At 66.6% G+C, this 109,581-nt stretch carries 109 protein-coding genes and 1 tRNA gene (2 of these 110 only partly in view); 48 read left to right on the top strand and 62 right to left on the bottom strand.

Features of this window, described 5'->3' with window-relative positions; translation table 11 throughout:
• The 3 genes in view from ACSQ89_RS13690 to ACSQ89_RS13680 are tightly spaced (at most 37 nt apart) and all read right to left on the bottom strand, a layout consistent with a single transcriptional unit that may run on beyond the window.
• A protein-coding gene (locus ACSQ89_RS13690; protein WP_436290416.1) for a TRAP transporter substrate-binding protein crosses the window boundary here: on the bottom strand, window positions 1-631 show its 5' portion. 392 nt of this gene lie to the left of the window's left edge; the window shows 631 of its 1,023 coding nt (coding positions 1-631); it begins with the start codon at window positions 629-631; the stop codon falls past the left edge of the window.
• Window positions 632-668: 37 nt separating this feature from the next.
• On the bottom strand, window positions 669-1,436 hold the full coding sequence (locus ACSQ89_RS13685) for an SDR family oxidoreductase (RefSeq protein WP_436290417.1): 768 nt from the start codon (window positions 1,434-1,436) through the stop codon (window positions 669-671).
• An 11-nt stretch (window positions 1,437-1,447) separates the two neighbouring features.
• Entirely contained in the window at window positions 1,448-2,695 is a 1,248-nt protein-coding gene (locus tag ACSQ89_RS13680; protein ID WP_093107390.1) for an enolase C-terminal domain-like protein, read from the bottom strand.
• 265 nt (window positions 2,696-2,960) lie between these two features.
• Here ACSQ89_RS13680 and ACSQ89_RS13675 point away from each other — a divergent pair, with 265 nt between their 5' ends.
• The 4 genes from ACSQ89_RS13675 (at window position 2,961) to ACSQ89_RS13660 (ending at window position 6,135) form a co-directional block, all read left to right on the top strand.
• Window positions 2,961-3,692, top strand: coding sequence for a GntR family transcriptional regulator (locus ACSQ89_RS13675; RefSeq protein ID WP_436290418.1), 732 nt, complete (start codon window positions 2,961-2,963; stop codon window positions 3,690-3,692).
• 84 nt (window positions 3,693-3,776) lie between these two features.
• A complete protein-coding gene (locus ACSQ89_RS13670) occupies window positions 3,777-4,247 on the top strand; it encodes a MarR family winged helix-turn-helix transcriptional regulator (RefSeq protein ID WP_436290419.1) in 471 nt (156 codons plus the stop codon).
• Between the two features lie 149 nt (window positions 4,248-4,396).
• Complete coding sequence (locus ACSQ89_RS13665) at window positions 4,397-5,359, top strand: alpha/beta fold hydrolase (protein ID WP_436290420.1); 963 nt, start codon at window positions 4,397-4,399, stop codon at window positions 5,357-5,359.
• Window positions 5,360-5,520: 161 nt separating this feature from the next.
• On the top strand, window positions 5,521-6,135 hold the full coding sequence (locus ACSQ89_RS13660) for a retropepsin-like aspartic protease family protein (RefSeq protein WP_436290421.1): 615 nt from the start codon (window positions 5,521-5,523) through the stop codon (window positions 6,133-6,135).
• Window positions 6,136-6,140: 5 nt separating this feature from the next.
• Here the strand turns inward: ACSQ89_RS13660 and ctlX are convergent, their stop codons facing one another.
• Entirely contained in the window at window positions 6,141-7,070 is a 930-nt protein-coding gene (gene ctlX, locus ACSQ89_RS13655; protein ID WP_093107828.1) for a citrulline utilization hydrolase CtlX, read from the bottom strand.
• 14 nt (window positions 7,071-7,084) lie between these two features.
• A complete protein-coding gene (locus ACSQ89_RS13650) occupies window positions 7,085-8,134 on the bottom strand; it encodes an ornithine cyclodeaminase (RefSeq protein WP_093107830.1) in 1,050 nt (349 codons plus the stop codon).
• 147 nt (window positions 8,135-8,281) lie between these two features.
• Here ACSQ89_RS13650 and ACSQ89_RS13645 point away from each other — a divergent pair, with 147 nt between their 5' ends.
• On the top strand, window positions 8,282-8,704 hold the full coding sequence (locus ACSQ89_RS13645) for an Lrp/AsnC family transcriptional regulator (protein ID WP_093107398.1): 423 nt from the start codon (window positions 8,282-8,284) through the stop codon (window positions 8,702-8,704).
• Between the two features lie 33 nt (window positions 8,705-8,737).
• On the opposite strand, the gene ACSQ89_RS13640 is transcribed toward ACSQ89_RS13645, so the two are convergent.
• From ACSQ89_RS13640 to ACSQ89_RS13620, 5 genes are all read right to left on the bottom strand, one after another.
• Window positions 8,738-10,048 carry a methyl-accepting chemotaxis protein gene (locus tag ACSQ89_RS13640; RefSeq protein WP_436290422.1) on the bottom strand — a complete coding sequence of 437 codons (1,311 nt, stop codon included), beginning with the start codon at window positions 10,046-10,048 and terminating at the stop codon, window positions 8,738-8,740.
• A 134-nt stretch (window positions 10,049-10,182) separates the two neighbouring features.
• Window positions 10,183-10,392 (bottom strand): hypothetical protein, encoded by a 210-nt coding sequence (locus ACSQ89_RS13635; protein ID WP_244503878.1) that lies wholly within the window; start codon window positions 10,390-10,392, stop codon window positions 10,183-10,185.
• Window positions 10,393-10,444: 52 nt separating this feature from the next.
• Window positions 10,445-11,833 (bottom strand): phenylacetate--CoA ligase family protein, encoded by a 1,389-nt coding sequence (locus ACSQ89_RS13630; RefSeq protein ID WP_436290423.1) that lies wholly within the window; start codon window positions 11,831-11,833, stop codon window positions 10,445-10,447.
• A gap of 106 nt (window positions 11,834-11,939) precedes the next feature.
• The gene (locus ACSQ89_RS13625) at window positions 11,940-12,887 is read right to left on the bottom strand and encodes an adenylate/guanylate cyclase domain-containing protein (RefSeq protein WP_436290424.1); all 948 of its coding nucleotides are present in this window, start codon (window positions 12,885-12,887) and stop codon (window positions 11,940-11,942) included.
• Between the two features lie 33 nt (window positions 12,888-12,920).
• Window positions 12,921-13,103: a hypothetical protein gene (locus ACSQ89_RS13620; RefSeq protein ID WP_436290425.1), complete on the bottom strand. Its 183-nt coding sequence runs from the start codon at window positions 13,101-13,103 to the stop codon at window positions 12,921-12,923.
• Here ACSQ89_RS13620 and ACSQ89_RS13615 point away from each other — a divergent pair.
• Window positions 13,080-13,523, top strand: coding sequence for a hypothetical protein (locus tag ACSQ89_RS13615; protein ID WP_436290426.1), 444 nt, complete (start codon window positions 13,080-13,082; stop codon window positions 13,521-13,523). The genes ACSQ89_RS13620 and ACSQ89_RS13615 overlap by 24 nt on opposite strands.
• A 31-nt stretch (window positions 13,524-13,554) precedes the next feature.
• Here the strand turns inward: ACSQ89_RS13615 and ACSQ89_RS13610 are convergent, their stop codons facing one another.
• The 9 genes from ACSQ89_RS13610 to ACSQ89_RS13570 all read right to left on the bottom strand — a co-directional run bounded on the left by ACSQ89_RS13610 (window position 13,555) and on the right by ACSQ89_RS13570 (window position 20,560).
• On the bottom strand, window positions 13,555-14,487 hold the full coding sequence (locus ACSQ89_RS13610) for an LD-carboxypeptidase (RefSeq protein WP_436290427.1): 933 nt from the start codon (window positions 14,485-14,487) through the stop codon (window positions 13,555-13,557).
• Complete coding sequence (gene tadA / locus ACSQ89_RS13605) at window positions 14,484-15,560, bottom strand: tRNA adenosine(34) deaminase TadA (protein ID WP_436290428.1); 1,077 nt, start codon at window positions 15,558-15,560, stop codon at window positions 14,484-14,486. The genes ACSQ89_RS13610 and tadA overlap by 4 nt, the downstream gene beginning before the upstream one ends.
• Window positions 15,550-15,744 carry a hypothetical protein gene (locus ACSQ89_RS13600; protein WP_093107413.1) on the bottom strand — a complete coding sequence of 65 codons (195 nt, stop codon included), beginning with the start codon at window positions 15,742-15,744 and terminating at the stop codon, window positions 15,550-15,552. Before ACSQ89_RS13600 ends, tadA begins: the two co-directional genes overlap by 11 nt.
• A gap of 1 nt (window position 15,745) precedes the next feature.
• Window positions 15,746-16,390, bottom strand: coding sequence for an FMN-binding negative transcriptional regulator (locus ACSQ89_RS13595; RefSeq protein WP_436290429.1), 645 nt, complete (start codon window positions 16,388-16,390; stop codon window positions 15,746-15,748).
• Between the two features lie 62 nt (window positions 16,391-16,452).
• Window positions 16,453-16,764, bottom strand: a complete 312-nt coding sequence (locus ACSQ89_RS13590; protein WP_139191691.1) for an ankyrin repeat domain-containing protein — start codon at window positions 16,762-16,764, stop codon at window positions 16,453-16,455.
• A 5-nt stretch (window positions 16,765-16,769) separates the two neighbouring features.
• On the bottom strand, window positions 16,770-17,285 hold the full coding sequence (locus ACSQ89_RS13585) for a GlcG/HbpS family heme-binding protein (RefSeq protein ID WP_093107832.1): 516 nt from the start codon (window positions 17,283-17,285) through the stop codon (window positions 16,770-16,772).
• A 117-nt stretch (window positions 17,286-17,402) separates the two neighbouring features.
• Complete coding sequence (locus ACSQ89_RS13580) at window positions 17,403-18,026, bottom strand: response regulator transcription factor (RefSeq protein ID WP_093107417.1); 624 nt, start codon at window positions 18,024-18,026, stop codon at window positions 17,403-17,405.
• The gene (locus ACSQ89_RS13575; protein ID WP_436290430.1) at window positions 18,023-19,483 is read right to left on the bottom strand and encodes a sensor histidine kinase; all 1,461 of its coding nucleotides are present in this window, start codon (window positions 19,481-19,483) and stop codon (window positions 18,023-18,025) included. Before ACSQ89_RS13575 ends, ACSQ89_RS13580 begins: the two co-directional genes overlap by 4 nt.
• Window positions 19,484-19,516: 33 nt before the next feature.
• The gene (locus ACSQ89_RS13570) at window positions 19,517-20,560 is read right to left on the bottom strand and encodes an aliphatic amidase (protein WP_436290431.1); all 1,044 of its coding nucleotides are present in this window, start codon (window positions 20,558-20,560) and stop codon (window positions 19,517-19,519) included.
• Between the two features lie 247 nt (window positions 20,561-20,807).
• Here ACSQ89_RS13570 and ACSQ89_RS13565 point away from each other — a divergent pair, with 247 nt between their 5' ends.
• Complete coding sequence (locus ACSQ89_RS13565; RefSeq protein ID WP_436290432.1) at window positions 20,808-22,979, top strand: glycoside hydrolase family 3 N-terminal domain-containing protein; 2,172 nt, start codon at window positions 20,808-20,810, stop codon at window positions 22,977-22,979.
• A gap of 6 nt (window positions 22,980-22,985) precedes the next feature.
• On the opposite strand, the gene ACSQ89_RS13560 is transcribed toward ACSQ89_RS13565, so the two are convergent.
• The 7 genes from ACSQ89_RS13560 to urtA form a co-directional block, all read right to left on the bottom strand.
• Window positions 22,986-23,327, bottom strand: coding sequence for a zinc ribbon domain-containing protein (locus ACSQ89_RS13560; RefSeq protein ID WP_093107425.1), 342 nt, complete (start codon window positions 23,325-23,327; stop codon window positions 22,986-22,988).
• A 14-nt stretch (window positions 23,328-23,341) separates the two neighbouring features.
• The gene (gene fmdA / locus ACSQ89_RS13555; protein ID WP_436290433.1) at window positions 23,342-24,574 is read right to left on the bottom strand and encodes a formamidase; all 1,233 of its coding nucleotides are present in this window, start codon (window positions 24,572-24,574) and stop codon (window positions 23,342-23,344) included.
• Window positions 24,575-24,751: 177 nt separating this feature from the next.
• Complete coding sequence (gene urtE / locus ACSQ89_RS13550) at window positions 24,752-25,441, bottom strand: urea ABC transporter ATP-binding subunit UrtE (protein WP_093107429.1); 690 nt, start codon at window positions 25,439-25,441, stop codon at window positions 24,752-24,754.
• 13 nt (window positions 25,442-25,454) lie between these two features.
• The gene (urtD, locus tag ACSQ89_RS13545; protein WP_093107431.1) at window positions 25,455-26,201 is read right to left on the bottom strand and encodes an urea ABC transporter ATP-binding protein UrtD; all 747 of its coding nucleotides are present in this window, start codon (window positions 26,199-26,201) and stop codon (window positions 25,455-25,457) included.
• Window positions 26,202-26,210: 9 nt separating this feature from the next.
• Complete coding sequence (gene urtC, locus ACSQ89_RS13540) at window positions 26,211-27,416, bottom strand: urea ABC transporter permease subunit UrtC (protein WP_093107433.1); 1,206 nt, start codon at window positions 27,414-27,416, stop codon at window positions 26,211-26,213.
• 10 nt (window positions 27,417-27,426) lie between these two features.
• A complete protein-coding gene (gene urtB, locus ACSQ89_RS13535; protein WP_093107435.1) occupies window positions 27,427-28,341 on the bottom strand; it encodes an urea ABC transporter permease subunit UrtB in 915 nt (304 codons plus the stop codon).
• A 127-nt stretch (window positions 28,342-28,468) separates the two neighbouring features.
• Entirely contained in the window at window positions 28,469-29,731 is a 1,263-nt protein-coding gene (gene urtA / locus ACSQ89_RS13530) for an urea ABC transporter substrate-binding protein (protein ID WP_093107437.1), read from the bottom strand.
• Window positions 29,732-29,972: 241 nt separating this feature from the next.
• Here urtA and ACSQ89_RS13525 point away from each other — a divergent pair, with 241 nt between their 5' ends.
• From ACSQ89_RS13525 to ACSQ89_RS13515, 3 genes are read left to right on the top strand one after another with little or no spacing between them, the layout of a single operon-like run.
• Window positions 29,973-33,353, top strand: a complete 3,381-nt coding sequence (locus ACSQ89_RS13525) for a hybrid sensor histidine kinase/response regulator (protein ID WP_093107834.1) — start codon at window positions 29,973-29,975, stop codon at window positions 33,351-33,353.
• Window positions 33,337-34,230 carry a response regulator transcription factor gene (locus ACSQ89_RS13520; RefSeq protein WP_093107439.1) on the top strand — a complete coding sequence of 298 codons (894 nt, stop codon included), beginning with the start codon at window positions 33,337-33,339 and terminating at the stop codon, window positions 34,228-34,230. Before ACSQ89_RS13525 ends, ACSQ89_RS13520 begins: the two co-directional genes overlap by 17 nt.
• Before the next feature lie 37 nt (window positions 34,231-34,267).
• Window positions 34,268-35,320 (top strand): DUF72 domain-containing protein, encoded by a 1,053-nt coding sequence (locus ACSQ89_RS13515; RefSeq protein ID WP_436290434.1) that lies wholly within the window; start codon window positions 34,268-34,270, stop codon window positions 35,318-35,320.
• On the opposite strand, the gene ACSQ89_RS13510 is transcribed toward ACSQ89_RS13515, so the two are convergent.
• A complete protein-coding gene (locus ACSQ89_RS13510; protein WP_093107442.1) occupies window positions 35,285-35,875 on the bottom strand; it encodes a TetR/AcrR family transcriptional regulator in 591 nt (196 codons plus the stop codon). The two genes, ACSQ89_RS13515 and ACSQ89_RS13510, sit on opposite strands and share 36 nt — an antisense overlap.
• A 111-nt stretch (window positions 35,876-35,986) precedes the next feature.
• Here ACSQ89_RS13510 and ACSQ89_RS13505 point away from each other — a divergent pair, with 111 nt between their 5' ends.
• From ACSQ89_RS13505 to ACSQ89_RS13485, 5 genes are all read left to right on the top strand, one after another.
• Complete coding sequence (locus ACSQ89_RS13505) at window positions 35,987-37,009, top strand: NAD(P)-dependent oxidoreductase (protein ID WP_436290435.1); 1,023 nt, start codon at window positions 35,987-35,989, stop codon at window positions 37,007-37,009.
• A complete protein-coding gene (locus ACSQ89_RS13500; RefSeq protein WP_436290436.1) occupies window positions 37,006-37,995 on the top strand; it encodes an NAD(P)-dependent oxidoreductase in 990 nt (329 codons plus the stop codon). Before ACSQ89_RS13505 ends, ACSQ89_RS13500 begins: the two co-directional genes overlap by 4 nt.
• A 38-nt stretch (window positions 37,996-38,033) precedes the next feature.
• Window positions 38,034-39,170: an alpha/beta fold hydrolase gene (locus tag ACSQ89_RS13495; protein ID WP_093107447.1), complete on the top strand. Its 1,137-nt coding sequence runs from the start codon at window positions 38,034-38,036 to the stop codon at window positions 39,168-39,170.
• A gap of 66 nt (window positions 39,171-39,236) precedes the next feature.
• The gene (locus ACSQ89_RS13490; RefSeq protein ID WP_436290437.1) at window positions 39,237-39,716 is read left to right on the top strand and encodes a tetratricopeptide repeat protein; all 480 of its coding nucleotides are present in this window, start codon (window positions 39,237-39,239) and stop codon (window positions 39,714-39,716) included.
• 30 nt (window positions 39,717-39,746) lie between these two features.
• On the top strand, window positions 39,747-40,223 hold the full coding sequence (locus ACSQ89_RS13485) for a tetratricopeptide repeat protein (RefSeq protein WP_436290438.1): 477 nt from the start codon (window positions 39,747-39,749) through the stop codon (window positions 40,221-40,223).
• Window positions 40,224-40,229: 6 nt separating this feature from the next.
• Here ACSQ89_RS13485 and ACSQ89_RS13480 read toward each other — a convergent pair whose 3' ends face one another.
• Both ACSQ89_RS13480 and ACSQ89_RS13475 read right to left on the bottom strand, forming a co-directional pair.
• Window positions 40,230-41,126 (bottom strand): SDR family oxidoreductase, encoded by an 897-nt coding sequence (locus ACSQ89_RS13480; protein ID WP_436290439.1) that lies wholly within the window; start codon window positions 41,124-41,126, stop codon window positions 40,230-40,232.
• Window positions 41,127-41,152: 26 nt separating this feature from the next.
• Complete coding sequence (locus ACSQ89_RS13475; protein ID WP_093107453.1) at window positions 41,153-41,893, bottom strand: SDR family oxidoreductase; 741 nt, start codon at window positions 41,891-41,893, stop codon at window positions 41,153-41,155.
• Between the two features lie 151 nt (window positions 41,894-42,044).
• Between ACSQ89_RS13475 and ACSQ89_RS13470 the strand changes: the two genes are divergently transcribed.
• Window positions 42,045-42,938 carry a LysR family transcriptional regulator gene (locus ACSQ89_RS13470; protein ID WP_093107455.1) on the top strand — a complete coding sequence of 298 codons (894 nt, stop codon included), beginning with the start codon at window positions 42,045-42,047 and terminating at the stop codon, window positions 42,936-42,938.
• A gap of 9 nt (window positions 42,939-42,947) precedes the next feature.
• Here the strand turns inward: ACSQ89_RS13470 and ACSQ89_RS13465 are convergent, their stop codons facing one another.
• Window positions 42,948-43,538: a 2'-5' RNA ligase family protein gene (locus tag ACSQ89_RS13465; RefSeq protein ID WP_436296200.1), complete on the bottom strand. Its 591-nt coding sequence runs from the start codon at window positions 43,536-43,538 to the stop codon at window positions 42,948-42,950.
• Window positions 43,535-44,878, bottom strand: coding sequence for an MFS transporter (locus tag ACSQ89_RS13460; protein WP_093107458.1), 1,344 nt, complete (start codon window positions 44,876-44,878; stop codon window positions 43,535-43,537). The genes ACSQ89_RS13465 and ACSQ89_RS13460 overlap by 4 nt, the downstream gene beginning before the upstream one ends.
• A gap of 172 nt (window positions 44,879-45,050) precedes the next feature.
• Between ACSQ89_RS13460 and cyoA the strand changes: the two genes are divergently transcribed.
• The 8 genes from cyoA (at window position 45,051) to ACSQ89_RS13420 (ending at window position 52,579) form a co-directional block, all read left to right on the top strand.
• Window positions 45,051-46,109, top strand: a complete 1,059-nt coding sequence (gene cyoA / locus ACSQ89_RS13455; protein WP_436290441.1) for a ubiquinol oxidase subunit II — start codon at window positions 45,051-45,053, stop codon at window positions 46,107-46,109.
• Between the two features lie 13 nt (window positions 46,110-46,122).
• Window positions 46,123-48,126 (top strand): cytochrome o ubiquinol oxidase subunit I, encoded by a 2,004-nt coding sequence (gene cyoB, locus ACSQ89_RS13450; RefSeq protein ID WP_436290442.1) that lies wholly within the window; start codon window positions 46,123-46,125, stop codon window positions 48,124-48,126.
• Window positions 48,119-48,760 carry a cytochrome o ubiquinol oxidase subunit III gene (cyoC, locus tag ACSQ89_RS13445; RefSeq protein ID WP_436290443.1) on the top strand — a complete coding sequence of 214 codons (642 nt, stop codon included), beginning with the start codon at window positions 48,119-48,121 and terminating at the stop codon, window positions 48,758-48,760. The genes cyoB and cyoC overlap by 8 nt, the downstream gene beginning before the upstream one ends.
• On the top strand, window positions 48,757-49,137 hold the full coding sequence (cyoD, locus tag ACSQ89_RS13440; RefSeq protein ID WP_093107466.1) for a cytochrome o ubiquinol oxidase subunit IV: 381 nt from the start codon (window positions 48,757-48,759) through the stop codon (window positions 49,135-49,137). The genes cyoC and cyoD overlap by 4 nt, the downstream gene beginning before the upstream one ends.
• A complete protein-coding gene (locus ACSQ89_RS13435) occupies window positions 49,134-49,907 on the top strand; it encodes an SURF1 family protein (RefSeq protein WP_436290444.1) in 774 nt (257 codons plus the stop codon). Before cyoD ends, ACSQ89_RS13435 begins: the two co-directional genes overlap by 4 nt.
• Window positions 49,891-51,189, top strand: a complete 1,299-nt coding sequence (locus tag ACSQ89_RS13430) for an ATP-binding protein (RefSeq protein ID WP_093107470.1) — start codon at window positions 49,891-49,893, stop codon at window positions 51,187-51,189. The genes ACSQ89_RS13435 and ACSQ89_RS13430 overlap by 17 nt, the downstream gene beginning before the upstream one ends.
• Complete coding sequence (locus ACSQ89_RS13425) at window positions 51,179-51,718, top strand: response regulator transcription factor (protein WP_436290445.1); 540 nt, start codon at window positions 51,179-51,181, stop codon at window positions 51,716-51,718. Before ACSQ89_RS13430 ends, ACSQ89_RS13425 begins: the two co-directional genes overlap by 11 nt.
• 174 nt (window positions 51,719-51,892) lie before the next feature.
• Window positions 51,893-52,579 carry an EAL domain-containing protein gene (locus tag ACSQ89_RS13420; protein ID WP_244503882.1) on the top strand — a complete coding sequence of 229 codons (687 nt, stop codon included), beginning with the start codon at window positions 51,893-51,895 and terminating at the stop codon, window positions 52,577-52,579.
• 4 nt (window positions 52,580-52,583) lie between these two features.
• Here the strand turns inward: ACSQ89_RS13420 and ACSQ89_RS13415 are convergent, their stop codons facing one another.
• Together ACSQ89_RS13415 and ACSQ89_RS13410 are read right to left on the bottom strand one after the other, a co-directional pair.
• Window positions 52,584-54,470, bottom strand: a complete 1,887-nt coding sequence (locus ACSQ89_RS13415; RefSeq protein WP_436290446.1) for a GspE/PulE family protein — start codon at window positions 54,468-54,470, stop codon at window positions 52,584-52,586.
• Between the two features lie 5 nt (window positions 54,471-54,475).
• A complete protein-coding gene (locus ACSQ89_RS13410) occupies window positions 54,476-57,616 on the bottom strand; it encodes a PAS domain-containing protein (RefSeq protein ID WP_436296199.1) in 3,141 nt (1,046 codons plus the stop codon).
• A 239-nt stretch (window positions 57,617-57,855) separates the two neighbouring features.
• Here ACSQ89_RS13410 and ACSQ89_RS13405 point away from each other — a divergent pair, with 239 nt between their 5' ends.
• Complete coding sequence (locus tag ACSQ89_RS13405; RefSeq protein WP_093107480.1) at window positions 57,856-58,134, top strand: hypothetical protein; 279 nt, start codon at window positions 57,856-57,858, stop codon at window positions 58,132-58,134.
• 44 nt (window positions 58,135-58,178) lie between these two features.
• Here the strand turns inward: ACSQ89_RS13405 and ACSQ89_RS13400 are convergent, their stop codons facing one another.
• The 6 genes from ACSQ89_RS13400 to ACSQ89_RS13375 all read right to left on the bottom strand — a co-directional run bounded on the left by ACSQ89_RS13400 (window position 58,179) and on the right by ACSQ89_RS13375 (window position 64,562).
• Window positions 58,179-58,982, bottom strand: coding sequence for a hypothetical protein (locus ACSQ89_RS13400; RefSeq protein ID WP_436290448.1), 804 nt, complete (start codon window positions 58,980-58,982; stop codon window positions 58,179-58,181).
• Between the two features lie 21 nt (window positions 58,983-59,003).
• Entirely contained in the window at window positions 59,004-60,281 is a 1,278-nt protein-coding gene (locus ACSQ89_RS13395; protein WP_436290449.1) for a S8 family peptidase, read from the bottom strand.
• A gap of 308 nt (window positions 60,282-60,589) precedes the next feature.
• Entirely contained in the window at window positions 60,590-63,157 is a 2,568-nt protein-coding gene (locus tag ACSQ89_RS13390) for a DEAD/DEAH box helicase (protein ID WP_436290450.1), read from the bottom strand.
• Between the two features lie 257 nt (window positions 63,158-63,414).
• Window positions 63,415-63,699 (bottom strand): type II toxin-antitoxin system RelE/ParE family toxin, encoded by a 285-nt coding sequence (locus ACSQ89_RS13385; RefSeq protein WP_319438081.1) that lies wholly within the window; start codon window positions 63,697-63,699, stop codon window positions 63,415-63,417.
• A complete protein-coding gene (locus tag ACSQ89_RS13380; RefSeq protein ID WP_436290451.1) occupies window positions 63,696-63,989 on the bottom strand; it encodes an antitoxin of toxin-antitoxin stability system in 294 nt (97 codons plus the stop codon). Before ACSQ89_RS13380 ends, ACSQ89_RS13385 begins: the two co-directional genes overlap by 4 nt.
• A 366-nt stretch (window positions 63,990-64,355) precedes the next feature.
• Window positions 64,356-64,562 carry a helicase gene (locus tag ACSQ89_RS13375; RefSeq protein WP_436290452.1) on the bottom strand — a complete coding sequence of 69 codons (207 nt, stop codon included), beginning with the start codon at window positions 64,560-64,562 and terminating at the stop codon, window positions 64,356-64,358.
• Between ACSQ89_RS13375 and ACSQ89_RS13370 the strand changes: the two genes are divergently transcribed.
• Genes ACSQ89_RS13370 through ACSQ89_RS13355 form a run of 4 tightly spaced genes read left to right on the top strand, consistent with a single transcriptional unit; the run spans window position 64,561 to window position 68,925 of the window.
• The gene (locus tag ACSQ89_RS13370) at window positions 64,561-65,517 is read left to right on the top strand and encodes a TIGR02678 family protein (RefSeq protein WP_436290453.1); all 957 of its coding nucleotides are present in this window, start codon (window positions 64,561-64,563) and stop codon (window positions 65,515-65,517) included. The two genes, ACSQ89_RS13375 and ACSQ89_RS13370, sit on opposite strands and share 2 nt — an antisense overlap.
• A gap of 17 nt (window positions 65,518-65,534) precedes the next feature.
• Window positions 65,535-67,337, top strand: coding sequence for a TIGR02680 family protein (locus tag ACSQ89_RS13365; protein ID WP_436290454.1), 1,803 nt, complete (start codon window positions 65,535-65,537; stop codon window positions 67,335-67,337).
• On the top strand, window positions 67,271-67,663 hold the full coding sequence (locus ACSQ89_RS13360; RefSeq protein ID WP_436290455.1) for an SbcC/MukB-like Walker B domain-containing protein: 393 nt from the start codon (window positions 67,271-67,273) through the stop codon (window positions 67,661-67,663). Before ACSQ89_RS13365 ends, ACSQ89_RS13360 begins: the two co-directional genes overlap by 67 nt.
• Before the next feature lie 5 nt (window positions 67,664-67,668).
• Window positions 67,669-68,925 carry a TIGR02679 family protein gene (locus ACSQ89_RS13355; RefSeq protein ID WP_436290456.1) on the top strand — a complete coding sequence of 419 codons (1,257 nt, stop codon included), beginning with the start codon at window positions 67,669-67,671 and terminating at the stop codon, window positions 68,923-68,925.
• A gap of 500 nt (window positions 68,926-69,425) precedes the next feature.
• Here the strand turns inward: ACSQ89_RS13355 and guaA are convergent, their stop codons facing one another.
• Window positions 69,426-71,039 (bottom strand): glutamine-hydrolyzing GMP synthase, encoded by a 1,614-nt coding sequence (gene guaA, locus ACSQ89_RS13350; protein WP_436290457.1) that lies wholly within the window; start codon window positions 71,037-71,039, stop codon window positions 69,426-69,428.
• Between the two features lie 10 nt (window positions 71,040-71,049).
• Complete coding sequence (guaB, locus tag ACSQ89_RS13345) at window positions 71,050-72,519, bottom strand: IMP dehydrogenase (protein ID WP_093107517.1); 1,470 nt, start codon at window positions 72,517-72,519, stop codon at window positions 71,050-71,052.
• 149 nt (window positions 72,520-72,668) lie between these two features.
• Here guaB and ACSQ89_RS13340 point away from each other — a divergent pair, with 149 nt between their 5' ends.
• The gene (locus ACSQ89_RS13340; protein ID WP_436290459.1) at window positions 72,669-73,187 is read left to right on the top strand and encodes a DUF4124 domain-containing protein; all 519 of its coding nucleotides are present in this window, start codon (window positions 72,669-72,671) and stop codon (window positions 73,185-73,187) included.
• Between the two features lie 125 nt (window positions 73,188-73,312).
• On the opposite strand, the gene ACSQ89_RS13335 is transcribed toward ACSQ89_RS13340, so the two are convergent.
• Together ACSQ89_RS13335 and ACSQ89_RS13330 are read right to left on the bottom strand one after the other, a co-directional pair.
• A complete protein-coding gene (locus ACSQ89_RS13335) occupies window positions 73,313-73,645 on the bottom strand; it encodes an RnfH family protein (protein ID WP_093107521.1) in 333 nt (110 codons plus the stop codon).
• Entirely contained in the window at window positions 73,645-74,091 is a 447-nt protein-coding gene (locus ACSQ89_RS13330; protein ID WP_093107523.1) for a type II toxin-antitoxin system RatA family toxin, read from the bottom strand. The genes ACSQ89_RS13335 and ACSQ89_RS13330 overlap by 1 nt, the downstream gene beginning before the upstream one ends.
• Before the next feature lie 62 nt (window positions 74,092-74,153).
• Between ACSQ89_RS13330 and smpB the strand changes: the two genes are divergently transcribed.
• The 5 genes from smpB (at window position 74,154) to ACSQ89_RS13305 (ending at window position 76,981) form a co-directional block, all read left to right on the top strand.
• Window positions 74,154-74,630 carry an SsrA-binding protein SmpB gene (smpB, locus tag ACSQ89_RS13325; protein ID WP_093107525.1) on the top strand — a complete coding sequence of 159 codons (477 nt, stop codon included), beginning with the start codon at window positions 74,154-74,156 and terminating at the stop codon, window positions 74,628-74,630.
• A gap of 10 nt (window positions 74,631-74,640) precedes the next feature.
• A complete protein-coding gene (locus ACSQ89_RS13320; protein WP_093107527.1) occupies window positions 74,641-75,216 on the top strand; it encodes a putative colanic acid biosynthesis acetyltransferase in 576 nt (191 codons plus the stop codon).
• Between the two features lie 52 nt (window positions 75,217-75,268).
• Window positions 75,269-75,778, top strand: coding sequence for a sigma-70 family RNA polymerase sigma factor (locus ACSQ89_RS13315; RefSeq protein WP_093107529.1), 510 nt, complete (start codon window positions 75,269-75,271; stop codon window positions 75,776-75,778).
• A 17-nt stretch (window positions 75,779-75,795) separates the two neighbouring features.
• The gene (locus tag ACSQ89_RS13310; protein ID WP_436290460.1) at window positions 75,796-76,518 is read left to right on the top strand and encodes an anti-sigma factor family protein; all 723 of its coding nucleotides are present in this window, start codon (window positions 75,796-75,798) and stop codon (window positions 76,516-76,518) included.
• Window positions 76,519-76,591: 73 nt separating this feature from the next.
• Entirely contained in the window at window positions 76,592-76,981 is a 390-nt protein-coding gene (locus ACSQ89_RS13305; protein WP_436290461.1) for a COG4315 family predicted lipoprotein, read from the top strand.
• Between the two features lie 3 nt (window positions 76,982-76,984).
• Here the strand turns inward: ACSQ89_RS13305 and ACSQ89_RS13300 are convergent, their stop codons facing one another.
• From ACSQ89_RS13300 to ACSQ89_RS13240, 13 genes are all read right to left on the bottom strand, one after another.
• Window positions 76,985-77,413 carry a hypothetical protein gene (locus tag ACSQ89_RS13300; protein ID WP_436290462.1) on the bottom strand — a complete coding sequence of 143 codons (429 nt, stop codon included), beginning with the start codon at window positions 77,411-77,413 and terminating at the stop codon, window positions 76,985-76,987.
• A gap of 71 nt (window positions 77,414-77,484) precedes the next feature.
• Window positions 77,485-78,354, bottom strand: coding sequence for a DMT family transporter (locus ACSQ89_RS13295; protein ID WP_436290463.1), 870 nt, complete (start codon window positions 78,352-78,354; stop codon window positions 77,485-77,487).
• A gap of 34 nt (window positions 78,355-78,388) precedes the next feature.
• Window positions 78,389-80,221 (bottom strand): translational GTPase TypA, encoded by a 1,833-nt coding sequence (typA, locus tag ACSQ89_RS13290; RefSeq protein WP_093107539.1) that lies wholly within the window; start codon window positions 80,219-80,221, stop codon window positions 78,389-78,391.
• Window positions 80,218-81,237, bottom strand: coding sequence for a tRNA pseudouridine(55) synthase TruB (gene truB / locus ACSQ89_RS13285; RefSeq protein WP_093107541.1), 1,020 nt, complete (start codon window positions 81,235-81,237; stop codon window positions 80,218-80,220). The genes typA and truB overlap by 4 nt, the downstream gene beginning before the upstream one ends.
• A 2-nt stretch (window positions 81,238-81,239) precedes the next feature.
• A complete protein-coding gene (gene rbfA, locus ACSQ89_RS13280; protein ID WP_093107543.1) occupies window positions 81,240-81,611 on the bottom strand; it encodes a 30S ribosome-binding factor RbfA in 372 nt (123 codons plus the stop codon).
• A 21-nt stretch (window positions 81,612-81,632) separates the two neighbouring features.
• Complete coding sequence (infB, locus tag ACSQ89_RS13275; protein ID WP_436290464.1) at window positions 81,633-84,548, bottom strand: translation initiation factor IF-2; 2,916 nt, start codon at window positions 84,546-84,548, stop codon at window positions 81,633-81,635.
• A 24-nt stretch (window positions 84,549-84,572) separates the two neighbouring features.
• Window positions 84,573-86,057, bottom strand: a complete 1,485-nt coding sequence (gene nusA, locus ACSQ89_RS13270; protein ID WP_093107547.1) for a transcription termination factor NusA — start codon at window positions 86,055-86,057, stop codon at window positions 84,573-84,575.
• 17 nt (window positions 86,058-86,074) lie between these two features.
• A complete protein-coding gene (gene rimP, locus ACSQ89_RS13265; RefSeq protein ID WP_093107549.1) occupies window positions 86,075-86,683 on the bottom strand; it encodes a ribosome maturation factor RimP in 609 nt (202 codons plus the stop codon).
• A 169-nt stretch (window positions 86,684-86,852) separates the two neighbouring features.
• The gene (locus tag ACSQ89_RS13260) at window positions 86,853-88,058 is read right to left on the bottom strand and encodes a YbfB/YjiJ family MFS transporter (RefSeq protein ID WP_436290465.1); all 1,206 of its coding nucleotides are present in this window, start codon (window positions 88,056-88,058) and stop codon (window positions 86,853-86,855) included.
• Window positions 88,059-88,078: 20 nt separating this feature from the next.
• On the bottom strand, window positions 88,079-89,701 hold the full coding sequence (locus tag ACSQ89_RS13255; protein WP_436290466.1) for an ABC transporter ATP-binding protein: 1,623 nt from the start codon (window positions 89,699-89,701) through the stop codon (window positions 88,079-88,081).
• Window positions 89,698-90,723 carry an ABC transporter permease gene (locus tag ACSQ89_RS13250; RefSeq protein ID WP_436290467.1) on the bottom strand — a complete coding sequence of 342 codons (1,026 nt, stop codon included), beginning with the start codon at window positions 90,721-90,723 and terminating at the stop codon, window positions 89,698-89,700. Before ACSQ89_RS13250 ends, ACSQ89_RS13255 begins: the two co-directional genes overlap by 4 nt.
• Window positions 90,724-90,733: 10 nt before the next feature.
• Window positions 90,734-91,768, bottom strand: a complete 1,035-nt coding sequence (locus ACSQ89_RS13245) for a microcin C ABC transporter permease YejB (protein ID WP_093107557.1) — start codon at window positions 91,766-91,768, stop codon at window positions 90,734-90,736.
• A gap of 9 nt (window positions 91,769-91,777) precedes the next feature.
• The gene (locus ACSQ89_RS13240; RefSeq protein ID WP_436290468.1) at window positions 91,778-93,574 is read right to left on the bottom strand and encodes an extracellular solute-binding protein; all 1,797 of its coding nucleotides are present in this window, start codon (window positions 93,572-93,574) and stop codon (window positions 91,778-91,780) included.
• Between the two features lie 37 nt (window positions 93,575-93,611).
• On the opposite strand from ACSQ89_RS13240, the gene fabI reads away from it, so the two are divergent.
• A complete protein-coding gene (gene fabI, locus ACSQ89_RS13235; RefSeq protein WP_093107561.1) occupies window positions 93,612-94,406 on the top strand; it encodes an enoyl-ACP reductase FabI in 795 nt (264 codons plus the stop codon).
• Window positions 94,407-94,488: 82 nt separating this feature from the next.
• Entirely contained in the window at window positions 94,489-95,406 is a 918-nt protein-coding gene (locus ACSQ89_RS13230; protein WP_436290469.1) for a DNA ligase, read from the top strand.
• A gap of 24 nt (window positions 95,407-95,430) precedes the next feature.
• Here ACSQ89_RS13230 and ACSQ89_RS13225 read toward each other — a convergent pair whose 3' ends face one another.
• Window positions 95,431-95,988: a fasciclin domain-containing protein gene (locus ACSQ89_RS13225; protein WP_093107565.1), complete on the bottom strand. Its 558-nt coding sequence runs from the start codon at window positions 95,986-95,988 to the stop codon at window positions 95,431-95,433.
• Window positions 95,989-96,108: 120 nt separating this feature from the next.
• A complete protein-coding gene (locus tag ACSQ89_RS13220) occupies window positions 96,109-98,406 on the bottom strand; it encodes an arginine/lysine/ornithine decarboxylase (RefSeq protein ID WP_093107567.1) in 2,298 nt (765 codons plus the stop codon).
• A gap of 110 nt (window positions 98,407-98,516) precedes the next feature.
• Here ACSQ89_RS13220 and ACSQ89_RS13215 point away from each other — a divergent pair, with 110 nt between their 5' ends.
• From ACSQ89_RS13215 to ACSQ89_RS13195, 5 genes are all read left to right on the top strand, one after another.
• On the top strand, window positions 98,517-98,942 hold the full coding sequence (locus tag ACSQ89_RS13215; RefSeq protein ID WP_093107569.1) for an NfeD family protein: 426 nt from the start codon (window positions 98,517-98,519) through the stop codon (window positions 98,940-98,942).
• 30 nt (window positions 98,943-98,972) lie between these two features.
• On the top strand, window positions 98,973-99,902 hold the full coding sequence (locus ACSQ89_RS13210; RefSeq protein ID WP_093107571.1) for an SPFH domain-containing protein: 930 nt from the start codon (window positions 98,973-98,975) through the stop codon (window positions 99,900-99,902).
• Between the two features lie 36 nt (window positions 99,903-99,938).
• Window positions 99,939-100,029 (top strand) — tRNA-Ser (locus ACSQ89_RS13205).
• Between the two features lie 140 nt (window positions 100,030-100,169).
• Complete coding sequence (locus ACSQ89_RS13200) at window positions 100,170-100,466, top strand: hypothetical protein (protein ID WP_093107573.1); 297 nt, start codon at window positions 100,170-100,172, stop codon at window positions 100,464-100,466.
• Between the two features lie 134 nt (window positions 100,467-100,600).
• Window positions 100,601-100,981, top strand: a complete 381-nt coding sequence (locus tag ACSQ89_RS13195; protein ID WP_093107575.1) for a response regulator — start codon at window positions 100,601-100,603, stop codon at window positions 100,979-100,981.
• A 44-nt stretch (window positions 100,982-101,025) separates the two neighbouring features.
• Here the strand turns inward: ACSQ89_RS13195 and ACSQ89_RS13190 are convergent, their stop codons facing one another.
• The 4 genes from ACSQ89_RS13190 to ACSQ89_RS13175 all read right to left on the bottom strand — a co-directional run bounded on the left by ACSQ89_RS13190 (window position 101,026) and on the right by ACSQ89_RS13175 (window position 104,707).
• Window positions 101,026-102,240, bottom strand: a complete 1,215-nt coding sequence (locus ACSQ89_RS13190) for a branched-chain amino acid ABC transporter substrate-binding protein (RefSeq protein WP_436296198.1) — start codon at window positions 102,238-102,240, stop codon at window positions 101,026-101,028.
• Window positions 102,241-102,363: 123 nt separating this feature from the next.
• Window positions 102,364-102,771, bottom strand: coding sequence for a hypothetical protein (locus ACSQ89_RS13185; protein ID WP_436290471.1), 408 nt, complete (start codon window positions 102,769-102,771; stop codon window positions 102,364-102,366).
• Window positions 102,771-103,208, bottom strand: a complete 438-nt coding sequence (locus ACSQ89_RS13180) for a DNA polymerase III subunit chi (RefSeq protein WP_093107581.1) — start codon at window positions 103,206-103,208, stop codon at window positions 102,771-102,773. Before ACSQ89_RS13180 ends, ACSQ89_RS13185 begins: the two co-directional genes overlap by 1 nt.
• Window positions 103,205-104,707, bottom strand: a complete 1,503-nt coding sequence (locus ACSQ89_RS13175; RefSeq protein ID WP_436290472.1) for a leucyl aminopeptidase — start codon at window positions 104,705-104,707, stop codon at window positions 103,205-103,207. The genes ACSQ89_RS13180 and ACSQ89_RS13175 overlap by 4 nt, the downstream gene beginning before the upstream one ends.
• A gap of 21 nt (window positions 104,708-104,728) precedes the next feature.
• Here ACSQ89_RS13175 and lptF point away from each other — a divergent pair, with 21 nt between their 5' ends.
• The 6 genes from lptF to ACSQ89_RS13145 form a co-directional block, all read left to right on the top strand.
• Window positions 104,729-105,826: an LPS export ABC transporter permease LptF gene (gene lptF, locus ACSQ89_RS13170; RefSeq protein ID WP_093107585.1), complete on the top strand. Its 1,098-nt coding sequence runs from the start codon at window positions 104,729-104,731 to the stop codon at window positions 105,824-105,826.
• Window positions 105,823-106,932 carry an LPS export ABC transporter permease LptG gene (gene lptG, locus ACSQ89_RS13165; RefSeq protein WP_093107587.1) on the top strand — a complete coding sequence of 370 codons (1,110 nt, stop codon included), beginning with the start codon at window positions 105,823-105,825 and terminating at the stop codon, window positions 106,930-106,932. Before lptF ends, lptG begins: the two co-directional genes overlap by 4 nt.
• An 8-nt stretch (window positions 106,933-106,940) precedes the next feature.
• Window positions 106,941-107,309 (top strand): sirohydrochlorin chelatase, encoded by a 369-nt coding sequence (locus ACSQ89_RS13160; RefSeq protein WP_093107589.1) that lies wholly within the window; start codon window positions 106,941-106,943, stop codon window positions 107,307-107,309.
• Window positions 107,310-107,372: 63 nt separating this feature from the next.
• Window positions 107,373-108,314 (top strand): CysB family HTH-type transcriptional regulator, encoded by a 942-nt coding sequence (locus ACSQ89_RS13155; protein ID WP_093107591.1) that lies wholly within the window; start codon window positions 107,373-107,375, stop codon window positions 108,312-108,314.
• Complete coding sequence (locus ACSQ89_RS13150; protein WP_436290473.1) at window positions 108,311-109,471, top strand: pyridoxal phosphate-dependent aminotransferase; 1,161 nt, start codon at window positions 108,311-108,313, stop codon at window positions 109,469-109,471. The genes ACSQ89_RS13155 and ACSQ89_RS13150 overlap by 4 nt, the downstream gene beginning before the upstream one ends.
• A gap of 109 nt (window positions 109,472-109,580) precedes the next feature.
• Window position 109,581, top strand: a 1-nt sliver of a protein-coding gene (locus ACSQ89_RS13145) for a DUF3309 family protein (RefSeq protein WP_093107595.1). 158 nt of this gene lie beyond the right edge of the window; only 1 of the gene's 159 nt is visible here; only part of the start codon is in view: it crosses the right edge, with 1 base visible at window position 109,581; the stop codon falls past the right edge of the window.

Genomic DNA, 109,581 nt, shown 5'->3' with positions numbered 1-109,581 from the left:
CGGCCTTCTGCTCGAGGGCCGAATACAGTTCGGGGAAAGGCATCGGCACGGCGTTGGCGCCCATCGCATTGAAAGACTCGATGAACACCGGAATCTGCTGCACGCGGATCTTCAGTCCCTGGATGTCCTCGAGCTTCGCGATCGGCCGCTTGCTGTTGGTCAGGATGCGAAAGCCATGATCCCAGTAGGACAGGCCGACCAGCCCTTTGGCAGGCAGCTTGTCGAGCAGCTTCTTGCCGACCGGGCCGTCCAGCGCGGCGTCGACCTCCTTGAAGCTGTCGAACAGGAAGGGCGTGTCGAAGACGCCGAACTCCTTGTCCATGCCGGTCAGAAGGCCGGGCCCCATCATCGACATCTCGATGGTGCCGCCCTGCATCGCCGATGCCACCACGGCTTCACCACCGAGCGTGCCGCTGCCGTAGAGCTTCACGTTCAGTTTGCCGCCGCTCTTGCTCGCGACCATCTCGGCAAAGCGCTTGGCGCCGATCCCGTGCGCCGAGTCCGCCGTGTTGGCAAAAGCGAACTTGATGTTGCGCTCCTTGATGTCCCGCGCGAAGGCCAAGCCCGCGGCGCCGACGCAGGCGCAGGCAACGGTCAATCCAACAACGACCGCGCGAATGCTTCGTTTCATCGACTGTCTCCTAATGGAATGTGTAGTTAGAGAACGCTTAGAGAACGGAAACCATGCCGCCATCGACGTAGATGATCTGGCCGCTGACGTAGTTGGAAGCGCTGGACGCCAGGAACACGGCCACGCCCACCAGTTCGTCGGGGCGGCCCCAGCGACCGGCCGGCGTGCGGCCCTTGACCCAGGCATCGAAGCTCGGGTTGTCGATCAAGGCCTGGTTCATGTCCGTCAGCATGTAGCCGGGCCCGATGGCGTTCGCCTGGATGTTGTGGCCGGCCCATTCGGCAGTCATGGCGCGCGTCAGCATCTTGATGCCGCCCTTGGCCACGGTGTAGGGCGCGACGGTTGCGCGCGCCAGTTCGCTGGTGAGCGAGCCGATGTTGATGACTTTGCCGCGGCCGCGCGGGATCATGCGGCGGGCCGCCTCGCGGCCGACAACGAAGGCGCTGGTCAGATTGGTCTCGATCACGCGGCGCCAGTCTTCCGTCGCGAGCTCGACCATGGGCTTGCGGAACTGCACGCCGGCGTTGTTCACGAGGATGTCGATCTCGATGCCGGCCGCGTCCAGCTGGTCGAACGCGCCGACCACTGCGCCCTCGTCGCAGACGTCGAAGGCATACGCCTCGACCGCATAGCCCTTGCCGCGCAGCGCTGCGGCCGAATCGGCCAGCCGTGCCGCATCGACGCCGTTGAGCACGATCCGTGCGCCGGCGGCGGCAAGGCCCTCGGCGATGGCGAAGCCCAGGCCGCGCGAGGAACCCGTGACGAGCGCGGTGCGGCCCGTGAGATCGAAGAGTTGAATGGACATGGTCTCTGTTCCTAGGGCGTTTGAAGCGTTCCGTCGGCCAGACGCGTTTGCGTCCATGTGGTCACGACGTTCTCGCACGGGTATTTGCGGGCTTCCTCTTCGTCGATGTCGACGCCGAGGCCCGGCTTGTCGTTTGCGTAGACGTAGCCGTTCTCGAACGCCGGCAGGCCCGGAAAGACGTCGAGCAGCGCATCGCGCGGCCCCTTGAGTTCCTGGATGACGAAGTTGGGCGGCTCCGTGCCCGACCATTCCTGCACGCCGAAATTGCGCGCCGCCAGGTTGATGTGGATGTTGGCCGCGTGGCCGAGCGGTGACATGTCGCCCGGGCCGTGCCATGCCGTTCGCACGCCGAACTGTTCGGCAAAGAGCTGGAGCTTCCTGCCGGGCGTGATGCCGCCGATCTGGCTCAGGTGGACGCGGATGTAATCGATCAGCTGGTCGGTGATCAGCGTCTTCCATTCAGACGGGTTGTTGAACAGCTCGCCCTGCGCCAGCGGGATGCGGGTCTTGTCGCGCAGCTGGCGCAGCCACTTGCCCTCTTCGAGCGCAATCGCATCCTCGAGAAAGAACAGATCGAACCGCTCCATCTCGCAGGCGAACTGGATTGCCTCGATCGGCTTCAGCCGCTCGTGCACGTCGTGGCAGAGCGAGACGTCGAAGCCCACCTTCGCTCGGATGCCTTCGAACAGCTTGATCGTGTCGCGCATGTACGTCCTGCTGTCCAGGTAGATGCCATGCGCAGCACCCCTCGGCGCCGTCGCGGGGGCCGGTCCGAAGGCGCCGCCGCCGTAGCCACCGCTCTGGCAGCGGATGTGGGTGATGCCCTGCTCCCGGTACTTCTGGATGTTGTCGCAGAGTTCGGCCAGGTCCCGGCCGTCCGCATGCCGATAGATCGGCACACCCTCCCGACACTTGCCCCCGAACAGCTGGTAGAGGGGCATGCCGGCCATCTTCCCCTTGATGTCCCATAGCGCCATGTCGACGCCCGAGATGGCGTTGTTCTCGATCGGTCCGTTGCGCCAGTACGCGTTCTGGTGCATCAGCTGCCACAGCTCCTCGATCGCGCTCACGTCCCGCCCGATCAACAAGGGCCGGAGGTATTCCTCGACCAGGCATTGCACGGCCAGATGCCGATAGGAGAAGGTCGCGCAGCCGAGGCCGTACAGCCCGGCCTGGTTGGTTTCCACCTTGACGACGAGGAGGTTGATCCCCTCCGGGGCCGTGAGGATGACTTTGACGTCTGAGATCAGGGTTGCCATGACTTAAAGAATACTGTGATATTTCACCAAAGTTCTTCGTGTTTACCCTATTCACACCCATCCCAGCCTTCGGCAGTCGTTCATTGGAGAAAACGACGCTATCGCCGCAGAAAATCTTGAATATCAGGCTATGCTTACCATGGAACGTGCGATGGGCACGGACCCCCTTCAGACCACGAGCCGCATGCCTTCAACCACCCGTCCGCGACCGCGTCTGGCCGCAAAGAGTGCTTCGGTCCAGGACCCGTCTCGCCGGCGAAGTTCGGTGAGCCTCTCCGACCTGGCCTATGCGCGCATCGAAGAACTGCTGGTCTGCTGCGAACTGAGGCCGGGACTGTTCCTGGCGACGCACGATCTGCAGGGGATGGTCGGCTTCGGTCGTACGCCGGTTCTTCAGGCCGTCAATCGGCTGGCCGCCGATACGCTGGTGCACGTGACGCCACGACATGGCTTGCAGATCGTGCCGGTCGACCTTACGCGCGATCGCGTCCTGCTGCGCTTGCGGCGCGACATGGAGCGTTTCGTGATCCGGTTGGCCACCGAGCGATCCGGTTCTTCACAGCGCAACCAGATGCTGCATCTCAAGCGCCAGTTGGCCGAACACAGGGACGCCATGACGCTCGAGCAGTTCAACGTGGTGGATCGGCGCATCGACCAGCTCTTTCTCGCGGCCGCCGGCGAACCTTTCGTCGAAAGCACGCTGCGGCCGCTGCACACCATCTTCCGTCGCATCGGCTGGATCTATCACACGCATGCGGAGCGGGGTGCCAACTTGCAGGACACGGTGGACGCGCACATTGCCGTCCTTGATGCAGTCGCCACTGGCAATGTTGATGATGCGATTTCGGCCTCCGATCGCCTGGTGGACTTTGTCGAAGGGATGTTCGAAGTGCTTGAGCGTGAAGTCGAGCCGGCGCTTCTGGACTGCCGGCTTGGCGAACTGGACGAGACATTCTTGCGATCGGACTCCTCGTTCGACCATAGGGAAGGTACGTAAGCCACCTTCAATCGATAGGACGACTTCTCTCGGCAGCACGACTAAAAGCTTGCTATTAGATCGTGTGCTATTTATAATTCGCCCATGGCAAGCAAATCACCCGTCGCAGCCCCCTCCGAGGCGTATTCCCTGGCCCTGGAGCAACAGCTTTGCTTTGCGCTCTACTCGACCATGCTGGGCTTCAACAAGGTCTATCGTGGATTGTTGAAGGACCTCGGCCTGACATACCCACAGTATCTGGTCATGCTGGTGTTGTGGGAGCGCGATCGATTGACGGTGTCCGAGATCGGGGAGCAACTGTTTCTGGAGTCGCCCACGCTGACGCCGTTGCTCAAGCGTCTCGAGTCGGCGGAGCTCATCGATCGGCGTCGCTCGACATCGGATGAAAGGCAAGTCGTCGTGTCGCTGACGAGCAAGGGGCGCGCTCTGCGGGCTCGAGCGAAAGCGGTTCCCGCGTGTGTCGCTTCCGCCGCACGGTGTTCGGCGGATGAGTTGCGCTCGATGCGCGAGCGACTGCTGGAGATACGGACGAACTTGTTCAAGAACGCCTCCTGAGCACATCGTGACGGGCACAACACTGTGCCCTCTTTTCCGGCATATACATAGCACACGATTTACTTGCACACGTTTTACATGGCGGCGTCGCGCACCGACATGCACCTCAAGACGCGAAACCTTGAAACCAACCTCCAACGAAGCCTGCTATGAAGACTCTTTCCAAAATCGTCGCCTTGTCCATCATCAGCCTGGCCGCGAGCACAGCGCTGGCAGCCGCCGACAAGCCGGAAACCGCACAGCCTCGTGGCAGCAAAGTTCCGGCCAGCACTCAAGCCAAGCCGGCCGGCAGCTACATCACCACCAAGGACGGTACGCAGATCTACTACAAGGACTGGGGCTCGGGCCAACCCGTTGTCTTCAGCCATGGCTGGCCGCTCAACTCCGACAGCTGGGAATCGCAGATGCTTTTCCTGGCCTCGCAGGGCTTGCGGGTCATCGCGCATGACCGCCGCGGCCATGGCCGTTCCAGCCAGCCCTGGAACGGCAATGACATGGACACCTATGCCGACGACCTGGCCACCCTCATCGAGAAGCTGGACTTGAAGAACGCAGTGCTGGTCGGCTTTTCGACCGGCGGCGGCGAAGTGACGCGCTACATCGGCCGTCACGGCACGAAACGTGTGGCCAAGGCGGTGCTCGTGGGTGCGGTTCCCCCGCTCATGCTGAAGACGCCGGCCAACCCCGGCGGCCTGCCGATCGAGGTGTTCGACGGCATCCGCGCCGGCTCGATCGCGAATCGCTCGCAGCTCTACAAGGACATCGCCTCGGGCCCGTTCTTCGGCTTCAACCGGCCGGGCGCCAAGCCTTCGCAGGGACTCATTGATTCATTCTGGATGCAGGGGATGATGGGCGGCCACAAGAACACCTACGACTCCATCAAGGCGTTCTCGGAAACCGACTTCACCCGAGACCTGAAGAAGTTCGACGTGCCGACGCTCATCGTTCACGGTGACGACGACCAGATCGTGCCGATCGACGCGTCCGGCCGCGCATCGGCCAAGCTGGTCAAGGGCGCGAAGCTGATCGTCTATCCGGGCGCCCCGCATGGTCTCACCGACACGCACAAGGATCGTCTCAACAGCGACCTGCTCGCCTTCATCAAGGCCTGATCAGCGCCAGGCATGCCCGCGCCGTCGGTGCGCGGGTGATCCGTTCATAAGACCGTCGATCGCCTCCAACGAACCGTTCAGCCGACGTGGAATTTGGATGACGCTGCGCCGGTACCGGATGAAGCATTGTCTGAGACTGTTGATCAGAGCGAGGTCACGCCATGTCGAAGCACTCGAAACGCAAACAGGCGCTGCGATATCTCGCAGCACAAGCGGCGATTGCCCTCGGCGTCATGAGCATGCACCCGGTTGTCGCGGCGGAATCCATCTTCAAATGCGGCAAGACCTACACGAACGTGCCGCCCAGCGCGCGGCCGGCGCAGCCTCGGTCCGATGCCTGCGTACTGGTCGACAGCGCAGATCAGCCCAAGGGAAAGACGACAAACATTGCAGTCGACGGATCCCGGCAGATCACCGTTCCCGTCGGCCAGGACGGCCGCTTCTGGATTCATGGCTCCGTCAACGGCTTCCCCGTGCGCTTCGTGATTGACAAGGCTGCCACGGTCAATGCCGGCGTCGCCGTGACCGAAGACTTCGCCGCACGGGCGAACCTGATCGGAGGTTCCCCCGCGCACATGCAGACCGCCGGGGCCGTCATGGATGCGCGTCGCATCGAGCGTGTGCCCATGACCTTCGGGCCCTTCAGCGTGCCGCAGGCCACCGTGGTCGTGGGCTCGCTGGGCCGCAAATCGACGGACGCCCTCCTCGGCCGGGAACTGCTGTCGCTCTTCGACGTCACTGCCAACGACCGTGAACTGACGATCGTGGGCAGATAGAGCGATCACGCGCCCCTCAGAGACAGGTGGATGCCGGCGATCATGCAGCGCACCGAGCCGCCCGCCATTTCGATCGTCGGCACCGACAGGGGAACGAGCCGGGCCGAGCGCTGGATGGTCGTCTTCTGCTGAGCGGTGAGGCTCTCGAGGGCCCGCTGCGACAGCGCCAGGATCCGGCCGTCGCGGCCCGACAGTTCGATCGCGTTGCCGGCGAAGTCGGCGATCTGCCGGGCGCTCAGCGCAATGACCTCGCGCCCCGACTCCTGCAGCCGGGCGCGCAGTTCGGCGGCCCTTCGCTGGTCGGGAACCATGTCGAAACCCACCATCGCAAACTCCGTCGCCACGCACATCAGCACATTGGTGTGATAGATCGGGCGGCCGGCCTCATCCGCCGTGTCGAACAGCATCGGCTCGAAGTTGAAATGGGTGCTGAAGCGCTCCAGCGCCACCGGATCGGCACGGTTCGAGCGCGCCGTGTAGGCCACGCGCGCAAGGTGATCGAACACCATCGCGCCGGTGCCTTCGAGGAACAGGCCATCCTGCTCCAGACCGGAATAATCGATCACGTCCTGCACGCGGTACCTGGACTTGAGCATCTCGATCACGTCGGCACGGCGTTCGCGGCGGCGGCTCGGCGCGTGCATCGGATAGATGGCGACGTGCCCGCCCGGATGCGTGGAGAACCAGTTGTTGGGAAAGACCGAATCCGGCGTGTCGCGGTCTCCCTGGTCTTCGAACAGGTGCACGCGCACGCCTTCGGCTTCGAGGCGCTCCACGGCGGCCGTGACCTCGCGATGCGCTGCGCCGGCCACGGCCTGCGCGGCCTCCTTCGCGGCCAGGCTCTGGAACGCGTTGTCGGCGGCGGTTTCCGGGTTCGGCGTGAACCGGTGCGGGCGGACCATGACCACGGCGGCAGGCGCCTGGATGGAAGGCATGGCGATGAGCCCGTTCATGCGACGCGGCGCATGACGGCATGCGAGGCGCCGCTGCGCGTATGGCGGAACAGGTCCTTCGGATCCTCGGCCCAGGGCACCAGCTCGACGCTCATGCCGAGATTGCGCTTCTCGGTCTGCGCGTGCACGTAGCGCAAGGTCGAGTAATCCTCCAACGCGAAGCCCACGGAGTCGAACACCGTGACCTGGTCAGCGCGCTGGCGGCCCGTTTCGGTGCCGGCGAGCACGCGCCACAGGTCGACGACCGGGAAGTCCTGCGGCAACTGCTGGATGTCGCCCTCGATGCGCGTCTGCGGCTCGTATTCGACGAACACCTGAGCATTTCGCAGAACGTCGGCGTGCAGTTCGGTCTTGCCCGGGCAGTCGCCGCCGATGGCGTTGATGTGCATGCCCGGCTCGATCATTCCGGGCGTGAGGATCGTGGCGTAAGCCTTGTCGGCGGTGACGGTCGTCACGATGTCGGCGCCGCGGACCGCCTCGGCGGTGGAACCGGCGCGAATGATCTTCAGAGACGGGTACGCCGACAGATTGCGGACCAGCTTGTCCGTCGCGCGGGCGTCGACGTCGTAGACGGCGATCTCCTCGATGCCCAGATGGCTGTGGAAGGCGAGCGCCTGGAACTCGCTTTGCGCGCCGTTGCCGATCAGCGCCATGCGGCGCGCATCGGGCCGTGCCAATGCGCGCGCCGCCACGAGCGAGGTCGCGCAGGTGCGCAGCGCGGTGGCGACGGTCAGTTCCGACAAGAGCACCGGGTAGCCGGTCTCGACCTCGGCCAGCACGCCGAAGGCCATGACCGTGTACAGGCCACGCGTGGTGTTGCTCGGATGGCCGTTGACGTACTTGAAAGCGTAGCGCTTGGCGTTGGACACCGGCATCAGTTCGATGACGCCGATCTCCGAGTGATTGGCGACGCGGGCGGACTTGTCGAACTCGGGCCAGCGCACGAAGTCCTGCTGGATGGCATCGGCGAGCTCGCCGATGAAGCGGGGCACACCAATGTCCTGAACGAGGCGGGACATGGTGGGGACGTCTACGAAGCGGGTCATGAAGGGCTCCTGGAAATTGCGATTGCTGCGCGCAGCCATGCCGCAATTGTTCCGTCGCGGGGTGCCAGAATGAACCATCCAACTTGGCAAATTCCTCCTGGAGGATTACATTTTGCTAAGTAGGAATGGCACTTTGAAGATCTGACAATGGACGACACCGACCGCCAACTCATCGCGCTGCTGCGCGACAACGCGCGCATGTCCGTGGTTGCGCTGGCAAAGAAGCTGCGCGTCGCCCGGGCCACGGTGCAGAACAGGATCGCCAAGCTGGAGAGCGACGGAACCGTCGTCGGCTACACGGTGCGCTTGCGGCCGGAGGCGGAGGCCCATCGCATCCGGGCGATCACGAGCATCGAGGTCGAGGGCCACCACGGGCCCGATGTGCTCAAGAAGCTGCGCGGGCATCCGAATGTCGTTGCCTTGCACACGACGAATGGCCGCTGGGACCTGATGGCCGAGTTGCGTGCCGACACCCTGGAGGCGTTCGACAAGGTGCTCAATGCCATCCGCTCGATTCAGGGCATCTCGAACACGGAGACGAGCATCTTGCTGTCCACGCACAAGCTGTAAGCGCGATCAAGGGCATCGGCTGGCAGCTGCGGGTCAGAAGGTCTCCCAGTCGCCGCTGCCGGCTGGCGTGCTCGTGGCGGCCAGTTGCTTGCGCTGCGGCGCGGCAATGGCCCGCCGCGCCGGTGGCTGTGCCGGCCGCACCGGCTGGACGACAGGCCGCGTTTGCACCGGCATCGGCTTGGGCTGGGCCACGACGGGCTGTTCGTCGTCGTCGAGCTTGAAGGTGCCGACGACCTGCGAGAGGTTCCCCGCCTGCTCCTGCATCGATTGCGCCGCAGCCGCCGCCTCTTCCACCAGCGCCGCGTTCTGCTGCGTCACCTGGTCCATCTGCGTGATCGCCTGGTTGATCTGCTCGATGCCCTGCGTCTGCTCGTGGCTCGCTGCCGTGATCTCGCCGATGATGTCCGTCACCCGCTTCACGCTGCCCACGATCTCTTCCATGGTCCTGCCGGCTTCGCCGACCAGTTGGCTGCCGGCATCGACCTTGCCCACCGAATCGTCGATCAGGCCCTTGATTTCCTTGGCGGCGGCGGCCGAGCGCTGCGCGAGGTTGCGCACTTCGGCAGCCACGACTGCGAAGCCTCGGCCCTGCTCGCCGGCTCGCGCGGCTTCCACCGCTGCGTTCAACGCGAGGATGTTGGTCTGGAAGGCAATGCCGTCGATCACGCCGATGATGTCGACGATCTTCTTGGAGGACGCATTGATCGAGGCCATGGTGTGGACCACCTGGCTGACCACGTCGCCGCCCTTGACCGCCACTTCGGAGGCAGAGAGCGCCAGCTGATTCGCTTGACGCGCGTTGTCGGCGTTCTGCTTGACGGTGGAGGTCAGTTCCTCCATCGACGCCGCGGTCTGCTCCAGCGAGCTGGCCTGCTCCTCGGTGCGCGAAGACAGATCCTGATTGCCGGCAGCGATTTGCCTGGATGCCACCACGATCGATTCGGTCGACGCCTTGATGCGGGTCACCACGTCGGTCAGGGTGTCCTCCATTTCGCCCATGCCGCGCAAGAGGCGTCCGAAATCGCCGCCGCGCTCGGTTTCGAATTCCTTGCTGAGGTCGCCCGAAGCCACGGTCTCCGCGATGAAGATCGCTTCGCCCAGCGGCTGCATGATGCTGCGCGCGAGCCAGAGGGTGCAGCCGACGCCCGCCAGCAGGGCAACGAGCCCGAGGCCCAGCATGAGGTTCTGCGTCGAATCGATACGCCGCGCGAGTTCCGGGGTGATGGTGCCGCTGCCAGTGATGTCCTGGAGGCACGCGATGCCGATCGCGACCCCTGTCGCCATCAACAGCAACACGATCCCGAACCCCATACCCAGTCGGGTACTGATCTTCCAATTGCGCATGTGCTTTCCCCGTGACGGCCGCCGATGCTGGGCCAGGTTGTTAGGCATATCGGCAGCCCAGCGCTGAAACTTGAGGGTCCGAATCTAGGTATAAACCCTTGTTCCATGGCGAAACCAGCGTGCCTTGCGGCGCCCTACCCGTCCAACGGCACCCCGCCTCCGAAACGGGCCGCCCATTGATCCCACAGTTCCTGGTTGACGCTGGCGAACGGCCACTGCCATGCGGCCAGCATCTGGAGCTGGAAGTTCTGAGCCTGTAGCAGGCCCTCGATGAATGCGGCCTGCCAGTCGAGGACCGGCTGAATGTTGCCGTAAGGGATGGGAAATGGGCTCGTGAGGGTCATGCCGGTCTCCATGTTGTGCGTGGACCAAGCCTAGTGGATGCCGCCCCGTGCTTCAAGCATGCGCGCCGACCACCCGCTGCACCTTGCCGCTGCGGCCGCGGCGTCCCGTCTCGCCGCTTCGGCAGTGGATGTGCACGCCGGCCGCGCCTTGCCGCACCAGAAAGGCGGAGAGCGCCGCCCGGGCCCGCCGCAAGCTCGTGTCCGCCGCCTTGCCGTGCAAGCCCGTGCGCAGCAGCAGGTCGCAAGGCCCCTGCTGCTCGAGCTGGAAGTCGAACAGGCCCGCATCGTCTTCCAGCACCGTGCTCACGGCCAGCGGCAGGATGCGCACCATCCGCGCACCGGGGCGGCCAAGCCGCAGCGTGTCGTCGTTGCGGCCCTGAACCTCGATCACCGGATGATGGGAGCCGCAGGCGCAAGCCGAAGCGCGCTGCGTGACGCGGTCGCCCAGGTCGTAGCGGATCAGCGGCTGCACATGGTTCGCGAGGTTGGTCAGCAAGGTGGTCGCGCCGGCCTCACCGGCGGGCACCTGGCGGCCACCTTCGTCGACCGATTCGAGGATCGCCCAGTCGCAGTTCAGATGCAGGCTGCCGCAACGGCATTCGGCGGCGAGCGTCAGGAACTCCGAGGCGCCGTAGCTATCGACCACCCGGCAGCCCAGGGCCTGTTGCAGGAAATCGCGCGTCGCCGTCGAGAGGTCTTCGCCGCCGGTCCACAGCTCGCGCGGCGCCGTCTCGAGCCGGCCGGCAAGGCGCTCCTCCGCCAGCAGCACGGCCACGCTCGGATAGGTGGCGATGACAGCGGGTGCCAATGCATTCAGTTCTGCCACCAGCTTGCCGGCGGGCTGCAGGAACGAGATGCTGCGGAGGCTGCCGGCCAGCGCAGGATTCAGCCGCCGCAGCCGCTCGATCGACACCGTGCTGGCGAAGTGGCCGCAGGTCGCACCGACGAAGGCGATGCCTTCGCCGACGGACCACGGGTCCATCATCCGCTGAAGCGGCCGCAGCACCGGCCGCCGCCAAAATTCGAGCGCGTCGTACACCGCCATCGCCCGGGCATCCTGCACGAAGATGGCCGGCTCGCCGCTGCTGCCCGAGCTCTCCCACACCACGTAGCGGCCGAGGAAAGGGTCCGCGATGCGAGAGCGGTCGGAGGCGAAGCGGCGCAGCGCATCGAGCCGCAGCGCGGGATCGGTGACCCAGTCATCGAACCGGCGCATCAATTCGGCCTTCTGCGCAATCGGCAGCTCTTCGAGGCGCAGGCGCGCCGGATCGCGGCCCGCGAGCAGCTTGCGGTACAGCGCCGATCCGCGCGCTGCGGACCTCAGCAGATCGGCCAGACGCCGCGCCCGCCGGCCGGCCAGCGCCTCTGCGCTCGCATGCGAGGCCACGGCCACGTCGGCGGCGACAAAGCTCGTGAGCCAGGGATCGAAGGGCGGCAGCATGGTGCGGCGGAGAAAGAGGCGCCATGGTGGACGCACTCGCCGGCAATGCCAAGAAGATTCGCGCGCGGCGCGATGCCGGCAGGGGTTTAGGGCCTGTTAGCAGGCCCTACCGCAGGTCGCGGCGCGCCAGCAACACGTTGCCGCCGGTGGTGTTGAACGAGATGGTCGGTGCGCTGAAGTCGCTCAAGGGTGCACCGAGCCCGATTTCGCCGCTGCCGTGCAGCACGCATTCGTCGCGCCGCAGCGCGATCTCGCCGCTGGCGCCGGCCGTGCCGTGAAAGCGGACCCAGGTGCCGTAGGTGCTGACGTCGACCAGCACGCAACTGCCCTGCCGCGCTTCGATGCGCGCGTGCAGCCGCGACACGCGCGGATCGTTGACCACGAACTGGGCTTCGTCGACGCGCCCCAGATGGATAGGCAGCTCCGCGGCGCGAAACATCGAGCGCACGTCCAGCCATGCGAGTTCGATCTGCCCGAAGGACGAATCGGCGCCTCGCGCCGGCGGCGCCAGGGAGGCCGGCATCGTGAGGAACTCCGAGACCTCGTCCTGCCAATCGATACGGTGGACGATCGGCATCTCGTTCTTGCCGCGGATGTTGATCGGGCCGAGGCTGCGGTGGCGTACCTCGCCGCCCACCAATTCGTCGATGACCGATTCCGTGGCCCAGATCTGGCTCGGGCCGGCCAGATCGCTGAGCCGCGAAGCCAGGTTGACCGCGTCGCCATAGCAGTCGCCGTCGACTTCGACCACCTCGCCGCTCGCCACGCCGATCTGAAGCTCCATCCTGAGCGGTGCGGGCCAGGTCTGAAGCCGCTTCTGGTGGTTGCGCTGGAGTTCCAGCACGGCCCGGGTGGCGGTCGCACCATTGGCGAATATCGCAAAGATGCCATCGCCCAGCGATTTCACGACGCGGCCGCCGTGCGCCTCGCAAACACCCCCGATCCACTGAATCAGTCTTGTGACAGTGTCGGTTGCACGTGCATTCCCCATGGCCTCGAAGACCCGGGTGCTCCCCGTCAGGTCAGCAAAAACGACAGTGGGGTGGGCGCTCATTGTGTGCAATTTTTGGTAGCTCTCGCCGAGGGATTATGGCAAAGCATCAGAAAAACGCCCTTTCAGCGTGTCAAATCGACCGGGAAGCCGCTGCGCCTGTTGCTTTTTCATTTCGATACAGCGCTTGTCGCTCATTTCACTCGTCAGGTAGAACTTAGGTATCAATTCTTCGACCAGTGCATGAACTGATTCGTGAAGTATGTTGTTTTTGAACATGAAATGATGTTTCCACACTTGTGTGGCGTCCTGCGCGGCTTTAACGTAGCAACCCTCAAGGCCTCCGGCAAAACGCCTTCGTCTTTCATGGTGTCACTCAGCACTTTCTTCCGCTTTCTGTCGCTCCCGAGCCTCGGCTTGCGCCGCTCGGCTGACCGTCAGATGGGCCAGATCCGTACTGCGATGCTGTCGCTGCTGCAAGTCCACGGCGGCCATTCCGTTCAGCGGGTTGCCCAGCGCGTTCGCTTTGCCGGCGATCTCGAGGCGCTCTGGTACCTGCGCCAGGACGTGCTGACCGCGCTGAGCGCGATCGATGGCGAGGTCGCCGCCCGCCGCCAGATGAGACAGATCAACCGCCTGTTCAAGGGCGGCCTGCCCGGCGCGATGGGGCCCAGACCGCACCACCGCATCACCACCTGAAGGGCTGTTGCATAGCAGCCTTTTTCTTTTTTCAATGCGCGTGCCGGTGTCCCCACACCATGAAGACGTCGCGTGCGTCTGCCGCCAGTTCCACCTTGGCCCCCACGGGCAACAGCACCTTCGTCGGCACATGACCGAAGGGCAGGCCCGCCAGCACCGGCACCTTGATCAGTTCGCGCAGCCGTGAAACGACGGTCTGCATGCTGAAGCCGCGATCGTGCGGCACTTTCTTGGCGCCGGTGAACTGCCCGAAGATCACCGCCTTCTGACGGCCCAGCACGCCCGCGTGGCGCAACTGGTCGAGCATGCGTTCGACGCGGTAGGGATGCTCGTTCACGTCTTCGAAGAAAAGCACGCCCTTGTCGATCTGGGGAAAGTACGGCGTGCCCAGCAGGCTGGTGAGCACGCAGAGATTGCCGCCCCACAGCACCGCATCGTGAATGCCGCGAAAGCCCGGCATCGCCGCGGCATCGCGCGCCGGCATGCGCCAGCCTGTGCCCTCGCCCCGCCCGCTCAGCAGATCGTCGAAGCAGGCTTCCATGATGTCGTCGGCGCCATCCTCGGCGCCGAAGTCCTCGCCGAGCGCGGGGCCGGCCCAGCTCACGGCGCCGGTTTTCACGAGAAGCGCGTTCTGCAGGGCCGTGAAATCGCTGAGTCCCACGAACTCGGTGCCGCGCTCGATCGCGCGGGTCACGGCCTTGTAGGGGATGGCATCGAGGATGCGCGTGAGCCCATAGCCGCCGCGCGAGATCAGCGCCACGTCGGCGCGGCTGCCCGCGGCGCGCGCGATGGCGGCCAGGCGGGTGGCATCGTCGCCGGCAAAGCGCTGATGGCTGTCGAGCGCGGCTTCGTCCAGTTCGACTTCATGGCCCAGCGCCTGCAGGCGCTTCACGCCGCGCCGGAATGCGGCCTTGTTGCGAACCGCGCTGGAGGGCGAGTAGATGTAGATGTGTTTCTTTTTCACGGGGCGAAGTATCCCATTGCCCCCTGTGCCAGCCGGGACGCCTGTGCTGCGTCAGGGCCCGAGACGCCCCGCGGAGTCGGGCCCAGGACACGCAATGCGGCTTCGTATCCGCGGTCGGGAAAGGGCGCGCGCCATGCGTCGGCCACGGGCTCGCCGGCGTCGGGCGCCAGCAGCGCCAAGGGAAAGCGCGCGGGCATGGCAGCGCGCAGCAGCGACGCGAGTTCGGAAGCGCCGGCGCTGTGCACCAGGACCAGCGGGCCCGGCTGCAGGCGCTCCAGCCATTCGAGCAGCACGTCGCGATGCCAGGTCCATTGGTGCACGGCCTCCCGTTTGGGCTTGTCGCTTTGGCCGAAGCCGATCAGGTCGGGCGCCAGCACGCGCAGCGTCTGCAAGGCCGCGAGATGGCGGAAGAAGTAGCTCCATTCGCCCGGTCCGTGCAGGCAGAGGCAGGTGCAAGCGGCGCCACTCGGCCCTTCGTCCAGGTAGTGCATGCGCCAGCCCTGCAGACTCGGCAGATCGCTCACGTAGTTCGGCGCGAAGCTGTAGCCGGCGAGCGCGCCGAAGCGTTCGACCGGCGTGCGCAAGGCATCGTCGCGCAGGGGTTCGGCCGCTTCGCGCGCCGCGCTGCGGCGGCCCTTGAAGAAATCCTGCAGCAGATCGCCGCATTCCGCTGCAAGCACGCCGCCCTGCACGTGCGTGCGATGGTTGAGTTGGCTCTGCGCGAACAGGTCGAGTACCGATCCCGCGGCACCGGTCTTCGGATCGGCCGCGCCGAACACGACGCGGGCCAGGCGCGCATGCAGCATCGCGCCGGCGCACATGGCGCAGGGTTCGAGCGTCACATAGAGCTCGCAGCCGTCGAGGCGATAGTTACCGAGCGCCGTACCGCCCGCGCGCAGCGCGTTCATTTCGGCATGCGCGCTGGGGTCGTGCTGCGCGACCGGCGCGTTGCGTCCGCTGGCGACGAGCCGGCCGTCCTTCACGAGCACCGCGCCCACCGGCACTTCGCCGGCCTCGGCCGCCAGCCGCGCTTCGGCCAGCGCGAGCTGCATCCAGTGCGCGTCATTTGTCATCGGTCAGGGGGCGCGGCTGCTGCATCGCGGCGTCCAGCGATTGCTTGAACTGCTCTTGGACCTGCTGGCTTTGCGTGCGTGCGTCGGCGGCCGGTGCGCCCGCGACGCCGCCCATCTGCTTCCTGGCCAGCAGCCCGACGATGGCGAGCGCGAGCACCAGGCCGATCAAGCCGAGGGCGCGCATCTCAGCCTTCCTCCGTCTGCGCCGCGCCGGCCTTCATGCCGAGCCGCTGCATCCACGCGGCCAGCGCCTGTTCGTCGGGCGTGCCCTCGCTGTAGCGCGCGTGCATGGCGGCATGCGATTCGCGCCGGTGCTGGTTGAGCTTGACCTTGCACTGCAATGCCGTCACCTGCAGCTCGAAGCCGACGATGCCGTTCAGCATCTTGTTCTGGAACTCCTCACCGAGTTCGCGCCACTGCTGGGCGTAGGCCGGCTCGTGCTGGCCGATCAAGCGCTTGAGCAGCGCATCTTTTTCAGCCGGCGTCTCGATCAGCTCGGCCTGGACCGTGCAATGCACCGCCAGGTAGTTCCAGGTCGGCACGCGCGCGAGGTCGGGGTAGACCGAGGGCGACATGTAGGCATGCGGCCCCAGGAAACTCACCAGCGCCTGCGGCCGCGCCTGCAGGTAGCGCCAGTGCGGATTGGGCTTGGCGCAATGGCCGAAGAGTGCGAAGCCGCCCTCCCCGCGGTCGTCGAGCACCAGCGGCAGGTGCGAGACGTAGGGCAGCCCGTCGTCGTCGGTCGAGATCAGGCTGGCGAAAGGATGCGCGCGCATCAGTTCCGCGGCGATGGCACGGTCTGGCGAATTGAACTGGGGTGGCATGTACATGGAGCGGCCCTGCATCGAGGATCGCCCGATTGTCCCCGAGCCGGGGGCCCGTTCGCAGGCCCCTACTTTGCGCCCGCGGCCTTGAGCTTTTCGTCGAGCCTCGCGCCGGCCTTGGCCAGCATGCGGATCGCCTCGCGCTGGCGCGCATGCGTCGCCACGTGCAAGGGCGTGTGGCCGCGACTGTCGCGCGCATCGAGAGCGGCGCCGCCCTCGATGAGCGCTTTCAGCCGCGGCAGGTCGCCGCGCCACGCCGCCTGGTGCAAGCCTTCATAGGCCAGCACCTCTGCGGCGGCCGGCGACATCTGCGCCGCCGCAGGCGCGGCCAGGCCACCCGCGGTCAGCACGAGCGCAGCGAAGACAAGGACGGCCTTCATCGCCTTCAGCCCAACTGCGCCTTGACCTTCTCGATCCCCGCGTTGGCGCACTGCTCGTCCAGGTGACCACCCGGCGCGCCACCGACACCCACGGCGCCGATGACTTCGTTGCCGGCCTTGATCGGCACGCCGCCGCCGAGCAGCAGGAAGCCGGGGATGTTCACCAGGTTGGCCGCGCCGGGGTTCTTCTGTGCGTTCTCCATCATCGCCAGCGTCGGCGCCTTGGCCGAAGCCGAGGTCCAGGCCTTGCGCTCGCTGGCGCCCACGGTGTGCGAGCCCGCGTTGTCGGCGCGCTGCACCGCGCGCACCACGCCGGCGCGATCGACCACCGTGGCCGCCACCGAATAGCCGTTGGCCGCGCAGGCTGCCACGGTCGCCGCGGCGAGCTGGTTCGCAAGTTCGAGCGAGATGTTCTTTTCGCTGCGGACGGCGGGGCTCGGCGTCTGGGCTTGGGCCTGGGCGCTCATCGCGGAAGCGGCGAGCAGGACGGCGAGGCTGCCGAGGCGAAGGGTCGAATGCATGTAGGTCTCCGAAAGGGGTTGATCGATTTGCGCCGGCGCCTTGCCGGCCGCAACGCAACTGTAGAAACAGGCCCTTCGAAGGAACATTCGTACGGCTACGCCGGCCGCTCCGTAGAACTACGGAGTGCTGTCGACGAGCGCTGCGTAGCGCCGGATCAGCTGCGCCAGCGAATCGCAGCCGAGCTTGGCGAACAGGTTGGCGCGATGCGTCTCGACCGTGCGCGGCGACAACGCGAGCGCACGCGCGATCTCCTTGTTGGTGAGTCCGGCCACGATGAAGCCCAGCACCTCGCGCTCGCGTTCAGAGAGCTGGGCATGGCGCTCGCGCGCCGCCTGGTCGGCCTGCGCCCGTTCGCGCGAGCGGATGTGCTGGCGCACCGCGTGCTGCAGCGCCTCGAGCAGCTGTTCGTCGTCAACCGGCTTCTCGAGGAACTCCGCCGCGCCGGCCTTGAAGGCGCGCCGGCACATCTCGACCGTGCCGTGGCCGGTGAGCATGATCACCGGCTGGTCGACGCCCTGGGCGATCAGCGTTTCGAGCAGCGCGAGGCCGCCGATGCCGGGCATGCGCACGTCGAGCACGATGGCGCCGATGCCGCCGCGGTCGAAGCCCTCGAGGAAGGCCTGCGGATCCGCCCAGCCTTGCGTGCGCAGGCCCACCGTGCCGATCAGCAGGGCCAGGCTCTCGCGCACGGCGAGGTCGTCGTCGATCAGGTGGATGAGCGGAGAGAGCGGCTCGTTCATGACGAAAGCGGCAAGCGCAGCGTGAAGCGGGCACCGCGCGGCGCGGCCGCTTCCACGGCCAGCGTGCCGCCCACGCTCTCGGCCAAGGTCTGGCACAAGCTCAGGCCCAGTCCCAGGCCGCCTTCGCGCGTGCTGAAGAAGGGCTCGAAGATGCGCGGCAGGATCTCCGGCGCAATGCCGCGCCCGTTGTCGCTCACGGTCAACACACCGTATGCGCCGTTGCGAACCACGGTGAGCCGCAGTTGCCGCTCGCCGGCCGGCAGTTCTTCGAGCGCCTGCAGCGCGTTCATCAGCAGGTTGTGGACGATCTGCTCCAGTGCCACCGGCTCGGCCCGTACGCTCACCGGCGCCTGTGCGGCACCGTCGAAGGCCGGCGCGATCGCGCGCCTGTCGAATTCCGGGCCGAGCAGGTGCAGCCCGTTGCGCACCACCTCCTGCAGGATCACCGGCCTGGCCTCGGTCGCATGCCCGGGGCGCTCGATCACGCGGCGCAGGCGCGCCACCACGTCGGCGGCACGGCGCGCCTGTTCGGCGGCCTGCTTCATCGCCGCGCGTGCGGTGTCGAGCTCGGGCGGGTCGTCGTCGAGCAGCCGGCGCGCGGCCTGCGTGTTGGCGAGCACCGCGGTCAACGGCTGGTTGAGCTCGTGCGCCATGCCCGCCGCGAGCTCGCCGAGCGCATTGAGGCGCGCGACCTGGCCGAGCCGCAGCAGCTCTTCGGCACGCCGCCGCTCGATGCGCTGGCGCCGCAACGCGTAGCTGCCGGCCAGCACCACCGCCATCGCGAGCGCCCAGGCGGCCATCCAGGCCCAGGGCAGTTCGCGCCATGAGACCTGGCGCTGCGCCGCCAGGTCGAAGGCCTGGCTTTCTGAGGCCAGCACCTTGCGGAAGCTGAAGGGCCAGCCCTGCGAGGCCGCGGGCTGTCCGGCCTGCAGCACGAACTGCTGGCCCGCATGCTCGAGCACCACGCGCACCGGGCTCTGCTTCGGGTCCATCGGCCAGTCGCGCCAGGGCACGGTGCTCGCGAGGTCGATGTCGAGCGCATAGCTGGTCGGCTCGGCGCCGATCACGAGCCGGTAGCGGCCGTTCGCGAAGTCCTGCGCTGCAAGCTCGGGGCGCCGCAGTTCGCGCGACTTCGCCTCGGCCGCCGCCAACGGAGGGTCGGCCCAGGCCGCGCCGGCATCGCGCCGCTGCACGCCGAGGATCGAGGGGTAGACGGACGGCAGGCGCTGCTCCGAGCGGGCCCCGTCCGGCGCGGTTTCCAGCAATGCGAGCGTGGCCAGTACCGCGTCGTACTGCACCACCTGCTGGCTCATGAGGCGGTGCGCGATGCGCCCGTTGGCCTCGAACTCCTCATGGAGCTGCCGGAGTTCGGCGCGCGCGATCCAGACCGCACCGGCGCCGGCGAGCAGCAGCCATGCGAGCCACCAGCCGCCCTGCATACGCAACCATTGCCTCATGGCGCGGATTGTGCCCGCGCCGGCAGCGTGTCTTCAGCGATAGAGGTTGGCGGTCTCCTCGTTGGGAATGCCGTCGATCGGCGCTTCGGCGGTGCCGACCGTGGAGCGCGTGAGTGCCTCGACCCTCTCGCGCGTGGCCTGCGGGTCGGCGATCCATTGCGCGTAGAAGTCGTAGGGGCAGTCGGCCACGCCCTTGTCGCCTTCGTGCGAATTGAGGATGCCGGTGTAGCCGCGATGCAGCAGCTTGAACAGGTGGTTCTCCGACTGGCCGTTCTTGCGGAAGTCGCGGATCAGGCTTTTCGACAGCGCGGCGTACTGCACGCCCATTTCCTCTTCGCCGCACTCGCCGAGCGTGCGGCCGTCGAAGCCGATGATCGCCGAGTGGCCGAAGTACGAGTACACGCCGTCGAAGCCGGATGCATTGGCCACCGCCACATAGGTGTTGTTGGCGAAGGCCATCGCCTTCGAGATCAGGATCTGCTGTTCCTTGGCCGGGTACATGTAGCCCTGGCAACGCACGATGAGTTCTGCCCCCTTCATCGCGCAATCGCGCCAGATCTCGGGGTAGTTGCCGTCGTCGCAGATGATGAGGCTGATCTTCAGGCCCTTGGGACCCTCGCTCACGTAGGTGCTGTTGCCCGGGTACCAGCCCTCGATCGGCACCCAGGGCATGATCTTGCGGTACTTCTGGACGATCTCGCCCTGGTCGTTCATGAGGATCAGCGTGTTGTAGGGCGCCTTCTTCGGATGCTCCTCGTGGCGCTCGCCGGTGAGCGAGAACACGCCCCACACCTTGGCCTTGCGGCAGGCGGCGGCGAAGATCTCGGTCTCGGCGCCCGGCACCGTGGCCGCGTTCTCGTACATCTCGGTGCTGTCGTACATGATCCCGTGCGTGCTGTATTCGGGAAAGATCACCAGGTCCAGCCCCGGCAGGCCGGTCTTCATGCCCTCCACCATCTTCGCGATCGCCTTCGCGTTCTCCAGCACCTCGGCGCGCGTGTGCAGACGCGGCATCTTGTAGTTGACGACCGCGACGCCGACGGTGTCCTTGCTGCTCGAAATATCGCCGTGAATCATGATCGGTCCTTGTCTGTGGCCATGGATGCGATCCATTCTGCGAAGCCGGCGGACGGCGGCGAATACGTTGATTGACGTAGGGACAGCCGGGGCCCGAGAGCCCGACGATTTTCCGAGCCATTCGGCTCACGCGAAAATGCGGGCAATGAGCGTCTGCAGATTCCCCCGCCTCGTCTTCGCCCTCCTCTTCCTTCTCGCCTGCATCACCGGTTGCGCCACGGGCCCCACGCCCGGCGGATTGACCCCGATGTCGATTGCGCGCGTCGAGTCCCTCATCGTGCGCATGACGGTGGAAGAAAAAGTCGGCCAGCTGAGCCTCTACGCGCCCGCGGGCATCGACATCGTGGCCAATCCGCAGGCCGCGCGCCAGAGCCAGGAGCAGCAGCTGGCTGACATCCGCGCCGGCCGCGTGACCGGCCTCTTCAACAACGCGGGCCTCGAAGGCAAGCGCCGGGCGCAGCAGGCGGCGGTCAACGAGTCGCGCCTGGGCATCCCGCTTCTCTTCGGCGCCGACGTCATCCACGGCTTCCGCACCGTGTTCCCGGTGCCGCTCGCGGAGGCGGCCAGCTGGGAGCCGGCCCTGGCCGAACGCACGGCGCATGCATCCGCCGTCGAGGCCACGGCCGACGGCTTCCGCTGGACCTTCGCGCCGATGGTCGACATCGCGCGCGACGCGCGCTGGGGCCGCGGCGTCGAGGGCGCCGGCGAAGACGTCTACCTGGGCCGCCAGTTCGCGGCCGCGCGGGTGCGCGGCTTCCAGGGCAAGGACCTCGGGCGCGCCGATGCGATGCTGGCCACGCCCAAGCACTTCGCCGGCTACGGCGCGGCCGAGGGCGGGCTCGACTACAACACGGTCGATCTCTCGGAGCGCACGCTGCGCGAGGTCTACCTGCCGCCCTTTCGCTCGGCCATCGATGCCGGTGCGCTGTCGATCATGAGCGCCTTCAACGAGATCGGCGGCATCCCCTCGAACGCCAACCGCAACCTGCTGACCGGCGTGCTGCGCGGCGAATGGGGCTTCCAGGGCTTCGTCGTTTCCGACTACACCGCCGACGAGGAACTCATCGCGCACGGCTTCGCGGCCGACGGGCGCGAAGCCGCCAAGCGCGCCTTCCTCGCGGGCACCGACGTGAGCATGCAGAGCGGCCTGTACATGCAGCACCTCCCCGGCCTGGTGGCTTCCGGCGAAGTGCCGATGTCCCGCCTCGACGACGCGGTGCGCCGCGTGCTGCGGATCAAGCTGCGGCTGGGCCTGTTCGACCAGCCCTTCCGCGGGCTCGAAGACGCGGCCGGCCCGCGCTTCGACAGTTCCGCGCACCAGGCGCTGGCGCGCGATGCTGCCGGACGCTCGATCGTGATGCTCAGGAACGACGGCGACGTGCTGCCGCTGTCGAAGTCGGGGCAACGCGTCGCGCTCATCGGCCCCTTTGCCGGTGCCTCCGACCTGTTCGGGCCCTGGATGGTCTTTCCCGGCCAGGCGTCGCCGGCCGGCATCGAGGAGGCGATCCGGAATTCGCTCGCCTCGCCCGAACTGCTCACGGTGGTGCGCGGCTCGGACGTCGATGCGCCGACCGCGGGCGGTATCGACGCCGCAGTCGCTGCGGCGCGCGAGGCCGATGTCGTGGTGCTTTCGATCGGCGAGAACGAGCAAATGTCGGGCGAGGCCCGTTCGCGAAGCGACATCGAGATCCCGCGGGCGCAGCAGGAGCTCGCCGACGCTGTCGCAGCCACCGGCAAGCCGGTGGTCGTGCTGCTGCGCAACGGCCGCGCGCTGGCGCTCAGGGGCGCGGTGCGCAATGCGCGCGCGATCCTGGTCACCTGGTTCCTCGGTTCGCAGACCGGGCCGGCCATCGCCGACGTGCTGTTCGGCGACGTCAATCCCTCGGGCCGGCTGCCGGTGAGTTTTCCGCAGACGCCGGGCCAGGTGCCCTACTACTACAGCCACAAGCGCACCGGCCGGCCGCAGCTCGCCGATGCGCCGGCCACCTTCTACAAGGCACGCTACCTGGACGCGAGCAACGATGCGCTGTTCCCCTTCGGCCACGGGCTGGGCTATGCACGCGTGCGCTACGAGGGCCTGGAACTGAGTAGCCCGGGCCGCATGGCCTGGGACGGCACGCTGACCGTGCGCGCGCGCATCACCAACACCGGCAAGCGCGAGGCCGAGGAAGTGGTGCAGCTCTACATCGGCAACCGCGCCGCCAGCGTCACGCGGCCGGTGCGGGAGCTCAAGAGCTTCCGCAAGGTGCGCGTGCCAGCGGGCCAGACGATGGCGGTCGAGTTCACGCTCTCGCGCGCCGACCTGATGTTCATCGGCCAGGACCTGCAGCCCACGGTGGAGCCCGGCAACTTCGACCTGTGGGTCGGACCGTCGGCGGTCGGTGGCCTGAAGACCAGCTTCAGGCTGGCGCCCGAGTGAAGCGCTTCAGTGACTGATCATCCAGGGCCGCTTCGAGGGAAAGGTCTTGGCGCCGTTCGGTGCCTTCACCGTGGCGCCTGAGCGCGCGCTCGAGCAGCAGCCACAGCCGGCCGGGTGCCTGAGTCGCGCGTAGTCGCGCGAACTTCGCGGTTCGTGCGAGGCGCGTTCGTTGGTCTCGATCGCACGCCGCGTGCTGCCGGCCATCAGAGCCAGCTGTGGCGCATTCGCGAACACGCGCGGCGAGGCCTCGCCGCAATGCGGGCAGGCCGCAGGCTCGTTGCGTGCCGCCAGCGGGCGAAAGGCGTCGAAGCCGCCGCAGCGGCTGCAGGCGTAATCGTAGGTGGGCATCGATTCCGCCCGCCTCAGCGCAGGTCGTGCGACAGCGGCATGTCGATCGAGCCGTCGATCATCTTCGTCGGCCCTGCCGCGTTCGGATTGATGTCGAAGTCGAAGATCTGCGTCGGCAGCCAGAGCGTGGCGCAGGCGTTGGGCACGTCGACCACGCCGCTGATGTGGCCCTGCACCGGCGCGGTGCCGAGGATCGAATAGGCCTGCGCGCCCGAATAGCCGAACTTCTTCAGGTACTCGATGGCGTTCAGGCAGGCCTGGCGGTAGGCGATGTGCACGTCCAGGTAGTACTGCTTGCCGGCCTCGTCGACCGAGATGCCCTCGAAGATCAGGTAGTCGTTGTAGCTCGGCGTGATCGGGCTGGGCTTGAAGATCGGGTTCTTGATGCCGTACTTGGCCATGCCGCCCTTGATCAGGCTGACCTTCATGTGCACCCAGCCGGCCATCTCGATCGCGCCGCAGAAGGTGATCTCGCCGTCGCCCTGACTGAAGTGCAGGTCGCCCACCGAAAGGCCTGCACCATCCACGTACACCGGGAAGAAGACCTTGGAGCCGCGCGACAGATCCTTGATGTCGCAGTTGCCGCCATGCTCGCGCGGCGGCACGGTGCGCGCGCCCTCGGCGGCGGCCTTGGCCCTCGCCTCGCCCGTCATCTTGCCCATGTGGGCGGTGGCGGCGAAGGGCGGGTTGGCCAGGCCCGGCACGCGCTCCGGGTCGGTCGCGATCAAGTCGATCTCGCGCTTGTTCCACATGTCCAGCATCGGCTTGTCCGGCAGGCAGCCGATCAGGCCCGGGTGGATCAGGCCCGCGAAGTTGACGCCCGGCACATGGCGCGAGCTGGTGAACATGCCCTTGAAGTCCCAGATCGACTTTTGTGCTTCGGGGAAATGGTCGGTGAGGAAGCCGCCGCCGTTCTTCTTCGAGAAGAAGCCGTTGAAACCCCAGAGGCTGTCTTGCTTGGCGCCGATGTCCAGCAGGTCCACCACCAGCAGGTCGCCGGGCTCGGCGCCCTTCACGCCCACCGGGCCCGAGAGGTAGTGCACGGTGCTCAGGTCGATGTCGCGCACATCGTCGGCGCTGTCGTCGTTCTTGATGAAGCCGCCGGTCCAGTCGAAGGTCTCGAGGATGAAGTCGTCGCCCGGGTTGACCCAGCAGGCCATCGGGATGTCCGGATGCCAGCGGTTGTGGATCATCTCGTTCTCGGTGGGCGACTGGGTGAGGTCGACCTTGATCAGGGTGTCGGTCATGCGTGTGCTCCAGGGTTGGTTTGTGATGGATTGCGTGAGCCGCACCGAAATTCAGCGGCAAGCGAAGCGAAGCCCGTTCGGGGGACACCGTGGAACCGGCTTTGCCGGGCCACCGGTGTCGCCCCCTTGAGGGGGGATTCGGCTACACGAAGTGAGCAAGAAACGGGGGTGGTCATGTCACACGGAGAGGTAGGCCTTGATGTGATTGACGTCGGTCTTGTCGCGCGCGGTCTCGTGGACCAGGCGGCCGCCTTCGATCACGAACAGCCGATCCGCGACGTCCAGCGCGAAGCTCAGCACCTGTTCGGACACGACGATCGTGATCTGCCGCATCTTGCGGATCTCGTTGAGCGCCTTCGCGATGTCCTTGATGATCGAAGGCTGGATGCCTTCTGTGGGCTCGTCGAGCAGCAGCACCTTGGGTTCGGTGACCAGCGCGCGAGCGATGGCCAGCTGCTGCTGCTGGCCGCCCGAGAGGTTGCCGCCCTTGCGCCGCTTCATGTCGAAGAGCACCGGGAAAAGCGCATAGATCTCCTCGGGGATGCGCTTGACCTTGGCGTTCTCCAGGCCGGTCTGGATGTTTTCCTCGACCGTCAGCGTCGGGAAGATCATGCGGCCCTGCGGCACGTAGGCGATGCCCTTGGCCACGCGGCGGAAGCTCTCGTCGCGCGACACGTCCTGGCCCGCGACCTCGATCCTTCCGCTCTTGATGGGCAGCACGCCCATCAGACTCTTGAACAGCGTGGTCTTGCCCATGCCGTTGCGGCCCATGATGGCGACGGTCTCGTTGGCCCTGGCCTCGAAGGAGATGCCGTGCAGCGCCTCGCTCTGGCCGTAGGCGACGTGAAGGTCTGTCACTTGGAGCATGGGTCTCTTTCTCTCAATGACCGAGGTAGACGTCGATGACTTTCGGGTCGGCCTGCACCTTCTCCATCGGCCCTTCGGCCAGGATCTTTCCCTGGTGCATCACGGTGACCTTGTGCGCGATCTGCTTGACGAAATCCATGTCGTGCTCGATCACGATCACCGCGCGGTTCCTGCAGATGCGCTTGAGCAGCTCGGCCGTCAGCTCGCGCTCGCGCGCGCTCATGCCGGCGATGGGTTCGTCGAGCATCAGCAGCTCGGGCTCCTGCATCAGCAGCATGCCGATCTCGAGCCACTGCTTCTGGCCGTGCGAGAGCAGGCCGGCTTCGGTATGCAGCTTGCCGGCCAGGCCGATGTCATCGGCCACCGCCTGCACCTTGGCCTTGACTTCGTCGTCGCACTGGAAGGCCAGTGCACCGAACACCGAGCGCCCCTTGGGGAAGGACACCTCGAGGTTCTGGAACACGCTCAGGTTCTCGTAGATCGAGGGGGTCTGGAACTTGCGCCCGATGCCCAGGCGCACGCGCTTGTGCTCGGCCATCTTGGTGAGCTCGGTGTTCTGGAATTTGATGCTGCCGCTCGTGGCCCTGGTCTTGCCGCAGATCAGGTCAAGCAAGGTGGTCTTGCCGGCGCCGTTGGGGCCGATGATCACGCGCAGCTCGTTGCGGTCGATGTAGAGCGTGAGATCGTCGATGGCCTTGAAGCCGTCGAAGGAGACGCTGAGGTCTTCCACTGCGAGCGCGAAGTCGGTGTTGCTGCTCATGAAGAATCCTCAGGCGCTCTGGCTGCCGACACCGTCGGGCAGCGAGGGTTCAGCGACAGTGCGGCTCGCCTTCGGCGGCGGCTCCGGATAGTGGGCCTGCGCGGCGGCCAGTTGCTCGGCATGTAGCTTCCGCTCGGCGGCGCGGCGCAGCCACCAGGGCTTGATATGGCTCTCCCACAGCCCGGCCAAGCCCATCGGGAAGGCGAGCGTGACGCCGATGAAGAGCGCGGCCATCAGGAACAGCCACAGATCCGGAAAGCTCTCGGAGAAGAAGGTCTTGCCCGCGTTCACCAGCAGCGCGCCGTACACCGCACCTACCAGGCTCATGCGCCCGCCGACGGCCGCGAAGATCACCATCTCGATCGAGGGCACGATGCCGACGAAAGACGGCGACATGAAGCCCACCTGCAGCGCGAACATCGCACCGCCGATGCCCGAGAGCGCGGCGGCGAGGCAGAAGGTGAAGACCTTGAAGTTCGAGACGTCGTAGCCCGAGAAGCGCACCCGGTCTTCCTTGTCGCGCATGGCGAGCAGCAGCGTGCCGAGCTTGCTCTTCTGGATCCACAGGCACAGCAGGATGCTGGCCATCAGCAGGCCGACGCAGAGGTAGTAGAGGATGTACTTGGCGCTGTCGGTGCGCGTGTCCCAGCCCAGCACCGTCTTCAGGTCGGTCATGCCGTTGACGCCGCCGGTGTAGCCCTGCTGGCCGATGATCAGCACCGACAGGATCAGCGCCACCGCCTGCGTGATGATCGCGAAGTACACGCCGCCGACGCGGCGCTTGAACATCGCGAAGCTGATCAGCCAGGCCAGTGCCGTCGGCACCGCGATCACCAGGATCACCGTCAGCGGCAGGCTCTTGAAGGGCAGCCAGAGCATCGGCAGCTCGGTGATCTGGTTCCAGTCCATGAAGTCGGGGATTCCTGGCGTCGACTGGATCTTGGTGGTCTCGGGGTCCGAGGCCTCCAGCTTCAGGAACATCGCCATCGCGTAGCCCCCGAGCCCGAAGAAGACGCCCTGCCCCAGGCTCAGCACGCCGCCGTAGCCCCACACCATCACCAGGCCGACGGCGACGAAGGCGTAGGTGAGGTACTTGCCGACCAGGTTGAGGCGGAAGATGTCGAGCGTCGCCGGCAGCACGACCGCCAGCAGGACCGCCAGCACGATCACGCTCCACAGGCCCGAGCGCTTGAACGAATCGAAAAGCGAAGTCATGTGAGAAGTCCTAGCGCCGCACCTTGACGGCAAAGAGACCTTGCGGGCGCATCATCAGAATGAGCACGATCAGCGAGAGCGTGAGCACCTTGGCCATCGAGCCGGTGATGAAGAACTCCGAGATCGACTGCGTCTGCGCGATGCCGAAGGCCGACACCACCGTGCCCAGCAGGCTGGCCGCGCCGCCGAAGGTGACGACCAGGAAGGCGTCGACGATGTAGAGCTGGCCCGAGGTCGGCCCGGTCGAGCCGATGGTGGTGAAGGCCGCGCCCGCCACGCCGGCGATGCCGCAGCCGATCGCGAAGGTCAAGCGGTCGGTCTTCCTGGTGTCGATGCCGGTCGCGTTGGCCATCTGGCGATTGGCGACCGTGGCGCGCACGCGCAGGCCCCAGCGGCTTCGGTGCAGCGCGATCAGGATGCCCGCCGTCACGAAGGCGGTGAGCGCCAGCACGAAGAGGCCGTTGATCGGGATGTCCAGCCCCTCGGCCGGCGCCCACGAGCCCATCAGCCACTCGGGCAGCGTCGGGCTCACTTCCTTGGGCCCGATGCCGGTGCGGAAGATCTGCTGCAGCCCGAGGCTGATGCCCCAGGTGGCCAGCAGGGTGTCCAGCGGGCGCTTGTAGAGGTGCCGGATCAGCCCCCACTCCACCAGCCAGCCGGCGATGAAGGCGAACACGAAGGCCATCACGATGGCGAGCGGGAAGTAGTACGGCAGCAAGGCCGGTGCGTGCGCCTCAGTCAGCGTCGAGCCCAGGTAGATCGTGTAGGCCCCGATCGTCATGAACTCGCCGTGCGCCATGTTGATGACGCCCATCTGGCCGAAGATGATCGCCAGCCCCAGGCCCATCAGCAGCAGCACCGCGAACAGGCTCAGGCCCGCGAAGCCCTGCATCAGGCCGATGTTCAACATGTCCGAAAAGTTCATGGCGAAAATCCGATGGTTTTGACTCCTTCCCCCTCTGGAGGAAGGTTGGGATGGGGGCCAGCAGCGGTCGAATGCGCGCGCCGCATGCCCCCACCCCTGCCCCCCAGAGGGGGAGGGAGCGAAGTCCTTACTGGTAGCCTTTGGGGAACGGATCCGGCTTGATGAGCTCGCTCGACTCCGCCACCACCTTGAAGCTGCCGTCCGGCATGCCCTGCCCGATGCGCGCCTTGCTCCACAGGTGGTGGTTCGGGTCCAGCTTCACGTAGCCTTCGGGCGCGGTCTTCAGCTCGATGCCCGGCGAAGCGGCGACCACCTTGTCGACGTCGAAGCTGCCGGCCTTCTCGACCGCGGCCTTCCAGAGCCAGGGCCCGAGATAGCCGGCCTGCGTGACGTCGCCGATCACCGAGTCCTTGCCGTACTTGGCCTTGAAGGCGGCGACGAACTTCTTGTTGTTGTCGTTCGGCAGCGTCTGGAAGTACTTCATCGACGAATAGAAGCCGGCGAAGTTCTCTCCGCCCACGCCCGTCATCTCGTCCTCCGTCACCGCCAGCGTCAAGAGGAACTGCTTGTCGCCGGTGATGCCTGCGGCCTTGAGCTGTTTGTAGAAGGCGACGTTGGAGCCGCCCACCACCGCCGCGAAGATGCAGTCCGGCTTGGCGACCTTGATCTTGTTGATCAGCGAGTTGAAGTTGGTGTGGCCCAGCGGGTAGTACTCCTCGCCCTTGACCGAACCTTTCTGGAAGTTCTCGATGTGCTTGCGCGCGATCTTCATCGAGGTGCGCGGCCAGATGTAGTCGGAGCCGACCAGGAAGAAGGTCTTGGCCTTCTTCTCCTTCGCGCCCCAGTCCAGACCCCAGATGATCTGCTGCGTGGCTTCCTGGCCGGTGTAGATCACGTTCTTGCTCTGCTCCAGGCCTTCGTAGAAGGTCGGGTAGTACAGGAGGCCGTTCTCCTTCTCGAACACTGGCAGCACCGCCTTGCGCGAGGCCGAGGTCCAGCAGCCGAATACGGTCGCGACCTTGTCGTTGACCAGCAGCTTCTTCGACTTCTCGGCGAAGGTCGGCCAGTCGGAAGCGCCGTCTTCCTTGATCACCTTGATCTTGCGCCCGAGGATGCCGCCCATGGCGTTGATCTCGTCGATGGCGAGCTGCTCGGCCTGGATCGAACCGGTCTCGGAAATCGCCATCGTGCCGCTGGACGAATGCAGCTGGCCGACCGTCACTTCGGTGTCGGTCACCGCGAGCTTGGTGGTGTTCACCTTGGCTGTCGGGAATTGCTGGCCGAAGGCGAGGCCACCGAGGCCCAGCATCGGCAGCGCGGCGGCGCCCTGGATCAGGCGGCGGCGCTGCTGCAGCAGCGACTCGGGGGAGGCGTTGGGGTCACGGGACATATCGAACTCTCCAGGCGGGTTGTGAAAAGGCTTTGGGTTGCTGCGCACCACCGCTGTGCATCCAGCCGGCGGTGCGACCGGCACCATGGCCGCCACTCTAGGAAGAGGACCCGGCGATCCGAATACGTCAATCAACGTATCGGGGCCCGCGCCGCCCGGCGCCACACTGCCCGCCTTGCCCACGGCCCAGCAGGAGCGCTTCTTGCAACGCATGCCTTCCACTGCCGAGCGCCGGAACACCATGCAATCTGTGACAGGCCAGAAAATCTTCAGGATTCGCCGCGACTACAACGCCTGGGTCGCCGACGAAACCCTGGAGGACTACGCGCTGCGCTACACGCCGCGCAGCTTTCGCAAGTGGTCGGAGTTCCGGGTCGCTAACACGGCCTTCGGCGCCACCTCCTTCCTCGCGCTCGAAGCCATCGGCGGCACCATCGCGCTGAGCTACGGTTTCTCGAACGCGGTGTGGGCCATCCTGGTGGTGGGCCTCATCACCTTCCTCACCGGCCTGCCGATCGGCTACTACGCAGCCAAGTACGGGCTGGACATGGACCTGCTGACGCGCGGCGCCGGCTTCGGCTATCTCGGCTCCACGCTGACTTCGCTCATCTACGCGAGCTTCACCTTCATCTTCTTCGCGCTGGAGGCGGCCATCCTCGCGCTCGCGCTGCAGCTCTACTTCGGCTGGCCGCTGCCGGCGTGCTACCTGGTCTCGTCGCTGGTGGTGATCCCGATCGTGATGTACGGCATCACGCTGATCTCGCGGCTGCAGCTGTGGACGCAGCCGATCTGGATGGTTCTCTTCGTCTGCCCCTACATCGCAGTGCTGCTGAAGAACCCGCAGGCCTTCAGCGATTTCACCAGCCTCTCGGGCCGCATTTCGAGCAGCAGCGGCTTCGACGCCATCATGTTCGGCGCCGGCGCGACAGTGGCCTTCTCGCTGGTGGTGCAGATCGGCGAGCAGGTCGACTACCTGCGCTTCCTGCCGGAGAAGACGCCTGCCAACCGGCGCCGCTGGTGGGGCGCGGTGCTCGTCGCCGGCGCCGGCTGGATCGTGCCGGGCATGCTGAAGATGCTGGGCGGCGCCTTCCTGGCCTTCCTGGCACTGCAGCATCAGATCCCGAGCGAGCAGGCGGTCGAGCCGACGCAGATGTACCTGGCCGGCTTCGGCTACGTGTTCGGCAACCCGGCCTGGGTGCTGGGTGCGACCACGCTCTTCGTGGTGGTGTCGCAGATCAAGATCAACCTCACCAATGCCTATGCGGGCTCGCTGGCCTGGTCGAACTTCTTCGCGCGCCTCACGCACAGCCATCCGGGCCGCGTGGTCTGGCTGGTGTTCAACGTGATGATCGCGGTGCTGCTGATGACGCTGGGCGTCTTCGCTGCGCTCGAGAACGTGCTGGGCCTCTACAGCAACCTCGCCATCGCCTGGGTCGGCGCGCTGGTGGCCGACCTGGTCATCAACAAGCCGCTGGGCTGGAGCCCGAAGCACATCGAGTTCAAGCGCGCGCACCTCTACGACATCAATCCCGTGGGGCTTGGCGCGATGCTGGTGGCCGCGCTGCTGGGCATCGTGGCCTATGCCGGCGCGCTGGGTCCGCTGGCCCAGGCCTTCTCGCCCTTCATCGCGCTCCTGACTGCCCTCCTCGTCTCGCCGCTGCTCGCCTGGTGGACGCGCGGGCGCTACTACCTCGCGCGCAGCGGCGACACGCCCTGGGCGCCGGGCCAAAGCGTGAAGTGCTCGGTCTGCGAGAACGCCTTCGAATCGGAGGACATGGCCCATTGCCCGGCCTACAACGCGCCGATCTGCTCGCTGTGCTGCACGCTGGAGTCGCGCTGCCACGACCGCTGCAAGACCGGTTCGCGCGCGGCCGAGCAGGTCAACACCTGGTTGACGGCGCTGCTGCCGCCCGCGCTCTCGGCACGGCTCAACTTCCGCGTGGCGCGCTATCTGGTGGTGGCGAGCTCCTTCATCCTGCTGCTGGCCGTGATCATGGGCGTGGTGTACGAGCAGCAGCTGATCCAGAGCACGGTGGAGCGCGGCGCGCTGCGCGATGCCTTCCTCAAGGCCTTCGCGCTGCTCTCGCTGGCCGCGGCGCTGGGCGCCTGGTGGGTGGTGCTCGGCAGCGAAAGCCGCGAGATGGCGCAGGAGGAATCGAATCGCCACAACCACCTGCTCACGCTGGAGATCGAGGCGCACCAGCGCACCGACGCCGCGCTGCAGGCGGCCAAGGACGCGGCCGAGGCCGCCAACCAGGCCAAGACGCGCTACGTGGCCGGCATGACGCACGAGCTGCGCACGCCGCTCAACAGCATCCTCGGCTACTCGCAGATCCTGTTGAAGGAGGACGGCAAGCAGATCCCGCCGCGCGACGCGCTGCAGACCATCCACCACAGCGGCGAGCACATGCTGAGCCTGATCGACGGCCTGCTCGACCTGGCGCGCATCGAAGCCGGCCGGCTGCAGCTGGAGCGCATGCCGCTGCCGCTGCCCGAGTTCCTCGACGAGGTGGTGCGCATGGTGCGGCCGCAGGCCGAGGCCAAGGGCCTGGCCTTCGTCTTCACGAAGAGCGGGCGGCTGCCGGCCTGGGTGCAGGCCGATGCCAAGCGGCTGCGGCAGATCCTGATCAACCTGCTCGCGAACGCGGTGCGCTTCACCGATGCCGGCACGGTCACGCTGCACGTCGATGCGCGGCGGCAGGTGCTGCGCTTCGACGTCGTCGACACCGGCATCGGCGTGGCGCCGCAGGACCACCAGCGCATCTTCCTGCCCTTCGAGCGCGGCGCCGCGGGCCGCCAGCGCGGCGAACCGGGCACCGGACTGGGCCTGACCATCACCGGCCTCTTGACCTCGCTGATGGGCGGCGAACTCACCTTGACCGCGAGTTCGGCCGCCGGCAGCACCTTCAGCGTGCGGGTCTACTTGCGCGAGGTGCCCGATCCCGGACCGCAGGCCGAGCCGCAACGCCAGATCTCCGGCTACTTCGGCCCACGCCGCACGCTGCTGGTGGTGGACGACCAGCCGGTGCAGCGCCAAATGCTGGCCGGCATGCTGGCGCCGCTGGGCTTCGACGTGCGCGAGGCCGCCAGCGGCACCGAGTGCCTCGACAGCCTGCGCGAGCACGTGCCCTCGGCCATCCTGCTCGACATCAGCATGGACGACATGGACGGCTGGCAGACGGCCGCCCTCGTTCGCGCCGCCGGCTTCGACGCGGTGCCGATCGTGATGGTCTCGGCCAACGTGTTCGAGAACCAGGGCGAGCGACTGCGCATGGCCGGCTGCCAGGCCTTCATCGGCAAGCCGGTGATCGAGTCCGAGCTGATCATGACGCTGGAGCGCCACCTCGGCCTGGAATGGATGGTGCCCGGCCATGCGCCGCCGCCGGCCGAAGCCGCGCCGCCGCAGCAGCTGGGCCTGCCGGAAGACGCACGCACCGAGCTGATGAGCCTGGTGCAACTCGGCCACGTGCGCGGATTGCAGCGCGCGCTCGACCGCCTCGCGTCCGAAGACGCGACGCTGGCCGCCAGCTGCAGCTACCTGCGCCGCATGGTCATGCGCTTCGAGCTCGAGGATTTCAAGAAAGCCCTTTCGGAGGATCTGCTGCATGTATCCAACCCCTGAAAGCGAACGGCCCGTGGTGCTGGTGGTCGACGATGCGCCGAGCAGCCTGGGCGTGCTGTGCGACACGCTGGAGGCCAGCGGCTACACGGTGCTGGTGGCCGGCGACGGCGAGTCGGCGCTGCGCCTTCTGGAACTGGTGGTGCCCGACGCGATCCTGCTCGACGGCCTGATGCCGGGCTTGTCGGGCTTCGACACCTGCCGGCGCATCAAGGCCAACGCGGCGCTGGCGCACATCCCGGTGCTCTTCATGACCGGGCTGTCCGAAACGCCGCACGTGGTCGAAGGCTTCGAGAGCGGCGGCGTCGACTACGTGGTCAAGCCGATCCGCGCGCAGGAGGTGCTGGCGCGCCTGCACACGCACGCGCGCAACGCCCACATCGCGCGCATGGCGCGCGACGCGGTCGACGTGGCGGGCATGGGCGTGGTGCTGATCGACGCGCAGGGCCGCGTGGCCTGGCGTTCGCCGCAGGCCGCGCTGTGGCTGCATGCGCTGGGCGAGCCTTCGGCGCCCGGCCAGCTGCCCGCGGCGCTGGACCCGGTGCTCGCGGGCGGCGCGAGCGTGGTGCTTTCGACCTTGGCAGGCACGCGCCTGTCGGTGCGCAACCTGGGCACCGCGACGCTGGGCGAAACGATGCTGCTGCTGGCGCCGCACAAGGAAGGCGCCGCCGGCACTTCGCGCCTGGCCGATGCGGCGCTGACGCCGCGCGAGACCGAGGTGCTGTCCTGGCTCGCCAAGGGCAAGACCAACCGCGACATCGGCGAGATCCTCGGCATGAGCCCGCGCACGGTCAACAAGCACCTGGAGCACATCTTCGAGAAGCTGGGCGTCGAGACGCGCTCGGCTGCGGCGGCGTTGGCCAGCGGGCAGCTGGGCTAGGGCTTGCTGGAGAATGTGGCGCTCGCCCTGCCACACGATGCAAGACTCGCTTTTCGACGACCCGAACGAACCCGCGCCCGCTTCGCCCGCGCCGAAGAAGCGCGCAGGCCAGGCTGCTGCGGCCAAGGTCCAGCCCGCGCCGTCCGATGCGGCGCAGCAGGCGCTGGCGAAGGCGCTGCCGCCGCAACTGCGGCTCGGCACCTCTTCCTGGTTCTTCCCGGGCTGGGCCGGACTGGTCTGGGACGGCGAGTACGAGCAGTCGGTGCTGTCCAAGCACGGGCTCAAGGCCTATGCGCAGCATCCGCTGTTGCGCACCGTCAGCGTGGACCGCAGCTTCTACCGCGCGCTGTCGGCCAGCCAGTTCGCTGCCTACGCGCAGCAGGTGCCGGAAGACTTCCGCTTCGTCGTCAAGGCACCGAGCGTCGTCGCCGATGCGCTGGTGCGCGGTGAGGACGGGCGTGGCATGCAGCCCAATCCGGCCTTCCTCGATTCGGCATTGGCGGTGCAGGATTTCGTGCAGCCGGCGCTCGACGGCCTGGGCGCCAAGATCGGCGCGCTCGTGTTCCAGCTCAGTCCGCTGCCGTCGTCGATGTTGTCGCAAATGCCTGAGTTGTTGCAGCGCCTGCGGCACATGCTGCAGGCCTTGCCCGCGCTGCGCCCGAGCGCGCCGGACGGCGTGATCGCGGTCGAGGTGCGCAATCCCGAGTTCCTGACCCCGGCCTTTGCCGACGTGCTGCGCGAGGCCGGCGCCACCTACTGCCTCGGCCTGCATCCCAAGATGCCGCCGATCGGCGAGCAGTTGCCGGTGCTGCGCGCGCTGTGGCCGGGCCCGCTGGTCTGCCGCTGGAACCTGAACCGGCTGCACGGCGCCTACGGCTACGAGGAAGCCAAGCAGCTCTACGAGCCCTTCGACAAGCTCGTGGACCCGGACCCCGAGACACGCGGGACGCTGGCCCGCGTGATCGCCGCCACCACCGGCGCGGGCCATGCGGCCTACGTGACGATCAACAACAAGGCCGAGGGGTCGGCGCCGCTGTCGGTGCTGGCGTTGGCGCTATGCCTTGGCAGCCAGCCAGCCGACGATCAATGAGGCCAGGCTCGCCGCCGCCGCGGCCTCGTCGATGCGCCCGCGGACCATGTCGCGCGCGATCGCGTCGCCGGCGCCGATGATGCCGACGCAGCGCAGGCGCAATTCGTCCTCTGGCAGCTTCGAATAGGGCGCGAGCGCATCGCGGTAGAGAGCGACGTAGCTGTCGATCAGCTCGCGCTGGAAGGCGTCCATCTCCTCGTCGCCCTTGAGCGCGGCCGAGATTGCGTGCCATTCGGGTCCCACCGAAGTGAAGCAGTTCATGTAGGCGGTGCTGACCACCCGCGCCACCTCTTCCAGCCGGCGCGGCGTTCGTTCGAGCGCGAGCAGCAGCGCGGCGACCTGGCGGTTGTCGATCTGCTCGTAGAGCGCGATCAGGAGGCCCGAGCGTGTCTTGAAATGTTCGTAGGCGATCGGCTTGCTCACGCCCGCGCGCTCGGCCAGGTAGCCGAGCGTGAGGGCGTCGGTGCCCTGCTCCCGCACGATGGCGAGCGCGGTCTCGAGCAGCTGTTCGCGGCGCTCGGCCTTGGACAGCTTTTTGGGCAAAGGGTCGTTCATGGGGCGGGCTTGACAGCGTCTTTGGTCTGGATTCTACTTTCGGTAACTTACCAATAGTAAGTTACTTGACGTAGATTGCATCTTACCCAATCCCAGACAGGAGCTCCCACCATGCCAGCGCGTTCAACAAAACCCGTGCTCATCATCGGCGGCTCGGGCGTCGTCGGCGCCCAGGCCGCGAAGGCCTTGCGCCGCCTGCACCCCGAACTCCCCATCTCCATCGGCGGGCGAAACCTGGCCAGGGCCGAGGCGGTGGCGCGAGAAATCGGCCATGCAGACGCGATGGCGATCGACCTCGCGCGCGCCGACCTGGGCCAGCCCGCCGGCAAGGGCTACAGCGCCATCGCGATGTTCCTGAAGGACGACACGATGCATTCGCTGGACTATGCGCAGGCGAACGGCCTGCCCTACCTCAGCGTCTCCAGCGCCAGCTTCGAGATCGGCCCCGAGGTGGCCTGGTTCATCCGCAGGCCGGCCAGCGCACCGGTGCTGATGGCCAGCAACTGGCTGGCCGGCGTGGCCACCTTCGCAACGCTGCAGTTCGCGGCCGGATTCGAGCGCGTCGAGACGATCGATATCTCACTGGTACTCGACGAGCAGGACATGGGCGGTCCGGCGGCCTACGTGGACTACGAGCGCATCACGCAGGCCGCGGCGAGCGCGCAGATCCTGAAGAACGGGCAGTGGATGTGGGCCACCGGCGAAGACGCCGCGCGCCGCTTCAAGGACTCGGAAGGTGTCGAACAACAGGGCCAGGCCTACGCGCCGCTGGACGTGCTGAGCCTGGGCGCCGCCACCGACGCCCATTCGATCCGCGTGGACCTGGCCGTCGGCGAAAGCGCCTCGCGCCGGCGCGGCGAGTCCTTCTCCACAGAAATCGTCATCGAGATGAGCGGCCGGCTGAAGAGCAACGGCCAGCCGGGCCGCACGCGCCATGTGCTGGTGCATCCGGGCGGCCAGGCGCCCGTGACGGCCGTGGGCGTGGCGCTCGGCATCGAGCGCCTGCTGGGCCTGGCCGGCGGCGCCGCGGCGCCGCCGGGGCTCTACCTGCCCGACGTGCTGATCGAGCCGGGCTATGCGCTTCGGCGCCTGCAGGAGGCCGGCTTGCAAGTCGTCGAGGGAGGCCTGGCATGAAGCCCGTCCTGTTCATCGGCGGCTCCGGCCTGGTGGGCAGCCGGGCCGTGCGCACGTTGCGCCAACTCCAGCCGGGCTTGCCGATCGCGATCGGCGCTCGGGACATGGACAAGGCCGGTGCGCTCGCACGCGAGATCGGCGGCGCCGGCGCCGTGATGATCGACCTGGCCCGCAGGGACCTTGGCCTGCCGGCCGATGCAGGCTACAGCGCCGTGGTCGTGCTGCTGAAGGACGCTGGCCTGCACTCGATGCGATTTGCCCAGGCCCGCGGCCTGCCCTATGTGTCCTTCTCCGATTTCGTGTTCGACATCGGGCCGGAGGTGGCGCTCCATGTTCGCAAGCCGAACAGCGCGCCCATCCTGTTGCTGGGCCAGTACCTGGGCGGCACGGCGGCGCTCGCCGCGCTGCATTTCGCGCGCGAGTTCCGCCGCGTCGATTCGATCGCGATCGGCGGGCTGCTCGATGCCGACGACCTCGGCGGGCCGGTTGCGCAGGCCGACATCGAACGCCTGGGCCACGGCACGCCGCGCCCGCTGCTGCGGCATGAAGGCCGCTGGCTGTGGGCGAACGAAGCGCAGGCGAAGCGCCGCTTCGTCGATGCCGACGGCGTCACGCACGAGGGGCAGGCCTACCCGCTGCTCGACGTGGTGAGCCTCGCGGCCGCGACCGGCGCGCCGTCGATCCGGGTCGATCTCGCCCTCAGGGAGGGCCGGCGCCGCGCGGCGCCCTCGCACGAGGTGATGGTGGAGATCGCGGGTGAGCAGCAGGGTGGCCGGCAAGGCGTCACGCGCCACGCGCTGATCGACGGCGACGTCTACTCGGGCCTCAGCGCGCGCGGCGCGGCCCTGGCGGTCGAGCGTCTGCTCGGCCTGGCCGGCGGCTCGGCGGTCGTGCCGGGGCTTTACCACCCCGAGGAGTTGCTGGATCCGGCCTATGTGGTCGAGCGGCTCCAGGGCTTCGGCACGGAAATCCGGCGCTTGCCTTAGCCGGTCCGGCCGGGTACCGGCCATCTGGTCGATTGACCATGGGAGACAAACGTCCTCAACTAAAGGCTGTGCAGAAATCGAGTTATCTATCCGCCGCCGGCCCGCCGCGCCCGCGACAGGAAATCCGCTTCGCGCGCGGCCATGACCAGGTGCAGCTGGCCTATGCGATGTCCGGCAGCGGCCCGCTGCTGATCAAGGCCGCGACCTGGCTGTCGCACCTGGAGTACGACTGGGAGAGCCCGGTCTGGCGCCACGTGCTGCACGGGCTCTCAGCCAACGCCACCTTCGTGCGCTACGACGAGCGCGGCTGTGGCCTGTCGGATTGGGAGGTCGACGATCTCGGCTTCGACAGCTGGCTGAGCGATCTCGAAACCGTGGTCGACGCGCTGAGCACCGAGCGCTTCGGCCTGCTCGGCATCTCGCAAGGTGCGTCGATCGCCATCGCCTACGCGGCGAAGCATCCGGATCGCGTCAGCCACATGGTGCTGCATGGCGGCTATGCGCGCGGGCGCCTGGTGCGCAGCAACACGGCCCTGCAGCGCGAAGAAGCCGAGATGATGTGCAAGCTGGCCGAACTGGGCTGGGGCAAGGAGGACGCGTCGTTCCGCCAGTTCTTCACCAGCCAGTTCATTCCGGGAGGCTCGGCCGAGCAGCACCGTTGGTTCAACGAGCTGGAGCGCATCTCCAGCTCGCCCGCCAACGCCGCGCGCTTCATGCGCGAGTTCAACCGCATCGACGTCACGCATCTTCTGGCCGAAGTGCGCTGTCCCACCTTGGTGCTGCACAGCATGCGCGATCTTCGCGTGCCCTTCGCCGAGGGGCGGCTGATCGCGAGCGGCATCCGCGGTGCGCGCTTCGTGCCGATCGACAGCGGCAACCACCTGCTGCTCGACGAGCCCGGCTGGGCGCATTGGCTCGCCGAGGTGCGCAGATTCCTGCCCGCCGCTGCGCCGGCGCACGACCCGGTGTTCGATGCGCTCACCGGCCGCGAGCGCCAATTGCTCGAACTGCTGGCCCAGGGCCGCGACAACGCACAGATCGCAGCGACGCTAGGCCTGTCGGAAAAGACGGTGCGCAACCACCTGACCAGCGTGTTCGCCAAGCTGGAGGTCGACAACCGCGGCCGCGCGATCGTGCTGGCGCGCGACTCGGGCTTCGGCAAGCTGACCGCGTGATGCACCGCGCCGGCGATGGCGCAAATCTTCAAGACCAGGCCGGCGCCGCTGCCTATTCTCGGCAGCATGACCAAGACGACCTTCAGCCTCGCGGCCTGCATCCTTCTCGCCGCGCTCGCGATGCACCAGAGCGTGCATGCCGTGGACTCGGCATCGCTGCCGGCGTCGATCCGCCTTGCGAACGCGAGGGCGCTGATCGAAGCCAAGGACTGGAAAGGCGCCATCGCGGAACTGCAGGGCGTGGACGCCCCGAACAATGCCGACTGGAACAACCTGATGGGCTTCAGCCTGCGCAAGGCCAGGACGCCCGACTATGCGGCCGCAGAACGCTTCTATGACACCGCGCTGCGCATCGAGCCCAGCCACCGCGGGGCGCTCTCGTATTCCGGCGAGCTCTACCTGGTGCTGGACAAGCTGCCCAAGGCGGAGCAGCGGCTGACGACGCTGAAACTGGTCTGCAACAACGCATGCTTCGAACAGGAGCGGCTCAGCCAGGCCATCGAGCGCTACAAGGCAGCCGGCAACAAGTACATCCCCGAGCCCTGAGATCTGCCGCGGCGCTGCAAAATGGCGCCCATGAGGATGCTCCATCGATTCGCCGCCTGCGTCCTGCTCGCCGCCCTCTCGCTGCAGCCGGCGCTCGCGGCCGATACCGACTCGACGCCGCCCGCGCTTCGGCTGGCGGCCGCCAGGGCGCAGATCACGGCCAAGAACTGGCCGGCGGCCATTGCCGAACTCAAGCGGGTGAACGACCCGCGCAGCGCCGACTGGAACAACCTGATGGGCTACAGCCTGCGCAAGAACAAGTCCGCACCGGACCTGGAAGGCGCGGAGCACTTCTACGACGCCGCCCTGCGCATCGACCCCAACCACCGCGGCGCGCTCGAATATTCGGGCGAGCTCTATCTCGTGAAGGGCGATCTGCCGAAGGCCGAGGAGCGCCATGCGCGGCTGGTGAAGCTGTGCACCGTGCCCTGCGAGGAGCTCGATGACCTCAGCAAGGCGATCGAGAAGTACAAGGCCGCGGGCGGCAAGTACGTTCCGGAGGAATAGCCGCGCTCAGGCCCGGATCGCGGGCTCGAGCAGGTCGGCGATCCCGATGCGCGCCGCGAAGGCTTCGCGCACGCGCTCGGCCACTTCGGTCACGGCACCCGCGCCGTCGTCGATGAAATCGATCACCGAGCGGAACGGCCGCTCGCCGGCCGGCAGCCCGATGATGCGCGCGATCTCGTCCGCCACGGCTTGCGGGTCGGCATGCGCGGGCATCAGTGCGCTGAGCTTGGCGCCCACCTGGTCCATGAGCCCGTCGTAGCGCGCGTAGGCCGCCACGGTCGCCGCATCCGCCGGCTTGCCCGCATTCGGGAAATGCGCGGTGCCGCTGGTGAAGGCGCCGGGCACCACGATCGAGGTCTCGATGCCGAAGCGCGCGAGTTCGTAGGACATCGTGACAGCCAACGAATCCATCGCCGCCTTGGCTGCCGCATACGGCCCCATGAAGGGTGGGAAGCCGCCACGCACCGTGGTGCTGCTGACCCACAGCACGAGCCCGGACTGCCGGCCGCGCATCACGGGCAGCACGGCCTTGTTGACACGCTGCGTGCCGAGCACGTTGGTGTCGAACACCTTGACCATCTCCTCCGGCGCGAAGGCCTCGGTCGGCCCGACCACGAGATGGCCCGCGTTGTGGACGACGACGTCGAGCCGGCCCTGTTCGCCGACGATGGTCGCAACCGCTTCGTCGGCGGAGGCCTGCGAGAGCACGTCGAGCTCGTTCGCGCGGATGTCGTGGCCGCCTGCAAAACCCCAGTCGCGCAGCTCGCGCACGCGCGCTGCGTTGCGGCCGGCGATGTCGCGCATGCTGGCGTAGACGACGTGGCCCTGCGCCGCGAGCGCGCGGGCCGTGAGATGGCCGATGCCGGTGGAGGCGCCGGTCACGAGGATGACGGATTTCTTCATGGTGTTGCTTTCTGTGTGAGAGGAGTTCAGACCAGGCCGCCGTTGGCGCGCAGGGTCTGGCCGTTGACCCAGCCGGCCTGCGGGCCGACGAGCAAGGCCACCGTGTTGGCGATGTCTTCCGGCGTGCCCAGGCGTTCCAGCGGCACGGCCTTGGCGAAGCGCTCGACGGCTTCGGGCGACTTGCCGTCGAGGAACAGCGCGGTGGCCGTGGGGCCCGGCGCGACGGCGTTGACCGTGATGCCCTTGCCGCGCAGCTCCTTGGCGAGGATGTTGGTCATGACCTCGATCGCGGCCTTGGTCGCGCCGTAGATCGCGTAGCCCGGCAGGCCGAGGCCGATCACGCTGGTCGAGAAGTTGAGGATGCGCCCACCGGTCTGCAGGCGCGTCGTCGCCTCGCGCATCGTGTTGAAGCTGCCCTTGACGTTGACCGAGAACAGCCGGTCGAAGGTGGCGTCGTCGGTGTCGGCCAGCTGCGGCAGCGCCGGCGGCATGACGCCGGCGTTGTTGACCAGCACGTCGACGCGGCCGTAGGCGGCGATCGCTTCGTCGAAGAGGCGGCGCGCCGCGGCCGGATCGGCCACGTCGGCCTGCACGGCGACGGCCCGGCCGCCGGCGGCGGCGATGCCGTCCACGACCTTGGCGGCTTCCTGCGCATTGCCGGCGTAGTTGACGACCACGGCATAGCCGTCGGCGGCGAGGCGGCTGGCGATGGCGGCGCCGATGCCGCGGGATGCGCCGGTGACGATGGCGACTTGCGATGTGTTCATGGCTGAGCTCCTGGAAGGGTTGGTTGAGGGCTGGTCCGCTTGCTTCTTCGCGGGTCAGTGGGATGGATTGTTCTGTTTAATCAGAAGCAGATAAATGCAGTAGATTCGCCATCACTGTCCAAAACTCACAAACAATCAAGGAAGGCTGAAGATGGACCGCCTCGATGCCATGCGCGTCTTCGTCCGCATCGTCGACCTGCAGAGCTTCACGCGCGCGGCCGACGACCTGCAGCTGCCGCGCGCGACGGTCACGCACACCATCCAGCAACTCGAAAAGCGCCTCGGCGCACGCCTCCTGCACCGCACCACGCGGCATGTGAGCGCCACGCTGGATGGCGAGGCCTATTACCAGCGCTGCCAGCAACTGCTGTCGGACTTCGAGGAATCGGAGTCGGTCTTCCGCAGTTCGGCGGCCAAACCCAAGGGCAAGCTGCGCGTCGACCTGCAGGGCACGCTCGCCATGCATTTCCTGCTGCCGCACATCGGCGAGTTCTTTGCGCGCTACCCCGACATCGAAGTCGAGATCGGCCTCGGCGACCGGCTGGTGGACCTGGTGCGCGAAAGCATCGACTGCGTGCTGCGCGCCGGCGAGCCGCGCGAGTCGAGCATGGTGGGCCGGCGCGTCGCGCTGCTCGAGCAGGTGACCTGCGCCAGCGCCGCTTATCTCGAACAATTCGGCGAACCCCGCACGCCGGAGGAGTTCCGGGCCCACCGCGCGGTCAACTATGCGAGCGGCAGCGGCAAGGTGCTGCCCTTCGAGTTCATGGTGGACGGCGAGCGGCGCACGATGCAATTGCGCGGCTCGGCGACGGTGAGCCATGCCGATGCCTACGCGGCTTGCTGCGCGGCCGGCCTGGGCTTCGCGCAGATGCCGCGCTATCACGTGGAACGGGAGCTCGCGGCCGGGACGCTGCGCGAAGTGCTGGCCGAGTTCCGGCCTCCGCCGATGCCGGTGTCGGTGATGTATCCGCATCACAGGCAGCTGTCGCCGCGCGTGCGGGTCTTCGTGGACTGGGTCGCGGACCGGATGCAGCGCGGCGGCTGAACCCCGCGCTCAGCCGCCCAAAGGCAAGCGCGCCAGCACCTCGTGCCGGCTCTGGCCGATCAGGCTGCGCACGAGAACGAACTCGTGCGCGGTCCAGGTGATGGGCTCGATCGGTCGCGCGGCAACGTGGCGGTCGTCGTACAGCAGCGTCAGGTGCGGCGTGTAGTGCTCGCGGCCGCCGTGACCGAGGCCGATCTGCGCCATCGCGCGGTCCAGGGCTTGCTGCAGCGTCTTCACGCTCACCAAGCCGTCTTCGCCCAGCAGCACCAGCGGCATGTTGCGTGCCTTGCGCGAGAAGCTGCCGACGCGGTCGAAGCCGAGCTTGAAGGACGGCATGGCGGTCACCGCTTGCGCGACACTGACCGACGCGTCGGCAAGCTCCTGCGGAAAGCGCGCAAAGGTGCCCACGACGTGCAGCGTCACATGGAAGCGCTTTGCGCCGAGCGGCTTGCCCTTCAGCCCGAAATCGCTCTGCAGATCGCGCACGAGCTTCTCGATGCGCGCGATGGCGGCCGCGTCAGGGAGCAGCGCAAAGAACAGCCGGTCGGTCGACGGTGGCCGAGCTGCCACGCCGTCGAGCGATGGCTGCACGGGCGTCACGGCTGCTCGCGGGCCTCGAGTGCGCGATTGATGCCCAGCGCCGCCAGCGTGCACGCCGCGCCGGACAGCAGATAGACGCTGACGTAGGCGAGCCCGAAGTGCGCCGACAGGCCCAGCGCCACCAGCGGTGCGAACGCGGCGCCGATGAGCCAGGCCAGGTCCGAGGTGAGCGCAGCGCCGGTGTAGCGGTACTTGGAGATGAAATTGGAGGTCACGGTGCCCGAGGCCTGGCCGTAGGACAGGCCCAGCAGCACGAAGCCGACCAGGATGAAGACATCCTGGCCCACGGTGCCGCCGTCGAGCAGGATCGGCGCGAAGCCGCTGAAGACCGCGATCAGGATCGCGAGCGCGCCCAGCGTCTGGCGCCGACCCACGCGGTCGGCGATCCATCCGGAGGCGACGATGCCGCCGGCCGCCAGTACCGCGCCGACGATCTGGATGCCGAGGAATTCGGTGATGGACTGCTCCGAATACAGCCGGATCCACGACAGCGGGAACACGGTGATCAGGTGGAACAGCGCATAGCTCGCCAGCGCGGCGAAGGCGCCGATCAACAGGTTGGAACCCTGCGCGCGGACGAGCTCGACCACGTCGGTGGGTTCCAGCTCCTGCTCGTCGAGCAACACCTCGTACTCGTGCGTGACCACCAGCCGAAGGCGCGCGAACAGCGCCACCACATTGATGGCGAAGGCCACGAAGAAAGCGTAGCGCCATCCCCACGAAAGGAAGTCAGCCGGCGACAGGCTGGCATACAGGAAGGCGAACAGACCGCTGGCGATGATGAAGCCGACCGGCGCGCCGAGCTGGCCCAGCATCGAGTACCAGCCTCGGCGGTTCGGCGGCGCGTTGAGCGCCAGCAGCGAGGGCAAGCCGTCCCAGGAGCCGCCCAGCGCGAGCCCTTGGCCGATGCGGAAAATCGAGAGCAGCACGATGGCCGCGAAACCCGCGGTCTCGTAACCGGGCAAAAATGCGATGCCGACGGTGGAGGTGCCCAGCAGGAACAGCGCCATGGTCAGCTTGGTGCCGCGCCCCCAGCGGCGCTGGACCGCCATCGAGATCACGGTGCCGAAGGGCCGCGCGATAAAGGCGAAGGAAAAGATCACGAAGGCGTAAAGTGTTCCTTCCAGCAGGTCCTCGAACGGAAAGAACAGGGCCGGGAACACCAGCACCGACGCGATGCCATAGACGAAGAAGTCGAAGTACTCGGATGCGCGCCCGATGACCACGCCGACCGCGATTTCCCCGGGCGCCACCTTCGAATGGTCGGCAGTGATGAGGCGAGCATCCCTCTCGAGGGTCTCGGACGAGGGTTCGGAAGGGGCGTGGCTGATGCTGGACATCGTGCGTGCTTCGGGTTCAGAGGGCTTGCAAGGTCGCTCAGGGTCGCATCAGATGCGGTTTTACGCCATAGGACAAAACGTCCAATCGCCAAACAGGGTCGATGGACGTACATTTTGCGCTCATCCGCAATCCGCGTTTTCCCGCGGCCTACGTTTTTTCCTCGCTCCAGGCATGCCACTCCTCAAGACCCTTCGCGGACCGGCCCTCCTCGTGCTCGCTGCCCTGCTGGCGGGCTGCAACATGGTGGTGCTGAACCCGTCCGGCGACGTGGCCGCCCAGCAGGGCCGGCTGATCGTGGTGTCCACGATGCTGATGCTGCTGATCATCGTGCCGGTCATCGCCCTGACCTTCTTCTTCGCCTGGAAGTACAGGGAGTCCAACACCGAGGCCACCTACAAGCCGGACTGGGACCATTCGACGCAGCTCGAACTGGTGATCTGGGCCGCGCCGCTCCTGATCATCATCGCGCTCGGTGCGCTGACCTGGATCAGCACGCACACGCTGGACCCCTACCGGCCGCTCGACCGCATCGACTCGCGACGCCCGGTGCCCGATAACGCGAAGCCGCTGGTGGTGGAGGTGGTGGCGCTCGACTGGAAATGGCTGTTTCTTTATCCGGAGCAAGGCATCGCCACGGTCAACGAGGTCGCGGCGCCGGTGGACGTGCCGATCCAGTTCCGGATCACGGCTTCGTCGGTCATGAACTCCTTCTACATCCCCGCGCTCGCCGGCCAGATCTATGCCATGCCCGGCATGGAAACCAAGCTGCACGCGGTCATGAACAAGGCCGGCACCTACGAAGGCATCTCCGCCAACTACAGCGGCGCCGGCTTCTCGGGCATGCGCTTCAAATTCCACGGCATGAGCCGTGCCGACTTCGATCGCTGGGTGCAGAAGAACAAGGCCGAAGGCCAGGCGCTCAGCCGCGAGGGCTACATGCAGCTCGAACGCCCGAGCGAGCGCGAGCCGGTGCGCCGCTACGCCAGCGTGGCGCCGGGCCTGTACGACGCCATCGTCAACCGCTGCGTGGAGCCCGGCAAGATGTGCATGAAGCACATGATGGCGGTCGATGCCAGCGGCGGCGCAGGCCGCGGCGGCTTGTCCCCGTTGGCCATGACGACCGTGCCGCGCGGCGAGCAAGACCAGCCGATGCGCACCCTCGCCGCCGAAATCTGCACCATCGACAACCCGACCGGGGCGCCGCTCGCCGTCCGGACGACGATCCAGTAATCCGTTCATCACGATGCCCGACCATCCCGATCTGACCAAGCTCGTCTTCGGACGCCTCACCTGGGAGGCGATCCCCTACCACGAGCCGATCCTCATGGCGACCTTCGTCGCCGTCGTGCTGGGCGGCCTCGCCCTCCTGGGCGCGCTGAGCTACTACCGCGTCTGGGGCACGCTGTGGCGCGACTGGATCACCAGCATCGACCACAAGAAGATCGGCATCATGTACATCGTGCTCGGCCTGGTGATGCTGCTGCGCGGCTTCGCCGACGCGATCATGATGCGGCTGCAGCAGGCGATCGCCTTCGGCGACGCGGCGGGCTACCTGCCGCCGCACCACTACGACCAGGTCTTCACGGCCCACGGGGTGATCATGATCTTCTTCGTCGCCATGCCGCTGGTCACCGGGCTCATGAACTATGTCGTGCCGCTGCAGATCGGCGCGCGCGACGTGGCCTTCCCCTTCCTGAACAACTTCAGCTTCTGGATGACCGCGAGCGGCGCGGTGCTGGTGATGATGTCGCTGTTCGTCGGCGAGTTCGCCAAGACCGGCTGGCTCGCCTATCCGCCGCTGTCCGGCATTGCCTACAGTCCCGACGTCGGGGTCGACTACTACATATGGTCCTTGCAGGTCGCCGGGGTCGGCACCTTGCTGTCGGGCGTGAACCTGATCGCGACCATCGTGAAGATGCGTGCGCCCGGCATGACCCTGATGAAGATGCCGGTCTTCACCTGGACCGCGCTCTGCACCAACGTGCTGATCGTGGCCGCCTTCCCGGTGCTCACCGCGGTGCTGGCGCTGTTGTCGATGGACCGCTACGTCGGCACGAACTTCTTCACCAACGAGCTCGGCGGCAATCCGATGATGTACGTCAACCTCATCTGGATCTGGGGCCATCCGGAGGTGTACATCCTGATCCTGCCGGTGTTCGGCGTGTTCTCGGAGGTGGTGTCCACCTTCAGCGGCAAGCGCCTGTTCGGCTATGCGTCGATGGTCTACGCGACGGTCGTGATCACCATCCTCTCGTACCTGGTGTGGCTGCACCACTTCTTCACCATGGGGTCGGGCGCCAGCGTCAACTCTTTCTTCGGCATCACGACGATGATCATCTCGATCCCGACGGGGGCGAAGATCTTCAACTGGCTGTTCACGATGTACCGCGGGCGCATCCGCTTCGAGGTGCCGATGCTGTGGACGATCGGCTTCATGGTCACCTTCGTGATCGGCGGCATGACCGGCGTGCTGCTCGCGGTGCCGCCGGCCGACTTCGTGCTGCACAACAGCCTGTTTTTGATCGCGCACTTCCACAACGTGATCATCGGCGGCGTGGTGTTCGGCGCCTTCGCCGGCATCACCTACTGGTTCCCGAAGGTCTCCGGCTTCAAGCTCGACCCGTTCTGGGGCAAGTGCTCGTTCTGGTTCTGGCTGACCGGCTTCTACTTCGCCTTCATGCCGCTGTACGTGCTCGGGCTGATGGGCGTCACGCGCCGGGTGAGCCATTTCGAGGATGCGTCGCTGCAGATCTGGTTCCAGATCGCCGCCTTCGGCGCCTTCCTGATCGCCTTGGGCATTCTCTCCTTCCTCATCCAGCTGGTCGTCAGCTTCCGCAAGCGCGAATCGCTGCGCGACACGACGGGCGACCCGTGGAGCGGCCGCACGCTGGAGTGGTCCACCTCCTCGCCGCCGCCGGCCTACAACTTCGCCTTCACGCCGCGCATCCACGACAACGACGCCTGGTGGGACATGAAGCAGCGCGGCTACGAGCGGCCGCAGGAAGGCTTCACCCCGATCCACATGCCGAAGAACACCGCCGCCGGCTTCGTGCTGGCCATGCTCAGCGCCGCCATGGGCTTCGCGCTCATCTGGCACATGTGGCTGCTGGCCGGCATGTCCTTCGCCGCGCTCCTGCTCGCGACCATCATCCACACCTTCAACTACAAGCGCGACTATCACATCCCGGTGGACGAGGTCGTCCGCACGGAAGGCGATCGCACCCGACTCCTGGCCGGCCATGTCTGAGATCACCGTCCCCTCCCGCCACGGCGCCGTGAGCGCCGCACCGAACCCGCTCTTCCACGTCGTGGACGAGCACCATCCCGAGAACGGCACGCTGCTTGGGTTCTGGCTCTACCTGATGAGCGACTGCCTGGTCTTCGCCTGCCTGTTCGCGATGTACGGCGTGCTGGGCCGCAGCTATGCAGCAGGCCCCTCGGGCGCCGACCTGTTCGAGCTGCCGGTGGTCGCGCTCAACACCTCGCTGCTGCTGCTGTCGTCGATCACCTACGGCTTCGCGATGCTCGAGATGCTGAAGAAGCGCACCGGCGCGACGCTGGCCTGGCTGGCCGTCACCGGCCTGCTGGGCGCGGGCTTCATCGGCATCGAGCTCTACGAGTTCGCGCACCTGATCCACGAAGGCGCCGGCCCGCAGCGCAGTGCCTTCCTGTCCTCCTTCTTCACGCTGGTGGGCACGCACGGCCTGCACGTGACTTTCGGCATCGTCTGGCTCGTCACGCTGATGATCCAGGTCGGCAAGCACGGGCTGATCCCCGAGAACCGGCGCAGGCTCCTGTGCCTGTCGATGTTCTGGCACTTCCTGGACGTCGTGTGGATCGGCGTCTTCACCTTCGTCTACCTGATGGGATCATTGTCATGAGCGATGCGCACGACGTTCACGAACACGACCCGCACGTCGAAGCGGACCTGCACATCAGCCTCAAGGGCTACCTGACCGGCTTCATCCTGTCGGTGATCCTGACCGCCATCCCCTTCTGGCTGGTGATGGGCAAGGTGTTCGACAAGCCCGGCCTCACGGCCTTCGTCATCCTGGGCTTCGCGGCCGTGCAGATCGTGGTCCACATGATCTACTTCCTGCACCTGAACGCCAAGTCGCAGGGCGGCTGGAACATGCTCGCGCTGATCTTCACGATCGTGCTGGTCGTGATCACGCTGAGCGGCTCGCTGTGGGTGATGTTCCACCTCAACCACAACATGATGCCGGCCTCGATGCACGAGATGCGCAACGCGCCTTGAGCGCAACGCGTTCCGTGCCGGCACTGGCGGTGCTCGCCGTTGCCGGCGCCCTGCTCTTCATCCTGTTCCTGGCCTTGGGCACGTGGCAGCTCGAACGGCGCAGCTGGAAGCTCCAGCTGATCGATCGCGTCGAAGGGCGCGTGCATGCGCCGCCGGCGGATGCACCCGCGCCCGCGCAATGGCCGCGCGTGAGTGCGGCCGACGACGAATACCGGCATGTGCGGCTGACAGGCCGCTTTCTCCACGAGCGTGAAACCCTGGTACAGGCCTCGACCGTGCTCGGCGCCGGCCACTGGGTGCTGACGCCGCTGCAGACCGCGCAGGGCTCGGTGGTGGTGGTCAACCGCGGCTTCGTGCCGCCGCAGCGGCGCGAGCGCGCGAAGCGTACCAACGGTGAAGCGGCGGGCGAAGTCAGCATCATCGGCCTCTTGCGCATGACCGAGCCCGGCGGCGGCTTCCTGCGCCGCAACGATCCCGCGGCCGACCGCTGGTTCTCGCGCGACGTGCAGGCCATCGCCGCGGCGCGCGGCCTGGCGGAGGTGGCGCCCTTCTTCGTGGACGAGGATGCGCCTGCGCCGCAGCCGGCGAATGCAGCGGCCGAACCGCGCTGGCCGGCCGCCGGCTTGACGGTGATCGCCTTCCCCAACAACCATCTGGTCTACGCCATCACCTGGTATGCGCTGGCCCTCATGGTCGCGGGCGCGGCCTGGCTGGTGGCGCGCACGGAGCGCATCGCAACGAGAGCAAAGAGGGATGCAGCAGAACACTGAACCCGGCGACTCGGCAGGCCTGAAGAACATGCAGCAGCTGATCCAGCTGCGCTGGATGGCCGTCGGCGGCCAGATCCTGACCATTGCCATCGTCCACTTCGGCTTCGGCATCCGCCTGCCGCTGGACCACATGGGGGCGGCGCTGGCTTTTCTCGTGGCCTTCAACCTCTTCAGCCTGCTGCGCTGGCGCCGGCGGCAGGAGGTCGCGGACGGCGAGCTCTTCATCGCACTCCTGGTCGACGTCGGCACGCTGACCGTCCAGCTCTATCTCAGCGGCGGCGCCACCAACCCCTTCATCTTCCTGTACCTGCTGCAGGTCAGTCTCGGCGCCGTGCTGCTGCGCCCCGGCTACACCCGCACCATGGTCGCCGTCACCGCCGCCTGTTTCATGGGCCTGACCTTCGTCCATCGCCCGCTGGCGATTCCTATGGACAATGCGCGCGGGCTCGCCAGTCCGTACATCCAGGGGCTTCTGATCTGCTTCGCGCTCAACGCGGCGCTGCTGGCAATCTTCATCACGCGCATCAGCCGCAACCTGCGGGCGCGCGACGCGCACCTGGCGGACCTGCGCCAGCGCGCCGCCGAGGAAGAGCACATCGTGCGCATGGGCCTCTTGGCCTCCGGCGCGGCCCATGAGCTCGGCACGCCGCTGGCGACGCTGTCGGTGATCCTCGGCGACTGGCAGCGCATGCAGCCCTTTGCCGCCGAGCCCGAGCTACGGCAGGAGATCGAGGAGATGCAGGCCCAGGTGGCGCGCTGCAAGACCATCGTGAGCGGCATCCTGCTGTCGGCCGGCGAAGCGCGCGGCGAGTCGCCGGTGCAGACCACCGTCCGCGCCTTCCTCGACGGCCTGGTCGCGGAATGGCGCACCACGCGCTCGCCCGGCGCGCTGGCCTACGCCAACACCTTCGGCGACGACCTGCCCATCGTCTCGGATTCCGCGCTCAAGCAGACCATCTACAACGTGCTCGACAACGCGCTCGAGGCCTCGCCGGGCTGGGTCGGCCTCGATGCGGCGCGCGATGGCGACGAGCTGGTCCTGACCGTGTCCGATGCCGGCCCGGGCTTCGCACCCGGGATGCTGGCGCAGCTGGGCAAGCCTTATCAGTCAAGCAAGGGGCGCCCCGGCGGCGGCCTGGGCCTGTTCCTGGTCGTCAACGTGGCGCGCACCCTGGGCGGCAGCGTGGCGGCGCACAATCGGCCGGAAGGTGGTGCCGCCGTGACACTGCGCCTGCCGCTGGCGGCGATCCAATTCGAGGAGATCGCAGGCAATGGAAATTGACGAACGACTGCTGCTCATCGTCGAGGACGATGCGGCCTTTGCGCGCACCCTGTGCCGCTCTTTCGAGCGCCGCGGCTACACGGTGCTGCAGGCCACGGCCGCCGAGCAGGTGACGGAGATCCTGAAGACCCACTCGCCAGGCTATGCGGTCGTCGACCTCAAGCTCGCCGGCGGCGCCTCCGGGCTGGCCTGCGTCCAGATGCTGCATGCGCACGACGCGCAGATGCTGATCGTCGTGCTCACCGGCTACGCCAGCATCGCGACCGCCGTGGAAGCCATCAAGCTCGGTGCCTGCCACTACCTGGCCAAGCCCTCCAACACCGACGACATCGAGGCCGCCTTCGGCCGCGCCGAGGGCGATGTTGAGGTTGAACTGACCGAGCGCTCGACCTCGATCAAGACGCTCGAATGGGAGCGCATCCACGAAACGCTGGCCGAGACCGGCTTCAACATCTCCGAAACGGCCCGGCGCCTCGGCATGCATCGGCGCACGCTGGCGCGGAAGCTCGTGAAGCAACGGGTGAAGTAATACCAAGGTGCGACTTTTCGCTCGCCTGTGGTCACTTTGTATTTTTGCGCCACCGGACTACACAGGCTCGCCAGCACAATGCAGCCTTTACCAACACCGCCTGCGAGGTCCATGCCAGTGACAGCCGAAACAACCGCCGTTGCCGACTCCCCTGGCTTCGACCCGGGGTTCACGATGGCCTTCCAGCCGATCGTCGACCTCGCCCGGCGGGAAATCTTTGCCCATGAAGCGCTGGTGCGCGGCCTGTCCGGAGAAGGCGCTTCCGAAGTGCTTGGGCGCGTGGGCCCGCAACAGCGCTTTGCCTTCCACGAAGCCTGCCGCGTGCGGGCCATCGAGATGGCCTCGGCGCTGGGCATGGAATCCAAGCTCAGCCTCAACGTCATGCCCAACGACGTGGCCGGGCAGGAAGAATGCTTTCGTACCGCCATGGCAACGGCCAAGCGCTGCAACTTTCCGATCAACCGCCTGATGTTCGAGATCACCGAGGGCGAGCGCGTCGAGGACCTGCCCGGTCTCGCGGCGGCCTTCCGCACCTTCAAACGCTACGGCTTCACCTCTGCCATCGACGACTTCGGCTCCGCCTACGCCGGCTTCGAGCTCCTCGCGGCCTTTCAGCCCGATGTGGTGAAGATCGACATAAGCCTGGTGCGGGACATCCACATTGACCCCGTCCGGGTGACCATCGTGAAAGGCTTCGTCGCCACCTGCGAGGAGCTTGAAATCAGGGTGATCGCGGAAGGTGTCGAAGCTTCGGAAGAAGTTCGCGTGCTGCGCGCGCTGGGCGTGGATCTGTTCCAGGGCTACCTGTTTGCCAGGCCTGCCGTCGCGGCGTTGCCGTCCGTGGCATGGGACGCCGCGTGAGCCTTCACACGTTGCTGGTCGCGCGCACTTCCTCGATCGTCGTTTGCCCTGAAAGAACCTTGGCGATGCCGTCCTGACGCAGGGTGCGCATGCCTTCGCGCAGCGCCGCTTCCTGCAGTTCTTCCGCGCGAGCGCCGTTTTGCACCAGGCGGCGCAGCGTTTTCGACATCACCATCAGCTCATGGATGCCGACGCGTCCCTTGAACCCGGTGTCGTCGCAGTGCTTGCATCCGGCGCTCTCGAAGCGCATGAGCCGCCCATCGCGGGCATGGCGGCGCTGCCAGGAATCGAGCACGGCCTCCCGTTCGGCCGGCGAATCCTTCTTCGCGAACGCGTGCAGGTAGTCGGCCAGCAGTTCCTCGGTCTCTTCCGGGCTCGCGGGGCGGCTGCTGATGCAGTGGGTGCAGAGGCGGCGCACCAGCCGCTGCGCCAGCACCGCCAGCAGCGAGTCGGCAAAGTTGAAGGGGTCCATCCCCATGTCCAGGAGCCGCGTCACGGTTTCGGGCGCGCTGTTGGTGTGCAGGGTCGAGAGCACGAGGTGGCCGGTCAGCGATGCCTCGATCGCGGTCTTGGCGGTTTCCTCGTCCCGGATCTCACCGACCATGATCACGTCCGGATCTGCGCGCACGAAGGCCCGCAAGGCCTTGGCGAAGGTCCAGTCGATGCGGGGGTTGACCTGCACCTGCCGCAAGCCCGCCTGCGTGATCTCTATCGGGTCTTCGGCGGTCCAGATCTTTCGTTCCGGCGTGTTGATGTGCATGAGCGCCGAGTGCAGGGTCGTGGTCTTGCCCGAACCGGTGGGGCCGACGCAGAGCACCATGCCGTAGGGGCGCTCGACCGCCGCGGTGAAGCGCGCAAGATTGCGCTCCGAAAGCCCGAGCTGGTCCAGCGCGACGGGCTTGGCCGAAGCAAGAATGCGCATCACCACGTCTTCCAGCCCGTTGCTGGTCGGGACGGTCGCCACGCGCAGTTCGATGCGATGCTGCGGCGAGAACTTGGCGAAATTGATCTTGCCGTCCTGCGGCTTGCGCTTCTCGCTGATGTCGAGGTCGCACATGATCTTCACGCGTCCGACGATCGCGTTGCGGTAGCTGGGCGGGAGTTCCAGATAGGTGTAGAGCCTTCCGTCGCGGCGAAAACGGATGCGGGTTTTCTCCTGCCCCGGATAGCTCTCGATATGGATGTCCGACACGCCCTCGCGGTGCGCTTCGAGAATCATGCTGTTGATCATCCGCACCAGCGAGTTGTCCGATTGCTCGATCGGCGCCTCTTCGTCGACCGGAGGCGCGCGGCCTTCCTTCTCGAGGGTCTCCAGCAGCTCGCTGGTGCCGGCCAGGTCGAAGTCGATGGCCATCGGGTCGGCAGCTGCCGAGCGTCCGTCCGCCGGCGCGCCGATCTTCTCGTACGCCTTGTGCAGCACGCCGTCCAGGTCGCGGCACTGTCCGAGCACCGGGACCACCTTCATCTCGGCGATGAACTCCACTTCGTCGATGGCGGCATGCCGGCCAGCCGGATCGTCGAGCGCGAGGATGAGACGCCCCTCGTGAATCATCAGCGGCATCACCTGCAAGCGCCGCGCGACGCCATGGCTGATCTTGCGCAGGGCTTCGGCAGCGACCGGGAACAGATGCAGATTGACGAGGGGGTAGCCCATCTTTCGCACCAGCGCAGTCTGCAGCTGGGCACGGCTGACCACACCCATGCGCAACAGGGTCTCGCCCAGCGGCACGCTGCGATCGAGCTGCTGCTGCGCCAATGCGACGCTCAACTGTTCGTCCGTGACCATGCCCAGGGACACCAGCGCCTGACCTATCCGCACGATCGGCATGCGGCCTTGCGCTGCGATCTCTTTCAACAACTGCTCTGGCGTAACGACTTCGACAGACGGCATGGCATCTAGCTCCTGTTCGCTTGGCGCTGGGGATTCTGGGCCACCCCGGCGAAATTGTCAGCGGAGAACTCGAACCTGTTGCGCCCGGCCGCCTTTGCGCCATAGAGCGCGGCGTCCGCAAGCGCCAGCAGTTCTTCGGCCGTGACGGAAGAATCGGTCGCTTCATGAAATGCGATGCCGATGCTCGTCGTGACATCCAGCAGCCGGCCATCGACCTGGAACGCCGGAGCGTTGACCCGTCCGACGATCTTCCGCGCCACCGCCGCGGCCGCCTCCTGCGTGCTCGGGTTCTCGAGCACGATGACGAATTCGTCGCCGGCGAGCCGCGCCACGGTGTCGGTGCTGCGCACGCTGGCCAGCAGGCGTCCTGCGTATTCGCTCAGTACCTCGTCGCCAGCCGCGTGGCCGAGCGTGTCGTTGATCGATTTGAAATGGTCGATGTCCAGAAACATCAGCGCGATGGTGCTGTCCGTGCGCCTGGCACGCGCAATGGCGTTCGGCAGATACTCGTTGAAGGCGAGCCGGTTCGGCAAGCCGGTCAGCGTATCGACCCGCGCCAGCTCGATCAGCTGGCGCTCCACCTGCTTGAGCGCAGTGATGTCCAGGCTGAGCGAGAAAATGCCATGCGTCGAGCCGCCGACGCCGATGTGGGGCACGTAGATGACGTGGGTGATGCGATCGAAATCCTCTCTCTTGGTCTTGGCTTCGAATTCGACACGCTCGCCCGCCAGCGCACGCTCGAGCATGGCCTTGCGGGCCAGGTACAGCTCGGGGCCTGCCACGTCGCGGATATGGCGGCCCACGAGCGCGGACGGATCGAGTCCCAGCCATTCGCGGTAGGTCGCGTTCGCGAAAGTGATCTTCTGCTCGCGGTCGATGTACGTGATCAGCGCCGGCAGGTTGTCCGTGATGGTACGCAAGCGCATTTCGCTTTCAGCCTGGCGCAGCTCCGCTTCCTTCAGCGCGGTGATGTCGAAGGTCATCAGGTAGAAGCCCAGCACCTGCCCCTGCAGATCCTTGTCCGGGATCAGATTCACCTGGAAGTAGCCGTCCTTGCCGCGAAGCGGCGCCTGGACTGGAAAGCGCACCGCCTTTCCTGCCAGCACCATGGGAATGTGCGGCACGTGCTGCGCGTACACCTCCTCGCCCACCGCGGACCGCAAGGTCACGCCGTCGAGCGGACCATCGCCCAAGCCGGCCATCTGCCGCGCCCGACTGTTGCCGAAGTGGCAGTTCTCCTCGCGATCGAAATATCCCACCAGCGCCGGAATGCTGTCGGTGACGTCGCGCAGCCGCTTCTCCTGCTCGCTGAGCGCCTTGCGTACCCTGACCTCGTCGGTGATATCGAAGGTCATTGCGAACACGCCCTGCACCATGCCGACATCGTCCTGGTCGGGGATGTAGTGGGCCTTGTAGGTCCGGTCGCCGATGCCCAGCTCCGAAGCGCCGCTTTTTTCGACGATCACGGTTTCGCCCGCGAGCGCACGGCGGTAGTAAGGCTCGACCACGGCGAAGTCCGCCTTCCCGCGAACCTCGGGCATCAACCTGCCGACCATCGCATCGTTCTTGTGCAGCGCCTTGATGTGGGCGTTGACAAAGGTGTACCGCAACGAAGCGTCGACGTGCGAAACCAGTGCCGGAATGCTGTCCGCAATGGTGCGGATCTGCGCCTCGCTGTGCGCGAGACTGAGCTCGATGCGCTTGCGCTCCGTCACGTCGGAGGTCATCGCGTAGTAGCCGCGGATCGATCCCGATCGATCGCGATCCGGGATGAGATCGGTCTGGAAAAAACGCGCCTGCTCGCCGCCCCTCACCGAGCCTCTTCGCTCGAAAGTCACGGGCTCGCCGGCCAACACCCGCTGGAGGTAGCGGTCCGGAATGACGCTGTCGTCCGCGCCGTGCATGCCTTGCGCGGGTTGGCCGACGAGCTCGGATGCGCTGCGGCCCAGCTTGTCGCACAGGCGGGCATTCACGAAGCCGAAGCGTCCATGGGCATCCACATGCGACACCATGGCGGGGAGGTGGTCGGTGATGTCGCGCAGGAATTTTTCGCTGGATTGCCGCTCTCGCATCAGCTCGTCGAAGGTTCGCGAAAGATCGCCGATCTCATCGCGCGGGTAACTGCGTGGCGTTGCAACTTCGGCGGGTGCGGCTTGCGCATCCCGCATGTGCCGGTGCAGTTCCGTCAGCGGCTTCAGCTGGCGTCGCACGACGACCAGCGCCAGCGTGCCCGCCAGCAGGGCAAGCACGAGCGCCCCGCCCCAGGCCGCGCGCTCGATGGCATCGATCCGGGCGAAGGCCTCCTGGCGCGGATACATCGAGCCCAGAACCCAGTTGGCGTGGCGGATGCGCTTGAAGGCGTACAGGCCATGCACGCCGGCATCGTTGAGCCCCTCGGTCTTGCCCTCGAAGCCGGCGATCGCGCGATCGATTTCAGGGTTGCCAGCGTTCTCTGCGCTGGAGCGGTTCAGGACGCGCGCCTCGCGGGGATGGTCGACCACGACGCCGTCCGTGGTCGTGATGAACAGGTAGCCGGTCTCGCCGAACTTGATGTCGGCGAGCGAGCCCAGAATATTCCGTTCCTTCAGGTTGATGGAGCCCGAGATCACGAACTGCACGCCTCCGGTACCGTCCATCACGGGTTCCGTGATCGCCACCTGCGCCAGGCCGTTGATCCGGTTGCGGTACGGTTGCGAGATCACGCCGGCCATGGATCTGACCGTGTCCGAAAAATACGCACGGTCCTTGATGTTCAACCGGCCGATCTGTTGCGCGCCGTTGAAGTTGGCCACCAGATTGCCATCGAGGTCCAGGAGGGCGACGTTGTCGAAGGCTGCTCGAAGGGACTCGTGTTGTTTCAGGAAGGCCTGCAGCGGCGCAGCGTTCGTGAATCCCTGCGTCTCCACGCTTTCGGCGAAGGTCTTCAGCAGGGTTCGCCGGCTCGCGAACTTCTGGTCTACCGCCTCCGCAATGGTCGATACGCGCGCGAACTGCTCGTTCGCAATCGACGCCTGCATGCTGGCCTTGACCAGGTGCAACGCGATCGTCGCAATCGTGAACGTGGCTGCCAGCACCACCGCAGCGACGCCCAGACTCAGGCGCGTATTCAGGCTGATGCGGCGGCTTTTTAGAACGGATGGATTCATTCGATAGGCGAGCCGGCGCACCGACGTGGCAGGAGCTTCCCTGATCTGCGCTGCGCAAGCAAGCAAGCAAGCAAGCAGGGAGCATTCCTGAATACCAATGATCTACACCACCCTTCGAAGACACGCGACTCGCGGCATGGTTGCGCGCTGCAGGTCCAGGTCAAAGCCAGCTCGAGCAACCCGACTATTCTTGGCGGGGATAGCATGGATCCGCCAGCCCCGCCAATCAGATCGCCGCGATGAAACACCCTCTCGAACCGCGCACGGCCTCAGTGCTCACCCGTTTGGCTGTCAGGCATCCAAAGCTGAAGCTCCAGTTCATCGTCACGCTCGCGCCCGGCGCGAAAGCGGCCGATGTCGTGCCGTTTGTAGCGACGCAAGAGATCGAAGTGATCCGCATGGTCGCCGGCGAGATGACGGCACGCCAGGTACTGGACCTGGCGGCGCATCCGATGGTGGAGTGCATCGAGTACGACGGACTGGCCGAGGCGCTCGAAGCGTTCGCTGACGGCGGCTGAGCCCGTCGCTCTTCCCATCGCGTCGTTACAGTGCCTGCATGGGCTCAAGGTCCGGCGCCGTTGCTCTGAGCCTCGACGAGTCGGCCCTGCTCGCTGCGCGCAAGCCTCCGATAGGCGCTGCGATCGCGGCCATGCGCGATGTGCCATTGCAGCAACTCGTTGTGCAGCACGTGGGCCGTGCTGCCGTCGCGCGGAAGTATCTCGGGATCGACGCGACGGGCGGCGCGGGCGACAAAATTCACCTGAGCGACGGTGTCGCCGGCGCGCACATGCAGCGATCCTTCGGCAGGCCGCAGCAACACCAGGTTCACTGGATGCGCGTACCAGTCGGTCTCGACCAGGCCGACGTGCATTGCCACCGGCACCGGACGGTTGATCGGCTGGCCGAAGAAGCTGTCCACCTGCGGCGGCGTGCGCAGCAACCAGGGCAGGTGCAACTTGAACAGGTGCGCCTGGTCTTCACGATCGAAGAAACTCAATCCGGGATGCACCGGGCGTATCTCGCAGCGCTGCCCTTGCTCGTCGTCGAAAGGCAAGGCGTCGAAGGTGAACGCATTGCCTGTGAAGCGGCTTGACGGCCGGTCGCACACGTAGAACGTCCGTCGGTCGCCGGCGACATCGGCCGCGGGTGGCGGCCTGAAGGCGCGCGCGAGCGGCGGCACCTCAGCCGGCAGGCACAGGCCGAAGTCGAACGGCGCAGGCACCAGCAGGCCGAGCCCGGCGGCCGCGGTAAACGGCAGGCACTGCTCCTGCGCGCCGTAGCCTGGGCGTCCAGGTGACCGGGAGGCCGCCTGCGCGCGCCGCGGCAGCGGCGCGTCGGGCACCAGCGGAAGGATCAGCACCTGCATCGGCTGCTGCGTCGCCGCGCCTCAGGGCCGCAACTGAATCGCTGGCGCCGGCACCACCGCCAGTGCGGCCTGGTCCACGTCGACGCGGCCGTAGCCGTACTGCGGGTCCCAGCCCGGGTTGCCGAGGTTGTCGGCGCTCGCCCCGAGCAGGTTCCATATCTGCACGTTGGTGGCGAATCGGTGCGCGCCCCAGATCACTGCCGCAGCGCCGGCGACATGCGGGCAGGCCATGCTGGTGCCGCTCTTCTGCCCGTAGCCGCCACCGGGCACGGTGGACAGCACCTGCACGCCCGGCGCGCAGATCTCGACCTCCGGCCCGCGGCTGCTGAACGGCGCGATGACGTTGTTGCTGTCGATCGCCGAGACCGCGACCACATTCCTGTAGCGCCCCGGAAAGCCCACCGAAGTCGGCTGGCCGGCCGGCGGCGGTCCGGCGTTGCCGGCTGCCGCGACCAGCAGCACACCGGCGTTGAACGCGGCGTTGCAGATCGCTTCAAGCGCCGCTGGCGCGCTGCTCGCGCCCAGACTCATGCTGACGATCTGCATCTTGTTCTGGATCGCCCAGTTGATGCCGGCGATGATCCAGCTGAACTGGCCGCTGCCGCTGTTGGCCAGTACCTTGATCCCATAGAGCCAGGCCTCAGGTGCCACACCGACGACGCCGGCGCCGTTGATCACCGCAGCGATGGTGCCTGAGCAGTGCGTGCCGTGGCTGTTGCCGTCCATCGCCGTTTCGCCCGGCACGAAGCTGATCGCGCTGCGCACGTTCGGCCGCAGATCCGGATGGTTCCAATCGATGCCGGTGTCGAGCACCGCGACCTTGATGCCGCGACCGCGCGAGCAACCCCAGGCCGGCACCGCCTGGATCTGCGAGACGCCGATCGGCACCGTCTCGGCCTGCACCGACGGCTGCCCCTCGAACACCAAGTTCTGCAGCGGGAGCGCATGGGCCCAGCCGTCGTCTTCGACCGCGGAGACGTCGGGGTTGCTCTTCAGCGCCTTGATCTCGCTATCCGACAGCTTCAACGTGACGATCGGTGCCTCGTAGAGGTTGATGTCGAAGCCGATGCTGTCGCTCTCGATCGATGTCGGCAGGCCCGGGGCGCCGACGGTGAACGCGTCGGCGCCGGCGACGTCGTAGATGAAAAGGTTGCCGGCGCGTGGACAGCTCGAGGCAAGGATCTCCATCTTGTCGGCCGACTTGTTGCGCCGCGTCTCCTTCGGCTTGAAGGTCACGATGACCGACTTGCGCGCGTCGCCGTCAGAGGACGACGCTGTACTCCTCTTGGTCTTTGCCATGGTCAGGTACTCCTCGGGTGGTTCTTCACGGTGGCGCTCGGGGTAAGACGCCTCAAGTCAGGTTAGTCGGCCGTTCGGGTGTGCGCGTCCACAAGACGATGGAGACCCCCATCCATGGGCTGAAGGCAGCCCTGCGACGCACCCCTGTCTTGAGGTATCCAACCCTCGCATATCAGCATGAACAACCGTCGCGCATCACCATCGGGTGGCACCTCGGGCTCCGTCGCGTTCCCCGTCCGGCAATCGGTTCCGATCAACATCCGCTTTGCGGAAGAATTCGCGCTGCCCACTTGACAGAGAAAGCCATATCAACGCTTATTGTCCGCACCCAGCAATGCGTCGGCGAGCAGCGCCAGGGCATCGGCGATCCGCTTGCCAGTGTCCGGCGGAGGCAGCGGCACCTTGAGGCTGCGCACCCCAGTGGCGGGGTCACGTTCGACCCAAGGGTGGGTGGTGCCAGAGCCATTGTCCGGTGAGGTCATCGCCGCCGCCAGTTCCGCACCGAAGCGCAACAAGCCGGACCATGGGTCGGTGTTCGCCGCCGCCGATTCCTGATCGGTTCCGGCGGCCCCTGGTGCAGCCGTTGCGGTCACGGCGTCCGCATCTGCGGTCGTCGCACCGACCGGTGCCGCCAGTTCCAGGGCAGCGACCTGGGCGGCTTCTTCAGCCGGAGCCATGGCCTCGCCGTCACCCATGCGGCCGGTGACGTTTTCCACGTCTTTCATGAAGCTGCTCAGCCGGGATCCGCCAAGCGACACTTCGGCGCTGCTGCCGTCCAGAATCCCCGCGGACAGGGAACGCTTGAACGCATGCACTGACAACATGCCCTCCTCGATGGTTCCCTTGGCCACATAGTTGACGATCTGTACCGGATGCTTCTGCCCCATGCGGTGCACACGCGCAATACGCTGTTCCAACACCGCCGGATTCCATGGCAAATCCATGTTGACCAGCGTCGAGGCGTGCTGCAGGTTGAGGCCGGTGCTGCCGGCGTCGGTCGACAGGAACACGCGGCAATCCGGATCATCGCGAAAGCGCTCGATCAGTGCCGGGCGCTGCTCCGACGGCACACCGCCATGAAAGCTGACATAGCCAATGCCGCGCGCCTCGAGCCGGCGGATCACGATGGCGTGTGTGCGCGTCCACTGGCTGAACACCACCGCTTTTGCGCCCGGCTGGACGAACAGCCCCTCGAACAACTCCGCCAGTTCGTCCGCCTTGACACCGTGGTCGGTCGCCTGGTCGAGCAGGTAGGTGCTGTTGCACGACATGCGCATGTTCTGCAGGGCGCAGGTGAGGCGGCGCTGGTCCTGGTCGGAGAGAAATTTCATCTTCCGCCAGCGCTGGACGATCTTCGCCACGATGTCCGCGTTCTCTGCGTGGTACAGCATCTGCTTCTCGGTCATCGGCACCAGCTGATTCTGGTCGGTGCGGCTCGGCAACTGCAGCAGCACATCGGACTTGCGCCGCCGGATCATGACCGGCGCCAGGGTGTGGCCGATCCTGTCGAGGCCGGTGTAACCCGTCACGCGGCCGCCCTCGTCCTGGACCTGATGCTCATGCAGCAGCTTCCAGGTCGGACCGAGGCGGTGCTGATCGACAAACTGGACGATCGAGATGAGTTCCTCCAGCTTGTTTTCCAGCGGGGTTCCTGTCAGCACGATCGCATACGTGCTGTCGATGCGCTTGAGCGCCTTTGCCGCGATGGTGTTCCAGTTCTTGACCCGCTGCGCCTCATCGACGATGACGAGGTCCGGCGCCCAGGCGGAGATCAGATCGAGGTCGGATTTGAGCTTCTCGAAATTGGTGATCTTGCAAAAGTCTTCCCCGGCATATTCCTTTTGCCGCTGGGCCCGCCCGCCACCGATTACCCTGGACGTGCGACCGGAAAAGCGCAGTATTTCGCTTTGCCACTGATACTTCAGCGACGTCGGGCAGACCACGAGTACCTTGGCAGCATCGAAATGCCGCGCCAGAACCTCCGCCGCGGCGATCGCCTGGATGGTCTTGCCCAGACCCATCTCGTCACCGATCAGCGCGCGGCCAGCGCGTACGGCAAACAGCGCGCCTTCGGCCTGGTACGGATACAGCGGCACCTTGAGCAGTTTCTTCCAGCGAGTGCCTGCAGCGCCATCCGGGAATAGATCGACCAACGCCGCGGCGCGGCGCGCCGCATCACTCCTGCCGGCGACGAAGTCGAGCGCGTCGTCGTAGGCGCGCAGTTCGTGGCCCGTGCGCGCCGCAAGTGCGACAAACCGCCCGATTTTGTCGAAGCGGTCCTCTGGCAGGCGCCAGCCCTGCGCTGCGTCGAACAAATCGGCCGCCGAGCGCGCCAGCGCGGTGGGGCAATCCGTACCGGCACGGAAATGAATTGTGCGGGTACCGTCGTTGCGCAAATACAGCTCGGAAAAAGTGGGCTGGTAACCACGCGCGAATGCCGACTTGGCGCCGCGTTTTCTTGCCAGCCGCGCGAGCGCGAATTCAACGTGTTTGCAGGTGCCCAGTTCGTTGGTCGCAAAGTCGGGGCAGGCGCAGAAATTGTCGCCTGGCTGCGACCCGCGGATGGCCAGGTAATAGGTGGATTTCGACTCCGGATTGCTGACGCGGAACTCGGAGAAAAACGGCTCCGAGCCGATGTTCTCCAGCTCGAACACCTGCTCGCGCCCGAATTGGCGGCGCAGAGCACGCTGCCACTCGATCGGCGCAAGCCCTGGCGGTGCATGGGTTCGGGACAGCTTGGGTTCCGGTGGCGGCTTGGTGGGCTTCTGCTGGCGCTTCATGGCATCGACTGATTCAGGTTGGGCAGGCTGCATTTTGCCAAGCCGGTGAGGGGTAACCGTCAGGTTGACATCGAGATGCTCGGTACGCTCGGTCAACACTGGTACCTTGCGGCCCTGTCTGAAGGCATGTTCGATCTCAACGGCAATTGCGACCGTTCGGACCTGGGCGTTGGCGAGGTGTCAGACCATGATTTATCAAGGATATTTCCCAAAACTCGCAAGACGACCCCTCACTCCCATTCAATGGCTTCCGAGGGCCGGAAACCCGCATGGATACTTGATTTGATGGGTCGGGGCATAGTATTTACCGTCACTTCTACCGTCGAAAACCGAGCGCTTTTGCTGGCCTCCGATCACGACCGGGTCGGCGGCCACAGGCGAGCGGTATGCACCAAGGTCAAGATCCAGACGGTATCGGCCCGCACCTCATAGACCAGCCGATAGCTCTCGTGTGGGATCAACTCGCGGGTGCCCGGGATCTGTCCGGCCCGTCCCAGCAGGGGGTGCTCGGCCAGCCGGCCGACAGCTGCCGAGAAAATCTCATCCATGCGGATAGCGGCGAGCGGGTTGTCCTGAGCGATGAAGTCGACGATGTCGGCGCGGTCTTGCTCGGCGGACAAGGTCCACAGGACCCTCATGCGTCAGCGCCGCCGACTTTGGCCCGCAGTGCAGTGCGACGGGCAGCAAAGCGTGCCTCGACGTCGGCGTCACTGGCGTATTGACCGGACGCGATCTGCGCGCGCGCCGTGTCGACCTTGGCGCGTAGGAACGCGTCGTACTCACGGGCCTGCCGTTGACGCTCGACGAACTCGCGCATCAGTTCGCGCACCACCTGCGACGCCGGGCGGTGGCTAGCTTCGGCCTCGGCCATGAAGGCGTCGCGCAGCTCCGGCTCCAGCTTCATGGTGAACATGGCTTCTTTGGACATGACCGGCTCCAGAGACGTTGATATCAACGAAGTATATACAACGTCATACTTCCTGCCACGCTGCGTCGCCAATAGTGGTCTGCCCGCTCGCTCCAATTCAACCTAGATCCGGCAGTTGAACGCGCCCGAGGGTGCTGCGATGGGCGTGCCAGGCAAGGCGCGACGACGCAGCGGGCTCCTGCCCGCCAAGGAGGAGCAACGCCGCATGGCGCGGCCAGCGCGGCGCTCTCGGATGCGCAGCGTTCTCACCCAAATGGTGAGCCTGTTGGAGGGGACTGATCTCAATGCTCATGCAGACTCTCAGGTGGAAACGAGCGGTCAACTGCCGGATCTAGGTTCAAGCGCACCTGAATCTGCATCAGCGCATCAAAGCAGGCTTTCGTTCGGCACGGTGCCGGCCTCAATCCGATATCCCATCGCTCGGTAGCCGCGCTGACGCGTGTCCCACATACGCAGCAACGCCGGGTGGCCGGTGTCCACGAAGTCGATGATCTTCACGTCGGTCTTGCTGGCGTGCTCCCGGTGCAGGCGACCGGCGTACTGCTGCAGCGTGCCTTTCCAGGACACCGGCATGGCGAGAACCAGCGTGTCGAGCGGCGGGTGGTCGAAGCCCTCGCCAAGCGAGCGCGTGATGGAGCTGGCGACCGATCGGACGCTAGAGGCGCGCCAGTTCAGCTTCAACTTGCGTAGCGCGGCCGAGCGGCGCGACCTGGTCGCCGTCTGCCGCAGCTTGCTGGAATTCGGCGTGCTGCAACGCGTGGCCGGCGACGAGGACGGCTTCGTGCACGACACCACCGGCGGCACCCAGTCCGACGCGCTCTACGACATCCAGCGCCGGATGCTAGCCGGCATGCTCGCCGCGGTGCGCGGGCCTTCCACCTGGGCCGACGACGATGCCCCAGTGACTCTCGACGAGCGGCAACACGCGCTCGTCACCGAACACATGGCCGACAGCGACGAAGGCCGCCGCACGGCGCTGCGCCACACATTGGCCCGCCGCCTGCTCGACGACCCCGTGGTCTACGCCGACGCGCTCGACGCCGAGACGAGGGCCTATTTCGCCAACCAGCGCGGCGTGATGGCTGCCCGCCTGTGCGAGGCCACCGGCCTGGTCACCGAACAGCGCGCCGAAGGCCTGGCGCTGACCGACGAAGCCGGCACGCTGACCGACGTCGCGATGCCGGCCGAAGGCACCGAAGCGCACGTCACGCTGCTGGTCGCCGAGCACCTGGCCGAGCGCGCTCGCCAGGAGGGCGCCAGCGCCGCCAGCACCGACGATGCGATCGCCGCCTTCGTGCGCGGCGCCACCGAACGCTACGGCCGCTTCTGGCGCAAGTCGGCGCGCGAGCCCGGGGCGGAACGGGAACTGGCACAGACCGCGCTCGAACGGCTACAGAAACTCGACCTCATCCAACGCGCCGCGGATCGCATCCACCCGCTTCATGCGATCGCGCGTTTTGCACTCGGCGACGCCGACGTGCAGCCGGCGCCGGCCCGCAGCCGTCAAGCCAGCGGTTCGCTGTTCTGACCCCGCTGTTCGCACTCATGCACAACGACATCTTCGACACCGCACCCGAAACCCAGCAGGCCCACGACCGCCCCGCGCTGCCCGAACCCGAGCGCCAACGCTGGCAGCCGCTGCGGCTCGGCCTGGTCGAACTGTTCCACTATGACAGCGAGGAGTTCTGGTTCCGCGACGGCCACCTGCTGCTGCGCGGCAACAACGGCACCGGCAAGTCGAAGGTGCTGTCGCTGACGCTGCCCTTCCTGTTCGACGCGCAACTGCGCTCGTCGCGCATCGAACCCGACGGCGACAGCGGCAAGAAGATGGCGTGGAACCTGTTGATGAACAGTTACCCGCGGCGCATCGGCTATGCCTGGATCGAGTTCGGCCGCGTGGCGGAAGACGGCGCGCCGCGCTACCTCACGCTGGGCGCGGGCTTGTCCGCGGTGGCCGCGCGCGCCCAGGTGGAGAGCTGGTTCTTCATGCTGGAGCAGGCTGATGGCGGCGGCCCACGCATCGGCCGCGACCTCTGGCTCACTAACGATCAGCGGGTGGTGCTGACACGCGAGCGCCTGCGCGACGCGCTCGACGGCCGGGGCCAGGTGTTCGAGTCGGCCACCAGCTACCGCCGCGCGGTGGACGAACGCCTGTTCCACCTCGGCACCCGGCGCTATGACGCGCTGATGGACACCTTGATCCAGCTGCGCCAGCCGCAGCTGTCGAAAAAGCCCGACGAGGCCGGCCTCTCGCATGCGCTGACCGAGGCGCTACCGCCGCTGCCGCAGGAACTGCTCACCGACGTGGCGGAAGCGCTGAACCAATTGGAGGAAGACCGCCGCCAGCTCGACGAACTCAAGGGCTTGGCCAAGGCGGTGGAGCGCTTCGACCAGCGCTACCGCGTCTATGCCGGCATGCTGACGCGCCGCCAGGCGCGCGAACTGCGCCAGGCGCAGACCGATTTCGACAACGCCAGCCAGGAACGCAACCAGGCGCAAGCCGACCTGCAAACCGCGTCGGCCGACGAGACGCAGGCGCAGCAGACCCAGGAGCAGGCCGAGCGCACGCTGGCCGCGCAACGCACGCGCCTGGAGACGCTGCAGTCCGACCCGATCAACCAGGATGCGAACCGGCTCGAAGTCGCGGAGAAAGATGCCCTCAAGCGCCAGTCGGTCGTGAAGACGGAGCAGGCCGACTGCAGCCAGGCCCGCAGCCGTTGGGAGCGTGAGCAGCAGGCCAGCCGGCAAGCCGCGCAGCGCGCAACGCAAGCCGAGCAGACGCTGCTGGCGGTGCGCGACGAAGGGGCTGAACACGCCGACAGCTCCGGCGTGGCGTCAGCGTTCGGCGGCGCAGCGAACTGCTCACCGCGAAAGAAAGCGAGGTGCTCGAGAACTACCTGCAGGCAGAGATCGCTGCCGAAGTGCAACGCCTGCTGCGCGCCGCCGAGACGCAGGTGCAGGCCATCAACCGCGAACTGCACAAGCGCCCGACTTCCACCGGCGTGCGCTACCGCCTGCTATGGCAGCCGCTCGGTGAAAACGAGGGCGCGCCGGTCGGGCTCGAGGCCGCGCGGCGGCACCTGCTCAACACCAGCGCGGACCTCTGGTCGGCGGAAGACCGGCGTGTCGTCGGCACGATGCTTCAGCAGCGCATCAGCGCCGAGCGCGAGCGCGCCGATGCGGATCTGGGAAGGCCTATGGGCGATGCCGGCGGCAGCATGGTCGATCACCTTGCGCGGGCGCTCGACTATCGTCGCTGGCACCGCTTCCGCGTCGAACGTTTGCAGGACGGCCAATGGCGCAAGCTCTCGGGGCCAGCCTCCAGCGGCGAGCGCGCCTTGGGCCTGACGGTACCGCTCTTCGCCGCCATCGCCAGTTTCTACAGCCAGGGCAGCAACCCGCACGCGCCGCGCCTGATGCTGCTCGACGAGGCCTTCGCCGGCATCGACGATGCGGCGCGGGCGCACTGCATGGGGCTGATCCGCGAGTTCGACCTCGACTTCGTGATCACCAGCGAACGCGAGTGGGCGTGTTACGCCGAACTGCCCGGCGTTTCGATCTGCCAGTTGCAGCGGCGCGAAGGCATCGACGCAGTGTTCGTCTCACGCTGGACCTGGGACGGCCGAGCCAAACGGCGCGAGGACGATCCGGACCGGCGGTTTGCACCGGCATGAATCGCATGGACCCACGCCTGCACAAGCTGCTCGGCGGCGACGAGCTGGCAGCATTGCGCCAACGTCTACGCAGACATTTCGAACGAGCTGCGCCGGGCGCGCCGCCGGGCACGCTTCGCCTGGGTTCCTTGAGCGTCGCAGAACGTGAAGCGTTGGCCCTCCTGACGGGGCGTCCGCCGCGAGAGGCGAAATCGATGCAGATCGACGTCAACCTGCTCGATGCCAGGCTGCGCGATGCCGACATAGCGGGCTCGCTGCGGGAGGCGCTGGAACATATCGACGGCCCCATCGTTCATTTCGCGTCGGTGCGCGCCGCGGCACAGGCGAGCTGGTCCGCCGTGGTCGCGACCTGCACGCACCCCGCGCTCGCCAGCTATTTGCAGGCGCCGGCCGCGCTCGGCTTGCTTAAGCGCCTGGCCCGGCAAGACATCTTGGCCGCCGGGCACCTGCTCGAATGTGCGAATGCCGTGCTGCGCCGCCTGCCGGCGGGTGGTTTGGCGCGTGCTCAACTGGCCGCCGAAACGCTGGGCAACGCGCATGCGCTGGACAACGGCCAAGCCACCGCGACGCTGGTGCTGGCCGCCTGGCGCCAGATCGAAAAGGGTCAGTCGGGCGCGGGCGATCCCGATGACCCACCCGAAGACACACCCAACAGCGCGCCCGACGATCGCATCCGCGACGTCTGGGCGCGGGCCGGCGTGCTGGTCAATGAACTGGCTCGGCCGGCTCTGCTGCTGAATCTGCCCGTTCAGACCAACGAGACGCCCGTGTGCACACCTGGCGAACCCGCCTACCTGTCGCTGCGCCGGCTGCTGCGCACGCCGCCACGGTGGGCGGTGGCGGGCCTGGCGGTCTTCGTGTGCGAGAACCCCAATCTGGTCGCCATCGCCGCCGACCGGCTGGGCGTGCGTTGCGCCTCGCTGGTCTGCACCGACGGCATGCCGGCGGCGGCGCAGCGAACATTGCTCACCCAGTTGGCGCAAGCCGGGGCCCGTCTGCACTATCACGGCGACTTCGACTGGCCCGGCGTGCAGATCGCCAACCACGTCATGTGTACCTGGGGAGCACATCCCTGGCGTTTCGGAGCCCTGGACTACGAAGCCGCGACGGCGAGCGCGTCGCACACGCGGCGCGATCTGGCCGACGCCTGCATCATCGCGTCGTGGGATGCCGCGTTGGCTCCGGCGATGCAGCGCCATGGCCTGGCCATCGCCGAAGAAGCCGTGGCCGCACCCCTGTTGGGAGACCTTCGGCAAGACTGAAACACGGGGGACCTCATGGCTCATTCGCAAGACCCCGCATTCGAGCGCTTCGTCACTCAGCGGAAGAAGGACTTGCAGCGCATCGCGCGCCATACCCGCGGAGAACATTAACTCCCGGATGTGATCGACGAGGCCTGGCTGGTCGCCTGCGACCTGGCGGCGCGCAGGGGCGCCACCATCGAGTTCCTCAATCCCACGTTTCAGAAACTGCTACTGAGCCACCTGTACCGACAACAGGATGCGCGCGGTCGCCGATCACCTTTTGGTCTCCGTGTCGCACGCCTATCACCGTTGTGCGCAAGCGCGGTTGTGGGCGGCCTACCAGAACCTGGTACCCATGCCGGCCATGGAGAGGCGATTCATCCCCGGACCATGGCGCTTGTTTTAGCTGCGAAGAGCTCCCGTGCAGCTGGTGTTCGATTTCGACGACGAACTGCCACTCCAATGGGAGCCATTTACGCCACAGGCAGAGGCATGTACGCCTGCCCACGCCACGAGCCCTACTCCCACTCGATCGTCGCCGGCGGCTTGCTGCTCACGTCGTAGGTCACGCGATTGATGCCGCGCACCTCGTTGATGATGCGACCCGAGACCTTCTTGAGCAGCGCATAGGGCAGCTCGGCCCAGTCGGCGGTCATGAAGTCGCTGGTCTGCACGGCGCGCAGCGCCACCACGTAGTCGTAGGTGCGGCCGTCGCCCATCACGCCCACGCTCTTGACCGGCAGGAACACGGTGAAGGCCTGGCTGGTCAGGTCGTACCAGCTCTTGCCGCTGGACGGGTCCTTGAAGTTGCGCAGCTCCTCGATGAAGATCGCGTCGGCGCGGCGCAGCAGCTCGGCGTATTCCTTCTTGACCTCGCCGAGGATGCGAACGCCCAGGCCCGGCCCGGGGAAAGGATGGCGGTACACCATCTCGGGCGGCAGGCCGAGCGCGACGCCGAGCTCGCGTACCTCGTCCTTGAACAGGTCGCGCAGCGGCTCCAGCAGCTTCAGGCCCAGCTGCTCGGGGAGGCCGCCCACGTTGTGGTGGCTCTTGATCGTGACGGCCTTCTTGCTCTTGGCTCCGCCGGACTCGATGACGTCGGGATAGATCGTGCCCTGGGCCAGCCACTTGGCGCCCTTGGCCCCGGCGTTGGTGAGCTTGGCCGCTTCCTGCTTGAAAACGGTGACGAATTCGCCGCCGATGATCTTGCGCTTGGCCTCCGGGTCGCTCACGCCGGCCAGCTTGCCGAGAAAGAGCTCGCTTGCATCGACGCGGATCACCTTGGCGTGCAGCTGGCCGACGAACATGTCCATCACCTTGTCGCCTTCGTCGAGGCGCAAGAGGCCATGGTCGACGAACACGCAGGTCAGCTGGTCGCCGATGGCGCGATGGATCAGCGCGGCGGCCACCGAGGAGTCGACGCCGCCCGAGAGGCCGAGGATGACTTCCTCGTCGCCCACCTGCTTGCGGATCGCCTCTACCGCCTCGGCGATGTGGTCGCGCATCACCCAATCGGGCTTGGCGCCGCAGATGCCGAGCACGAAACGTTCGAGGATCGCCTTGCCCTGCTGCGTGTGCGTGACTTCGGGGTGGAACTGCAGGGCGTAGAAATGCCGGTCTTCGTCGGCCATGCCGGCGATCGGGCAGCTCTCTGTCGAGGCCATCAGCTTGAAACCCGGCGGCAGCTCGGTGACCTTGTCGCCGTGGCTCATCCAGACGTTGAGCATGCCGTGGCCTTCGTCGGTCGTGAAGTCGGCGATGTCGCGCAGGAGCTCGGTGTGGCCGCGCGCGCGCACAGCGGCAAAGCCGAACTCGCGCTTGTGGCCGCCCTCGACCTTGCCGCCCAGCTGGTGCGCCATGGTCTGCATGCCGTAGCAGATGCCGAGCACCGGCACGCCGAGCTCGAACACCGCCTGCGGCGCCTTGTCGGTCGTCTCTTCGTAGACGCTTGCGTGACTGCCGGAGAGGATGACGCCCTTCAGGCTGCCGTCCCTCGCGTACTCGCGCACCCATTCGTCGGTGACGTCGCAGGGATGGACTTCGGAGAGCACATGCGCTTCGCGCACGCGCCGTGCGATCAGCTGGGTGACCTGGGAGCCGAAATCGAGAATCAGGATTTTTTGGTGGTGCATGAGAGGCCGATCACTCCGCGCGGTAGTTGGGCGCTTCCTTGGTGATCTGCACGTCGTGCACGTGGCTTTCCCGAATGCCCGCGGTAGTGATCTCGACGAACTCGGCCTTGTTCTTCATGTCCTCGATAGTGGCGCAGCCGCAGTAGCCCATGCTGGCGCGCAAGCCGCCGGACATCTGGTAGACGATCGAGACCATCGAGCCCTTGTAGGGCACGCGGCCCTCGATTCCTTCGGGCACCAGCTTGTCCGCGTTCGGGTTGCCGGTGGTCGATTCCTGGAAGTAGCGGTCGGCGCTGCCCTGCTGCATGGCGCCGATCGAGCCCATGCCGCGATAGCTCTTGTAGCTGCGGCCCTGGAACAGCACGATCTCGCCCGGCGCCTCTTCGGTGCCGGCGAACATGCCGCCCATCATCACGGTGCTGGCACCGGCGGCGATGGCCTTGGCGATGTCGCCCGAGTAGCGGATGCCGCCGTCGGCGATCAGCGGGATGCCGCTGCCCTGCAGCGCGGTGGCGACGTTATCCACCGCCATGATCTGCGGCACGCCGACACCGGCCACGATGCGCGTGGTGCAGATGGAACCGGGGCCGATGCCGACCTTGACCGCGTCGGCGCCCGCATCGGCCAGCGCGCGGGCGGCATCGCCGGTGGCGATGTTGCCTCCGATCACGTCGACCTGCGGATAGTTCTTCTTGACCCAGCGCACGCGCTCGATCACGCCGGCGCTATGGCCGTGGGCGGTGTCGACCACGATCGCGTCGACGCCGGCCTTCACGAGCGCCTCGACGCGCTCCTCGGTGCCCTCGCCCACGCCGACCGCGGCGCCCACGCGCAGCCTGCCGCTGGCGTCGCGCGCGGCGTTCGGGAAACTGGTCTGCTTGGTGATGTCCTTGACGGTGATCAGGCCCTTGAGCTCCCAGGCGTTGTTGATGACCAGCAGGCGTTCGAGCTTGTGCTTGTTGAGCAGCGCCTTGGCCTCGGCGAGCGTGGTGCCGTCGGGCACGGTGATGAGCTTCTCGCGCGGCGTCATGATCTCGCTCACCGGCACGTCGTAGCGGCTCTCGAAGCGCAGGTCGCGCCCGGTCACGATGCCGACTACCTTGCCGCCGTCGAGGACCGGAAAGCCCGAGATACCCAGTTCGTCGGACAGCTGCATGACCTGCAGCACGGTGTGCGTGGGCGTGATCACCACCGGATCCCGCAGCACGCCGGATTCGTAGCGCTTCACCTTGGCCACCTGCGCAGCCTGCTCGGCGGCGGTGAAGTTCTTGTGCACGATCCCGATGCCGCCCTCTTGCGCCATCGCGATGGCGAGGCGCGCTTCGGTCACGGTGTCCATCGCCGCGGAGACCAGCGGCAGGTTCAGTGTGATATTGCGGGAGAATCGGGTGGCGAGGGAGGTGTCCTTGGGCAGGACCTGGGAGAACGCTGGCACCAACAACACGTCGTCGAAGGTGAGCGCTTTGCCGAGAAGGCGCATGGGTGAAGCTCCAAAAGACGGATTGTAACGATGGCTCGGTACTTACCCGGGCCAAAGGTGAATCGGCTTGCGGCACGAATACCGTTGTTACGTTGCAAAAACGCCATCGAGTAAGTTGCAAAACGTAAGGCGGCGCTAAACTGCCGGCCATGAAAATCGCGCACTTGCTCGTATTCGGATCGGCCTGCCTGTTGCTGTCGATGGGCGCCAATGCCCAGTGGCAGTGGATCGACAAGGACAACAAGAAGGTCTTCAGCGACCAGGCCCCGCCGCCCGAGATTCCGGACAAGAACATCCTGCGCCGGCCGGGTGCGCCCTCCTCGCGGCCGAACTTCAGCCCTGCACCGGCAACTCCCGAGGCCGATGCCGCTGCTGCGCCCCGCGTTGCCGCCAGCGGCGCCAGGCCCAGCGGCGTGGACAAGGAACTCGAGGAGAAAACGCGCAAGGCCGAGGAAGCCGAAAAGGCCAAGAAGGCCGCCGAGGCTCAGAAGATCGCCCAGGCCAAGGCCGAGAACTGCCAGCGGGCGCGCCAGGCCAAGGCCACCTTCGACAGCGGCATCCGCGTGGCCCGCGTAAACGCCCAGGGCGAGCGCGAGATCATGGACGACAAGGCGCGGGCCGCCGAGCAGGAGCGCCTGCAGTCGGTGATCGGCGCCGACTGCAAGTAATAGGCTCGCCCCCAGGCTTCGCGCACTTCGTGTCGCTTCGCCAACCCCCTTCCGGGGGCAACACCAGCGGCCCGGCGAAGCCGGTTCCGCGGTGTTTCCCGCCTGATCACCCGCACACCCCGAGCCTAATACCCGGCCTTGCCGCCCTTGCGGCGGCGTGCGAACAGGCCCGTTCCGCGTGCGCCCTGTTTCTTGAATCGCTCGCGCCGTGCGACCTTGGGGTCCACCGTGAGCGCGCGGCAGAGCTCGATGCGGTCGAGGTCTGCCAGAGCCTGATCCCATGCCACCGCATGGCCCCAGATTCCGGGCTGCATCGCCTGCCAGTCGAGCTGCGGGAATTGAAGCGGCAGATGGCTTGCGCGCACGGCATCGCGCACTGTCGCGCCTTCGGCCACGCCCAGCACCTCTTCGAACACCTCGCGCGGCGCCGGCGAGTACGCCACGGTCACCTGCAGCATCAGATCTTGTCGTAGATGTGCTCGGCGCGCTTGACGAAGGCCTCCACGAGGTTGGATGCGACCTTGTCGAACACCGGCCCGACCAGCGCCTGCAACGCGAAATTGCTGAAGCCGTAGCTGAGGTTGAGCTCGACGCGGCAGGCCCGCTCGCCCGCCTCGCCCACCGGGGTGAACTTCCAGACGCCGTCGAGGTTGGAGAACGGTCCGTCGACCAGCTTCAAATGGACCTCGCGGCCCGGCACATGGGTGTTGCGGGTGGTGAAGCTGTGGTGAAAACCGCTGAAAGCGAGGCCGACTTCGGCCGTCATGCCGGCGGCGTCGTGCTCGATCACCTTGGCCTTGTCGCACCAGGGGAGAAACTCGGGGTACTTCGTCACGTCAGTGACCAGGGAGTACATCTCTTCGGCGCTGTACCAGATCAGGATGGACTTGTGGACTGTTTTCATAGAATCGGCACAGCGTGCGCGACGGATTGTATTGAAGCCATGCAGCCCTCACCTGACACACCATGGCCACAAAAAAACAAGACACCTCCTCCCGGATCGCGGACAACAAGAAGGCCGCGTACAACTACTTCTTCGAAGAACGCTTCGAGGCCGGCATGGTGCTGGAGGGCTGGGAAGTCAAATCGCTGCGCGAAGGCAAGGTGCAACTGACCGACGGCTACGTCGTGATCCGCGACGGCGAGTTGTTCGTGATCGGCTGCCAGATCAACCCGCTGCGTTCGGCCTCGACGCACATCACGCCCGATTCGGTGCGCACCAAGAAGCTGCTGCTGCACAAGGAGCAGATTCGCCGCCTCGTGGGCAAGGTCGAGCAGAAAGGCTACACGCTGGTGCCGCTCAACCTGCATTGGAAAGCGGGCAAGGTGAAGTGCGAGATCGCGCTGGCCAAGGGCAAGGCCGAGCACGACAAGCGCGACACCATCAAGGACCGCGAAGGCAAGCGCGAGGTCGAGCGGGCCATGAAGAGCCGCAGCCGCTGAAGGAAGCACCATGGCGCTCCAACCCCTCGACGCCGCGCGCGTCAACCCGCTCGAAGGCGGCCCCAGTTTCTCGCTTTCCAACCGGCTGCTGCGCGCGGCCTGGAACCTGAGCTGGGCGCTGCTCGCCTCCTGGACGCCGCCGCAGATGCGCTTCTGGCGCCGCTTTCTGCTGAAACTCTTCGGCGCGCAATTGGGCGAATCCAGCGACGTGCGCGGCAGCGCGCGGGTCTGGTATCCGCCGCATCTGCACCTGGCCGATCGCGCGATGCTGGCTGAACGGGTCATTTGCTACAACATGGCGCCGATCCGGCTCGAGCGCGCCGCGCTGGTCTCGCAGGGCGCACACCTGTGCGCAGGCAGCCACGACATTTCCTCTGCGAGTTTCCAGTTGACGGCGAGCCCGATCACCATCGGCGCCGACGCCTGGATCGCGGCAGAAGCCTTCGTCGGGCCCGGTGTGGAAGTGGGCGAAGGCGCGGTGCTGGGCGCCCGCAGCGTCGCCTTCCGCTCCCTGGATCCCTGGACGGTGTACGGCGGCAACCCTGCCAAGCCGATCAAGCGGCGAGTGCTGCGCAGCGAGCACTGAATTTTTTCGGGCACGGTGGAATAAACCGCGCCCCCACGGCGTTAGTGCAGCGATGGATTCACGCGCCCTCGTCGACCACATCCCCAGCCTCAGGCGCTATGCGCGCGCGCTGACGGGAGACGCCTGGGCCGCGGACGACCTGGTGCAGGACACGCTGGAGCGCGCCTGCAGCAAGTGGCGCTTGTGGATCGTGGGCAGCGATCTGCGGGCTTGGCTCTTCACGCTCATGCACAACGTGTTCGCGAGCCAGGTGCGGCGCGCACCGCCGCGCGCCACGGTGGACATCGATGATGTGGCGCATGAATTGAGCAGTGGCGACGGCCATCGCGACCGGACCATCGACCTGCAGCGCTGCCTGATGCGCCTGCCCGAGGAGCAGCGCGCCGTGCTGCTGCTGGTGGCGCTCGAAGACCTCTCCTACGCGCAGGTCGCCAGGATTCTGGATGTCCCCGTGGGCACCGTCATGTCGCGCCTCTCGCGGGCCCGGGTCCGGCTTCAGGACCTGATGGAAGGGACCGAGTCGCCGGCATCGGGCCGCCCCGGTCTGCGCCGCCTCAAGTAGCCCGCATCTCATCCGCCATGAACAGCCCCACGCCGCCTCCCGACACCGACCAGCTCGCCTGGCGAGCCCAGCGCGACGCGCTGCGCGAACTGCATCGCGAAGTGCTCGACGAACCCGTTCCCAAAGCGCTGCTGGCGGCGGCCCGGCATCTAGATGATCGCCGGGCCCGACAGGCGCGCTGGATGCGCTGGGGCGGGATGGCTGCGGGCGTGCTGATCGCCTTCGCCGCCGGCTGGGTCGGCAACCACCAATGGTCGGCGTCGCAGCAGACCGGCGCCGCGCTGGCCCGCGCGCCGGCCACGCGCGAGTTCGTGCATGCCGCCTCGGTGGCGCATGCGGTCTATGCGCCCGAGAAGCGGCATCCGGTCGAAGTGGTCGCTGCCGAGCAGCAGCACCTCGTCCAGTGGCTCTCCAGGCGGCTCGACAAGCCGCTCAAGGTGCCGGATCTGTCGGCCGAGGGCTACGCGCTCGTGGGCGGCCGTCTGCTGCCGGGCAGCGAGGGGGCAAGGGCACAGTTCATGTTCGAGCGCGCCGACGGCGAGCGCGTGACCCTCTACATCGGCAGCCTGGGCAGCGCCGCCGGGCCGGCACAGGCGGGCGAAACGGCGTTCCGCTACTCGGCGGACGGTCCGGTGCCGAGCTTCTATTGGGTCGATCGCGGTTTCGGCTATGCATTGGCGGGCAAGCTGCCGCGCGATGCGCTGCTGGGCCTCGCCGGCGTGGTCTACCGTCAACTATGAACAAAAGGCCCGGGCGCTAGACTGCCCCGGCCGTATCGGCTTTTGCGATTTTTTAACCGAAGGAGAAAACTTGATGAAACTGCTCAGCGCTTCGATTCTTGCGGCCGCCCTGCTCGCCGGATGCGGCAGCTTGTCCAGGACCGCATCGGCGCCGGACACCCCGACCCGTACCGCCGATGGCGTGCTGGTCGGCCCCACCGGCATGACGCTCTACACCTTCGATCGCGACACCGCCGGCAGCGGCAAGTCCACCTGCAACGGACCCTGCGCCACCAACTGGCCGCCGCTGATGGCGGCCGACACGGCCAAGCCGATGGCCGCCTACACCATCGTCGTGCGCGACGACGGCAAGAAGCAATGGGCCTACAAGGGCTGGCCGCTCTACTACTGGGTCAAGGACACCAAGGCCGGCGACAAGACCGGCGATGGCGTCAACAACGTCTGGAAGGTGGCGCGCCCCTGAGGCTCAGCAGCGGCCCTTCTTGGCCTGTCCCGGCGGGCAGTGATGGCCGCCGGGGCCGTGATCGTCATGCCGGCCATGACGTTCATAGCGATCGTCGTCGTGGTCGCGGTGCTTGCCGCCCTTGCTCTTCCAGTTGGGTTCGACCCAGCGCCAGCCGCCGTCGGCGCGCACCCAGCGGCCCGGTGCATAGACATAGTCGGGGCGCGCCGGCTCCCAGTAGCCCTGGCGCCAGCCATACGCGTCCTGGTGGTATTGCCAATGGCCGGCCACCCAGACGTAGCCGACGCGTGGCGCCGGCACGCGCTCGAAGCGAGGCGCCGGCGGCGCCACGGCAATGAGGCCCGGCACATGGATGTTGACCGACACCTGGGCCGCGGCGCCCAAGGATGCCGTAGCCAGCGCACCGGCCAGCAGGAACGTGGAAAGTCGCATCGATATCTCCCTCTTGAAATGGAAGTCAAACGGTCCTGGGTTTGCACCGGACATCGGTAGAAGTCCCAAGTCTAGTGGGTCCCCGGCAAGGGTATAGCGGCCGCGCGGCGGTCACGCAGCCCGAGCAGTTCGTTGAACACCAATGCGCCGATCACGAGCGCACCGCCTGTCAGCACGCTCGGCGCCGGCTGCTCGCCGGCCCCGATCCAGGCCAGCGCGATGCCGAAGACGATTTCCAGCAGCGCGAGCAGCGCCACCTCGGGCGCCTTCAGGATGCGCGCGCAGACCACCGACAGCGCACACGGGATCGCGAGCTGGAACAAGCCAAGGAAGGCGAGCAGGCCCAGGTCGTGCGCATTGGCCTGGAGCGGCCAGGCCAGCGGCAGCGTGACCAGCGACGAGACCGCGGCGCCGAGCAGCACCGAGGGGACCAGGTCGATGTCGCGGCCCTTGGCATGCGCATGCTGAACCACGGTCCAGTTGCAGGCGCCGGCCAGCGGCACGCAGAGCGCCACCAGCGTGCCGGCCAGCAGGCCGTCACCGAGCTGGGTGCCGTACATCCAGCCGATGCCCAGGCCCGCCACCACGATGGCGGCCCAGGTGCGCGCCGGAAGCCGGTGGCCGATGAAGACCCGCGCCGCGAGCGCGGTGAAGAGCGGCCCCAGAGCCATGGTCACCAGCACGTTGGCCACGCTGGTCAGCGTGAGCGCCACCATGAAGGCGGTGAACATCACGCACCAGCAGACGCCCGAGATCCACAACGCGCGGCCGCCGTCGCGGATCTTCGAGAACACTGCGCGTCCCTGCCAGAGCGGCAGGATCACGAGCAGGGCCAGCAGCGTGAAGAAGCTGCGCCAGAAGGTGATCTCGAAGCTGCGCGCCTGTTCGAGGTGGCGCGTGACCACGCCCGCCGTCGCCCACATGAGGGTCACGGCGACCATCAGCCAGACCGCGCGGCCGTGAGACAGCGCGGCTCTAGACTGTGTCGCGGCTGGCGCGCTTGCGCTCATGTTCCTTCAGGAAGCGCTTGCGCAGGCGCACGCTCTTGGGCGTTATCTCGACCAGTTCGTCGTCCTCGATGAATTCCACGCCGTATTCGAGCGTGAGGTCGATCGGCGGCGTGATCTTGATCGCGTCTTCCTTGCCCGAGACGCGGAAGTTGGTGAGCTGCTTGGTGCGCGTGGCATTGACCACCAGGTCGTTGTCGCGGCTGTGGATGCCGACGATCATGCCTTCGTAAACCGGGTCGTTCGCCCGCACGAACATGCGGCCGCGATCGTCCAGCTTGCCCAGCGCGTAGGTGAAGATCTCGCCGTCGTCCATGGAAATCAGCACGCCGTTCTTGCGGCTGCCGATGTCGCCCTTGTGCGCCTCGTAGCTGTCGAAGATGTTGGAGATCAGGCCCGAGCCGCGCGTCAGGTTCAGGAACTCGTTGGTGAAGCCGATCAGGCCCCGCGCCGGAATGCGGTACTCCAGGCGCACGCGCCCGCGGCCGTCCGGCTCCATGTTGACCAGCTCGCCCTTGCGCTCGCCCAGCGCCTGCATCACGCCGCCCTGGTGCTGGTCTTCGATGTCGGCGGTCACCAGTTCGATCGGCTCGTGCTTGACGCCATCGACGTCGCGGAACACCACACGCGGCTTGGACACAGCCAGTTCGTAGCCTTCGCGGCGCATGTTTTCCAGCAGGATGGTCAGGTGGAGTTCGCCGCGGCCCATCACTTCGAAGATGCCCTCCTCATCGGTTTCCTTGACGCGCAGCGCCACGTTGTGCTGCAGCTCCTTCTGCAGGCGGTCCCAGATCTGGCGGCTGGTGACGAACTTGCCTTCGCGGCCGGCCAGCGGGCTGGTGTTGACGCAGAAGTTCATCGTCAGCGTCGGCTCGTCGACCCTGAGCATGGGCAGCGGCGCCGGATTCACCGGGTCGGTAACGGTCACGCCGATGCCGATGTCGGCAATGCCGTTGATCAGCACGATCTCGCCCGGGCCGGCTTCGGTGGCCTGCACGCGTTCCAGGCCCTGGAAAGTCAGCACCTGGTTGACGCGGCCTTTGACGGACTTGCCGTCCGGACCTTCCATCACGACCACGTCCATCATGGGCTTGATGGTGCCGGCGTTGATGCGGCCGACGCCGATGCGGCCCACGAAGGTCGAGAAGTCGAGCGCGGAGATCTGCAGCTGCAGCGGCGCGGCGGGATCTCCCGCATGGGCCGGCACGTGCTTGAGGATGGTGTCGAACAGGGCCGACATGTCGGGGCCCCACTGCTCGCCGTGTTCGCCCTCTTCCAGCGACGACCAGCCGTTGATGCCCGAGGCGTAGACCACGGGGAAATCGAGCTGTTCATCCGTCGCGCCGAGCTTGTCGAACAGGTCGAAGGCGGCGTTGACCACATAGTCGGGGCGCGCGCCGGGCTTGTCGACCTTGTTCACCACCAGGATGGGCTTCAGACCCAGGGCCAGGGCCTTCTTGGTCACGAAGCGGGTCTGGGGCATGGGGCCTTCCTGGGCGTCGATCAGCAGCACCACGCCATCCACCATGCTGAGCGCACGCTCCACCTCGCCGCCGAAGTCGGCGTGGCCGGGGGTGTCGACGATGTTGATGTGCGTGCCCTTCCAGGTCACGGCGCAGTTCTTGGCCAGGATCGTGATGCCACGCTCCTTTTCGATGGCGTTGTTGTCCATCACGGTGTCGACCACTTTCTCGTGTTCGGCGAAGGTGCCGGACTGGCGCAGCAGTTGGTCGACCATGGTGGTCTTGCCATGGTCCACGTGGGCGATGATGGCGATGTTGCGAATCTGGTTGGTGCTCATGGTGTCGCTTCGGTCAAAAGTGTCTGCTGGATTTCGATGGGGTTCAGCAAGCGCCCCGGGATCAGTTCGCCGGCCGTGACGTGCGCCGTGCCGAGGAATGCTCTTTCATCCGTTCGGGCTGAGCTTGTCGAAGCCTGCGCCGGCCCTTCGACAAGCTCAGGGCGAACGGGGGTGTGCGACGGCGCGGGCCCGAAGACGGCGACCTCCGCTGCGTCGGGCCAGTCGCCGCGACGGCGCAGGCCCGAAAGAAAGCGTGCCGCATCTTCGGCGCCGAGCGTGACGCTCGTGTGGCCGGCCACCAGGGCTTCGGTCGGCAGCAGCCGCGCCAGGCGCTCTTGCTCGCCCATGGCTTCCAGCGCTTCCAGCGTCACGCATTGCGAGACTTCGAAGCCGCCGGTGGCGATGCGGCGCAAGGCGGTGAGATGGGCGCCGCAACCGAGCGCTTCGCCGATGTCTTCGCCGAGCGTGCGGATGTAGGTGCCCTTGCTCACGGTTGCGAGGATGCGGATCTGGTCGTCTTCCACGCGGCCGAGCGCCAGCTTGTGGATCGTCACGTCGCGTGCGGCGCGCTCGACCTCGATGCCGTCGCGTGCGTATTCGTAGAGCGCCTTGCCGTCCTTCTTGAGCGCGCTGTGCATCGGCGGCACCTGGCGGATCGGACCGGTGAATTGCGCTTCGACGCGCACCAGGTCCTCGGCCGTCACGGCCACGGGACGCTCGGCGATCACCCCGCCTTCGGCATCGCCCGTGGAGGTCTTGATGCCGAGCCGCGCGGTCGCCTCATAGGTCTTGTCGGCATCGAGATGCAGCTGGCTGAACTTGGTCGCCGCGCCGAAGCACAGCGGCAGCACGCCGCTCGCGAGCGGATCGAGGGTGCCCGTGTGGCCAGCCTTTTCGGCGCGCAGCAGCCATTTGGCCTTCTGCAAGGCCTGGTTGCTGGAAAGACCCAGCGGCTTGTCGAGCAGCAGCACCCCGTGCACAGGGCGCCTCTGCACCCGTGTGCGTGGCGCGTTCATCTTCAGTCGTCTTTGGAACGTGAAGCGACGGCCTGCGCAATCAGCGCATTCATGTCGGCGGCGCGCTCGGTCGTGCGGTCGAACTGGAAATGCAGCGTGGGCACGGTGTGGATGTGCAGGCGCTTGAAGAGGCCGTTGCGCAGGAAGCCCGCGGCCTGGTTCAGCGCTTCGGTGGTTTCCACCGGGTCGCCGACGAGCAGGCTGAAGAAGACCTTCGCATGCGCGTAGTCGGGCGTGACCTCGACCGCCTGGATCGTGACCATGCCCACCCGCGGATCCTTCAACTCGCGCGCGATCAACTCCGTCAGATCGCGCTGGATCTGATCGGCGACCTTGAAGGCGCGGTTGGGGGCAGCGGCTTTTCTCTTGGGCATGGTCAGGGTCGCATCGGGCGCTTACAGCGTCCGGGCGATTTCCTTGATCTCGAAGAACTCCAGCTGATCACCTTCCTTGATGTCGTTGTAGTTCTTGAGCTTGATACCGCACTCGAAGCCTTCGCGCACTTCGCGCACGTCGTCCTTCAGGCGCTTGATCGAGTCGATCTCGCCGGTGTAGACGACCACGTTGTCGCGCAGCAGGCGGAAATGCGCGCTGCGGTTGACCGAACCCGCGGTGACCATACAGCCCGCGACCGTACCGATCTTGGACGCCACGAAGACGGTGCGGATCTCGGCCGAGCCGATGACCTCTTCGCGCCGCTCCGGTGCCAGCATGCCGGCCATCGCCGTCTTCAGCTCGTCGACAGCGTCATAGATGATGCTGTAGTAGCTGATGCCGACGTTGTTGCCTTCGGCCAGCTTGCGCGCACCGGCATCGGCGCGCACGTTGAAGCCGATGACCATGGCCTTGGAGGCGATCGCGAGGTTGATGTCCGACTCGCTGATGCCGCCCACCGCGGCGTACACGACCTGCACCTTGACCTCGTCGTTCGAGAGCTTGAGCAGGGACTGCGCGAGCGCTTCCTGCGAACCCTGCACGTCGGCCTTGATGATGATCGGCACCATCTTGACTTCGCCGGCGCTCAGGTCCGAGAACATGTTCTCGAACTTGGCAGCCTGCTGCTTGGCCAGCTTGGTGTTGCGGAACTTGCCCGCACGGTAGGTCGCGATCTCGCGCGCGCGGCGCTCATCGCCCATCACCATGAACTCGTCGCCGGCCTGCGGCACTTCGGTCAGACCCTGGATCTCGACCGGGATCGAGGGGCCGGCCGTCTTGATGGACTTGCCGTCCTCGTCGAGCATGGCGCGCACGCGGCCGAAGGTCGAGCCGGCCAGCACCACGTCGCCGGTCTTGAGCGTGCCGGACTGCACCAGCACGGTGGCGACCGGGCCGCGGCCCTTGTCGAGCTGCGCTTCGATGACCAGGCCCTTGGCCGCGGCATCCACCGGCGCCTTGAGTTCCAGCACTTCGGCCTGCAGCAGCACCTGTTCGAGCAGGTTGTCGACGCCCTGCCCGGTCTTGGCGGAGACCGGGACGAAGGGCGTATCGCCGCCGTACTCTTCGGGCACCACTTCCTCGGCCACCAGCTCCTGCTTGACGCGCTCGAGGTTGGCATCGGCCTTGTCGATCTTGTTGATCGCGACCACGATCGGCACACCCGCCGCTTTCGCGTGCTTGATGGCTTCCTTGGTCTGGGGCATGACGCCGTCGTCCGCCGCCACCACCAGGATCACGATGTCGGTGGCCTGCGCACCGCGGGCACGCATGGCGGTGAAGGCCTCGTGGCCCGGGGTGTCGAGGAAGGACACCATGCCACGCTCCGTCTGGACGTGGTAGGCGCCGATGTGCTGCGTGATGCCGCCGGCTTCCCCCGCGGCGACCTTGGCGCGGCGGATGTAGTCGAGCAGCGAGGTCTTGCCATGGTCGACGTGGCCCATGACGGTCACGACCGGTGCGCGCGGCAGCGCTTCGGCGTTCTGCGCAGACACGTCCTCGTCGGTGAAGGCTTCCGGATCGTCCAGCGCGGCGACCACCGCGGTATGGCCCATGTCCTCCACGATGATCATCGCGGTGTCCTGGTCCAGCGACTGGTTGATGGTCGCCATCTGGCCGAGCTTCATCAGTTGCTTGATGACTTCCGACGCCTTGACGGCCATCTTGTGCGCGAGTTCCGAGACCGTGATGGTTTCGGGCACGTGCACTTCGAGCACGCGCGCCTCCACCGGCGCGGCCTGCACGCGTTCTTCCTGGCCTCCGCGGTCGTTGCCGCGGCGCCCGCGCGGGCCCCCGCGCCAGTTGCCGCGGCCGACACCGCCGCTGGCATCGCCGCGGGTCTTGATTTCCTTCTTCTTGGCCGTGTCGCCGGCCCAGCTCGACGAGAGCTTGGCCGACTTGACTTCCTTGCCGGCGCCGGCGGCGCCGGGCGCCGTCGTGCCGGGCGCAGCCGGCGCCGCCGTGCGGGCGGCGGGCGTGGCCGGCTTGTGCAGCGTTCCCTTGACCGCGGCCTTGGCTTCAGGCGCAGGCTTTTCGGGTGCCTTGTGCGGCACCAGCACGCGCGCCGGTGCATTCATCATGGCGCGGATGGCTTCCGCCTCGGCCAGGGCCTTGCGGCGGCGCTCGTCGAGGTCCTTGGCGCGCACGGCTTCCTCGTCGGCACGGGCCTTCGATTCGGCAACCGCCTTGGCCTTGGCGTCTTCCTTGACCTGGGCGGCGGCAGCCTCGGCAGCGGCCTTGCGGTTGCTCACCGCCGGTGCTTCCTCGGGCGCTTCGGGCGCACCTTCGGTCACGGTGGCGGGCTTCTCCGCGGCCTTCTTGCTGCGGGCAGCCTTGGCTTCCTGCTCGGCCTGTTCGGCGCGCTCGATCTTTTCGCGTTCGCGCGCTTCGGTTTCCTCGCGCAGGCGACGCTTCTCGACCAGTTCTTCTTCCTGGCGGCGGATCAGTTCGGCCTGGCGGCGCGCTTCCTCCTCGCGGCGTGCGAGTTCGGCTTCGTCGATGCGCGGCGCGGCGGGCGCGGCGGCGGCCGGCGCCTCGGCCGGCTGCTGCGCCGGCTCGGGCGTGGCCGGGTGGCCCTCGTCGCGCTGGATGAAGGTGCGCTTCTTGCGCACCTCGACCTGGATCGTGCGCGCGCGGCCGGTGGCGTCGGCCTGCTTGATCTCGCTGGTCGACTTCTTGGTCAGCGTGATCTTCTTGCGCTCGGGCTCGACCGTGCCGTGGCTGGCCTTCAGGAAGCCGAGCAGGCGCTGCTTGTCGGCCTCGGTGAGCGCGTCGGTCGGGGCGGCCTTGGCCACCCCCGCGCTCTTGAGCTGGTCAAGCAGGATTTCGGGAGTCTTCTTGAGCTCGTTCGCGAACTCGGCGACAGTGGTACTGGACATATTGGTTTCGTGCCTCCATGACCGTCACTCTTGGCCTGCGAACCAGTGTTCGCGGGCTTTCAAGATGAGGTGCTTGGCGTCATCGGCGCTCTGGCCGGTGATCTCGGTGAGTTCATCGACCGCAAGGTCGGCCAGGTCGTCGCGGGTGTGCACACCCGCCTCGGCCAGTTTCGGAATGAGTTCAGGATCGAGTCCTTCGAGGTCGCGCAAATTCTGCGAGACGCTCTCGACGTTCTCTTCCCTGGCGATTTCCATCGTGAGGAGCGCATCCTTGGCGCGCGAGCGCAGCTCGTTGATCGTGTCCTCGTCGAAGCTCTCGATCTCGAGCAGCTCGGAAATCGGCACGTAGGCCACTTCTTCCAGGCTGGTGAAGCCCTCGGAAATCAGGATGTCGGCGATTTCCTCGTCGACGTCGAGCTTCTCCATGAAGAGCTTGCGGCTGGCGTCGGTTTCGCTCGCCTGCTTCTGGGCCGACTCGTTGGCGTCCATGATGTTGATCTTCCAGCCGGTCAGGTCGGAGGCAAGCCTCACGTTCTGGCCGCCGCGGCCGATCGCGATCGCGAGGTTTTCCTCGTCGACCACCACGTCCATCGCATGCTTTTCCTCGTCGACCACGATCGACGACACGTTGGCCGGCGCGAGCGCGCCGATCACGAACTGGGCCGGGTCTTCGCTCCACAGCACGATGTCGACGCGTTCGCCGGCAAGCTCGTTGGTGACCGCGTTGACGCGCGTGCCGCGCACGCCGACGCAGGTGCCGATGGGGTCGACCCGCTTGTCGTGCGAGAGCACGGCGATCTTGGCGCGCGATCCGGGGTCGCGGGCGCAGCTCTTGATCTCGAGCAGGCCTTGCTCGATCTCGGGCACTTCCTGGCGGAACAGCTCGATCATGAACTCGGGCGCCGCGCGCGACAGGATGATCGGCGCGCCGCGCAGCGTGAGGTCGACCTCCATGATCATGGCCCGCACGCGGTCGCCGTTGCGCAGGTTTTCCTTGGCGATCATCTCGCTGCGGCGCAGCCGCCCTTCGACGCGGCCGGCCTCGACGATGATGTCGCCCTTGTCCAGCCGCTTGACGGTGCCGGTGAAGATCTTCTCGCCGCGCGACATGAAGTCGTTGAGCAGCATTTCGCGCTCGGCGTCACGGATCTTCTGCAGGATCACCTGCTTGGCCGCCATCGCGCCGATGCGCCCGATCGGCACCGATTCCACCGATTCCTCGATGTACTCGTCGACCTCGATGTCGGGCATCTCTTCCTTGGCTTCGAACAGCAGGATTTCCTGGTCGGGCAGCTGCAGGCCGGCCTCGTCGGGCACCACGTGCCAGCGGCGGAAGGTCTCATAGTCGCCGCTGTCGCGATCGACCGCGACGCGGATGTCCACGTCGCCCTGGTAGAGCTTCTTGGTGGCTTGCGCCAGGGCAGACTCGACCGCGCCGAAAACCACGTCGCGTTCGACGTTCTTCTCGCGCGAGATCGCATCCACCAACATCAACATTTCGCGATTCATGCCACCACTCTCCTTGTTCATTCCGACACCGTCGTGTCGGGTTTGGGCCTGCGCCCCTTGAAATCCACTATCGGCGCAAGCCGCGCCTCGCGCAGCTCGTCCAATGCAAAACCCAGCGCCTGCAGGGGTGCAGGCGCGCGCTTCTTGCTGATCTTCTGACCGGGCTTCGGCTCAGGTGCATCGCTCCAGACGATCTGCCACCCCTGCGAGCCATCGGCCCCTGCGACCCGTTCCAGCGTGCCGCGAAACTTCTTGCGATTGGCCGCCACCTGGCCGGCCGCCGCCGCGCCCATGGGCGCCTTCAGCGTGATGTCGATCACCTCGCCTGCGAAACGTTCGAAATCCTGCTCATTGCGCAGCGGTCGGTCAATACCCGGCGAGGACACCTCGAGCCGCTTGTAGTCGACGCCGTCCACCTCGAGCGCGAACTGCAGCTGGCGGGTGACCTTCTCGCAGTCTTCGACGGTGACGAAAGGCTCCGGCGCACCGGCTGCAGTCTCAGAAATGGGGCCGCTCCAGGGCAAATCAATCGTCACGCGCAGCAGTCCTCCGGCCGAGCGTTCGATCTCGACCAGGTCGTAGCCGAGTCCGGCCACGGTTTGTTCCACTGTCTGCTGCAATGCCACGTGTCTTTATGCGCCTTCTGGTGTGCCCCCGATGCCGCCCCCCGCCTGCCTGCTTGCCCGCCTGCGGCATCGAGAAATGCTTCGACCAATAAAAAACGGGCGGTGAGTACCCGCCCGTTTGGTCGTGAGCCTCGAATTATATGCCAAACACGTGTAAGAACGTCGGTTTCTAGGTGGTCAAAGCGCCTTCTGGCCGCTGCGACCGCCACCAGACCAGCGCAAAAAGCAAGGCACCGAACGCCAGCACCGCCGCAGCCACCAAAAGCGGCACCGTGAACGAGCCGGTGCGCTGCGCCAGCGGCGCCGCAAACAGCGGCCCGAGGATCTGGCCGACGCCGTAGGAAGCCGTTGCATAGCCGATCAGCCCGGCCGCGGCGTTGCCGCGCAGCCGCCGCGCATCCCGCATCGCGAACAGGGTGATGGTGGTGAAAGGCATGCCCAGCAGCAGGCTGCCCAGGGTGAAGCCGATGATGGTGGGCCAGGCTACGGAAAGCACGACGCCCAGCGCCTGCAGCGCATAGGCGATCGCCAGCAGCAGCCGGTTGTCCCAGTGGACCGGCGCCCGCGCACCGATCAGGGCGCCCGGAACGATCGCCAGGCCGAACAGGGGCCAGAAAAAATCGGGCCAGGGCGAGCCCGGCAAGGCCTGGCGCGCGATCACCGGGAGGAAGGTCGCCGTGATGATGTAACCGAAGCCCGCCAGGCCGTAGAGCCCGACCAGCCAGCGCGCATCGTTGCGCGCGGCGGCCGATTCAGCCTCACTCGGTGCCGCGGCGGTGGCGGCCGGCGACGCTGCGTGCGCGCTTTCGCCGTCGCTGAAGATGCGCCAGATCACGGCGATCAGGACCAGCGACAGCAGGCCCAAGCCAATCCAGCCGGCCTCCGAGCCCCAGCGCCCCACTGCGCCGCCCACCAGACCGGTGACCGCAATGCCGACGCCCGGCCCGGCGTAAATCACACCCTGCAGCGTCGGGGCGCCCGTTTCCGCCAGCCTCCGCAGGCCCCAGCCGGAGGCGAAGACGAAGGTCCAGGCGCTCATGACGCCGGCCGCCGTCCGCAGCACGCCCCAGACGCTGAAGTTGTCCCACAGGCCCATGCCGAGCAGCAGCGCCGCGGTGGCGACCAGCGCTCCGCGGACCATCGTGGCCGGCTTGAGCCGGATCGCCGCGCAGAACAGCGCGCCGACGAAGTAGCCGAGGTAGTTGAGCGAAGCCAGCACCCCACCCGCCTGCAGATCCAGCTTGCCCTCGTGCAGCATGATCGGCAGCATGGGCGTGAAGGCGAAGCGGCCCAGCCCCATCGCCACCGCCAGGCTCACCATGCAGGCGAGCGCTGCGCGCCAGGCGCCGCGCCGGTCGCTTCCGATCGCCGACATTTCGTGCTCTCCGTCTTTCTCTAATCTGCCAGCGCTGCAGCGACCAGCTTCTGCGTGTAGGGATGTTCGGGCGCATCGAGCACGCGCTCGACGCCGCCCGATTCGAGGATCGCACCGTCCTTCATCACGATGACCTGGTGCGCCATCGCGCGGATCACCTCGACGTCGTGCGTGATCAGCAGATAGCTCAAGCCGCGCTCACGCTGCAGTCGCTGCAGCAGACCCAGCACCTGTTTCTGGATCGTGACATCGAGCGCGCTGGTGGGCTCGTCGAGCACCAGCAGCTTCGGGTCGACGATCAGCGCCCGCGCGATCGCCAGACGCTGGCGCTGTCCGCCCGAGAACTCGTGCGGATAGCGGTCGAGCAGCGAGGGGAACTGCGCCTCGCTCAGGCCCACGTCGGCCAGCGCGGCCAGTGCGCGCGTGCGCCGGGCCGCGGTGTCGAGGCCTGGCGCGTGCACCGTCAGGCCTTCACCGACGATCTGTTCGACCGTCATGCGCGGCGAGAGCGACGAGAACGGATCCTGGAACACGACCTGCATCTGGCGGCGCAGCGCGCGGTCGCTCGCGCCGCCGGCATTCCAGCGCTGGCCGGCAACGCCGAGGCTTCCGCCGTACTTGAGCAGACCGAGCGCGGCGAGCGCAAGGGTGGATTTGCCCGAGCCCGATTCGCCGACGACACCCAGCGTCTCGCCCTGCGCAATGCGGAAATCGGCGCCCTGCACCGCCACGAACTCGCCCTTGCGGAACCAGCCGGCCACCCCGGGCCGCGCGACCGGATAGCTGACGCGCAGCGCCTTGGCTTCGAGCACCGGTGGCGCACCCTTCGCCTCCGCGGGAACGGGCGGCACGTCGCGCGTCGGCCGGCTGTCGATCAGCTTGCGGGTGTAGGCATGCTGCGGCGCGCCGAACACGGTCGAAACGGCGCCCTGCTCGACGATGTGGCCGTCCTCCATGACCGCCACGCGGTCGGCGAAGCGGTGCACCAGGTTGAGGTCGTGCGTGATCAGCAGCACGGCCATGTGGTGCTTGCGCTGCAACTCGGCCAGCAGTTCGAGGATCTGCGCGCGCACCGTGACATCGAGTGCGGTGGTCGGCTCGTCGGCCAGGAGCAGGCGCGGCTTGCAGGCCAGCGCCATCGCGATCATCGCGCGCTGGCGCTGGCCGCCCGAGAGCTGGTGCGGAAACGCCCTCGCCCGCCGCGCCGGTTCCGGAATGCCGGTGTCGGCCAGCAACTGCACGGCGGCTTCCTGCGCGGCGCGCGCCGGCATGCCTTCGTGCAGCTCGAGTACCTCGGCGATCTGGTCGCCCACGGTGTAGAGCGCGTTGAGCGCGGTCATCGGCTCCTGGAAGATCATCGCGATCTCCTTGCCACGGATGCCGCGCAGCCGGGCTTCCGGCAGCGACAGCAGCTCGCGTGTTGCACCTCCGCCCTCCCCGCCGGCAAAGCTTGCGGCACCCGAGATATCGGCGTTCTGCACCAGCCGCAGCAGGCTCAGCGCCGTGACGGTCTTGCCCGAACCCGATTCGCCGACCAGCGCCAGCTTTTCGCCTTCAGCGATGGCGAAGTCGATGCCGTGCACGACCTCCTTGCCGCCGAAGGCGACGCGCAATCCGCGGACGTCCAGAAGTGGCCGGCTCATTTTTCGGCCTTCCGCGGATCGAGCGCATCGCGCAGCGCGTCGCCCATGAAGGTCAGCAGCATCAGCGTGAGCACCAGCACGCCGAAGGTGGAGAGCGAAATCCACCAGGCATCGATGTTGGCCTTGCCCTGGCTCAGCAGTTCGCCGAGCGAGGGCGTTCCCGGCGGCACGCCGAGGCCCAGGAAGTCGAGCGAGGTGAGCGCCAGGATCGCCGCGCTCATGCGAAACGGCAGGAAGGTGACGACCGGCACCATGCTGTTGGGCAGGATGTGGCGCCACATGATCTGCAGATTGCCGACGCCGAGCGCGCGTGCGGCGCGCACGTAGTCCATCTGCCGGTTGCGCAGGAACTCGGCGCGCACGTAGTCCGACAGGCCCATCCAGCCGAACAGGCTCAGGAGGATCAGCAGCAGCGCGACGCTGGGGGCGAACACGGCGCTGAAGATGATCAGCAGATACAGCTCCGGCATCGAGCCCCAGATCTCGATGAAGCGCTGGAACGCGAGGTCGGTCTTGCCGCCGAAGAAGCCCTGGATCGCGCCCGTGACGATGCCCAGCACGACGCCGATGACGGTCAGCGCCAGCGCGAACAGCACGCTCACGCGGAAGCCGTAGATCAGCTGGGCCAGCAGGTCGCGGCCGCGATCGTCGCTGCCGAAAAAGTTTTCACTGGAAGGCGCGGCCGGGTTCGGCGATTTCGCGAAGTAGTTGAGCGTCTTGGGGCCGTAGGGGTTGGGCGCGTAAATCGCCCAGTTGCCGCCTTGTGTGATGCGCTCGCGGATGAAGGGATCGAGGTAGTCGGCTGGCGTCTCGAAGTCGCCGCCGAAGGTCTTTTCGGAGTAGTCGCGCAGCACCGGGAAGTAGGTCTGCCCTTCGTAGCGCACCACCAGCGGCTTGTCGGTCGAAAGCAGTTCGGCGAACAGGCTCAGCACCACCAGGACGGTGAAGAGCACGAGGCTCCAGAAGCCGAGCTTGTTGCGCTTGAAGCGCATCCAGGCCCGGCGGCCGGGCGAAATGGTCACGGGGCTGCTGTTAGTCAAACTTCACCCTCGGATCGACCAGGACGTAGCAGAGATCGGAAATCAGCTTGGTCACCAGCCCGATCAGCGTGAAGAGATAGAGCGTGCCGAGCACGACCGGGTAGTCGCGCCGGATCACGCTCTCGTAGCTCAGGAGGCCGAGCCCGTCGAGCGAGAACAGCGTCTCGATCAGCAGCGAGCCGGTGAAGAAAGCGCCGATGAAGGCGGCCGGGAAGCCGGTGATGATCGGAATCAGTGCATTGCGAAACACGTGCTTCCACAGCACTTGGCGCTCGGCCAGGCCCTTGGCGCGCGCGGTCAGCACGTACTGCTTGCGGATTTCCTCGAGGAAGGAGTTCTTGGTCAGCATCGCTGTCACGGCAAAGCTGCCGAGCACCATCGCCGTCACGGGCAGCGCGATGTGCCACAGGTAGTCAATCGCCTTGGCGCCCCAGCTCAGGCTGTCCCAGTTGGGCGAGGTCAGGCCGCGCAGCGGGAACCACTGCAGCTGCCCGCCGAAGACCACCAGCAGCGCCACGCCGAGCACGAAGCCCGGAATGGCATAGCCGATCAGCACGATCAAGGTGGTGACGAAATCGAATCGCGAGCCGGCCCGCACGGCCTTCGCCACGCCGAGCGGGACTGCGATGAGGTAGCTGATGAAGAAGGTCCACAGACCCAGACTGATGGAGACGGGCAGCTTCTCCTTGACCAGTTCCCACACATCCTTGTGCTGGTAGAAGCTGGTGCCCAGATCGAAGCGCGCGAAGGACTTGAGCATCAGCCAGAAACGCTCGGCGGGCGGTTTGTCGAAGCCGTAGAGCTTCTTGATCTCCTCGATGCGCTTTTCGTCCAGACCTTGGCGGCCGCGGTAGCCCGCGCCGGAACTGGCTGCGCGTTCGCCGCCCGAGTCGCGGCCCTGCAGCTGCGCCACCATCTGCTCGACCGGGCCGCCCGGCACGAACTGCACCGTGACGAAGGTCAGCAGCAGCACGCCGAAGAGCGTGGGCACCATCAGCAGCAGGCGTTTCAGGATGTAGCTGGCCATATGACGGCTTCACTTGTTGGCAGGCGATGCCCACCAGGTGCTCATGGCCCAGGCATCGGCTTGGTAGTAAGGCGGGATCACATCCGGCAGCACGAAGGGCCGGGGCCGGTAGCCGATCAGGAAGGCGTCGCCGTAGTACTGCGGCACCGAGTAGTAGCCGTGCGAGAGCACGCGGTCGAGCGAACGCATCGCGGCGCTCAATTCGGGCCGCGTGGTGGCGCCGACCACCTTCTGCAGCAGCGCATCGACCGCGGGATCGGCGATGCCCCAGATGTTCGAGGAGCCGTGGGTAGCGGCCGCCTTGGAGCCGAAGAATTCCAGCAGCTCGCCGCCCGGCGCCGTGGTTCCGGGCAGCCGCACCGAGGTCATCTCGAAGTCGAAGTTGTCCATGCGCTGCTGCGAGAGGGAAAAGTCCACCGTGCGAAAGCTCATCTGGATGCCGAGCTTCAGCAAGGCCGTCTGCAACGGCGTCACGACGCGGATCAGCGAAGGCTGGTCGTTCAGAAACTCGATGGTGAAGACCTCGTTCTTGTCGTTGCGCAGGGCACCGTCGCGGTAGGTCCAGCCGGCCTCGGCCAGCAGCGTGCGCGCGCTGCGCAGGTTCTCGCGCAGGCTGCCGGGTGGCGCGGTACTCGGCGAGATCACGGCCGGCCCAAAGACTTCGGGCCGCAGCTTGCTGCGCAGCGGCTCGAGCAGCGCCAGTTCGTCCGGCTTGGGGAGCCCTTCGGCATGGAACTCGCTGTTCGGGTAGTAGCCCTGCACGCGCTTGTACAGGCCGTAGAAGAGCTGCTTGTTGAGCCACTCGAAATCAAAGGCGAGTCCGATGGCCTGTCGCACGCGAATGTCCTTGAACTTCGGGTTGCGGACATTGAACACATAGCCCTGAAAGTCGCCCGGGTTCTGGTTCTCGAACGCACGCTTTCGGATCTCGCCGGACGTGAACTGCTTGCCCGTGTACTGGCGCGCCCAGTTGCGTGAGGTGAACTCGCGCATGAAGTCGAACTCGCCCGCCTTCAGCCCTTCGAAGCGCGAGGTGTCGTCCAGGTAGATCTTGAAGGTGACGCGGTCGAAGTTGAAGAAGCCCTTGCGCACCGGAAGCTCAGCCCCCCAATAGTTCGGGTCGCGCGTGTAGGTGATGTCGCGGCCCATGCGCGGGTTAGAGATCTTGTACGGCCCCGACGCAATCGGCACCTCGGTCGTGACCTGGTCGAAAGGCTTGCCGGCGCCCCAGGCACGGCTGAATACCGCCATTCCGCCCACGACCAACGGCAGCTCGGGATTGGGGCTCGCGAAGTCGAAGCGCACCGTGCGCTCGCCGATGCCCGTGGCGCTCTTCACCTCGGCGTAGATCGTGCGGAATTGGGGTGCCGCCAGCGGCCCCGTGAGCGTGGTGAAGGAGTGCACCACATCGGCCGCGAGCACCGGCGAACCGTCGTTGAAACGCGCTTTGGGATGAAGGCGGAAGGTGGCGGACCGCTTGTCGGGCGCCACCTCGACGTCCTCGGCCAGCAGGCCGTAGGCCGTGGTCGGCTCCTCCGAGTTGCCGGTCAAGAGGCTCTCGAACATCAGGTTGCCGAGGCCTGATGGCGCCGTGCCTTTGAGCGTGAACGGATTGAACTTGTCGAAGTTGGTGGGCCGCGTCGGCGGCACCATGCGGATCTCGCCGCCCTTGGGCGCATTCGGGTTCACATAGCTGAAATGCGTGAAACCCGGCGCGTACTTGACGTCCCCGAACTGCGCGTACGCATGGGCCGCCCACGAGGGGGCTGCCGAGAGCGCCAACACCAGAAGCAGCCAAGCTCGCATGCGAGAATTCTGCACAAGATTTTCACGAGGTCGCTTTATGGGCTTTCTTTCCGGCAAAAAATTCCTGATCACGGGCGTGCTGAGCAACCGTTCCATCGCCTACGGCATCGCCAAGGCCTGCCATCAACAGGGCGCCGAACTCGCGTTCAGCTACGTCGGCGAGCGCTTCAAGGATCGCATCACCGAGTTTGCGGCCGATTTCGATTCGAAGCTCGTCTTCGACTGCGACGTGGGCGACGATGCCCAGATCGCCAAGCTCTTCGCCGATCTCTCGCAGACCTGGCCCACCTTCGACGGGTTCGTCCACAGCATCGGCTTCGCGCCACGCGAAGCGATCGCGGGCGATTTTCTCGACGGCCTGTCGCGCGACGCCTTCAAGGTCGCGCACGACATCAGCGCCTACAGCTTCCCGGCAATGGCCAAGGCGGCCCTGCCCTATCTCAACGACAAGTCGGCGCTGCTCACGCTGACCTACCTGGGCGCGCTGCGCGTGCTGCCCAACTACAACACCATGGGCCTGGCCAAGGCCTCGCTCGAGGCCTCGGTGCGCTACCTCGCCGAGTCGCTGGGCCCCAAGGGCATGCGCGTGAACGGCATCAGCGCCGGCCCGATCAAGACGCTGGCGGCCAGCGGCATCAAGGGCTTCGGCAAGATCCTCTCGGTGGTGGCCGAGGTGTCGCCGATCCGCCGCAACGTGACCATCGAGGAAGTGGGCAACGTGGCCGCCTTCCTGATGAGCGATCTCGCCAGCGGCGTGACGGCCGAGATCACCTATGTCGACGGCGGCTTCAGCCACGTCGTCGGCGGCATCGCCGAACCGGCCGCGGGCTGAGCCTGGTCCAACCGGCGCAGGCCGCCGGCAGCACCTCTCATAATCCCCCGGCTTGTCAATAAAACATGGCGGGGAGTCGATCATGAGTTTTCGCATTCATTCAGGCCTCGCCTTGCAGGCGCCTGCCGAGCTGTCGCGCCGAGCGCTCCTGCTCGGCGCCGTGGCCGCCACATGCACCTTGTCAGCCCCGTCCGGGGCCTTGGCGCGCGACACAGCGGCCCCGACGCTGATGCTCGCCGAGGTGTACCGCCGCGGCATGCCACTCGACGACCATTGGGTCAGCGAGAAGTACGACGGCGTGCGCGGCTACTGGGACGGCAAGCAGCTCTGGACGCGCGGCGGCGAACGCATCGTCGCGCCGGCCTGGTTCACCGCCTCGCTGCCCGCCGTGCCGATGGACGGCGAACTGTGGGCCGGCCGCGGCCGCTTCGCGCAGGCAGTGTCCACGGTGCGCAGCCAGACGCCGAACGACGCGGCATGGCACGAGCTGCACTTCATGGTCTTCGATCTGCCGGCCCAGCCCGGCGACTTCACGGCCCGTCTCGCCGTCTTGCGAAAGCTGCTGCCGATCACGGATGCGCCCTGGCTGGTGCCGGTCCCGCAGCAGCGCGCGACGACGCACGAGTCGCTGCAGGCGCTGCTCGACAAGACGGTGCGCATGGGCGGCGAGGGCTTGATGCTGCACCGGGGAGCTTCGCTCTACCGTGCCGAACGCAACAGCGATCTGCTCAAGCTCAAGCCCTACGACGATGCGGATGCGCGCGTGCTGGCGCATGTTCCCGGCCGCGGCAAGCATGCGGGCCGAATGGGCGCGCTGCTGGTCGAGACGCCCGAGGGCAAGCGCTTCAGGCTCGGCAGCGGCTTCAGCGATGCCCAGCGCAACGACCCGCCGGCCGTCGGCAGCTGGGTGAACTACCGCTACAACGGCACGAGCCCCGGCGGCCTGCCGAGGTTCGCGCGCTTTCTGCGGGTGCGGGAAGACCTCGCGTCCTCGTCCTGATCGAGGCTCCCGCGTGCTGCTGCCTTACTTGGGCAGCAGCACCTTGTCGACGACGTGGATCACGCCATTGGATTGGTACACGTCGGCCGTGCTCACGGTGGCCCAGCCGCCGTTCTCGTCGCCGACCATGATCTTGCCGCCGCTCGCCTTGGCCGTCAGCGTGCCGCCGGCGGCGGTCTTGAGCGTGGCCATGCCCTTGCCGTCCATGATCTGCCCGCCGAGCGCGGCGGCGTCCAGCCTGCCGGGTACCACGTGGTAGGTCAGGACGGCCGTGAGCTTGCCCTTGTTCTCGGGCTTGAGCAGCGTGTCGACCGTGCCGGCGGGCAAGGCGGCGAAGGCCGTATTGGTCGGCGCGAACACCGTGAACGGACCCGGACCCTTGAGGGTCTCGACCAGGCCGGCGGCCTTGACGGCCGCAACCAGGGTGGTGTGGTCCTTCGAGTTGACGGCGTTGTCGATGATGTCCTTGGTGGCGAACATCGGCGCGCCGCCGACCATGACCTGCGCGACGGCCGAGGCCGCTGCAGCGGCCATCGTGACAGCCAGGGTGAGGGATGCAAGGCGATGGAATCTACGGTTCATGAATAGCTCCTCTGGGATTGAAGCCGCCGCAGAAAGCGCGACGGCTGCAACCAATACGAGGAGCTCGCCGAAGCGGATTCAAAGCACCGCGCGCAATCCTGCGCCGTGGCTGATCCTTCTTCAGTCGGCGTTGCGGACGCAGTCCGCGTAGTAGCGCTTCTTGCCGTTCTCGTCGACGCGCGCCACCAGGCCGTGGATGTCGGTCTCGAAGCCTGGGCACTCGGTATTGAACTGCCGCGCGAACTTGAGGTAGTCGACGATCTTCTTGTTGAAGACCTCGCCCGGGATCAGGAGCGGAATGCCCGGCGGGTACGGCGTGATCAGGCTGGTGGTGATGCGGCCTTCGAGCTCGTCGATCTCCACGCGCTCGGTCTTGCGGTGCGCGATGTGCGCGTAGGCGTCGCTCGGCTTCATCGCCGGCGTCAGGTCACTCAGGTACATCTCGGTCGTGAGGCGCGCGACGTCGTAGCGCGCGTAGAGCTGGTGGACGTGCTGGCACAGGTCGCGCAGGCCGAGGCGCTCGTAGCCCGGATGCTGCTGGCAGAACTCGGGCAGGATGCGCCACATCGGCTGGTTGCGCGCGTAGTCGTCCTTGAACTGCTGCAGCGCCGTGAGCAGCGTGTTCCAGCGGCCCTTGGTGATGCCGATGGTGAACATGATGAAGAAGCTGTAGAGCCCCGTCTTCTCGACAATCACGCCATGCTCGGCCAGGAACTTGGTGACGATGCTGGCGGGAATGCCGGTCTCGGCAAACTTGCCCTGCAGGTCCAGGCCCGGCGTCACGATGGTCGACTTGATCGGGTCAAGCATGTTGAAACCGTCGGCCAGCTTGCCGAAGCCGTGCCAATTGCGCGAACCGTTCTTCCCGTTCGTGCCGGTGCGCGATTCGCCTTCCATGATCCAGTCGCTCGCGCGGCCGATGCCCTCTTCGACCAGCTTCTCGGGTCCCCAGACCTTGAACCACCACTCGTCCGCGCCGAACTCGGCTTCGACCTTGCGCATCGCGCGGCGGAAGTCCAGCGCTTCGAGAATGCTCTCTTCCACCAGCGCGGTGCCGCCGGGCGGCTCCATCATCGCGGCCGCGACGTCGCAGCTGGCGATGATCGCGTACTGCGGGCTGGTCGACGAATGCATCAGGTAGGCCTCGTTGAAGAGGTCGCGGTCGAGCGCGCGGTTCTGCGAATCCTGCACCAGCACGTGGCTGGCCTGGCTGATGCCGGCCAGGAGCTTGTGGGTCGACTGCGTCGCGAACACCAGCGACTCCTTGGGACGCACGCGCCGCTTGCCCATGGCGTGGTAGGCGCCGTAGAACGGGTGGAAGGCTGCGTGCGGCAACCAGGCCTCGTCGAAGTGCAGCGTATCGACGTAGCCGTCGAGCATGCCCTTGATGGTTTCGGTGTTGTAGATCACGCCGTCGTAGGTCGATTGCGTGAGCGTCATCACGCGCGGCTTGACCCGGTCGGCATCCACGTGCGAGAGCAGCGGATTGGCGCGGATCTTGGCCTTGATGGCCGACGGCTCGAATTCGCTCCGCGGGATCGGGCCGATGATGCCGAAGTGGTTGCGCGTCGGCTTCATGAAGACGGGAATAGCGCCCGTCATGATGATCGCGTGCAGCACCGACTTGTGGCAGTTGCGGTCGACCACCACCACGTCGTCGGGCGCCACCGTGTGGTGCCACACCATCTTGTTGCTGGTGCTGGTGCCGTTGGTCACGAAGAAGCAGTGATCGGCATTGAAGATGCGCGCCGCATTGCGCTCGCTGGCCGCCACCGGGCCGGTGTGGTCCAGCAGCTGGCCGAGTTCCTCGACTGCGTTGCAGACGTCGGCGCGCAGCATGTTCTCGCCGAAGAACTGGTGGAACATCTGGCCCACCGGGCTCTTCAGGAAGGCCACGCCGCCCGAGTGGCCCGGGCAATGCCAGGAGTACGAGCCGTCCTCCGCGTAGTCGATCAGCGCCTTGAAGAACGGCGGCTGCACGCCTTCGAGGTAGCTCTTGGCTTCGCGGATGATGTGGCGGGCCACGAACTCCGGCGTGTCCTCGAACATGTGGATGAAACCGTGCAGCTCGCGCAGGATGTCGTTCGGGATGTGGCGCGAGGTCTTGGTCTCGCCGTAGATGTAGATCGGCACGTCGGCGTTCTTGCGCCGCACCTCGCCGATGAAGTTGCGCAGGTTCAGCACGGCCGGGTCGAGGTCGGGGCCGACGGTGAACTCCTCGTCGTCGATCGACAGGATGAAGGCGCTGGCGCGGCTTTGCTGCTGGGCGAACTGGCTCAAGTCGCCGTAGCTCGTGACGCCCAGCACCTCGAAGCCTTCTTTCTCGAAAGCCTGCGCCAGGGCGCGGATGCTGAGCCCCGAGCTGTTCTCGGAGCGGAAGTCCTCGTCGATGATGACGATGGGAAAGCGGAATTTCATGAGCGCGGCTCCGGACTGGCAAATAGGCGCGAAGTGTACGGAATTCAGATGAAGGAATTGATCGGCTTTTGACTCAGAATGTCGTGCCTTCAATAAAGAGAGGAGTCGTCATGGCGAGTTCCACCGTCTGGTGGTTGATTGCGGGAGGGGCCATCGTGCTGGAGCTGCTCTCCGGCACGGTCTACCTGCTGCTGTTGAGCGCGGGCTTCGCTGCGGCGGCGGTGGCGGCCCATGCGGGCGCCAGCCTGACCACCCAGCTGGTGGTCGCGGCGGTGGTGGGGGTGGGGGCCGTGCTCATCTGGCACATCATCCGCCGTCGGCGGCCGGCCGAGCCGCCGACCGCCGCCAACCGCGACGTCAACCTGGATATCGGCGAGAGCGTCTACGTCGACGCCTGGAATCCCGACGGCACCGCCACCGTGCGCTACCGCGGCGCGCAATGGACCGTGGTGCCTCGCGCCGGAAGCACGCCGTCGATCGGCGAGCACCGCGTGGCCGAGGTGGTCGGCAGCCGCCTGGTCGTCGACAAGATCTGACAAGAAGCAAGAACCGAAAAGGAAGCATTCATGGAACTCGCAGTCCCCCTCGTCATCCTGGTCATCGCGATCATCGTCATCAGCCAGTCGATCAAGTTCGTGCCGCAGCAAAACGCCTGGGTGCGCGAGCGCCTGGGCAAGTACCACAACACGATGACCCCCGGGCCCAACTTCCTGATCCCCTTCATCGACAAGGTGGCCTACAAGCACAGCCTGAAGGAAATCCCGCTCGACGTGCCGAGCCAGATCTGCATCACGCGCGACAACACGCAGCTGCAGGTCGACGGCATCCTGTACTTCCAGGTGACCGACCCGATGCGCGCGAGCTACGGCTCGTCCAATTACATCGTGGCCGTCACCCAGCTCGCGCAGACCTCGCTGCGCAGCGTGATCGGCAAGCTCGAGCTCGACAAGACCTTCGAGGAGCGCGACATCATCAACGCCCAGGTCGTGGCCGCCATCGACGAGGCCGCGCTGAACTGGGGCGTGAAGGTGCTGCGCTACGAGATCAAGGACCTGACGCCGCCCAAGGAAATCCTCCAGGCCATGCAGCGCCAGATCACGGCCGAGCGCGAAAAGCGGGCGCTGATCGCGGCCTCCGAAGGCCGCCGCCAGGAGCAGATCAACATCGCCACCGGCGAACGCGAAGCCTTCATCGCTCGCTCCGAGGGCGAGAAGCAGGCGCAGATCAACAACGCGCAGGGCGAGGCGGCAGCCATCACCGCGGTGGCCCAGGCGACCGCCGGCGCCATCGAGCGCGTGGCGGCCGCGATCCGGCAGCCGGGCGGCGAACAGGCCGTGCAGCTCAAGGTGGCCGAGCGCGCGGTCGATGCCTACGGCAAGGTCGCGGCCGACGCCACGACCACGCTGATCGTGCCGAGCAACATGACCGAGACCGCGGCGCTCATCGCCTCGGCGATGCGCATGGTGCAGGCCGGAAAGACATCGGGCACCGCCTGAGATCGATTCGTCCCCGCTGCTACAATGGCGGGCTTCGGAGCGGTGGATGAGCGGTTTAAGTCGCACGCCTGGAAAGCGTGTGAGGGTTAATAGCCCTCCGCGGGTTCGAATCCCGCCTGCTCCGCCAGGAAAAACCGATCCAGTTCCCTCCCATCGCACATGGGAGTCGTCGTGAAAGCCCCGTACCCGGGGCTTTTTCGTTTGGGGGTCGTCGGGCGACAGAGTACCATCGCCTTACTTTTTTCCATCCCCAGAGAAGGAGCTCGGATGGCCGGACAAAGCAAACCGGATCGGGCCGCAGCGCCGCTCGATCAGGCCCTGGACAAGACCGAAGCGGTGGCTGCCGAGGTGCAGCGCGCATCCGACGACCTGGCCGTCATCAACACGGTGCTGGAACAGGAGCTTCCGGACGAAGTGCAGGTGGGCGACGTCGCACAGGCCATCGAGCACACCGGCCAGCTTGAAAAGAAGCTGGCCGAGTCGGCCGAGACGCTCGCCGAAGTCAACGCCACCTTGGCGGAGGAGATCGAGAAGCGTACCGAACGAGAGCGCGACGCCGGCTGATGCATTCGCTCGCGGTTGGCAGTCGAGCGTCCGTCTGCTTTCTCCTACGCAATGAGTTGGCGGCTGTCGCTAGGAACCCGGCAGGCCTCCCGCGCTAGGCTGGCATTCCCACAGCCCGGAAACCCGGAAACCACATGGCCCTCTTCACCTTCCTCGTCGAAGACAACAGGACCATCCGGGACAACCTGATTCCGGCCCTGGAGGATCTGGCGCATGCCCGGATCGTCGGCGCGGCCGAGACCGAGAAGGACGCGACCGATTGGCTGGCCTCCCATGCGAGCGAATGGCAGTTGTTGATCGTGGACCTGTTCCTCAAGGAGGGCTCCGGCCTGGGCGTGCTGCGCAACTGCAGGGAGCGCACGCCACTACAGCGCGCCGTGGTCCTCAGCAATTACGTCAACGCGGACATCCGCGCACGCTGCATGGCGCTCGGTGCGGACGCCGTGTTCGACAAGTCGAAGGAGCTCGATGCCTTCTTCGACTACTGCAACGATGCCAGCCGCTCGACAGCATGAAAAAAGGGCCCGAAGGCCCTTTTTTATTCTGGCAATCGGGCTTCTCAGCTCGCTCCGCGCACCACGGCGATCTGCGTACGCGCACCACCCTTGTAGGTGTAGAGCGTCAGTGCACCGTTCTTGATGTCGCCCTTTTCGTCGAAGGCGATCGGGCCGGTCACGCCCTTGTACTGGACCTTGCCGAGTTCGGGCAGGTACTTGGCCGGGTCGGAAGAACCGGCCTTGACCATCGCTTCGGCCAGCACGTTGACCGCGTCGTAGACGTACGGCGCGTAGATCTGCACTTCGACGCCGTTCTTGGTCTTGAACTTGGTCTTGAAGTCTTCGAGCGGCTGCTTGAAGTCGCCTTCGACACCGCCTGCTTCAGCGCAAACGACCATTTCCTCGCCGATCGCATCGCCGGCCAGCTTGGCCAGTTCGCCGGTGCACAGGCCGTCGCCGCCCATGAACTTGACGTTCATGCCGAGCTGCTTGACCTCCTTGAGCATCGGGCCGCCCACCGCGTCCATGCCGCCGAAGAACAGCACGTCGGGCTTGGCACCCTTGAGCTTGGTCAGGATGGCGTTGAAGTCGGTCGACTTGTCGGTCGTGAACTCGTGGCCGACGATGTTGCCGCCGGCGGCCTTGGCGGCCTTCTCGAACTCTTCCGCCACGCCCTGGCCGTAAGCGGTACGGTCGTCGATCACGGCGATGTTCTTGCCCTTCAGCGTTTCGACCGCGTACTTGCCCAGCGTGCCGCCGAGTTGCGTGTCGTCAGCCACCACGCGGAAGGTGGTCTTGAAGCCCTGGCGGGTGTACTTGGGGTTGGTTGCCGAAGGCGAGACCTGCGGAATGCCCGCATCGCTGTACAGCTTGGAAGCAGGGATCGAGGTGCCCGAGTTCAGGTGGCCAACCACGCCGTTGACCTTGCTGTCGACCAGCTTCTGGGCCACTGCGGTGCCCTGCTTCGGGTCACCCGCGTCGTCTTCTGCCAGCAGTTCGAACTTGGCAACCTTGTCACCGATCTTGAGGCCCTTGGCATTGAGGTCTTCGATGGCCATGCGCGCGCCGAATTCGTTGTCCTTGCCGAGGTGGGCAATGGCGCCGCTCGTGGGGCCCACGTGACCGATCTTGACCACCAGTGCATCCGCCGGAGGTGCGGCAGGCGCGGGTGCCGCTGCAGTCGGTGCGGGCGCGGCGGGCGCAGCTGCTTCTTCCTTCTTGCCGCAAGCCACGAGCGTGAGAGCAGCCAGTGCGACCGCAGTCCATTTCAATTGCATGGGAACCTCCAGAACATTGATAAATAAGAGTACATAGCGGTCTATCGATCCGCGTGCGAAGACTCAGCAAGTTCCGCGCCGCAGGACCCGTAGCGCCCCCGCGCTTTCGACCTGGCGCGCAGTTTAGCCCAAGCTTTGTGCGCCAAATGCTGGCGTAGACCCTGTGTTGTCAGAAAGCTCCTGGGCCAGCGCTTCGCTCACCAAAGCACGCAGCACGGTCTCTATTTCGCCGCGCAAACGCGGGATCATGGTGTCGAGCTGCTGCTGAACGGCAACTGACACGGCGTCGCTCACGCGCTCCTCGAGCGACAGGTCGATGCGCTGCAACACGCGGTGCAGCAACTGCTCTTCGAGCCGGAAGGCGTCGGCCTCCGACAGCAGCGCCTGGGGGTCCAGCGCGACCGCTTGCGAGGGCTCGGGCACTGCAGGTGCGACCGGCTCCGGCAGGGGCTCGGCACCGGGCGCAGGCTCGGGCGGCAGCTCCAGCACGGTCGTCAGCGTGGGCACGAAACGCGGAGGGGTGCGCTGCATCAGGCGGTACTCCCGGCAAAGTCATGGCGCTGGATCGCATAGCCGCGTTCCGCGTAGTGCCGCCAGCGCTTGCGGCCCGCGAGCCGGTCGGCGTCGTCGGCGCTCACGATGTCGATCAAGCGCTCGAAGCGTTCGAAACCAGCGGGCAGTTCCGCACCCAGGTTCACCAGCACCTGCTGATGCGGCAGCGGCGCAGCGCCGCTTTCGGCCAGCACGACCGGCGAACGCGCCACCGTGTGCGGCTCGCCGTCGCTGCGGCAATGGGCGATGAACTCGGCCGGCGCAAAGGTCCACAGGGCCAGGTCGACCGCATCCAGCAACTGGGGATCAGCCACCACCACCACACGCGCGCCGCGCGCGCCCACGGCCTTGCGCAGCAGCCGGCAGGCGTAGTTCACCTTGTCCGGCGTGTTGAAGTGGAAGTCGATCTCGGTCACGTTGCCGACCGGGTCTTGGCGCTCTTGCGGGACTTGCGCGGCGCTGTCTTCACGGCCGCCTTGCGGGCCCGCTCCAGCAAATAGGTCAGCAGCAGCCCGACCGGCCGCCCCGTCGCGCCCTTGGCCGCACCGCTCTTCCAGGCCGTGCCCGCAATGTCCAGGTGGGCCCATTGGAAATCGCCCGCGAAGCGCTGCAGGAACTTGGCGGCGGTGATCGCCCCGCCCGCGCGGCCGGCGATGTTGGCCACGTCGGCGAAATTGCTCTTGAGGCCCTCGGCGTAGTCCTCGTCCAGCGGCATCCGCCAGCAACGGTCCTGCGCTTCTTCGCCGGCGGCTTCGAGCGCAGCGGCCAACGTGTCGTCGCTGGCAAAGAGACCGCTGCGCACGCCGCCCAGCGCGATCACGCAAGCGCCGGTCAGGGTGGCGATGTCGATCACCGCAGCCGGCTCGAAGCGCTTGGCATAGTTCAGCGCGTCGCACAGGATCAGACGGCCTTCGGCATCGGTGTTAAGCACCTCGATGGTCTGGCCGCTCATGCTGGTGACGACGTCGCCGGGCTTGACCGCGCGGCCGTCGTTCATGTTCTCGCACGACGGAATCAGCCCGACCACGTTGAGGGCGGGCTGGATGTCGCCGAGCGCGCGGAACACGCCGAGCACGCTCGCGGCGCCGCACATGTCGAACTTCATCTCGTCCATCTCGGCCGCCGGCTTGAGCGAAACGCCGCCGGTGTCGAAGGTGATGCCCTTGCCGACCAGGACCACCGGCGCCTCATCCTTGGGCGCGCCCTGGTAGCGCAGCACGATGAAGCGCAAGGGTTCGGCCGATCCCTGCGCGACCGCGCTGAACGCCCCCATGCCGAGCTTCTCCACTTCCTTCGGGCCCAGCACTTCGCACTTCACGCACGGCAGCGCGGCCAGCTTGCGCGCCGCATCGGCCAGCAGCGAGGGGGTGCAATAGTTGCCGGGCCGATTGCCCCACTCCTTGGCCAGTTCGATGCCCGCGACCATGGCCGTGGCCTCGTCGAAAGCTTCTCGCAGCGGCCCCGCCTCCGTGACGCCGAAGCCCAGGTAGCGGATCGAGCGCGGCTCGGCCTTGGACTTGGAGGTCGTGTAGACGTAGCTCGCGTCGGCGGCCGCGGCGATCGCGCAGCGCAGACCGGCAGCGTCCGCGGCCTGCGCGAAGACGATGAGGACGCGCCTGGGGTCGCCGGACTTGGCCGCATTGACCGCGGCAAGCACACCGGCGCGCACCGACGCAGGCTTGCCGTCGCCCACCGAAGCCAGCACCACGCGCGGCGCCGCGACGTGCGCCGGGCGGTACAGCGCCAGCAGCTTGCCGGCCTTGTCGGGGAGGTCGCCGGCCTTGCGAGCCTCCGCGATCAATGTGGCGATGGCATCCTTGGAGGGGGTGGTGCCGGCGGCAACGAGCACGATCAGCACATCGGCTTTTTCGGCGGCAGCCTGAGCGGTGGAGAGGGTCTTGAGTTGAAAGTCCATAATCCTTTTTTTCCCTCGACGATGTTATTCCATTCCTCTTTACGCAAGGAGCTGTCCCGCAGCTTCGGCGCCACCCTCGTGGTTCTGGCCACCATCGTGATGACCATGATGCTGATCCGCACGCTCGGACTGGCATCGCGGGGCAGCGTCAATCCGTCCGAGGTCTTCCTCGTGATGGCCTACACGGTGCTCGGCTACATGCCGACGATCCTGAGCCTCAGCCTGTTCATCTCGATCGTCGGCACCCTGTCGCGCATGTACCGCGACAGCGAGATGGTGATCTGGTTCTCGAGCGGGCGCGGCCTGGCGGATTTCGCGCTGCCGCTGTTCCGCTTCGCCTGGCCGGTGCTGCTGCTGATCGCCGTGTTCGCGCTGGTCGGCTGGCCATGGGCCAACTCGCAGACCCAGGGGATGCGCGAACAGTACCAGCGCCGCGGCGACATCGAGCGCGTGTCGCCCGGCGAGTTCCGCGAGTCGGCCGGGCGCAACCGCGTGTTCTTCATCGACAAGGACACGCCGGATGGCGCCACCGCCACGAACGTTTTCATCTCCTCGATCGAGCGCAACATGCAGATCATCACATCGGCCCGCAGCGGCCGCATGGAAGACATCGGAGAAGCGCGCTACCTCATGCTCAGCAATGGCCAGCGCGTCTCGCGGACATTGGATGGGCTGGAGCTCAAGATCAGCGAGTTCGACACCTACGGCGCCAAAGTCGGCGGCGACGAGGGGGTCTCGACGGACACGAGCCCGGTGCGCACCCGCACCACGCTGACCCTGCTGCGGGAACCGAATACGGCCAATCGCGGCGAACTGGCCTGGCGCATCGGCATGATGCTCGCGGCCATCAATTTCGTGCTGCTGGCGCTGACCCTGACGAGTGTGAATCCGCGCGTGGGCCGCAGCGGCAATCTGCTCTTCGCGTTGTTCGCTTTCGTCCTCTACTACAACATGCTCAATCTCGGCCAGAACTGGGTGGGCTCCGGCCGCTACAGCATGGGCGGCTTCATGCTGGCGCTGCACGGCGGCGCGCTGCTGCTCGGCCTGCTCTGGCTTGCCAAGCGACACTTCAACTGGGGCCGCCCGCGCCTGCGGCCCGCAACGCCACCCCACGCGTGAAAACCATCCGTCGACTGATCTACGTGGAGGTGCTGAAGGCCGTGGCCTTCGTCACCCTCGGCTTCCTGAGCCTGTTCTTCTTCTTCGACTTCGTCGACGAACTGCAGTCGATCGGCAAGCCGGGGAGCGGCGCCTACGGGGCCGCCCAGGCCCTGGTCTTCGTGACGCTGCTGATCCCGAGCCACCTGTACGAGCTGCTGCCGATCACCGTGCTGATCGGCACCATCTTCGTGATGGCGCGGCTCGCGCAGAGCTCCGAATACACGATCCTGCGCACCAGCGGTCTCGGGCCCTGGCGCGCGCTGCGCACGCTGCTGCTGCTGGGACTTGGCTTCGTGTTCCTGACCTTCGCTGTCGGCGACTATGTCTCGCCGGCTTCGGACCGGACTGCCCAGCTGCTCAAGTCGCGCTACCAGGGCGTCTTCACGCTCGCGGGCAACACGGGCGCCTGGCTGAAGGAAAAGCAGGGCGACATGTCCTACGCGGTCAACGTGGTCTCGATGGCGCGCGACGGCACGCTGAAGGATCCGCGCATCTTCGAGTTCGACGGCAACGGCTTCGTGACCTCGCAGACCACCGCATCCTTCGCGCGCATCCTGGATGGCCATTGGGCGCTCTTCGGCGTCGAACGGCAGCAGTACGACACGCGCAACGCGGCAGACCGGGCTCGCATCGTCACCACCAAGATTGCGGCGCTGGACTGGCCGAGCTCGCTCACGCGCGAGATGGTGTCGGTCGCCCTGCTGCGTCCGGACCGCATGCGCACGCTCGACCTGTTCGAATACATCCAGCATCTCAACGCCAACGGCCAGACCGCGCAGCGCTACGAGATCGAGTTCTGGCGCAAGGTGTTCTATCCGCTGTCCTGCCTCGTGATGGTGGTGCTCGCCCTGCCCTTCGCTTACCTGCATTTCCGCCAGGCCGGCATCACGGCCTACGTGTTCGGCGGCGTGATGATCGGCATCAGCTTTTTCCTGTTGAACAACGTGTTCGGCTACCTGGGCAACCTCAGCAACTGGTGGCCCTGGATCACGGCGGCGGCGCCCGGCCTGATCTACACGGTGATGTCGCTGGCCGCTTTCAGCTGGCTGGTGCTGCGGCGGTAGCGGCCCTGATGACGGCCGCGACAGGCATCGTTCTCTTTGCGCACGGCTCGCGCGACGAGCGCTGGCGTGCGCCGGTGGAGGCCGTGGCGCGTCGCGTCGCGGCGCTCGATCCCTCGGCCCGTGTCGCCTGCGCCTACCTCGAATTGGTGGCGCCGGACCTGCGCACCGCGGCGGCAGAGCTGATCGCCGGCGGGGCCGGCGCCATCCGCGTGGTGCCGCTCTTTCTCGGCATGGGAAAGCATCTGCGCGAAGACCTGCCCGGCTTGCTCGACGCGCTGCGTGCCTTGCATCCGGGGGTCGTCTTCTCGCTCGCGCAGGCCGTCGGCGAAGAGCCGGAAGTGATCGATCTGCTGGCTCGCGTGGCACTCAAATCCTGAACTTGCGGTGCTTTCGATAGACATCGAAGGCATAATGAATTCCGAATTAAGACGGAATTTGTTATGAATCTTCACCAGTTCAAATTCGTGCAGGAAGCGGTTCGGCGCAACCTCAATCTGACTGAAGCGGCCAAGGCGCTTCACACCTCGCAGCCCGGTGTGTCCAAGGCCATCATCGAACTCGAGGAAGAACTGGGCGTGGAAATCTTCGCGCGCCACGGCAAGCGCCTCAAGCGCGTGACCGAACCCGGCCAGCATGTGCTCGCAAGCATCGAACTGATCATGCGCGAGGTCGGCAACCTCAAGCGCATCGGCGAGCAGTTCAGCGCCCAGGACAGCGGCACGCTTTCGATCGCCACCACGCACACGCAGGCGCGCTACGTGCTCCCGGTGCCGGTGGCGAAGCTGCGCGAGGCCTATCCCAAGGTCAACGTGAGCCTGCACCAGGGCTCGCCCGACCAGGTGGCGCGAATGGTGATCGACGAGATCGCGGAGATCGGCATCGCGACCGAATCGCTGTCCGACTACGCCGATCTCGTGACCATCCCCTGCTACGAATGGCAGCACGTGCTCGTGCTGCCCAAGGAGCATCCGCTCGCGAGCAAGGAGCGCATCTCGCTCGAGGACATCGCGGCCGAGCCGATCATCACCTACCACCCTTCCTTCACCGGCCGCACGCGCATCGACCATGCGTTCGCGCACAAGAAGCTCACGCCGCGCATCGCGCTCGAGGCCATCGACTCCGACGTCATCAAGACCTATGTGCGGCTCGGTCTCGGCGTCGGCATCGTGGCCGAGATGGCGGTGCGCGACGATTCCAATGCCGATCTCGTGGTGCGGCCGATGGGCCATGTGTTCGGCACCAACATCGCACGCGTCGCATTCAAGCGCAGCGCCTACCTGCGCAACTTCGTCTTCAAATTCGCCGAGCTGCTCTCCGACCGGCTCGATCGCAACCTGATCGCCAAGGCCTTGAGCGGTCATCACCAGGACTACGAGCTGTGAGCATCGCCCGCACCCCCGACGTCAAGACCAAGCTGCCTACCGTCGGCACGACCATCTTCACCGTGATGTCGGCGCTCGCCGCCGAGAAGAAGGCAGTGAACCTCGGCCAGGGTTTTCCGGATTTCGACTGCGACCCGAAGCTGCTCGAAGCCGTCACCCGCGCGATGGCGGCCGGCCACAACCAGTACCCGCCGATGCCCGGCATCCCCGCCCTGCGCGAAGCGATCGCGGCGAAGATCTCGACGCTCTACGGGCACGGCTACGACCCGAACACTGAGATCACCATCACCGCCGGCGCAACGCAAGCGATCATCACGGCGATCCTCGCGGTGGTGCACGCGGGCGACGAGGTGATCGTGCTCGAGCCCTGCTACGACAGCTACGCGCCCAACATCGACCTGGCCGGCGGCACCGTGGTGCGCGTGCCGCTCACGCCCGGCAGCTTCCGCCCCGACTTCGACAAGATCGCGGCCGCGATCACGCCGCGCACGCGCGCCATCATCGTCAACACGCCGCACAACCCCAGCGCCACCGTGTGGACCGAAGCGGAGATGCGCCGCCTCGAGGAACTGCTCGCGCCCACCGACGTGCTGGTGATCAGCGACGAGGTCTACGAGCACATGGTCTACGCCGGCGCGCGCCACGAAAGCGCGGCGCGTTTCCCGGGCCTCGCGGCGCGCACCTTCATTGTCAGCAGCTTCGGCAAGACCTACCACGTGACCGGCTGGAAGGTCGGCTACGTGGCCGCGCCAGCGGCGCTCAGCGCCGAGTTCCGCAAGGTGCACCAGTTCAACGTGTTCACCGTGAACACGCCGATGCAGCATGCGCTGGCAAGCTACATGGCCGATCCCGCGCCCTACCTCGAACTGCCGGCCTTCTACCAGCACAAGCGCGACCTGTTCGCGGCCGGCCTGGCCAGGACGCGGCTCAAGCTGCTGCCCAGCGCCGGCACCTACTTCCAGTGCGTGGACATCAGCGAGGTCAGCGACCTCGGCGAGTCCGACTTCTGCCAGTGGCTCACGAGCGAGATCGGCGTCGCCGCGATTCCGCTCTCGGCCTTCTATGCCGACGGTTTCGACCAGCGCGTGGTGCGCTTCTGCTTCGCCAAGAAGGACGAGACGCTCCAGACAGCCATCGACCGACTGGCGCGGCTCTGACACGAACGGTAGGAGAGTCCTGACCGCCGGAGGGCGCGCCTTCCGGCGATGGATTCGCCTGCCGATGCCGAGCATGGACTCCTCCATACAAAAGACCTAGGAGAAATCCA

Origin of the sequence: Variovorax sp. LjRoot175, assembly GCF_964253805.1 — a bacterium.
Taxonomy (GTDB): domain Bacteria; phylum Pseudomonadota; class Gammaproteobacteria; order Burkholderiales; family Burkholderiaceae_C; genus Variovorax.
Note: the sequence above shows the minus strand (reverse complement) of the source record. Positions and strands in the feature narration are given on the sequence as shown.

Excerpts from the sequence above, each read along its gene's own strand:
- ACSQ89_RS13585 (WP_093107832.1), bottom strand. The coding sequence starts at position 17,285 with ATGCATTCGACCCTTCGCCTCGGCAGCCTCGCCGTCCTGCTCGCCGCT.
- ACSQ89_RS13480 (WP_436290439.1), bottom strand. The coding sequence starts at position 41,126 with ATGAAGAAATCCGTCATCCTCGTGACCGGCGCCTCCACCGGCATCGGC.
- ACSQ89_RS13200 (WP_093107573.1), top strand. The coding sequence starts at position 100,170 with ATGGCCGGACAAAGCAAACCGGATCGGGCCGCAGCGCCGCTCGATCAG.
- ACSQ89_RS13365 (WP_436290454.1), top strand. The coding sequence starts at position 65,535 with ATGCACAACGACATCTTCGACACCGCACCCGAAACCCAGCAGGCCCAC.
- ACSQ89_RS13310 (WP_436290460.1), top strand. The coding sequence starts at position 75,796 with ATGAACAGCCCCACGCCGCCTCCCGACACCGACCAGCTCGCCTGGCGA.
- ACSQ89_RS13510 (WP_093107442.1), bottom strand. The coding sequence starts at position 35,875 with ATGAACGACCCTTTGCCCAAAAAGCTGTCCAAGGCCGAGCGCCGCGAA.
- ACSQ89_RS13660 (WP_436290421.1), top strand. The coding sequence starts at position 5,521 with ATGTCGAAGCACTCGAAACGCAAACAGGCGCTGCGATATCTCGCAGCA.
- ACSQ89_RS13635 (WP_244503878.1), bottom strand. The coding sequence starts at position 10,392 with ATGACCCTCACGAGCCCATTTCCCATCCCTTACGGCAACATTCAGCCG.
- infB (WP_436290464.1), bottom strand. The coding sequence starts at position 84,548 with ATGTCCAGTACCACTGTCGCCGAGTTCGCGAACGAGCTCAAGAAGACT.
- urtC (WP_093107433.1), bottom strand. The coding sequence starts at position 27,416 with ATGACTTCGCTTTTCGATTCGTTCAAGCGCTCGGGCCTGTGGAGCGTG.
- tadA (WP_436290428.1), bottom strand. The coding sequence starts at position 15,560 with ATGACAAATGACGCGCACTGGATGCAGCTCGCGCTGGCCGAAGCGCGG.
- ACSQ89_RS13565 (WP_436290432.1), top strand. The coding sequence starts at position 20,808 with ATGTCGATTGCGCGCGTCGAGTCCCTCATCGTGCGCATGACGGTGGAA.
- ACSQ89_RS13225 (WP_093107565.1), bottom strand. The coding sequence starts at position 95,988 with ATGAACCGTAGATTCCATCGCCTTGCATCCCTCACCCTGGCTGTCACG.
- ACSQ89_RS13520 (WP_093107439.1), top strand. The coding sequence starts at position 33,337 with ATGTATCCAACCCCTGAAAGCGAACGGCCCGTGGTGCTGGTGGTCGAC.
- ACSQ89_RS13155 (WP_093107591.1), top strand. The coding sequence starts at position 107,373 with ATGAATCTTCACCAGTTCAAATTCGTGCAGGAAGCGGTTCGGCGCAAC.
- ACSQ89_RS13415 (WP_436290446.1), bottom strand. The coding sequence starts at position 54,470 with ATGCCGTCTGTCGAAGTCGTTACGCCAGAGCAGTTGTTGAAAGAGATC.
- cyoD (WP_093107466.1), top strand. The coding sequence starts at position 48,757 with ATGAGCGATGCGCACGACGTTCACGAACACGACCCGCACGTCGAAGCG.
- ACSQ89_RS13650 (WP_093107830.1), bottom strand. The coding sequence starts at position 8,134 with ATGACCCGCTTCGTAGACGTCCCCACCATGTCCCGCCTCGTTCAGGAC.
- lptF (WP_093107585.1), top strand. The coding sequence starts at position 104,729 with ATGTTATTCCATTCCTCTTTACGCAAGGAGCTGTCCCGCAGCTTCGGC.
- ACSQ89_RS13400 (WP_436290448.1), bottom strand. The coding sequence starts at position 58,982 with ATGCAGGTGCTGATCCTTCCGCTGGTGCCCGACGCGCCGCTGCCGCGG.
- typA (WP_093107539.1), bottom strand. The coding sequence starts at position 80,221 with ATGAGCACCAACCAGATTCGCAACATCGCCATCATCGCCCACGTGGAC.
- ACSQ89_RS13425 (WP_436290445.1), top strand. The coding sequence starts at position 51,179 with ATGGAAATTGACGAACGACTGCTGCTCATCGTCGAGGACGATGCGGCC.
- smpB (WP_093107525.1), top strand. The coding sequence starts at position 74,154 with ATGGCCACAAAAAAACAAGACACCTCCTCCCGGATCGCGGACAACAAG.
- ACSQ89_RS13185 (WP_436290471.1), bottom strand. The coding sequence starts at position 102,771 with ATGCAGCGCACCCCTCCGCGTTTCGTGCCCACGCTGACGACCGTGCTG.
- ACSQ89_RS13195 (WP_093107575.1), top strand. The coding sequence starts at position 100,601 with ATGGCCCTCTTCACCTTCCTCGTCGAAGACAACAGGACCATCCGGGAC.
- ACSQ89_RS13595 (WP_436290429.1), bottom strand. The coding sequence starts at position 16,390 with ATGTACATGCCACCCCAGTTCAATTCGCCAGACCGTGCCATCGCCGCG.
- ACSQ89_RS13620 (WP_436290425.1), bottom strand. The coding sequence starts at position 13,103 with ATGTTCAAAAACAACATACTTCACGAATCAGTTCATGCACTGGTCGAA.
- ACSQ89_RS13665 (WP_436290420.1), top strand. The coding sequence starts at position 4,397 with ATGAAGACTCTTTCCAAAATCGTCGCCTTGTCCATCATCAGCCTGGCC.
- ACSQ89_RS13485 (WP_436290438.1), top strand. The coding sequence starts at position 39,747 with ATGAGGATGCTCCATCGATTCGCCGCCTGCGTCCTGCTCGCCGCCCTC.
- ACSQ89_RS13625 (WP_436290424.1), bottom strand. The coding sequence starts at position 12,887 with ATGAGCGCCCACCCCACTGTCGTTTTTGCTGACCTGACGGGGAGCACC.
- ACSQ89_RS13405 (WP_093107480.1), top strand. The coding sequence starts at position 57,856 with ATGAAACACCCTCTCGAACCGCGCACGGCCTCAGTGCTCACCCGTTTG.
- urtB (WP_093107435.1), bottom strand. The coding sequence starts at position 28,341 with ATGAACTTTTCGGACATGTTGAACATCGGCCTGATGCAGGGCTTCGCG.
- ACSQ89_RS13210 (WP_093107571.1), top strand. The coding sequence starts at position 98,973 with ATGGAACTCGCAGTCCCCCTCGTCATCCTGGTCATCGCGATCATCGTC.
- ACSQ89_RS13255 (WP_436290466.1), bottom strand. The coding sequence starts at position 89,701 with ATGAGCCGGCCACTTCTGGACGTCCGCGGATTGCGCGTCGCCTTCGGC.
- ACSQ89_RS13430 (WP_093107470.1), top strand. The coding sequence starts at position 49,891 with ATGCAGCAGAACACTGAACCCGGCGACTCGGCAGGCCTGAAGAACATG.
- ACSQ89_RS13410 (WP_436296199.1), bottom strand. The coding sequence starts at position 57,616 with ATGAATCCATCCGTTCTAAAAAGCCGCCGCATCAGCCTGAATACGCGC.
- rbfA (WP_093107543.1), bottom strand. The coding sequence starts at position 81,611 with ATGCCCAAGAGAAAAGCCGCTGCCCCCAACCGCGCCTTCAAGGTCGCC.
- cyoB (WP_436290442.1), top strand. The coding sequence starts at position 46,123 with ATGCCCGACCATCCCGATCTGACCAAGCTCGTCTTCGGACGCCTCACC.
- ACSQ89_RS13580 (WP_093107417.1), bottom strand. The coding sequence starts at position 18,026 with ATGAACGAGCCGCTCTCTCCGCTCATCCACCTGATCGACGACGACCTC.
- ACSQ89_RS13670 (WP_436290419.1), top strand. The coding sequence starts at position 3,777 with ATGGCAAGCAAATCACCCGTCGCAGCCCCCTCCGAGGCGTATTCCCTG.
- ACSQ89_RS13495 (WP_093107447.1), top strand. The coding sequence starts at position 38,034 with ATGGGAGACAAACGTCCTCAACTAAAGGCTGTGCAGAAATCGAGTTAT.
- ACSQ89_RS13630 (WP_436290423.1), bottom strand. The coding sequence starts at position 11,833 with ATGCTGCCGCCCTTCGATCCCTGGCTCACGAGCTTTGTCGCCGCCGAC.
- ACSQ89_RS13640 (WP_436290422.1), bottom strand. The coding sequence starts at position 10,048 with ATGCGCAATTGGAAGATCAGTACCCGACTGGGTATGGGGTTCGGGATC.
- ACSQ89_RS13315 (WP_093107529.1), top strand. The coding sequence starts at position 75,269 with ATGGATTCACGCGCCCTCGTCGACCACATCCCCAGCCTCAGGCGCTAT.
- ACSQ89_RS13375 (WP_436290452.1), bottom strand. The coding sequence starts at position 64,562 with ATGCCGGTGTCCTGGAAAGGCACGCTGCAGCAGTACGCCGGTCGCCTG.
- ACSQ89_RS13300 (WP_436290462.1), bottom strand. The coding sequence starts at position 77,413 with ATGCGACTTTCCACGTTCCTGCTGGCCGGTGCGCTGGCTACGGCATCC.
- urtA (WP_093107437.1), bottom strand. The coding sequence starts at position 29,731 with ATGTCCCGTGACCCCAACGCCTCCCCCGAGTCGCTGCTGCAGCAGCGC.
- ACSQ89_RS13190 (WP_436296198.1), bottom strand. The coding sequence starts at position 102,240 with ATGCAATTGAAATGGACTGCGGTCGCACTGGCTGCTCTCACGCTCGTG.
- fabI (WP_093107561.1), top strand. The coding sequence starts at position 93,612 with ATGGGCTTTCTTTCCGGCAAAAAATTCCTGATCACGGGCGTGCTGAGC.
- ctlX (WP_093107828.1), bottom strand. The coding sequence starts at position 7,070 with ATGCCTTCCATCCAGGCGCCTGCCGCCGTGGTCATGGTCCGCCCGCAC.
- urtD (WP_093107431.1), bottom strand. The coding sequence starts at position 26,201 with ATGAGCAGCAACACCGACTTCGCGCTCGCAGTGGAAGACCTCAGCGTC.
- ACSQ89_RS13560 (WP_093107425.1), bottom strand. The coding sequence starts at position 23,327 with ATGCCCACCTACGATTACGCCTGCAGCCGCTGCGGCGGCTTCGACGCC.
- truB (WP_093107541.1), bottom strand. The coding sequence starts at position 81,237 with ATGAACGCGCCACGCACACGGGTGCAGAGGCGCCCTGTGCACGGGGTG.
- ACSQ89_RS13175 (WP_436290472.1), bottom strand. The coding sequence starts at position 104,707 with ATGGACTTTCAACTCAAGACCCTCTCCACCGCTCAGGCTGCCGCCGAA.
- ACSQ89_RS13420 (WP_244503882.1), top strand. The coding sequence starts at position 51,893 with ATGGCCTTCCAGCCGATCGTCGACCTCGCCCGGCGGGAAATCTTTGCC.
- ACSQ89_RS13305 (WP_436290461.1), top strand. The coding sequence starts at position 76,592 with ATGAAACTGCTCAGCGCTTCGATTCTTGCGGCCGCCCTGCTCGCCGGA.
- guaB (WP_093107517.1), bottom strand. The coding sequence starts at position 72,519 with ATGCGCCTTCTCGGCAAAGCGCTCACCTTCGACGACGTGTTGTTGGTG.
- ACSQ89_RS13385 (WP_319438081.1), bottom strand. The coding sequence starts at position 63,699 with ATGAGGGTCCTGTGGACCTTGTCCGCCGAGCAAGACCGCGCCGACATC.
- ACSQ89_RS13470 (WP_093107455.1), top strand. The coding sequence starts at position 42,045 with ATGGACCGCCTCGATGCCATGCGCGTCTTCGTCCGCATCGTCGACCTG.
- ACSQ89_RS13490 (WP_436290437.1), top strand. The coding sequence starts at position 39,237 with ATGACCAAGACGACCTTCAGCCTCGCGGCCTGCATCCTTCTCGCCGCG.
- ACSQ89_RS13340 (WP_436290459.1), top strand. The coding sequence starts at position 72,669 with ATGAAAATCGCGCACTTGCTCGTATTCGGATCGGCCTGCCTGTTGCTG.
- ACSQ89_RS13505 (WP_436290435.1), top strand. The coding sequence starts at position 35,987 with ATGCCAGCGCGTTCAACAAAACCCGTGCTCATCATCGGCGGCTCGGGC.
- ACSQ89_RS13685 (WP_436290417.1), bottom strand. The coding sequence starts at position 1,436 with ATGTCCATTCAACTCTTCGATCTCACGGGCCGCACCGCGCTCGTCACG.
- ACSQ89_RS13575 (WP_436290430.1), bottom strand. The coding sequence starts at position 19,483 with ATGAGGCAATGGTTGCGTATGCAGGGCGGCTGGTGGCTCGCATGGCTG.
- ACSQ89_RS13500 (WP_436290436.1), top strand. The coding sequence starts at position 37,006 with ATGAAGCCCGTCCTGTTCATCGGCGGCTCCGGCCTGGTGGGCAGCCGG.
- ACSQ89_RS13320 (WP_093107527.1), top strand. The coding sequence starts at position 74,641 with ATGGCGCTCCAACCCCTCGACGCCGCGCGCGTCAACCCGCTCGAAGGC.
- ACSQ89_RS13295 (WP_436290463.1), bottom strand. The coding sequence starts at position 78,354 with ATGGTCGCCGTGACCCTCATGTGGGCGACGGCGGGCGTGGTCACGCGC.
- ACSQ89_RS13245 (WP_093107557.1), bottom strand. The coding sequence starts at position 91,768 with ATGGCCAGCTACATCCTGAAACGCCTGCTGCTGATGGTGCCCACGCTC.
- ACSQ89_RS13525 (WP_093107834.1), top strand. The coding sequence starts at position 29,973 with ATGCAATCTGTGACAGGCCAGAAAATCTTCAGGATTCGCCGCGACTAC.
- guaA (WP_436290457.1), bottom strand. The coding sequence starts at position 71,039 with ATGCACCACCAAAAAATCCTGATTCTCGATTTCGGCTCCCAGGTCACC.
- ACSQ89_RS13240 (WP_436290468.1), bottom strand. The coding sequence starts at position 93,574 with ATGCGAGCTTGGCTGCTTCTGGTGTTGGCGCTCTCGGCAGCCCCCTCG.
- ACSQ89_RS13680 (WP_093107390.1), bottom strand. The coding sequence starts at position 2,695 with ATGGCAACCCTGATCTCAGACGTCAAAGTCATCCTCACGGCCCCGGAG.
- cyoA (WP_436290441.1), top strand. The coding sequence starts at position 45,051 with ATGCCACTCCTCAAGACCCTTCGCGGACCGGCCCTCCTCGTGCTCGCT.
- ACSQ89_RS13330 (WP_093107523.1), bottom strand. The coding sequence starts at position 74,091 with ATGAAAACAGTCCACAAGTCCATCCTGATCTGGTACAGCGCCGAAGAG.
- cyoC (WP_436290443.1), top strand. The coding sequence starts at position 48,119 with ATGTCTGAGATCACCGTCCCCTCCCGCCACGGCGCCGTGAGCGCCGCA.
- ACSQ89_RS13260 (WP_436290465.1), bottom strand. The coding sequence starts at position 88,058 with ATGTCGGCGATCGGAAGCGACCGGCGCGGCGCCTGGCGCGCAGCGCTC.
- ACSQ89_RS13395 (WP_436290449.1), bottom strand. The coding sequence starts at position 60,281 with ATGGCAAAGACCAAGAGGAGTACAGCGTCGTCCTCTGACGGCGACGCG.
- ACSQ89_RS13515 (WP_436290434.1), top strand. The coding sequence starts at position 34,268 with ATGCAAGACTCGCTTTTCGACGACCCGAACGAACCCGCGCCCGCTTCG.
- ACSQ89_RS13645 (WP_093107398.1), top strand. The coding sequence starts at position 8,282 with ATGGACGACACCGACCGCCAACTCATCGCGCTGCTGCGCGACAACGCG.
- ACSQ89_RS13220 (WP_093107567.1), bottom strand. The coding sequence starts at position 98,406 with ATGAAATTCCGCTTTCCCATCGTCATCATCGACGAGGACTTCCGCTCC.
- ACSQ89_RS13230 (WP_436290469.1), top strand. The coding sequence starts at position 94,489 with ATGAGTTTTCGCATTCATTCAGGCCTCGCCTTGCAGGCGCCTGCCGAG.
- ACSQ89_RS13370 (WP_436290453.1), top strand. The coding sequence starts at position 64,561 with ATGGCGAGAACCAGCGTGTCGAGCGGCGGGTGGTCGAAGCCCTCGCCA.
- ACSQ89_RS13380 (WP_436290451.1), bottom strand. The coding sequence starts at position 63,989 with ATGTCCAAAGAAGCCATGTTCACCATGAAGCTGGAGCCGGAGCTGCGC.
- urtE (WP_093107429.1), bottom strand. The coding sequence starts at position 25,441 with ATGCTCCAAGTGACAGACCTTCACGTCGCCTACGGCCAGAGCGAGGCG.
- ACSQ89_RS13460 (WP_093107458.1), bottom strand. The coding sequence starts at position 44,878 with ATGTCCAGCATCAGCCACGCCCCTTCCGAACCCTCGTCCGAGACCCTC.
- ACSQ89_RS13570 (WP_436290431.1), bottom strand. The coding sequence starts at position 20,560 with ATGATTCACGGCGATATTTCGAGCAGCAAGGACACCGTCGGCGTCGCG.
- ACSQ89_RS13600 (WP_093107413.1), bottom strand. The coding sequence starts at position 15,744 with ATGCGCGCCCTCGGCTTGATCGGCCTGGTGCTCGCGCTCGCCATCGTC.
- nusA (WP_093107547.1), bottom strand. The coding sequence starts at position 86,057 with ATGAATCGCGAAATGTTGATGTTGGTGGATGCGATCTCGCGCGAGAAG.
- ACSQ89_RS13590 (WP_139191691.1), bottom strand. The coding sequence starts at position 16,764 with ATGAAGGCCGTCCTTGTCTTCGCTGCGCTCGTGCTGACCGCGGGTGGC.
- fmdA (WP_436290433.1), bottom strand. The coding sequence starts at position 24,574 with ATGACCGACACCCTGATCAAGGTCGACCTCACCCAGTCGCCCACCGAG.
- ACSQ89_RS13215 (WP_093107569.1), top strand. The coding sequence starts at position 98,517 with ATGGCGAGTTCCACCGTCTGGTGGTTGATTGCGGGAGGGGCCATCGTG.
- ACSQ89_RS13160 (WP_093107589.1), top strand. The coding sequence starts at position 106,941 with ATGACGGCCGCGACAGGCATCGTTCTCTTTGCGCACGGCTCGCGCGAC.
- ACSQ89_RS13475 (WP_093107453.1), bottom strand. The coding sequence starts at position 41,893 with ATGAACACATCGCAAGTCGCCATCGTCACCGGCGCATCCCGCGGCATC.
- ACSQ89_RS13335 (WP_093107521.1), bottom strand. The coding sequence starts at position 73,645 with ATGCTGCAGGTGACCGTGGCGTACTCGCCGGCGCCGCGCGAGGTGTTC.
- ACSQ89_RS13355 (WP_436290456.1), top strand. The coding sequence starts at position 67,669 with ATGGACCCACGCCTGCACAAGCTGCTCGGCGGCGACGAGCTGGCAGCA.